The organism is Stenotrophomonas sp., from assembly GCF_050737575.1.
GTDB lineage: Bacteria > Pseudomonadota > Gammaproteobacteria > Xanthomonadales > Xanthomonadaceae > Stenotrophomonas.
In genome coordinates this window covers 346030-457916 of sequence record NZ_JBOHXW010000002.1, presented here as the reverse complement: position 1 = coordinate 457916, position 111887 = coordinate 346030, and the positions used below count along the sequence as shown (strand labels likewise).

At 62.9% G+C, this 111887-nt stretch carries 106 protein-coding genes, 11 tRNA genes and 1 pseudogene (1 of these 118 running past the window's edge); 24 read left to right on the top strand and 94 right to left on the bottom strand.

Features of this window, described 5'->3' with window-relative positions; translation table 11 throughout:
* Positions 1 to 265 precede the first annotated feature (265 nt).
* Both ACREP4_RS05315 and ACREP4_RS05310 read right to left on the bottom strand, forming a co-directional pair.
* Positions 266 to 1033, bottom strand: coding sequence for an MBL fold metallo-hydrolase (locus ACREP4_RS05315; RefSeq protein WP_431595125.1), 768 nt, complete (start codon positions 1031 to 1033; stop codon positions 266 to 268).
* Positions 1033 to 1782: a 3-deoxy-D-manno-octulosonic acid kinase gene (locus ACREP4_RS05310; RefSeq protein WP_431595124.1), complete on the bottom strand. Its 750-nt coding sequence runs from the start codon at positions 1780 to 1782 to the stop codon at positions 1033 to 1035. Before ACREP4_RS05310 ends, ACREP4_RS05315 begins: the two co-directional genes overlap by 1 nt.
* Before the next feature lie 21 nt (positions 1783 to 1803).
* On the opposite strand from ACREP4_RS05310, the gene ACREP4_RS05305 reads away from it, so the two are divergent.
* A complete protein-coding gene (locus ACREP4_RS05305; RefSeq protein ID WP_431595123.1) occupies positions 1804 to 2850 on the top strand; it encodes a glycosyltransferase family 9 protein in 1047 nt (348 codons plus the stop codon).
* A gap of 69 nt (positions 2851 to 2919) precedes the next feature.
* On the opposite strand, the gene ACREP4_RS05300 is transcribed toward ACREP4_RS05305, so the two are convergent.
* A complete protein-coding gene (locus tag ACREP4_RS05300) occupies positions 2920 to 3318 on the bottom strand; it encodes a DUF6165 family protein (RefSeq protein ID WP_431595122.1) in 399 nt (132 codons plus the stop codon).
* A 178-nt stretch (positions 3319 to 3496) separates the two neighbouring features.
* On the opposite strand from ACREP4_RS05300, the gene ACREP4_RS05295 reads away from it, so the two are divergent.
* Positions 3497 to 3874, top strand: coding sequence for a hypothetical protein (locus ACREP4_RS05295; protein WP_431595121.1), 378 nt, complete (start codon positions 3497 to 3499; stop codon positions 3872 to 3874).
* 250 nt (positions 3875 to 4124) lie between these two features.
* On the opposite strand, the gene ACREP4_RS05290 is transcribed toward ACREP4_RS05295, so the two are convergent.
* Positions 4125 to 4215 (bottom strand) — tRNA-Ser (locus ACREP4_RS05290).
* 200 nt (positions 4216 to 4415) lie between these two features.
* Here ACREP4_RS05290 and ACREP4_RS05285 point away from each other — a divergent pair.
* Positions 4416 to 5120 carry a PP2C family protein-serine/threonine phosphatase gene (locus ACREP4_RS05285; RefSeq protein WP_431595120.1) on the top strand — a complete coding sequence of 235 codons (705 nt, stop codon included), beginning with the start codon at positions 4416 to 4418 and terminating at the stop codon, positions 5118 to 5120.
* 173 nt (positions 5121 to 5293) lie between these two features.
* Here the strand turns inward: ACREP4_RS05285 and dnaQ are convergent, their stop codons facing one another.
* Genes dnaQ through ACREP4_RS05270 form a run of 3 tightly spaced genes read right to left on the bottom strand, consistent with a single transcriptional unit; the run spans position 5294 to position 7103 of the window.
* Entirely contained in the window at positions 5294 to 6022 is a 729-nt protein-coding gene (gene dnaQ, locus ACREP4_RS05280; protein ID WP_431595119.1) for a DNA polymerase III subunit epsilon, read from the bottom strand.
* An 8-nt stretch (positions 6023 to 6030) separates the two neighbouring features.
* Positions 6031 to 6483, bottom strand: a complete 453-nt coding sequence (gene rnhA, locus ACREP4_RS05275) for a ribonuclease HI (protein ID WP_431595118.1) — start codon at positions 6481 to 6483, stop codon at positions 6031 to 6033.
* A gap of 17 nt (positions 6484 to 6500) precedes the next feature.
* Complete coding sequence (locus ACREP4_RS05270; protein WP_431595117.1) at positions 6501 to 7103, bottom strand: class I SAM-dependent methyltransferase; 603 nt, start codon at positions 7101 to 7103, stop codon at positions 6501 to 6503.
* A 62-nt stretch (positions 7104 to 7165) separates the two neighbouring features.
* On the opposite strand from ACREP4_RS05270, the gene gloB reads away from it, so the two are divergent.
* Positions 7166 to 7930 (top strand): hydroxyacylglutathione hydrolase, encoded by a 765-nt coding sequence (gloB, locus tag ACREP4_RS05265; protein ID WP_431595323.1) that lies wholly within the window; start codon positions 7166 to 7168, stop codon positions 7928 to 7930.
* 29 nt (positions 7931 to 7959) lie between these two features.
* Positions 7960 to 9132: a transglycosylase SLT domain-containing protein gene (locus ACREP4_RS05260; RefSeq protein ID WP_431595116.1), complete on the top strand. Its 1173-nt coding sequence runs from the start codon at positions 7960 to 7962 to the stop codon at positions 9130 to 9132.
* A 458-nt stretch (positions 9133 to 9590) separates the two neighbouring features.
* Here ACREP4_RS05260 and ACREP4_RS05255 read toward each other — a convergent pair whose 3' ends face one another.
* From ACREP4_RS05255 to ACREP4_RS05180, 16 genes are all read right to left on the bottom strand, one after another.
* Entirely contained in the window at positions 9591 to 11564 is a 1974-nt protein-coding gene (locus ACREP4_RS05255) for a peptidyl-prolyl cis-trans isomerase (RefSeq protein WP_431595115.1), read from the bottom strand.
* A gap of 129 nt (positions 11565 to 11693) precedes the next feature.
* A tRNA-Asp gene (locus tag ACREP4_RS05250) sits at positions 11694 to 11770 on the bottom strand.
* 63 nt (positions 11771 to 11833) lie between these two features.
* Positions 11834 to 11910, bottom strand: a tRNA-Asp gene (locus ACREP4_RS05245).
* A gap of 79 nt (positions 11911 to 11989) precedes the next feature.
* A tRNA-Asp gene (locus ACREP4_RS05240) sits at positions 11990 to 12066 on the bottom strand.
* A 30-nt stretch (positions 12067 to 12096) separates the two neighbouring features.
* Positions 12097 to 12171, bottom strand: a tRNA-Val gene (locus ACREP4_RS05235).
* Positions 12172 to 12183: 12 nt separating this feature from the next.
* Positions 12184 to 12456 (bottom strand): HU family DNA-binding protein, encoded by a 273-nt coding sequence (locus tag ACREP4_RS05230; RefSeq protein ID WP_057633166.1) that lies wholly within the window; start codon positions 12454 to 12456, stop codon positions 12184 to 12186.
* A gap of 211 nt (positions 12457 to 12667) precedes the next feature.
* On the bottom strand, positions 12668 to 15124 hold the full coding sequence (lon, locus tag ACREP4_RS05225; RefSeq protein ID WP_431595114.1) for an endopeptidase La: 2457 nt from the start codon (positions 15122 to 15124) through the stop codon (positions 12668 to 12670).
* Positions 15125 to 15268: 144 nt separating this feature from the next.
* On the bottom strand, positions 15269 to 16558 hold the full coding sequence (gene clpX / locus ACREP4_RS05220; protein WP_431595113.1) for an ATP-dependent Clp protease ATP-binding subunit ClpX: 1290 nt from the start codon (positions 16556 to 16558) through the stop codon (positions 15269 to 15271).
* A gap of 126 nt (positions 16559 to 16684) precedes the next feature.
* Positions 16685 to 17311 (bottom strand): ATP-dependent Clp endopeptidase proteolytic subunit ClpP, encoded by a 627-nt coding sequence (gene clpP / locus ACREP4_RS05215; protein WP_431595112.1) that lies wholly within the window; start codon positions 17309 to 17311, stop codon positions 16685 to 16687.
* Positions 17312 to 17378: 67 nt separating this feature from the next.
* Complete coding sequence (gene tig / locus ACREP4_RS05210; protein WP_431595111.1) at positions 17379 to 18674, bottom strand: trigger factor; 1296 nt, start codon at positions 18672 to 18674, stop codon at positions 17379 to 17381.
* A 178-nt stretch (positions 18675 to 18852) separates the two neighbouring features.
* A tRNA-Leu gene (locus ACREP4_RS05205) sits at positions 18853 to 18937 on the bottom strand.
* 103 nt (positions 18938 to 19040) lie between these two features.
* Positions 19041 to 19116: transfer RNA gene (locus ACREP4_RS05200), tRNA-Lys, on the bottom strand.
* 112 nt (positions 19117 to 19228) lie between these two features.
* A tRNA-Lys gene (locus ACREP4_RS05195) sits at positions 19229 to 19304 on the bottom strand.
* A gap of 80 nt (positions 19305 to 19384) precedes the next feature.
* Positions 19385 to 19461 (bottom strand) — tRNA-His (locus tag ACREP4_RS05190).
* 37 nt (positions 19462 to 19498) lie between these two features.
* Positions 19499 to 19575: transfer RNA gene (locus ACREP4_RS05185), tRNA-Arg, on the bottom strand.
* Positions 19576 to 19619: 44 nt separating this feature from the next.
* A tRNA-Pro gene (locus ACREP4_RS05180) sits at positions 19620 to 19696 on the bottom strand.
* Between the two features lie 137 nt (positions 19697 to 19833).
* Here ACREP4_RS05180 and ACREP4_RS05175 point away from each other — a divergent pair.
* Positions 19834 to 20595, top strand: a complete 762-nt coding sequence (locus ACREP4_RS05175; RefSeq protein WP_431595110.1) for a Bax inhibitor-1/YccA family protein — start codon at positions 19834 to 19836, stop codon at positions 20593 to 20595.
* 200 nt (positions 20596 to 20795) lie between these two features.
* On the opposite strand, the gene ACREP4_RS05170 is transcribed toward ACREP4_RS05175, so the two are convergent.
* From ACREP4_RS05170 to grxC, 3 genes are all read right to left on the bottom strand, one after another.
* Complete coding sequence (locus ACREP4_RS05170) at positions 20796 to 21800, bottom strand: isocitrate dehydrogenase (RefSeq protein WP_431595109.1); 1005 nt, start codon at positions 21798 to 21800, stop codon at positions 20796 to 20798.
* Positions 21801 to 21937: 137 nt separating this feature from the next.
* Positions 21938 to 22273: a carboxymuconolactone decarboxylase family protein gene (locus ACREP4_RS05165; protein WP_431595322.1), complete on the bottom strand. Its 336-nt coding sequence runs from the start codon at positions 22271 to 22273 to the stop codon at positions 21938 to 21940.
* 53 nt (positions 22274 to 22326) lie between these two features.
* Entirely contained in the window at positions 22327 to 22620 is a 294-nt protein-coding gene (gene grxC, locus ACREP4_RS05160; protein WP_431595108.1) for a glutaredoxin 3, read from the bottom strand.
* Between the two features lie 89 nt (positions 22621 to 22709).
* Here grxC and ACREP4_RS05155 point away from each other — a divergent pair, with 89 nt between their 5' ends.
* From ACREP4_RS05155 to lpxH, 8 genes are all read left to right on the top strand, one after another.
* Positions 22710 to 24428: a M48 family metalloprotease gene (locus ACREP4_RS05155; RefSeq protein WP_431595107.1), complete on the top strand. Its 1719-nt coding sequence runs from the start codon at positions 22710 to 22712 to the stop codon at positions 24426 to 24428.
* A 113-nt stretch (positions 24429 to 24541) separates the two neighbouring features.
* Positions 24542 to 25231 (top strand): phosphate regulon transcriptional regulator PhoB, encoded by a 690-nt coding sequence (gene phoB / locus ACREP4_RS05150; RefSeq protein ID WP_431595106.1) that lies wholly within the window; start codon positions 24542 to 24544, stop codon positions 25229 to 25231.
* Between the two features lie 80 nt (positions 25232 to 25311).
* A complete protein-coding gene (gene phoR, locus ACREP4_RS05145) occupies positions 25312 to 26652 on the top strand; it encodes a phosphate regulon sensor histidine kinase PhoR (RefSeq protein WP_431595105.1) in 1341 nt (446 codons plus the stop codon).
* Positions 26649 to 28730, top strand: coding sequence for a polyphosphate kinase 1 (ppk1, locus tag ACREP4_RS05140; protein ID WP_431595104.1), 2082 nt, complete (start codon positions 26649 to 26651; stop codon positions 28728 to 28730). The genes phoR and ppk1 overlap by 4 nt, the downstream gene beginning before the upstream one ends.
* Positions 28731 to 28941: 211 nt before the next feature.
* Positions 28942 to 30468: an exopolyphosphatase gene (ppx, locus tag ACREP4_RS05135; RefSeq protein ID WP_431595103.1), complete on the top strand. Its 1527-nt coding sequence runs from the start codon at positions 28942 to 28944 to the stop codon at positions 30466 to 30468.
* A gap of 234 nt (positions 30469 to 30702) precedes the next feature.
* Complete coding sequence (locus tag ACREP4_RS05130; protein ID WP_431595102.1) at positions 30703 to 31839, top strand: glycosyltransferase family 4 protein; 1137 nt, start codon at positions 30703 to 30705, stop codon at positions 31837 to 31839.
* Positions 31820 to 32359 carry a phosphatase PAP2 family protein gene (locus tag ACREP4_RS05125; protein ID WP_431595101.1) on the top strand — a complete coding sequence of 180 codons (540 nt, stop codon included), beginning with the start codon at positions 31820 to 31822 and terminating at the stop codon, positions 32357 to 32359. The genes ACREP4_RS05130 and ACREP4_RS05125 overlap by 20 nt, the downstream gene beginning before the upstream one ends.
* Before the next feature lie 21 nt (positions 32360 to 32380).
* Positions 32381 to 33118: a UDP-2,3-diacylglucosamine diphosphatase gene (gene lpxH, locus ACREP4_RS05120; RefSeq protein ID WP_431595100.1), complete on the top strand. Its 738-nt coding sequence runs from the start codon at positions 32381 to 32383 to the stop codon at positions 33116 to 33118.
* 228 nt (positions 33119 to 33346) lie between these two features.
* Here lpxH and ACREP4_RS05115 read toward each other — a convergent pair whose 3' ends face one another.
* From ACREP4_RS05115 to ACREP4_RS05080, 8 genes are all read right to left on the bottom strand, one after another.
* On the bottom strand, positions 33347 to 33784 hold the full coding sequence (locus ACREP4_RS05115; RefSeq protein WP_431595099.1) for a COG3650 family protein: 438 nt from the start codon (positions 33782 to 33784) through the stop codon (positions 33347 to 33349).
* A 77-nt stretch (positions 33785 to 33861) separates the two neighbouring features.
* The gene (locus ACREP4_RS05110) at positions 33862 to 34173 is read right to left on the bottom strand and encodes a hypothetical protein (protein WP_431595098.1); all 312 of its coding nucleotides are present in this window, start codon (positions 34171 to 34173) and stop codon (positions 33862 to 33864) included.
* A 245-nt stretch (positions 34174 to 34418) separates the two neighbouring features.
* Positions 34419 to 35189: a ferritin-like domain-containing protein gene (locus ACREP4_RS05105; protein WP_431595321.1), complete on the bottom strand. Its 771-nt coding sequence runs from the start codon at positions 35187 to 35189 to the stop codon at positions 34419 to 34421.
* Between the two features lie 171 nt (positions 35190 to 35360).
* Entirely contained in the window at positions 35361 to 36827 is a 1467-nt protein-coding gene (purF, locus tag ACREP4_RS05100; RefSeq protein ID WP_431595097.1) for an amidophosphoribosyltransferase, read from the bottom strand.
* Positions 36828 to 36860: 33 nt separating this feature from the next.
* On the bottom strand, positions 36861 to 37607 hold the full coding sequence (locus ACREP4_RS05095) for a CvpA family protein (protein ID WP_431595096.1): 747 nt from the start codon (positions 37605 to 37607) through the stop codon (positions 36861 to 36863).
* 60 nt (positions 37608 to 37667) lie between these two features.
* The gene (locus tag ACREP4_RS05090) at positions 37668 to 38687 is read right to left on the bottom strand and encodes an SPOR domain-containing protein (protein ID WP_431595095.1); all 1020 of its coding nucleotides are present in this window, start codon (positions 38685 to 38687) and stop codon (positions 37668 to 37670) included.
* Between the two features lie 66 nt (positions 38688 to 38753).
* Entirely contained in the window at positions 38754 to 40028 is a 1275-nt protein-coding gene (gene folC, locus ACREP4_RS05085) for a bifunctional tetrahydrofolate synthase/dihydrofolate synthase (RefSeq protein WP_431595094.1), read from the bottom strand.
* 235 nt (positions 40029 to 40263) lie between these two features.
* A complete protein-coding gene (locus ACREP4_RS05080; protein ID WP_431595093.1) occupies positions 40264 to 40908 on the bottom strand; it encodes a histidine phosphatase family protein in 645 nt (214 codons plus the stop codon).
* Positions 40909 to 41350: 442 nt separating this feature from the next.
* Between ACREP4_RS05080 and ACREP4_RS05075 the strand changes: the two genes are divergently transcribed.
* On the top strand, positions 41351 to 42238 hold the full coding sequence (locus ACREP4_RS05075) for a hypothetical protein (protein WP_431595092.1): 888 nt from the start codon (positions 41351 to 41353) through the stop codon (positions 42236 to 42238).
* Positions 42239 to 42454: 216 nt separating this feature from the next.
* Here the strand turns inward: ACREP4_RS05075 and ACREP4_RS05070 are convergent, their stop codons facing one another.
* Positions 42455 to 44620: a S46 family peptidase gene (locus ACREP4_RS05070; protein ID WP_431595091.1), complete on the bottom strand. Its 2166-nt coding sequence runs from the start codon at positions 44618 to 44620 to the stop codon at positions 42455 to 42457.
* 136 nt (positions 44621 to 44756) lie between these two features.
* Between ACREP4_RS05070 and tdh the strand changes: the two genes are divergently transcribed.
* Positions 44757 to 45791, top strand: coding sequence for an L-threonine 3-dehydrogenase (tdh, locus tag ACREP4_RS05065; RefSeq protein ID WP_431595090.1), 1035 nt, complete (start codon positions 44757 to 44759; stop codon positions 45789 to 45791).
* Positions 45792 to 46045: 254 nt separating this feature from the next.
* Here the strand turns inward: tdh and ACREP4_RS05060 are convergent, their stop codons facing one another.
* The 6 genes and pseudogenes from ACREP4_RS05060 to ACREP4_RS05035 form a co-directional block, all read right to left on the bottom strand.
* Positions 46046 to 46798 (bottom strand): TorF family putative porin, encoded by a 753-nt coding sequence (locus tag ACREP4_RS05060; protein ID WP_431595089.1) that lies wholly within the window; start codon positions 46796 to 46798, stop codon positions 46046 to 46048.
* A 109-nt stretch (positions 46799 to 46907) separates the two neighbouring features.
* Positions 46908 to 47951, bottom strand: coding sequence for a sulfate/molybdate ABC transporter ATP-binding protein (locus tag ACREP4_RS05055; RefSeq protein WP_431595088.1), 1044 nt, complete (start codon positions 47949 to 47951; stop codon positions 46908 to 46910).
* A gap of 9 nt (positions 47952 to 47960) precedes the next feature.
* Positions 47961 to 48830 (bottom strand): annotated as a pseudogene (gene cysW / locus ACREP4_RS05050) (sulfate ABC transporter permease subunit CysW); the annotation flags it as partial.
* Between the two features lie 68 nt (positions 48831 to 48898).
* Complete coding sequence (gene cysT, locus ACREP4_RS05045) at positions 48899 to 49756, bottom strand: sulfate ABC transporter permease subunit CysT (RefSeq protein WP_431595087.1); 858 nt, start codon at positions 49754 to 49756, stop codon at positions 48899 to 48901.
* Positions 49757 to 49759: 3 nt separating this feature from the next.
* Complete coding sequence (locus tag ACREP4_RS05040; RefSeq protein WP_431595086.1) at positions 49760 to 50782, bottom strand: sulfate ABC transporter substrate-binding protein; 1023 nt, start codon at positions 50780 to 50782, stop codon at positions 49760 to 49762.
* A 12-nt stretch (positions 50783 to 50794) separates the two neighbouring features.
* Complete coding sequence (locus tag ACREP4_RS05035) at positions 50795 to 52222, bottom strand: OprO/OprP family phosphate-selective porin (protein WP_431595085.1); 1428 nt, start codon at positions 52220 to 52222, stop codon at positions 50795 to 50797.
* A 163-nt stretch (positions 52223 to 52385) separates the two neighbouring features.
* Between ACREP4_RS05035 and kbl the strand changes: the two genes are divergently transcribed.
* Entirely contained in the window at positions 52386 to 53600 is a 1215-nt protein-coding gene (kbl, locus tag ACREP4_RS05030; RefSeq protein WP_431595084.1) for a glycine C-acetyltransferase, read from the top strand.
* A gap of 265 nt (positions 53601 to 53865) precedes the next feature.
* On the opposite strand, the gene ACREP4_RS05025 is transcribed toward kbl, so the two are convergent.
* The 4 genes from ACREP4_RS05025 to ACREP4_RS05010 form a co-directional block, all read right to left on the bottom strand.
* Entirely contained in the window at positions 53866 to 54168 is a 303-nt protein-coding gene (locus tag ACREP4_RS05025; protein WP_431595083.1) for a hypothetical protein, read from the bottom strand.
* Positions 54169 to 54274: 106 nt separating this feature from the next.
* Positions 54275 to 55081, bottom strand: a complete 807-nt coding sequence (locus ACREP4_RS05020) for a pseudouridine synthase (protein WP_431595082.1) — start codon at positions 55079 to 55081, stop codon at positions 54275 to 54277.
* Positions 55082 to 55105: 24 nt separating this feature from the next.
* Complete coding sequence (locus tag ACREP4_RS05015) at positions 55106 to 55597, bottom strand: hypothetical protein (RefSeq protein WP_431595081.1); 492 nt, start codon at positions 55595 to 55597, stop codon at positions 55106 to 55108.
* A gap of 158 nt (positions 55598 to 55755) precedes the next feature.
* On the bottom strand, positions 55756 to 56859 hold the full coding sequence (locus ACREP4_RS05010) for an OmpA family protein (RefSeq protein WP_431595080.1): 1104 nt from the start codon (positions 56857 to 56859) through the stop codon (positions 55756 to 55758).
* A gap of 379 nt (positions 56860 to 57238) precedes the next feature.
* Here ACREP4_RS05010 and ACREP4_RS05005 point away from each other — a divergent pair, with 379 nt between their 5' ends.
* Positions 57239 to 58264, top strand: a complete 1026-nt coding sequence (locus ACREP4_RS05005; protein WP_431595079.1) for a zinc-binding alcohol dehydrogenase family protein — start codon at positions 57239 to 57241, stop codon at positions 58262 to 58264.
* A 110-nt stretch (positions 58265 to 58374) separates the two neighbouring features.
* The gene (locus ACREP4_RS05000; protein ID WP_431595078.1) at positions 58375 to 58989 is read left to right on the top strand and encodes a YczE/YyaS/YitT family protein; all 615 of its coding nucleotides are present in this window, start codon (positions 58375 to 58377) and stop codon (positions 58987 to 58989) included.
* 16 nt (positions 58990 to 59005) lie between these two features.
* Here the strand turns inward: ACREP4_RS05000 and ACREP4_RS04995 are convergent, their stop codons facing one another.
* The gene (locus tag ACREP4_RS04995; RefSeq protein WP_431595077.1) at positions 59006 to 61045 is read right to left on the bottom strand and encodes an LTA synthase family protein; all 2040 of its coding nucleotides are present in this window, start codon (positions 61043 to 61045) and stop codon (positions 59006 to 59008) included.
* A 160-nt stretch (positions 61046 to 61205) separates the two neighbouring features.
* Here ACREP4_RS04995 and ACREP4_RS04990 point away from each other — a divergent pair, with 160 nt between their 5' ends.
* From ACREP4_RS04990 to ACREP4_RS04980, 3 genes are all read left to right on the top strand, one after another.
* Complete coding sequence (locus ACREP4_RS04990; RefSeq protein WP_431595076.1) at positions 61206 to 63236, top strand: FAD-dependent oxidoreductase; 2031 nt, start codon at positions 61206 to 61208, stop codon at positions 63234 to 63236.
* Positions 63237 to 63798: 562 nt separating this feature from the next.
* The gene (locus tag ACREP4_RS04985) at positions 63799 to 64257 is read left to right on the top strand and encodes a cell wall hydrolase (protein WP_431595075.1); all 459 of its coding nucleotides are present in this window, start codon (positions 63799 to 63801) and stop codon (positions 64255 to 64257) included.
* A gap of 85 nt (positions 64258 to 64342) precedes the next feature.
* On the top strand, positions 64343 to 64960 hold the full coding sequence (locus ACREP4_RS04980) for a glutathione S-transferase family protein (protein WP_431595074.1): 618 nt from the start codon (positions 64343 to 64345) through the stop codon (positions 64958 to 64960).
* Positions 64961 to 65061: 101 nt separating this feature from the next.
* On the opposite strand, the gene msrA is transcribed toward ACREP4_RS04980, so the two are convergent.
* The 8 genes from msrA to ACREP4_RS04940 form a co-directional block, all read right to left on the bottom strand.
* Positions 65062 to 65796, bottom strand: a complete 735-nt coding sequence (gene msrA, locus ACREP4_RS04975; RefSeq protein WP_431595073.1) for a peptide-methionine (S)-S-oxide reductase MsrA — start codon at positions 65794 to 65796, stop codon at positions 65062 to 65064.
* 15 nt (positions 65797 to 65811) lie between these two features.
* Positions 65812 to 67572: a cytochrome c biogenesis protein DipZ gene (locus tag ACREP4_RS04970; protein ID WP_431595072.1), complete on the bottom strand. Its 1761-nt coding sequence runs from the start codon at positions 67570 to 67572 to the stop codon at positions 65812 to 65814.
* A 35-nt stretch (positions 67573 to 67607) separates the two neighbouring features.
* Positions 67608 to 68111, bottom strand: a complete 504-nt coding sequence (gene msrB / locus ACREP4_RS04965) for a peptide-methionine (R)-S-oxide reductase MsrB (RefSeq protein WP_431595071.1) — start codon at positions 68109 to 68111, stop codon at positions 67608 to 67610.
* A gap of 483 nt (positions 68112 to 68594) precedes the next feature.
* Entirely contained in the window at positions 68595 to 69074 is a 480-nt protein-coding gene (locus ACREP4_RS04960; RefSeq protein WP_431595070.1) for a hypothetical protein, read from the bottom strand.
* Between the two features lie 122 nt (positions 69075 to 69196).
* Positions 69197 to 71077, bottom strand: coding sequence for a propionate--CoA ligase (gene prpE, locus ACREP4_RS04955; protein ID WP_431595069.1), 1881 nt, complete (start codon positions 71075 to 71077; stop codon positions 69197 to 69199).
* A 325-nt stretch (positions 71078 to 71402) separates the two neighbouring features.
* On the bottom strand, positions 71403 to 72026 hold the full coding sequence (locus ACREP4_RS04950; protein WP_431595068.1) for an RluA family pseudouridine synthase: 624 nt from the start codon (positions 72024 to 72026) through the stop codon (positions 71403 to 71405).
* 141 nt (positions 72027 to 72167) lie between these two features.
* Positions 72168 to 73151 (bottom strand): malate dehydrogenase, encoded by a 984-nt coding sequence (locus tag ACREP4_RS04945; RefSeq protein WP_431595067.1) that lies wholly within the window; start codon positions 73149 to 73151, stop codon positions 72168 to 72170.
* A 116-nt stretch (positions 73152 to 73267) separates the two neighbouring features.
* Positions 73268 to 73762 (bottom strand): peptidylprolyl isomerase, encoded by a 495-nt coding sequence (locus ACREP4_RS04940; RefSeq protein ID WP_431595066.1) that lies wholly within the window; start codon positions 73760 to 73762, stop codon positions 73268 to 73270.
* Positions 73763 to 73972: 210 nt separating this feature from the next.
* On the opposite strand from ACREP4_RS04940, the gene typA reads away from it, so the two are divergent.
* Positions 73973 to 75802: a translational GTPase TypA gene (typA, locus tag ACREP4_RS04935; RefSeq protein ID WP_431595065.1), complete on the top strand. Its 1830-nt coding sequence runs from the start codon at positions 73973 to 73975 to the stop codon at positions 75800 to 75802.
* A gap of 5 nt (positions 75803 to 75807) precedes the next feature.
* On the top strand, positions 75808 to 76281 hold the full coding sequence (locus ACREP4_RS04930; protein ID WP_431595064.1) for a DUF2127 domain-containing protein: 474 nt from the start codon (positions 75808 to 75810) through the stop codon (positions 76279 to 76281).
* A gap of 116 nt (positions 76282 to 76397) precedes the next feature.
* On the opposite strand, the gene ACREP4_RS04925 is transcribed toward ACREP4_RS04930, so the two are convergent.
* The 40 genes from ACREP4_RS04925 to rplK form a co-directional block, all read right to left on the bottom strand.
* Positions 76398 to 77780 carry a class II 3-deoxy-7-phosphoheptulonate synthase gene (locus tag ACREP4_RS04925; RefSeq protein ID WP_431595063.1) on the bottom strand — a complete coding sequence of 461 codons (1383 nt, stop codon included), beginning with the start codon at positions 77778 to 77780 and terminating at the stop codon, positions 76398 to 76400.
* A gap of 34 nt (positions 77781 to 77814) precedes the next feature.
* Positions 77815 to 78330, bottom strand: a complete 516-nt coding sequence (locus tag ACREP4_RS04920; protein ID WP_431595062.1) for a disulfide bond formation protein B — start codon at positions 78328 to 78330, stop codon at positions 77815 to 77817.
* 145 nt (positions 78331 to 78475) lie between these two features.
* Positions 78476 to 78862: a 50S ribosomal protein L17 gene (gene rplQ / locus ACREP4_RS04915; protein ID WP_055767523.1), complete on the bottom strand. Its 387-nt coding sequence runs from the start codon at positions 78860 to 78862 to the stop codon at positions 78476 to 78478.
* 191 nt (positions 78863 to 79053) lie between these two features.
* Positions 79054 to 80052 (bottom strand): DNA-directed RNA polymerase subunit alpha, encoded by a 999-nt coding sequence (locus ACREP4_RS04910; protein WP_431595061.1) that lies wholly within the window; start codon positions 80050 to 80052, stop codon positions 79054 to 79056.
* A 54-nt stretch (positions 80053 to 80106) separates the two neighbouring features.
* Positions 80107 to 80736: a 30S ribosomal protein S4 gene (gene rpsD / locus ACREP4_RS04905; protein ID WP_431595060.1), complete on the bottom strand. Its 630-nt coding sequence runs from the start codon at positions 80734 to 80736 to the stop codon at positions 80107 to 80109.
* A gap of 14 nt (positions 80737 to 80750) precedes the next feature.
* The gene (gene rpsK / locus ACREP4_RS04900) at positions 80751 to 81143 is read right to left on the bottom strand and encodes a 30S ribosomal protein S11 (protein ID WP_057629606.1); all 393 of its coding nucleotides are present in this window, start codon (positions 81141 to 81143) and stop codon (positions 80751 to 80753) included.
* Between the two features lie 12 nt (positions 81144 to 81155).
* Complete coding sequence (gene rpsM, locus ACREP4_RS04895) at positions 81156 to 81512, bottom strand: 30S ribosomal protein S13 (RefSeq protein ID WP_057633111.1); 357 nt, start codon at positions 81510 to 81512, stop codon at positions 81156 to 81158.
* A gap of 350 nt (positions 81513 to 81862) precedes the next feature.
* Positions 81863 to 83218, bottom strand: coding sequence for a preprotein translocase subunit SecY (secY, locus tag ACREP4_RS04890; RefSeq protein ID WP_269790271.1), 1356 nt, complete (start codon positions 83216 to 83218; stop codon positions 81863 to 81865).
* Between the two features lie 7 nt (positions 83219 to 83225).
* Entirely contained in the window at positions 83226 to 83669 is a 444-nt protein-coding gene (gene rplO / locus ACREP4_RS04885; protein WP_431595059.1) for a 50S ribosomal protein L15, read from the bottom strand.
* Between the two features lie 6 nt (positions 83670 to 83675).
* On the bottom strand, positions 83676 to 83864 hold the full coding sequence (gene rpmD, locus ACREP4_RS04880; RefSeq protein WP_431595058.1) for a 50S ribosomal protein L30: 189 nt from the start codon (positions 83862 to 83864) through the stop codon (positions 83676 to 83678).
* Positions 83857 to 84399, bottom strand: a complete 543-nt coding sequence (gene rpsE, locus ACREP4_RS04875; protein WP_057633107.1) for a 30S ribosomal protein S5 — start codon at positions 84397 to 84399, stop codon at positions 83857 to 83859. The genes rpmD and rpsE overlap by 8 nt, the downstream gene beginning before the upstream one ends.
* Before the next feature lie 156 nt (positions 84400 to 84555).
* Positions 84556 to 84909 carry a 50S ribosomal protein L18 gene (gene rplR, locus ACREP4_RS04870; RefSeq protein ID WP_431595057.1) on the bottom strand — a complete coding sequence of 118 codons (354 nt, stop codon included), beginning with the start codon at positions 84907 to 84909 and terminating at the stop codon, positions 84556 to 84558.
* A gap of 33 nt (positions 84910 to 84942) precedes the next feature.
* Positions 84943 to 85470, bottom strand: a complete 528-nt coding sequence (gene rplF / locus ACREP4_RS04865; protein ID WP_431595056.1) for a 50S ribosomal protein L6 — start codon at positions 85468 to 85470, stop codon at positions 84943 to 84945.
* 15 nt (positions 85471 to 85485) lie between these two features.
* A complete protein-coding gene (rpsH, locus tag ACREP4_RS04860; protein WP_431595055.1) occupies positions 85486 to 85884 on the bottom strand; it encodes a 30S ribosomal protein S8 in 399 nt (132 codons plus the stop codon).
* A 215-nt stretch (positions 85885 to 86099) separates the two neighbouring features.
* Entirely contained in the window at positions 86100 to 86405 is a 306-nt protein-coding gene (rpsN, locus tag ACREP4_RS04855) for a 30S ribosomal protein S14 (protein WP_431595054.1), read from the bottom strand.
* Between the two features lie 18 nt (positions 86406 to 86423).
* Positions 86424 to 86966: a 50S ribosomal protein L5 gene (gene rplE, locus ACREP4_RS04850; protein WP_057633102.1), complete on the bottom strand. Its 543-nt coding sequence runs from the start codon at positions 86964 to 86966 to the stop codon at positions 86424 to 86426.
* A gap of 11 nt (positions 86967 to 86977) precedes the next feature.
* Positions 86978 to 87295, bottom strand: coding sequence for a 50S ribosomal protein L24 (gene rplX / locus ACREP4_RS04845; RefSeq protein ID WP_057633101.1), 318 nt, complete (start codon positions 87293 to 87295; stop codon positions 86978 to 86980).
* A gap of 16 nt (positions 87296 to 87311) precedes the next feature.
* Positions 87312 to 87680 (bottom strand): 50S ribosomal protein L14, encoded by a 369-nt coding sequence (rplN, locus tag ACREP4_RS04840; RefSeq protein ID WP_019186153.1) that lies wholly within the window; start codon positions 87678 to 87680, stop codon positions 87312 to 87314.
* Positions 87681 to 87693: 13 nt separating this feature from the next.
* On the bottom strand, positions 87694 to 87963 hold the full coding sequence (gene rpsQ / locus ACREP4_RS04835) for a 30S ribosomal protein S17 (RefSeq protein ID WP_057633100.1): 270 nt from the start codon (positions 87961 to 87963) through the stop codon (positions 87694 to 87696).
* A gap of 11 nt (positions 87964 to 87974) precedes the next feature.
* Positions 87975 to 88160, bottom strand: coding sequence for a 50S ribosomal protein L29 (gene rpmC / locus ACREP4_RS04830; RefSeq protein ID WP_057629594.1), 186 nt, complete (start codon positions 88158 to 88160; stop codon positions 87975 to 87977).
* Complete coding sequence (gene rplP / locus ACREP4_RS04825; RefSeq protein ID WP_057629593.1) at positions 88160 to 88573, bottom strand: 50S ribosomal protein L16; 414 nt, start codon at positions 88571 to 88573, stop codon at positions 88160 to 88162. Before rplP ends, rpmC begins: the two co-directional genes overlap by 1 nt.
* 5 nt (positions 88574 to 88578) lie before the next feature.
* Positions 88579 to 89313, bottom strand: coding sequence for a 30S ribosomal protein S3 (gene rpsC, locus ACREP4_RS04820; RefSeq protein ID WP_054657200.1), 735 nt, complete (start codon positions 89311 to 89313; stop codon positions 88579 to 88581).
* Positions 89314 to 89330: 17 nt separating this feature from the next.
* Entirely contained in the window at positions 89331 to 89666 is a 336-nt protein-coding gene (gene rplV, locus ACREP4_RS04815) for a 50S ribosomal protein L22 (RefSeq protein WP_269790261.1), read from the bottom strand.
* A gap of 12 nt (positions 89667 to 89678) precedes the next feature.
* A complete protein-coding gene (gene rpsS / locus ACREP4_RS04810) occupies positions 89679 to 89948 on the bottom strand; it encodes a 30S ribosomal protein S19 (protein WP_431595053.1) in 270 nt (89 codons plus the stop codon).
* Between the two features lie 6 nt (positions 89949 to 89954).
* Positions 89955 to 90782 (bottom strand): 50S ribosomal protein L2, encoded by an 828-nt coding sequence (gene rplB / locus ACREP4_RS04805; protein ID WP_057633096.1) that lies wholly within the window; start codon positions 90780 to 90782, stop codon positions 89955 to 89957.
* 10 nt (positions 90783 to 90792) lie between these two features.
* Positions 90793 to 91092 (bottom strand): 50S ribosomal protein L23, encoded by a 300-nt coding sequence (rplW, locus tag ACREP4_RS04800; protein ID WP_057633095.1) that lies wholly within the window; start codon positions 91090 to 91092, stop codon positions 90793 to 90795.
* Positions 91089 to 91694, bottom strand: coding sequence for a 50S ribosomal protein L4 (rplD, locus tag ACREP4_RS04795; protein ID WP_431595052.1), 606 nt, complete (start codon positions 91692 to 91694; stop codon positions 91089 to 91091). Before rplD ends, rplW begins: the two co-directional genes overlap by 4 nt.
* Before the next feature lie 12 nt (positions 91695 to 91706).
* Positions 91707 to 92357, bottom strand: a complete 651-nt coding sequence (gene rplC, locus ACREP4_RS04790) for a 50S ribosomal protein L3 (RefSeq protein WP_232150682.1) — start codon at positions 92355 to 92357, stop codon at positions 91707 to 91709.
* 11 nt (positions 92358 to 92368) lie between these two features.
* The gene (gene rpsJ / locus ACREP4_RS04785; protein WP_010341589.1) at positions 92369 to 92680 is read right to left on the bottom strand and encodes a 30S ribosomal protein S10; all 312 of its coding nucleotides are present in this window, start codon (positions 92678 to 92680) and stop codon (positions 92369 to 92371) included.
* Positions 92681 to 93076: 396 nt separating this feature from the next.
* The gene (locus ACREP4_RS04780) at positions 93077 to 95827 is read right to left on the bottom strand and encodes a M14 family metallopeptidase (RefSeq protein WP_431595051.1); all 2751 of its coding nucleotides are present in this window, start codon (positions 95825 to 95827) and stop codon (positions 93077 to 93079) included.
* 341 nt (positions 95828 to 96168) lie between these two features.
* Positions 96169 to 97359 (bottom strand): elongation factor Tu, encoded by a 1191-nt coding sequence (tuf, locus tag ACREP4_RS04775; protein ID WP_431595040.1) that lies wholly within the window; start codon positions 97357 to 97359, stop codon positions 96169 to 96171.
* A 51-nt stretch (positions 97360 to 97410) separates the two neighbouring features.
* A complete protein-coding gene (gene fusA / locus ACREP4_RS04770) occupies positions 97411 to 99552 on the bottom strand; it encodes an elongation factor G (RefSeq protein ID WP_431595050.1) in 2142 nt (713 codons plus the stop codon).
* A 138-nt stretch (positions 99553 to 99690) separates the two neighbouring features.
* Positions 99691 to 100158, bottom strand: coding sequence for a 30S ribosomal protein S7 (rpsG, locus tag ACREP4_RS04765; protein ID WP_431595049.1), 468 nt, complete (start codon positions 100156 to 100158; stop codon positions 99691 to 99693).
* Positions 100159 to 100168: 10 nt separating this feature from the next.
* Positions 100169 to 100543, bottom strand: a complete 375-nt coding sequence (rpsL, locus tag ACREP4_RS04760) for a 30S ribosomal protein S12 (RefSeq protein WP_004145320.1) — start codon at positions 100541 to 100543, stop codon at positions 100169 to 100171.
* Between the two features lie 228 nt (positions 100544 to 100771).
* Positions 100772 to 104995 (bottom strand): DNA-directed RNA polymerase subunit beta', encoded by a 4224-nt coding sequence (gene rpoC, locus ACREP4_RS04755; RefSeq protein ID WP_431595048.1) that lies wholly within the window; start codon positions 104993 to 104995, stop codon positions 100772 to 100774.
* A gap of 89 nt (positions 104996 to 105084) precedes the next feature.
* Entirely contained in the window at positions 105085 to 109275 is a 4191-nt protein-coding gene (gene rpoB, locus ACREP4_RS04750) for a DNA-directed RNA polymerase subunit beta (protein WP_431595047.1), read from the bottom strand.
* A 294-nt stretch (positions 109276 to 109569) separates the two neighbouring features.
* The gene (gene rplL, locus ACREP4_RS04745; protein WP_431595046.1) at positions 109570 to 109935 is read right to left on the bottom strand and encodes a 50S ribosomal protein L7/L12; all 366 of its coding nucleotides are present in this window, start codon (positions 109933 to 109935) and stop codon (positions 109570 to 109572) included.
* A gap of 63 nt (positions 109936 to 109998) precedes the next feature.
* Complete coding sequence (gene rplJ, locus ACREP4_RS04740) at positions 109999 to 110532, bottom strand: 50S ribosomal protein L10 (protein ID WP_431595045.1); 534 nt, start codon at positions 110530 to 110532, stop codon at positions 109999 to 110001.
* Positions 110533 to 110918: 386 nt separating this feature from the next.
* Positions 110919 to 111617: a 50S ribosomal protein L1 gene (gene rplA, locus ACREP4_RS04735; RefSeq protein WP_431595044.1), complete on the bottom strand. Its 699-nt coding sequence runs from the start codon at positions 111615 to 111617 to the stop codon at positions 110919 to 110921.
* A gap of 4 nt (positions 111618 to 111621) precedes the next feature.
* On the bottom strand, positions 111622 to 111887 hold the 3' portion of the coding sequence (rplK, locus tag ACREP4_RS04730; RefSeq protein WP_431595043.1) for a 50S ribosomal protein L11. Its footprint extends 163 nt past the window's final position; 266 of the gene's 429 nt are visible here — the last part of the coding sequence; its start codon lies beyond the right edge, outside the window; the stop codon is at positions 111622 to 111624.

Here is a 111887-nt window from a genome sequence, read left to right as displayed (position 1 = left end):
GTGATGCCGCTGTCGACGCGGTGATCTCACCCGCTTGCCTGCGATTTGAGCAGGCGCGGCATGCACGACGGAAAGTTTGCGCGAACCCGGCGAGCTTCGTGCTTCGGAATGATTCGAGGTATCCATCTGCGTCGGCCCCGACTCACCCTCACCCCAGCCCCTCTCCCGCTTGCGGGAGAGGGGCTTTGATTCGCTATTTTCAATGGGCGCCTCGTGCTGCGCAGGCGCCGGTGAATGCCACTCGCCGCACCCACCGGGTGCCGCTTTATGGCAGATCTTCCAGCGCCACCTGCGCAGCAGTGGGATTGGCCAATGCCACACATTCACCCGGCATCGCCACTCGGTGGCCGCGCGCGCGAAGTGCTTGGCCATCGGCGGCGCTGGCGTAGTGGTAGAGCATCATCCGCGTCTGGATTGCTGCGTCGTACTCGCGTTCGAGATCATCCACGCCGGTATGCGATGGATTGCCGTGCAGACCGCAGTCGTGGGCGATCAATTCGTTGTCGTTGGCATAGCGCGCCAGCATTTCCGGAATCGGCCGGGTATCGCCGCTCCACACCAGCGCACCCTGCAGACGCAGCCCGTAGGCGGTCTCGGGCCAGTGGTGACGCACCGGAAACACTTCCAGCCGCACGCCTTCATGCCAGAACGCCTCGCCAACGACGATCAGCTGGAACGCATCCCAGAAGTTGGCGCCGCCTTCGGCCAACACATTCGGGTAATCCGCCACGCGACGATGCAACAGCGGCACCACGGTCGCCGGCACATACAGCCGCACCTTGCCGCGCCGCTGCCGGTTGAAATACGCATCAACGAACAGCCGCTCGAAACCGGCGACATGATCCAGGTGGATATGCGTGACGAACACCGCATCAGGCAGCGCGCCATAGTGCGCGCGATACGCGGTCAGGCCTTCGCCGCCGCAATCGATGGTCAGCCACGGCCGGCCATCGCGTTCGATCACCGACATCGGCGAGCCCAGTTCGACCGCCGAGGCATTGCCGACGCCCAGAAAACGCAACGCCCAGTTCATCAGGTGCCTCGGTTCCAAGCCAGATCGTAAGCGCGACGCAGCCGTGCGAAATCTTTCTCGACATCCTCGCGACTGCGTTCGCCGCGCAGCTTCAGCAGCGAGCGCAGCAGCCGCTTGAGGTTGCGCTCGCGCCAACGGGTGGCGGGAATGCGCAGCACGCCGCGGTCGAAGTCGATCAACCAACCGTGGCCGGTGGCGTCGAACAGAATGTTGTGTGCGTTGAGATCAGCGTGATCCAGCCCCGCGCGATGGAAACGGGCGATCAGCCTGCCGGTCTCTTCCCACGGTGCGCCACGGCCGGTCACCAGCGCGCGGTCGGCCAGTGAACGGACGTTCTCCAGGCGCTCCATCAGGATCGCGGCGCGGTAGGTCATGCCATCGCGCATGTAGAACGCAGCCAATGGGCGCGGCACTGGCAACTTGAATTCAATGAGTTTGCGCATGAGGCGGAACTCGGCAAAGCTCCGCGCCCGATCAGGGCCACGCCACAGGTAGCGATCGCGACTGAGCTTGGCCGCAACGCCGCCGCGCAGGTAATGCCGCAGCACGCTTTGACCGAACGGCGCGTCGACAAACCAAGCACCGCCGCGGCCACCCTCGCCCACCGGACGCGCCTTGCCATCCCACTGCGCGGGCGAGAACAGCCCCGGGTCGGCTTGCCGCAAGCGCTGGCGGTCGAACAGAATGGCGCCGTATCCACGACCTTCGCGGCACGGCGTCAGAGCTTCATTGGCGTCGAATGCGACCATTCCCAGCGAGTCTAACAACACATGTCCGCATCGTCCTCCCCGCTGTGCCTCCTGCGCCTCTCCGCGCTGGGGGATGTGACCCACGTCGTGCCGCTGGTTCACACCCTGCAGCACGCGCGGCCGGGACTTGAGCTGCATTGGGTGATCGACAAGGCCGGCCACAAACTGCTCGACGGCCTGCCCGGCGTGACCTTCCATGTTTACGACAAGAAGACCGGTGTGGCCGGCATGCGCGCACTGCGCGGCGAACTGCCGTCGGCACCGTTCGACGCACTGTTGCAGATGCAGGTGGCCTTCCGCGCCAACCTGCTTTCGGCCTTCATCCCGGCCCGTCGCCGCATCGGCTACGACAAGACGCGCTCGAAGGATTTGCACGGGCTCTTCATCAACGAGCGCATCCCGGACCGTCCCGGCATCCATGTGCTGGATGCCATCGGCAGCTTCTGCGAGCCGCTGGGCATGAAGCAGACTGAGGTCCGCTGGAACCTGGCAACGCCGCCGGAAGCCCACGAATGGGCCGCGGCACAATGGCCCGACGACGGTCGCCCGGTGCTGATGATCTCGCCCTGCTCCAGCCACCAACGCCGCAACTGGTACGCCGACCGCTACGCCGCACTGGCCGATCACGCCGCCGCGCAGGGCTGGCGCGTGGTGTTGTGTGGCGGTCGCAGCGAACTGGAGCGCAGCACTAGCGACGCCATCATCGCGGCGATGCAGCACCCGGTGCTCGACCTGGTCGGCAAGGACACTCTCAAGCAATTGCCTGCACTGCTGGCCCGCGCCTCATTGCTGGTCACGCCCGATTCCGGCCCGATGCACATCGCCAACGCCGTCGGCACCAAGGTGCTGGGCCTGCATGCCGCCAGCAACCCGGAACGCAGCGGGCCGTACTCTGATCGCCGCTACTGTGTGGACCGCTACGACGACGCTGCGCGCCGTTACCTCAACAAGCCGGCCAGCCAATTGAAGTGGGGCACCAAGATCGAATTCGACGAGGTGATGTCGCTGATCACCGTGGACGACGGCATCGCCGCATTCGAGCGTTATCGCGCCGACCATCCGCGCTGAGCATCCCCTGCTCCAACGTAGAGGCCGCCCATTGGGCGGCCTTTCTGCATCACAGCCCGCGCAGCGGACTCAGCTTGCGCGGTAGTCCTGATACGACTTTTCTTCCACATAGCTGGAACCCAGCGCCAGATTGATGGCCTTCTTGATGCGCGCGCGCTCATCGTTCTGGATATAGACGCTGCGCGCCAGCTGCACGAACGCATCGTCGAACGCCTGCGCCTTCTCTTTCAGGCGAATGTCGTCTTCGATATCCCACAACCGCTCATTGACCGCTTTCAAGTCATCGCGCAGCGCGCTGATGTCCTGCGTTGCGGCCGGATGCGCCGCCCAGGTGCGATCCAGCGCCGACAGCTCATTGCGCACGTTGGTCAACTTGGCCGCATCGCTCATGCGCTCGGACTTGATCTGCAGGATCGAGATCTTGTCGAGCAGCTCGCCAAAGGAAACGGGAACAAGGATTTCGGACATGGAAAGCGCCTGGATAACGTGGCGCACAGTTTAGCCCGTCGCTGCGATCAGCTTCTGCCCTGACATCACCTCCGTCATACCCAACGTCGGCATCGCAGGCAGCCGGTGATCCAGTGCAATGGTGTATCAGGCACCCTTTAAACGATAATGATTCTTATTATTTACAAAGGAACCAGCAATGCGCGTCGACTCCTCACACTTCCCTCTCGTCCGGCTGGACTATGCCCCAGAGAATGCCGACAGCACCGAAACCGTGCTTGCCGACATGTCCGCGCTGCTGGCCCGTGAGCAGCCCTTCGTCTACATCGCCAGTGGCGGCTTCGATCAGGGTGAGCCCGACATCGACGAGCGGCGCAAGGTCGCTAACTGGATGAAGGCGAACAAGCCGGCCATCGTCAAACTCACCAAGGCCCACGTGCATGTCGCCGCCAATGACGATGAGCAACGCAAGGCGGAGGAGTTCAGCAGATTCTTCGAGAATTTCTGGGGCTACCCGATGCTGATCGTCGGCAATGCAGAAGAAGCTGAAGCCAAGGCCAGCGAACTTCTGCGCTGAAGCCAGCGGGAATTAGTGAAGCAAAGTGCAGCAGGTCGCCTGAAAGTGGCTTCCTGCATGTATCCCGTGGCACGGGATGGATTCAGCGCTGCGCTCTTCTCCCTTTGAGCAGCTTCACCGTCCCACCGGATATCGCCGACCGTCGGAGTTTCTATCCGCATCGAACCGCTCCGATCATTCAAACCGACATCCGATGCACACCGAACGTCGCCCAAGAAAAAAGCCGCCCGAAGGCGGCTTTTTCTAAATCTGGCGGAGAGGGGGGGATTCGAACCCCCGAGGCGCTATAAACGCCTGCCTGATTTCGAGTCAGGTACATTCAACCGCTCTGCCACCTCTCCAGATGGTCCCGGCGAACCGGGGTGCGAATGATAAGGGGCATTGGCTACGCCGACAAGGGCTTTTTGACCTCAGCGCCTCAAGACATCGCTGCACGCTGGCTTTCCGGCAGCCAACCAACCCGCAACGGTGCTTGCCGTGCACCTCCATGAACGCGATGATGCGTTGCCATCCCGCCGAACCCTGGCCCACCTGGGCATCCATGATCGAATTCGGACACCTCAGCCACGTCGGCCTGCGTCGCCAACTCAACGAAGACACCTACTACGGTGACGGTGAGTTGAGCCTGTGGCTGATTGCAGACGGCATGGGCGGCCACGCCTGTGGCGAAGTCGCCAGCGCCTTGGCGCGGGAAACCATCGTTCGCGAGATCCGCAACGGCACCGCGCTGGTCCAGGCCATCCGCATCGCCGATGAAGAAATCATCCGCACCTCGCGCCGTCGCAACGACAGCCTGCCGATGGGCACCACCGTGGTCGCCGCGCGTGTCCAGGGCAACCGTTTTGAAGTGGCGTGGGTGGGCGACAGCCGCGCCTACCTGTGGCGCGACGGCAAGCTGGCCCAGCTCAGCCAGGACCACAGCTACGTGCAGGAACTGATCGCACAAGGCAGCCTCACCGCCGAGCAGGCGCGCGCGCATCCGCACCGCAATGTCGTCACCCAGGCACTGGGCGTCACCGACCCGGCGCACCTCAACGTAGCCACGATGACCGGCGAGCTGCGCCCGGGCATGCAACTGCTGCTGTGCAGCGACGGCCTGACCGAAGAAGTGGACGACACCCATCTTTCCGAAGCGCTCGCCCACGCCGACTGCAGCGCGCAGGAATGCGTGGATGCGCTGGTGGCCGCCGCACTCGATGGCGGCGGCTCGGACAACGTCACCGCCATCCTCGTCCGCTGCCACTGAGGCAAATCAGCGGCTGTAGGAGCGCCTTGAGGCGCGAAGCCCTTAATGCTTACGGCGGCTCCAACTTCCGCAACTGCAACCGGATTACCGCAGTTGCTGATTGACTGCTGCATCCACCACATGCGCTTCGCGGCCGAGGCCGCTCCTACACCAGGCAATCCACCAAGCCCCTTTTACGCCGTCTCGGACGGCTCCGGCGCACGCTCGCCGTCCCACCAGGCATGGCCACCCTTCTTGCGCAGCCGGGCCAATCTTGCTTCGTGCGCTTCCTGCTCGGAGGCGGTCACCACCACGCGCGGGCGCGGCAGCAGCACGAACGCGTCGAACGTCTGTTCGGCACCGGCGGTATTGGTCGAGCTCGACTCGGGCTGACCGAAGCCGATCTCTTCCTGCCCGGACGTCAGCGCGATATAGACGTCGGCCAGGATCTGCGCATCGAGCAAACCGCCGTGCAACTGGCGATGCGAGTTGTCCACGCCCAAACGCCGGCACAGCGCGTCCAGCGAGTTGCGCTGCCCCGGAAAACGCTCACGCGCCATCGCCAGGGTATCGGTCACCGTTACCCGCTCGGCCAAGCGGCCCCGGCCCAACAGCGACATCTCGTTTTCAAGAAAGCCCATATCGAACGAGGCGTTGTGGATGATCAGCTCAGCGCCATCCACATAGGCCAGGAACTCGTCGACCACTTCTTCAAAGCGCGGCTTGTCGGCGAGGAAATCCAGGCTCAGCCCGGTGACTTCCGCGGCGCCGGATTCAAACTCACAGTCCGGCTTGAGGTAACGGTGAAAATTGTTACCACTGGGACGACGTTCGAGCAGCTCCACGCAGCCGATTTCGACCACACGGTTGCCCTTCTTCCACTCCAAACCGGTGGTTTCGGTATCAAGGACGATCTGGCGCATGGATTACCTCAGTTGCTTGCGGCGCCTTGGCGCGCACGGATTGCTGCATCACGGGCCAATTCGTCCACCCGTTCGTTGTCCGGATTGCCGGCGTGGCCTTTCACCCAGCGCCAATCGATCGTATGCCGCTGGGTCGCCGCATGCAGGCGCTCCCACAGGTCGCGATTTTTGACCGGATCACCACCGGAGGTCTTCCAGTTGCGTCGCACCCAACCCGGCATCCATTCGGTGATGCCCTGGCGCACGTACTGCGAGTCGGTGGACAGCACGATGTCACACGGCTCGCTGAGCGTTTCCAGCCCGGCAATGGCCGCCATCAACTCCATGCGGTTGTTGGTGGTGTGCTCTTCGCCGCCGGTGACCTCGCGCTCGTGTCCCTTGTAACGCAACAGCGCTGCCCAGCCGCCCGGGCCCGGATTGCCGAGGCAGGCGCCGTCGGTATGTATCTCAATTGACTTCATGTGGTTCCGTTGCTGATTCAGGTCGCCATCGGCCGGCGCCAGCCCACCTGGCTGGCTTTCATCGGTCCGATGAACGCCTCGGTTCTCTTTTCTGCTTCCAGCACGCACAACGCGCGCAATGCCGGCAAGCTCGTTCCCGCCGCCGCACCCGTCTGGCTCCACAGCGGCCCGTGGTAGCCGATGGACTGGCAACGCAATCCCTGCCGCTTCATCAGCACGCGGGTTCGCGCCACCGAGGCCGGCTGCGCCCCCTGCCATTGCCAATGCGCCCGATACGGGCTGTAACGGTTGAGCACGGTCATCCACAACCGTCCTCCCGGCATCAACACCCGCGCACATTCGGCCAGCAGTGCATCCAGATCGGCCGGAGCCGCATGTTGAATGACGATCGCATTGACCGCCTCGGCCGGCAGCGGCAAGGCCAGCCCGCAGCGCACTTCGCCCTGCCAACCACTTCCCTGCCCCATCTGATGCAGACGTATACCGCGCCCCGGAGGGGCCTGTTCGGGCAGCCAAGCGGCACTTGGCGCCAACCACAACCACGGTTGTGCAGGCACGCTGCGCAATCGGGCCAGCAGGTGCTGATGCTCCCAATCCCGGATCGCCCGCGCAGCAACCATCTCAAACCATGGCGAGACTGACGCTTGACGAGGGGACGGGGCGGCAGGCATTTTCCAATTCTATGCGACTGACCGCCCTGCCTGCATTTCAGGACAATTACATCTGGGCGCTGCAAACGCCCGATGAGCGCACCGTATTCGTCGATCCCGGCCAAGCCGGCCCGGTGTTTGAAGCGGCTGCACAAGGCATGCAGCCCGCCGCCGTACTGCTCACCCACCACCACGACGACCACATTGGCGGCGTGGCCGAACTGCGCCAACGCTGGCCACGGCTACGGGTGTTCGCGCCCCGGGATGAACGCATCGCTTTGGATTGTGAACGGGTGGCCGATGGCGACCGGGTACAATCCTCCGGCTTCGACTTCTCGGTGATGGCGGTTCCCGGCCACACCCGGAGCCACATCGCCTATCTGGGCCACGATCATGTGTTCTGTGGCGACATGCTGTTCAGCCTGGGCTGTGGACGCATGTTTGAAGGTACGCCCGCCCAGATGCTGGCCTCGCTCAAGCGACTGGCCGCCCTGCCCCCCCAGACACAGGTCTGCTGCGGGCACGAATACACGCTGGCCAATGCCGTCTTCGCGCGGCATGTCGATCCCACCAACGCGGCATTGCAACGCCGCCAGAAGGAAGTTCAGGACATGCGCAGCCATTCCCGACCCACTGTTCCGGCCGTATTGGCCAGTGAACTGCAATGCAATCCATTTCTGCGTACCGCGGATACCCACATCCGCGACGCAATCACCGCTCGACTGGGTCGCACGCCCGCCGACGAGGTGGAAGTCTTCGCCGAATTGCGGCGGTGGAAAGACGGTTTCCGCGCGTGAGGCGGGCCAATCTCTGCCTGGCGCTGGGCATGTTGCTCGGCGTCAGCAGCGCTTCCAGTGCGCAGTCGCTGCCCGCCAGTGCCGGCCTGACCCAGAACATCGCCGCGCTCGGCGCGCTGCCGATTGATCCGGCCGAACTGCCGCCAGCCACCACCCGCAACGGCCGCGAGATCTTCGCCAATTTCCGTGAAGGCCTGGCCGCGCCGCAATGCGATGCCGAAGCCACCAGCCCGCGCTGGCGCAAGCAGTTCGCACACGCCCCGGCCCGTCTGGGCAATGTTGAAGACGATGCCCTGCCGCTGTTTGGCTATGTGGTCGACGAGCTGCGCGCCGCCAACCTGCCCACCGAATTCGCACTGATTCCGTTTGTCGAAAGCGGCTATCGTCCGGGCGCCCGCAACCCCAGCGGCCCCGCCGGGCTGTGGCAGTTCATCGCCACCACCGCACGCAACCATCGCGTGCCGATGGAAAAGGGCTATGACGGCCGCTTGTCGGCGGTGGACTCCACCCGCGCCGCGGTGCGTTACCTCAAGACCCTGCACGGCATGTTCGCCGGTGACTGGCAGTTGGCGGTGATGGCCTACAACGCCGGTGAGTACCGCATCCTGCAGGCTCTGCGTCGTGGCGGCATGAACGCACAAAACGCCCGTGCGGCCGAACTGCCTGGCCTGTCGCCGATCACCTACTCGTACGTGGAAAAGCTGCACGCGCTGGCCTGCGTGTTGGAACAGGCCGAGAAAGAGCCGGACCTCATGGCCTCGCTCAATCGCCCGGTGCCGATTCTCAAGGGTCACACATTGCCGGCCAATACCTCATTGGCAAGCTGGTCGGCGCAGAACGCGCTGGATCCGTCCCGCATCGCACGGCTCAACCCGGCACTGACCGGTGCCCGCGCCGGCAGCCGCGTGCTGGCGCCGACCTTTATCGGTAGCGGCAATGAGCCTGCGCTCGAACCGCTGGTTACCCTGGCCGAAACAGCAAGCACTCCGGCGTCAAGCCCAGCCGCAGCAGCCCCGGCACGGGTGCGCAGCGTTGCATCAACCAGCAGCGCACGCCGCCACACCGTCCGCAACGGCGAATCGGCTTGGACGATTGCCCGTCGCTACGGTATTTCGGTCAAGACGCTGCTGTCGTTCAACGACCTCGAAGCCAGCGCGATACTTCGCCCGGGCATGGTGCTGAGGTTTGAAGACGTCCGCTGAGCGAGCAGCGTCTCGGAGGCACACTGGAAAGCCCGGCCTTGCGCCGGGCTTTCTGTTTCATGCTCTGCCAAGTCGCCGTGCATTCGCAGGAACGAACCCAACCGCAAGACATGCCGGGTTCGCCATGACTGACAGCCGCGACGTACACGCCGCTGCAGAACGCATCACCTTCGCAGCGGATGGCCGCTCCGACGCGCGAACCACGCAAACGCCACACGCTTTACACGTGAGCAATGAGAACGCGAAGCCACGAATGCGGCCATGTCGCGCGAGCAACCCATTCAAACCCTGCAACACGCTTAGACAAGATCAACCGCCTCGCGACTCACGTCGCCCACAGCGGCCTCGTGTCACAGGAATCCCATCCACAGCGATCCTGCAGCGCTCTACACAAAACAAACACCCAACAAAAAGCCCGGCCAATGGCCGGGCTTTTCGTTTCCATCAACTCCAACGAATCAGAGCTGGGATTCCTGCACCTGCACCTTGAAGTGCTTGCGCATGCCGTCGACATACGCCTTGGCGGCGGCAGCGCCATCAATCTGGCTTAGCTGCTGCTTGAGCATGGCTTGCTGCGGCTCCGGCACTTCCGCCATGTTGCCCGGCGTCACCTTGGTCACGGCGAACACGGCGTAACGACCGTCTTCCATGGCGACCTTGCCGTAGCTGGGCTTATCGGCAGCAGCCGGCGGTGCGGCGGCAAACACGGCTTGGTTGGCAGCGGCCGACGGCATCGGCGCACCACGCGGCAGGCCCGGGACCGGCAGCAGCTGCAGCTTTTCTGCCGGCGCCAGCGCCTGCAGGGTCTGACCTTCCTTCAACTTGGCCAGCAACGCGTCAGCCGCCTTCTGCTGGGCTTCCTTGGTGCGATTGGCGCGTACCGCTGCAATCACCTGCTCACGCGCCTGCGCCAGCGGCGTGGCCTGCTCCGGCGTATGCGCGGTAACACGGATCATCACACTGTGGTTCGGCGCGATCTCGATCGGATCACTCACCGTGCCGTCTTCCACCAGCGTCTCGGAGAAAGCAGCCTTCAGCACCGCCGGATTGGTGGCAATGCCATTGGCGGTCGCCTCGGTGAACGGGCCCAGCGTCTGCACCGGCAAGCCCACTTCCTTGGCCGCCGGCTCCAGCGCGGTCGGGTTCTTGTAGACCAGATCGACCAGACGGCCGCTCAAGTCATTGAACGCACGCTCGGTGTCGGCCTGCAGCTGCTCGGCAGCCAGCTGGTCACGTACTTCCTCGAACGAACGGCCTTCGCCGCCCTTGATCTCGCGCAGCTGCAACACGTGGTAACCGAATTCGCTCTTGACCGGGCCAACAATCTCACCGGCCTTCATCGCGAACAGTGCATCTTCGAACGGCTTGACCATCACGCCCTTCTGCACCCAACCCAGATCACCGCCACTGTTCTTGGAACCGCCGTCATCGGAGTTGGCCTTGGCCAGCGCGGCGAAATCCGCGCCCGGCAGCTTGGCATCCGCCGCCAGCTTGGCGGCCTTGGCTTCGGCGGCCTTCTGCGAAGCTTCATCGCTACCGGCAGAGATCAGGATGTGCGAAGCCAGACGCTCATCAGCGCTGACAAAGCGGGCCTTCTCTTCTTCATAACGGCTGCGCAGCGTGGCCTCGTTGGCCGCCGCAACAGCCGGCATGTTCGCCGCGTTGAGTTCGACGTATTCAATGGACACCGATTCGTGCTGCAGGAAATCCTTCGGGTGCGCGTCGTACCACTGCTTGATCTCCGCATCGCTGACCGGCGCGGTATCTACTTCGGCCACCGGCAGCAGCGCAAATTCGACATCACGCGTTTCACCCAGCAGCTTCAACAGACGCTCGGCTTCGCCCTTGGTAGCGAAACCCGACTGTGCCAGTGCGGTAGGAATGATCGACTGCTGCAGACTGGTACGCACCAGCTGCTCGAACATCGCCGGCGTACGCGGCGGCATGCTCTGCGCCAGCGCCATCTTGTACTGGTCCGGATCGAACTTGCCGTCGCGCTGGAATGCAGGAATACCGGCGATGTATTCGCGCACGGCCGCATCACCAATCACGATGTGCGCCTCTTCGGCAGCCAAGCGAACCACCTGCTCATCGATCAGCTGATCCAGCACGACACGCTTGTTCTCGGTGCTCTCGAACTCGCGCGGATCGAAGTTTTCGCCCTGCTGTTCACGGGCATCCATGCGCGCCTGCTCAAAGCGCGTGCGGAATTCATCAACGCTTACTTCGTGATGGCTCCACAGGAAAGATACCGGCCACCAGGACGGTGCCGAGCGCCACCACGACGGCGGTGCTGAAACCTTGGCCACGTTCTGCGAACCGACACCACCGAGGTAGCTGTTGTCGATCACGAACAGGAACGGAATCATCAGCAGGCTCACGATCACCGTAACGATCCAGCCTGAGGTCTTGTCGCGAAGTTTCTGCAGCATGGGAAAAATCAGGGCCTGTTGGCGAGCCGCGCAGTGTAACCCGCTTCCCGTCCGAGTCCCAACACGGCCACCGCCAGGTACAGCCCAAAGAAAAAGCCCCCGGCTTACGCCGAGGGCTTTTGAGACAACTGGCGGAGCGGACGGGACTCGAACCCGCGACCTCCGGCGTGACAGGCCAGCATTCTAACCAACTGAACTACCGCTCCGAGTTTTGACTCGTCCACCACCGGTAAACCGATGATGCGCATTCCGAGGAATGACTGGATAAATGGCGGAGCGGACGGGACTCGAACCCGCGACCTCCGGCGTGACAGGCCAGCATTCTAACCAACTGAACTACCGCTCCGCATTTAACCTGGTTTGTTTTCTCTCACCCGAGGGCTTGAGAAAACAACGCCCCCGATTACTCAGGGGCGTGTATGAAGTGGCGGAGCGGACGGGACTCGAACCCGCGACCTCCGGCGTGACAGGCCAGCATTCTAACCAACTGAACTACCGCTCCACTTCTAACGCTTTTACTGGTGATGCTTTTTGGTGGGTGCTGAGGGCTTCGAACCCCCGACCCTCTCCGTGTAAGGGAGACGCTCTACCACTGAGCTAAGCACCCCCGGTGAGCCGCTTAGTTTACAGCGTCCTTCAGGGCTTTACCAGCCTTGAACGCAGGATTTTTTGCAGCCGCGATCTTGATCTCTTCGCCGGTCTTCGGATTGCGACCGGTGCGCTCAGCGCGCTCGCGAACCTGGAACGTACCGAAGCCAACCAGAGTCACCGTCTCACCCTTCTTCAGGGCCTTGGTGATCTCGGCGATGACTGCGTCAACCGCACGGCCAGCTTCAGCCTTGGACAGGTCAGCAGCGCCGGCAACGCCGTCAATCAATTCGGTCTTGTTCATTCTGTAAAACTCCCTTTGCGGTACATCCGCGGAATAGTTTGGGTGGTCACCGCACGTCTTCGCAAAGACAACAGTGACCAGAAGAGCATGCAAACACGTCACCCGAGAATCGGTAGGTACGTGAGTCGCACTTTTATACCAGCGCCCCCCTACCCGCGCAAGCTGAAAAGCCAGCAATGACGCGGGTTTCAGGGGGTTTTGCGTTCACACTTCAGTGCTTGACGCGCGTTGTGGGAGCTGCCTTGGCCTTGCCTCGCACCGTGACACGCTGCGCACTCTTGCCGACTTTCTTCGGCGCCAACGGCGACTCCAGTGCGATGTCCAACACTTCATCGATCCATTTCACCGGCACGATCTTCAAGTCGCGGGTGACGTTGACCGGAATGTCGGCCAGATCCTTGCGGTTCTCATCCGGAATGATGACGGTGCGGATGCCGCCACGCAGCGCGGCCAGCAGCTTCTCCTTCAAGCCGCCAATGGCCGTGACACGGCCACGCAGGGTGATTTCGCCCGTCATCGCCACTTCTGCCTTCACCGGCACCTTGGTCAAGGTGGACACCAGCGAGGTGACCATTGCGATACCTGCGCTCGGGCCGTCCTTCGGCGTGGCGCCGTCGGGCACATGCAGATGCACGTCGTGCTTCTGCAGGAAGTCGACATCGATGCCCAGCGCTTCGGCGCGGGCGCGCACCACCGACAACGCAGCGGTAGCCGATTCCTTCATCACATTGCCGAGCTGGCCGGTCAACGTCACCGCGCCCTTGCCCGGAATCAAGGTCGATTCCACCTGCAGCAGCTCGCCGCCGACTTCCGTCCAGGCCAGGCCCGTGACCAAGCCGATCTCGTTTTCTTCCTCGGCACGGCCGAAGTCGAAGCGACGCACGCCAAGGTACTTGTCCAGATTCTTGGCATCCACCACCACCAAGGCCTTGGGTTTCTTGGCGCCCTTCTTGACGGCCTTCTTCACCGGCTGCGGGCCGGCCAGGGCAAGTTCCTTGACCACCTTGCGGCAGATTTTGGCGACTTCGCGCTCCAGGTTACGCACGCCGGATTCGCGCGTGTAATAGCGCACGATGTCGCGGATGGCGTCTTCCTCGATGACCAGCTCTTCAACCTTCAAGCCATTGGCCTTGAGCTGCTTGGGCGCGAGGTAGCGCGTGGCGATATTGAGCTTTTCATCCTCGGTGTAACCCGGGATGCGAATCACTTCCATGCGGTCCAGCAGCGGGCCCGGAATGTTCAGCGAGTTCGAGGTCGCAACGAACATCACTTCGCTCAGGTCCAGGTCCACTTCCAGGTAGTGATCGTTGAATGCGTTGTTCTGCTCGGGATCGAGCACCTCCAGCAGCGCCGAAGACGGATCGCCACGGAAGTCCATCGACATCTTGTCGATTTCATCGAGCACGAACAGCGGGTTCTTGCTGCCAACCTTGTTGAGGTTCTGCACGATGCGGCCCGGCATCGAGCCGACGTAAGTACGACGATGGCCACGGATTTCGGCCTCGTCACGCACGCCGCCCAGCGACATGCGCACGAACTTGCGGTTGGTCGCCTTGGCGATGGACTGCCCCAGCGAGGTCTTGCCCACACCCGGCGGCCCGACCAGGCACAGGATCGGCCCCTTCATCTGCTTCACGCGCGACTGCACCGCCAAGTATTCAAGAATGCGGTCTTTGACCTTGTCCAGACCGTAATGGTCGGCATCAAGCGTGTCCTGCGCAGCCTTCAGATCCTTGCGCACCTTGGTGCGCTTCTTCCACGGCACGCCCAGCAGCCAATCCAGATAGTTGCGCACCACGGCCGCTTCAGCGGACATCGGCGACATCTGCTTGAGCTTGTTGAGCTCGGCCTTGGCTTTGGTTTCCACCGCCTTGGGCATGCCAGCTTCGGCAATCTTGCGCGCCAGCTCATCCAACTCACCCGGCGCATCGTCCAGGTCACCCAGTTCTTTCTGGATGGCCTTCATCTGCTCGTTGAGGTAGTACTCGCGCTGGCTCTTTTCCATCTGCGATTTGACGCGACCGCGGATGCGCTTTTCCAGCTGCTGCACATCGATTTCGCCATCGACCAAGCCGACCAGCATTTCCAGACGGTCGCCGACCAACAGAGTTTCCAGCAGCTTCTGCTTGTCGGCCAGACGCACGCCGATATGCGCGGAAATGGTGTCGGCCAGACGCGCCGGCTCTTCGATGCCGGCCAGGGTCTGCAGCAGCTCCGGCGGCAGCTTGCGATTGGTTTTGACGTACTGCTCGAACAGCGACATCAACGAGCGGGCAATCGCCTCGATCTCGCGTGATTCACGCGACTCGTTCGCTTCGATTTCGATGCCATGGCCCTGCAGCGCGCCGTCCTGTTCATAGACCTTGTCCACGCTCACACGCGACAGGCCTTCGACCAGTACCTTGATCGTGCCATCAGGCAACTTCAGCAACTGCAATACCTGCGCCAGCGTGCCGACCGTGTACAGGTCATCCGCGCCCGGATCATCGGTTTCAGCGGACTTCTGGGCGACCAGCAGGATGCGCTTGTCCGCTTCCATGGCGCGTTCCAGCGCCTGCATGGACTTGTCACGTCCCACGAACAAGGGGATGACCATGTGCGGGAACACCACCACGTCGCGCAGTGGCAGGACCGGCAGGTCGAGAACTTCGAGTTGGGACTGGGCCATGGGGGCGGGCTCCGCAAGTATCAGGAAAGGCCAAATAAAAAAGCCGATGGCCCCGTTATGGGGCCATCGGCGAGGTGTTGCAAGAGGCGTTGGAAGCTGAACGTGAACAGGCAACAGCCTGATTCACGGCCGGCTGCTGCAGCTTCAGTCGCCGGAGGCGGCCTTGGCCGGTGCCGGCGGTGTTTCGTAGATGATGTACGGCTCGGATTTGTTCTCGATGACCGACTCGTCCACGACCACCTTGCTCACGTTTTCCTGTGACGGCAGCTCGTACATCGTGTCCAGCAGCACCGATTCAACGATGGTGCGCAGGCCACGGGCGCCGGTCTTGCGCTTGAGCGCCTTCTTGGCAATGGCCGACAACGCGTCCGGACGGAACTCCAGCTCCACGTTCTCCATCTCGAACAGCTTCTTGAACTGCTTGGTGATGGCGTTCTTGGGCTCGGTCAGAATCTGGATCAGCGCCGGCTCGTCCAGCTCTTCCAGCGTCGCCACCACCGGCAAGCGGCCGACGAACTCCGGAATCAGGCCGAACTTGATCAGATCTTCCGGCTCGACCTCGGCCAGCACCTTGCCCACTTCCTGCTTGCGCTCGGCGCTCTTCACCTTGGCACCAAAGCCAATGCTGCTGCTGTCCGATGAACGCTGCTGGATCACCTTGTCCAGGCCGGCAAACGCGCCGCCACAAATGAACAGGATGTTCTTGGTGTCGACCTGCAGGAACTCCTGCTGCGGGTGCTTGCGACCGCCCTGCGGCGGCACGCTGGCCACCGTGCCTTCGATCAGCTTCAACAGTGCCTGCTGCACGCCTTCGCCGGACACGTCACGGGTGATCGACGGGTTCTCGCTCTTGCGCGAGATCTTGTCGATTTCATCGATATAGACGATGCCCTGCTGTGCTTTCTCGACGTCGTAGTCGCACTTCTGCAGCAGCTTCTGGATGATGTTTTCCACGTCCTCACCGACGTAACCGGCTTCGGTCAGCGTGGTGGCATCGGCCATGGTGAACGGCACGTTGAGCAGCCGCGCCAGCGTTTCCGCCAGCAGCGTCTTGCCCGAACCGGTCGGACCAACCAGCAGGATGTTGGACTTGGACAGCTCGACGTCGTCGCTCTTCTGACGGCTCTCGATGCGCTTGTAATGGTTGTACACCGCGACGGCAAGCGTGCGCTTGGCGCGGGTCTGGCCAATCACATACTGGTCCAGGGCCTCGAGGATCTCACGCGGCTTGGGCAGCGAACTGCGCGCCGACTGCGCCTTTTCCTCAAGCTCCTCACGGATGATGTCGTTGCACAGCTCCACGCATTCATCACAGATGAACACGCTCGGGCCCGCGATCAGCTTGCGTACTTCATGCTGACTCTTGCCGCAGAACGAGCAGTACAGAATCTTGCCGCTGCTGTCCCCGGTACGACCTTGCCGGTCTTCGCTCATGCTTCGCTTACCCAGTTGCTCCCCCTCTGATCAGGGGGTTCGAATTCGAGAATAGCACAGGGCCGGAGGGACATCAGTCCCGTGCCGACCCTGCAAAAAATGCCGTATTTTCGGCTACTTGCACCGTCAGGACGGCTGAATCGTCTCTTCCGGACGGCGCTCGAGCACCTGGTCGACCAGGCCGTACGCCACTGCCTCGGCTGCGCTCTTGAAGTTGTCACGCTCGGTATCCCGGGCGATGGTCTCCAGCGGCTGGCCGGTGTGCTTGGCCATCACTTCGTTCAGGCGCGAACGCAGGGTGAGGATTTCACGGGCATGGATGTCGATATCCGTGGCCTGCCCCTGGTAGCCGCCCAGCGGCTGATGGATCATCACCCGCGAATTCGGCAGCGCATAACGCTTGCCCGGTGCACCCGCCGCCAGCAGCAGCGCGCCCATCGAGGCGGCTTGGCCGATGCAGGTGGTACTCACGTCCGGCCGGATGTACTGCATGGTGTCGTAGATCGCCATGCCGGCGGTGACCACGCCACCCGGCGAGTTGATGTAGATGTTGATTTCCTTTTCCGGGTTTTCCGATTCAAGGAACAACAGCTGCGCCACTACCAGGTTGGCCATGTGGTCGTCGATGGGACCGACCAGGAAAATCAGGCGCTCCTTGAGCAGGCGCGAATAGATGTCATAGGCGCGCTCGCCGCGGCTGGTCTGCTCGACCACCATCGGAACCATGTTCAATGCTTTGGTTCGGTTGTCCATTTCGTGAGGCACCTATTCTTGGGAGGACACACCCCGCGCCGAAGCGCGGGGACGTAACGCCCGCCGATTACTGGCGGATGGCTTCCTGGAACGACAGCGGCTGCTCGGTGTGCTGGGCACGCTCGGCGATCCAATCGATCACCTGCTCTTCCATCACACGGTTCTGCAGGCCAGCCATAAGCTGGGGATCATTGCGGTACATCTCAATGACCTGATCCGGCTCTTCGTAGGTGGAAGCAATCAGACGCATGGTTTCGTTCAGGCGCTTCGGATCCAGACGCAGCTCGTTCTTGCGGGCCACTTCACCGACCAGCAGGCCGACCAGCACGCGCTTGGAAGCTGCATCCTTGAAGCCCTCGTGGGCATCGGCCGGCACCTGGCCCGGGTTGCCGCCCTGGCGACGGATGGCGTCCACCTGCTGAGCCAGCATCGAACGGGCTTCGTTCTCCACCAGACGCGGCGGCAGTTCGACCGAAGCGTAGGCCGCGATCAGCTGCTCGCCAACTTCGCGACGCAGACGATTCATCAGCGCACCCTTGAGCTCGCGCTCCAGGTTGGAACGGATGTCGGCGCGGAACTGCTCCACGTCGCCATTCTTGACGCCGAAGCTCTTGATGAACGCGGTGTCGACTTCCGGCATTTCCTGCTCGGAAACCTCGGTGACCACCACCGTGACCTTGACCGACTTGCCGGCCAGGGCCGGCACGCGCCAGTCAGCCGGGAACTCGACGTCCAGGGTCTTTTCTTCGCCCTTGGCCATACCGACAAGGCCCTGTTCGATCTGCTCGAACATCATGCCCTGGCCGATGATGATGGTGCCCTTCTCGGTGCCTTCAGCCGGCAGACGCTCGTCGCCAGCCTGCGACCAGGTTTCCAGACCGACCAGGTCGCCTTCCTGGGCGCCACGAGTGACCGGCTTCCAGGTGCGGCGCTGCTGACGCAGGTTTTCGATCATCTGATCGATGTCGGCATCGCTGATTTCAGCGGTGTGGCGCACCACGGTCAGCTTGGTGACGTCGACGTCGCCAAAGTCCGGGATCAGCTCAACGGTGGCCACGAAGTCGAATTCGCCTTCGCCAGCCTTGTCGATACGCGGATTACCGGCGATGCGCAGCTCGTGCTCGCGCAGGGCGGCATCGAAGGTTTCGCGCAGCAGGCCGTCCATTGCTTCGGCGCGCACCTGCGGCCCGAAACGCTGTTCAATCACCTTGGCCGGCACTTTGCCCGGGCGGAAGCCCTTGATGCGTGCGGTACGCGAGATTTCGCCCAGACGGCCATTGATGTGGCTCTGCAGACGGTCTTCCGGCAGCGAGAAGCTCAGGCGGCGTTCCAGGTTGCCGGTGGATTCGATCGAAGCTTGCATGTGGACTCCTGCCACCGGAGGCATCTGCCCCGGCACGATGTGATGGTTGAAACGGTTGTGAGGAAGCGGGTCTGCGCCGCAGCCGTTTAGTTTGGCCGATATCGCCCGTCACCGCCAGCCGTGGCGGGCGTGCAATGACAATCGGAAGCGCCCCGAGTGGGCAGACAAGACCGGGCAATGGTGCGAAAGGGGGGACTCGAACCCCCACGCCTTGCGGCACTGGAACCTAAATCCAGGGCGTCTACCAATTCCGCCACTTTCGCTAAGCCGGTACAGGTCGCCATTGTTGCAGGCACATCCGCAAAGCGGAAGCCAACCCAATGGCGGATAAAGAAAAGCCACCGGATCGCTCCGATGGCTTCAAATTGGTGGGCTGTCAAGGATTCGAACCTTGGACCTATTGATTAAGAGTCAACTGCTCTACCAACTGAGCTAACAGCCCTGAAACTCTGGGTGCGGATTCTACACCGCGAGGTGATTTCCGCACCAGCCCAAAAACACCGGGCTTACATAAAAAGGAAAAGCCACCAGATTGCTCTGATGGCTTTTCGATTTGGTGGGCTGTCAAGGATTCGAACCTTGGACCTATTGATTAAGAGTCAACTGCTCTACCAACTGAGCTAACAGCCCTGAAAATCAGGGTGCAAATCTTATCGCACCCTTCTTTTTTTTGAAACCCCGGATGTGACTCCGTTGCTTCGTTTGTTCAGTGGGGTGGCTGAGGGGATTCGAACCCCCGACCGCCGGAATCACAATCCGGAACTCTAACCAGCTGAGCTACAGCCACCACTGAAAACCTAAATTTGCCTACCGCTTGCGCCAGTTGGCGCGCCCGACAGGAATCGAACCTGTAACCGCCGGCTTAGAAGGCCGGTGCTCTATCCAGTTGAGCTACGGGCGCTCAGAACCGGATTGTCGCAATCCAACGCCCATGAGTGCATCGGATGGTCGGGGTAGAGGGATTCGAACCCCCGACATCCTGCTCCCAAAGCAGGCGCGCTACCAGACTGCGCTATACCCCGGCGGTGAATCTCTCGGGTCACCCCGCGAAGTCGGCCATTATTGTGATTACGACCGAATCTGTCAACGATAATTTTCACTTCAATGGATGCGGGTATGCTTTTGCGCAGTCCCCCCACCAATAGCCATGGAGCACGGCATGCGCAGCGGCAATCCAGCCCTTTCCGAATCAACCTTCCTCGACCTTGGCAGCGGCAGCGTGGTCTCACGCGGCGCCGATGCGATGACCATCAACGGCACCGTCAGCAAGACCAGCATCCTGCTGTTGCTTGCCGTGTTGACGGCCGCCTTCGCCTGGAACAACACGCTCACCGACACCGGTGAACTGGCCGCCGCCGGCCGCCTGTATCTGTGGGGCGGCATGATCGTCGGCTTCATCCTGTCGCTGGTGACGATCTTCAAGAAGACCTGGGCACCGGTCAGCGCGCCGCTGTATGCGCTGGCTGAAGGCTTCTTCCTCGGCTCGATCTCGGCGATCTACGAAGCCCGTTTCGACGGCATCGTGTTCCAGGCGGTGATCCTGACCTTCGGCACGCTGTTCGCACTGCTGTTTGCCTACCGCAGCGGACTGATCAAGGCCACCGAGAACTTCAAGCTCGGCGTGGTTGCGGCGACCGGCGGCATCGCGCTGGTGTACCTGGCCACCATCGTGCTGGGCTTCTTCAACATCAACATCCCGTTCATCCACGACTCGGGCCTGATCGGCATTGGCTTCAGCCTGTTCGTGGTGGTGATCGCGGCGTTGAATCTGGTGCTGGATTTCGACTTCATCGAAAGCGGCGTGGAAGCCGGCGCACCGAAGTACATGGAGTGGTACGGCGCATTCGGCCTGATGGTCACACTGGTGTGGCTGTACATCGAGTTCCTGCGTCTGCTGTCGAAGTTGCAGTCGCGCAACTGAGGTTGCCGCAGGTTGTAAGCGAAGGGCGCCCGTTGGGGCGCCCTTTGTTTTTGCGGGTACTGGACGCAAAAGCCCTCCCCATCCCCTCCCCTGCTGCGCAAGGGAGGGGTGCTTTTCGCATTGCGCCAGCAACCAACCACAATAAAAAAACGGAGCGCTTTCGCGCTCCGTTTCTGCACTACCAACTACCGCCGCTGCGATCAGACGCGGCTGGCGATGGCCTGGGCGAAGCCCATCGTGGTGCCGGTGCCGCCGAGGTCGCCGGTCAGCGAATCCTTGGCTTCCATCGTGGCGACGATGGCCTTGCGCAGACGCTCGGCGTTCTGCGGCTGATCCACGTGATCCAGCATCTGTGCCGCTGCCAGCATCAGTGCGACCGGATTGGCCTTGCCCTGACCGGCGATGTCCGGCGCGGTGCCGTGCACGGCTTCAAAGATGGCCGCCTCGGCACCGATGTTGGCGCCCGGGGCCAGACCCAGACCGCCGACCAGACCGGCGCACAGGTCGGAAATGATGTCGCCGAACAGGTTGGTGGTGACCAGGATGTCGAACTGCTCCGGGCGCATCACCAGCTGCATGCAGGCGTTGTCGACGATCATTTCCTGGAATTCGATTTCCGGGTACTTGGCGGCGACTTCACGGGCAACGTTCAGGAACAGGCCCGAGGTCGACTTGATGATGTTGGCCTTGTGCACGGCGGTGACCTTCTTGCGGCCGGTGCTGCGGGCCAGCTCGAAGGCGTAACGCACGATGCGCTCGGAACCCTTGCGGGTGATGCGGGTGCCGGAGAACGCGGTCTCGCCGTCGGCCGACACTTCCTGGCCTTCAGCCAGGTAGGCGCCTTCGGTGTTCTCGCGCACCGTGATCATGTTGATGTTCTCGTAGCGCGACTTGGTGTTCGGGAACGAGATGGCCGGACGCACGTTGGCGTACAGGTCGAACTGGCGACGCAGGGCCACGTTGATCGAGCTGAAACCGCCACCGACCGGCGTGGTCAGCGGGCTCTTCAGGGCGACCTTGTTCTTGGTGATCGATTCCAGCGTGGTGGCCGGGATCAGCTCACCGTGCTTTTCCAGCGCGGCCAGGCCGGCATCAGCGAATTCGTACTGCAGCCCGGTGCCGAGCTTGTCGAGCACGAACAGGGTTGCGTCCATGATTTCCGGGCCGATGCCATCGCCACGGATGACGGTGATTGTCTGCGTCATTTTCTTGGTATTCCGAACAGGGAGGAGAGAAAGCGCCCGCCCGGCCAGCTGCCCGGAACCCGGCGCGATTGAAATGGTTTCAACTGGCAATTATGCCTGATCCAGCCCCCTCCTCCCAACTGGACCAAGGTATGGGTTCAGCCGTGATCGTGCCCGGCCGGGGCTTCGGCTGCGCCACTTTCCAGCTGATCGAGGAAGTCCACCGCCCGCCGCAGGTGCGGAATGACGATCGAGCCGCCGACCACCAGGCCGACCGAGAAGGTCTCGAAGAACTCCTCGCGGCTGACCTCGGCGTCCTTGCATTGGGCAACGTGGTAGCTGATGCAGTCGTCACAGCGCAGCACCATCGAGGCGACCAGGCCGAGCAGTTCCTTGGTCTTCACGTCCAGCGCGCCGGCCTGGTAGGTCTGGGTGTCCAGCGCGAAAAAGCGCCGGACCACCTGGTTGGGCTCGGCCAGAATGCGCTGGTTCATCCGCTGGCGGAAATCGGTGAACTCGGCCAGGCGGTCCTTTTCGCTATCGGCGCTCACGCGCCCTGCCCGGCAAACAGCGGCTCCAGCTTGCCTTCGCGGTGCAGCGCCATCATGTCGTCGTAGCCGCCCACGTGAACGTCGCCGACGAAGATCTGCGGCACGCTGGTGCGGCGGGTGCTGGCCATCATCTTCTCGCGCGCGACCGGATCCAGGTCGATGCGCACCTCGGTCCACGACTGGCCCTTGCTTTTCAGGAAGTTCTTGGCTGCCACACAGTACGGGCAAACCGCGGTGGAGTAGATGGTGATCTCCGGCGCGCCGTTGGCGCCATTGGTTTCGTTGCTCACAAGGAAACTCCTGACTGGAAACAATGTCTGTATATGGTAGCGGCCGACCGGATTTTCGACGCTATCAACAGAACACTGCGGATTAACCTGTGCTTCACATCGCCTACTGTGTTCCCCGTCATTCTCCGCCCAGCCTTTTCCGGAGCTACCGCTTGCGCACGCTTTTGCTCGCCACCGCCGTCACCCTGGCCCTGGCCGTCCCACCGTCCTTTGCCGATGACACCAAGCTGCCGGACATCGGCTCGTCGGCCGGTGAACTGCTGACCCCGGCGCGTCAGGCCGAGTACGGCGGCATGATGCTGCGTGAGTTGCGCAACTACGGTTACCTGCTCGACGACCCGCTGGTGAACGACTGGCTCAACACCATGGGCACGCGACTGGGCTCCAACAGTGCCCAGCCGCAGCAGAAGTACACCTTCTTCATGATGAAGGACCGGCAGATCAACGCCTTCGCCACGCTGGGCGGCTACATCGGCATGAACGCCGGGCTGGTGCTGACCGCCGAGCGCGAGGACGAAGTGGCGGCGGTGCTGTCGCACGAAATCGCCCACGTCACCCAGCAGCATGTGCTGCGTGGTGTGGAACGGGCCCAGCGCGACCAGATTCCGATCCTGCTGGGCATGCTGGCCGCGGTGATCGCCGCCCAGCAGGCCGGCGGCAATTCGTCCAGCGACGCCACCATGGCGGCCATCACCTCCGGCATGGGGCTGATGCAGCAGCGCCAGATCAACTACACCCGCTCCAACGAATCCGAGGCCGACCGTTTGGGCATCCGCACGCTGGCCCGCAGCGGTTACGACGTGGACGCGATGGCTGGTTTCTTCGAGCGCATGTCCGCCGCGATGCGCGGCAATCAAGGCGGTTACTCGACGCCGGATTTCCTGCGTACCCACCCGGTCAACATCACCCGCATCAGCGAGGCCAAGGCACGCGCCGAGCAGATGAAGAAAGACACGGTGCTGCTGACCACGCAGACCCCGACCGGCGTGCGTCAGGAGCGCGTCAATCCGTCCGAGCCCGACGCCAGCCGTGATCCGCTTGGCAGTCAAGGCAACCCGCTGTTGCCGGCCGGACTGCAACTGAACCTCCCCGACGCCGGTTTGCCGCGCGGGGAGACCGGGTTGTTCGACTGGGCCCGCGAACGACTGCGCGTGCTCAGCGCACCCACGCCGTCGGAGCTGGTGCGCGAGTACGAAAGCCTCAAGCGCAGCCAGAAGGACGGCCTGACGGACCCGCAACGCTACGGTGTGGCGATTGCGCGCCTGCGCGACGGCGGTGTGGCCACCGCACAGGCACTGCAGGACCTGCGGCAACTGCAGACCGAATACCCCGACAACCTCTGGGTCAACCTGGCGCTGGGCGAGGCCGAATCCCGCAGCGGTCGGCATGCCGAGGCCAATCGCCGCTTCGATGCCCTGCTCAAGCGCCTGCCCCAGAGCCGGCCGGTGGCGCTGACCTACGCAGGCGTCCTCAATGAACAAGGCGGCGAAGCGGCCGGTAAGCGCGCCCAGGCGATGCTGCGGCCGTTGCTGACCAGGAACAGCGACGATCCGGTGCTGCAGAGCAGCTTCGGCCGCGCCAGTGAGTTGGCCGGCGACGCCACCCGCGCCAGCGAAGCCTATGCCGAAGCCGCCTATCTGAACGGGCGTCCGGAGCAGGCCTTGATCCAATTCCAGGCGCTGCTCAAGCGTCCCGAGCTGGATTACGTGAGTCGCGCACGGGTGGATGCCCGGATCGAATCGATCATGCCGACCGTGCTGGAAATGCGCCGGCTGGGCGTGCGTGACCCGGACATGTCACGCAACTGACCCGATCCTGCATGGCCGGCAACGTTTGCTGCCGGCCAATGTCACAAACCCGTCATCAAACCGTAGTCTACTGAGCGCATCCCCCGCTTGATGGGCTTAACGGTAGCCACGACGTGCAGAAACGCATCCTGATTGTCGATGACGAACCCGCGATCCGTGACATGGTCGCTTTCGCCCTGCGCAAGGGCGAGTACGAGCCGGTGCATGCCGGCGACGCAATGGAGGCACAGACCGCCATTGCCGACCGTGTGCCGGACATGATCCTGCTGGACTGGATGTTGCCCGGCACCAGCGGGCTGGAGCTGGCCCGGCGCTGGCGCAAGGAGGCACTGACCCGCGATGTGCCGATCATCATGCTCACCGCCCGTGGCGAAGAGAACGACCGCGTCGGTGGTTTGGAAGCTGGCGTCGATGATTACGTGGTCAAGCCGTTCTCGGCACGCGAATTGCTGGCGCGCATCCGTGCCGTGATGCGACGTACCCGCGACGACGACGAAGACGGCAGCGTTGCAGTCGGCAGCATCCGCATCGATGGCGCCGCGCACCGCGTGTTTGCCGGTGATGCGCCGGTGCCGATCGGCCCGACCGAATATCGCCTGCTGCATTTCTTCATGACCCATCCCGAGCGCGTCTACACGCGTTCGCAGTTGCTCGACCACGTATGGGGCGGCAGCGTCTATGTGGAAGAACGCACCATCGACGTCCACATCCGTCGCCTGCGCAAAACACTGGAACCGTTTGCTGCCGAAGACATGGTGCAGACCGTGCGCGGTGCCGGCTATCGGTTCTCCGCGTCCACGTGAACCGGCCGGCTTCTTTTGCTGCTTGATGCTATAACCCGGGTTCCTCCTGCCAGTTCCACTTGCACCATTCCGAGCGCGCAATGCCCCGTAAATTTCGATCTGCCTGGTTGAAGACACTGGCCACTGTGGCCGTGCTGTTGCTGTTGGCCGGGCTATTGGGATTGCTGATCGGACATCCGGCGCTGGCCGTTGCAGCGGCGGCCTTGGCGGTACTGACGTGGCATTACTGGCGGTTGCGAAAAGTGTTGTTGCGGCTCACCGCTCGCCAACGTTGGGAGACCTCCGAAGGCACCGGCGTGTGGAACGAACTGGACCGATTGCTGTATCGCAACCAGCAGGAAATGCGCACACGCAAGCGGCGCCTGATCGAGATGCTGCGCAGTTATCGCGCCGCCGCCGCCGCACTGCCCGACGCGGTGGTGGTGGTGGATCGCAACACGCAGCGTGTGCAGTGGTTCAACGAAGCGGCCACCAGCTTGCTTGGCCTGCAGCATCCGACCGATATGGAAGCACCGCTGGTCGAACGTTTGCAGCCGCTGCCGCTTGCACATTGGCTGGCGGGCGGCCGCAATGCCGAACCCATTCTCGATGCGAATTCGCCGGTGGATCCGGGCATCCGCCTGCATCTGCGGTTGATTCCGTATTCGGATCACCACTGGCTGCTGGTGGCGCGTGATGTCACCAAGCTGCTGCACCTGGAACAGGTACGCCGCGATTTTGTTGCCAACGTCTCGCACGAACTGCGCACGCCGTTGACCGTGGTGCACGGCTACCTGGACATGATGGAGCCGGAGGATTTCCCCGATACCGGCCCGATGCTGACCGAGATGCGCAAGCAGTCGCAGCGCATGGCGCAGTTGGTCGAAGACCTGCTCACCCTGTCGCGACTGGAATCGCAGCAACACACCGAACTTGAAACCGTGCCGATGACCTCGATGCTGGCCTCGCTGCGACGCGAAGCCGAAGCGCACAGTCAGGGCCGCCACACCATCACCGTCGAAGACAAAGCAGGCGTGGACCTGGCCGGTTCCAACAAGGAACTACACAGTGCCTTCTCCAACCTGCTGACCAACGCGGTACGTTACACGCCGGCCGGCGGTCGCATTTCGCTTGTTTTCAGCCGTGAAGGCGAAGGTGCGGCATTGTCGGTCACCGACACCGGCTACGGCATCCCGGCCGGCCACCTGCCGCGCTTGACCGAACGCTTCTACCGCGTGTCCAGCAGCCGCTCGCGCGAAAGCGGCGGCACCGGTTTGGGGCTGTCCATCGTCAAACACATTCTTGGTTTGCATCAGGCGCGATTGGACATCCGCAGCGAAGTCGGCAAAGGCAGCACGTTTGCCTGCCACTTCGATGCCGAACACGTCCGTCCACGCAGCTCCACCTCCACGAACGCACCCACGGAAGACTTCCCGGCATGAACCCTCCCGCCCCTGCACCCGTTGTCATCGCTCCCGATCCGCTGCGTGACCCGGCGCTGTACATCAACCGGGAGCTGTCGCAGCTGGACTTCAACTTCCGCGTGCTGGCGCAGGCGATGGACGAACAAGTGCCACTGCTGGAACGTCTGCGTTTCCTGTGCATTTCCTGCACCAATCTGGATGAATTTTTCGAGATCCGCGCGGCGGCCGTTCGTCATGCACAGGAGTTCGGCCTGCCACCGGCGCCGGACGGCATGAGCCCGCAGGCCATCCTCAATGCCATCCACGACCGCGCTGCCGAACTGGTGGACAACCAGTACCGCTGCTGGAATGAAGTACTGCGTCCTGCGCTGGCCGAGGCCGGTGTCGGCATCCTCGCGCAGAAGTCCTGGACGCCGCGCCAGCACCGTTGGCTGCGCGCGTACTTCCGCAACGAGATCATGCCGGTGCTGTCGCCGCTCGGTCTGGACCCGTCGCATCCGTTTCCGAAGATCCTCAACAAGTCACTGAACATCGTCGTCGTACTCAAGGGCACCGATGCCTTTGGCCGTACCGGCCACCTGGCGCTGGTGCGCGCACCGCGTTCGCTGCCGCGCATCATCCAATTGCCCGAATCACTGGGTGGCCCACAGAACTTCGTGCTGCTGTCGGCGGTGCTGTCGACCTTTGTCCACGAGCTGTTCCCGGGCATGGAAGTCCAGGGCGCGTATCAGTTCCGCGTCACCCGCAACTCCGAGTTGGTGGTGGACGAAGAAGAAGTAGAGAACCTGGCATTGGCGTTGCGCGATGAACTGGTCGACCGCGGCTATCGCCCGGCGGTGCGCCTGGAAATCGCGCATGACTGCCCCAAGCCGATCATGCAGACGCTGCTGCAGAACTTTGGCTTGTCTGAAAACGCGGTGTATCGCATCAATGGCCCGGTCAATCTCAACCGCGTGATCCAGGTGTATGACCTGCTGCAGCGTGCAGACCTGAAGTACCCACCGATGGTGCCGCGCGTGCTCAAGACGCCCGAAGGCATCTTCGAGATGGCCGCGCGCAACGACATCCTGATGCACCATCCGTTCGATTCGTTCAGCACGGTGTTGGAGTTGATCCGCGAGGCGGCGGTCGATCCGAACGTACTGGCGATCAAGCAGACGCTGTACCGCACCGGCAAGGATTCCGGGATTGTGGAAGCCCTGATCCTCGCCGCGCGCAACGGCAAGGACGTGACCGTGGTGGTCGAGCTGCGCGCGCGTTTCGACGAAGAAGCCAACCTCGGCCTGGCTGACCGACTGCAGGATGCCGGCGTGCAGGTGGTGTACGGCGTGGTCGGCTTCAAGACCCACGCCAAGATGCTGCTGATCGTGCGCCGCGAAGGCCGCAAGCTGCGCCGTTACGTGCACCTGGGCACCGGCAATTACCATAGCGGCACTGCCCGCGCGTACACCGACCTGAGCCTGATCACCGCCGATGCGGACATCGGCAACGACGTGCATCTGTTGTTCCAGCAGCTGTCCGGGCTGGCGCCGAAGATGAAGCTCAAGTGCCTGCTGCAGTCGCCCTTCACCCTGCACCCGGGCCTGATCAAACGCATCGAGCGCGAGACGCAACTGGCGCTGGCCGGCAAGCCGGGCCGCATCATCGCCAAGATGAATGCCCTCAACGAGGCGCAGGTGATCCGTGCGTTGTATGCGGCCTCGCAGGCCGGCGTGCAGATCGACCTGATCGTGCGCGGTGCCTGCACCCTGCGTCCCGGCGTGGAAGGCGTGTCGGACAATATCCGCGTGCGCTCCATCGTCGGCCGCTTCCTGGAGCACAGCCGCGTTTACTGGTTCGGCAACAACGGCGCACCGGAGCTGTACTGCGCCAGCGCCGACTGGCTGGAACGCAACCTGCTGCGCCGCGTGGAAACCTGCTTCCCGATCCTGGACAACAACCTGGCCCGCCGCATCTACCGCGACGTGCTGCAGAACTACCTGGACGACAACCTCAACGCCTGGGAACTGCAGGCCGACGGCCGCTACCGCCAATGCGAGCCGGCAGCCGGCCAACCACCGCATTCGGCCCAGCAAACCCTGCTTGAAGGCTTGTAAGTACCGGGACTGAGCCGCGCCAGGCCCCTCTACCATCCAGTCGGATGGAGCGGGGTCGCCTGCTGCTCCTCCTCCGCATATCAGCGAGCAGCCTTGCAGTGACAAACGCGACAGCTGCAGCGCAAGGCCTGCCGCGCCCTAGGGGCTCGGCAACGATCCACACATGAAAACGGGGTGACGCCGCCCCCCGACCATCGGCTACCATTCCGCCATGCCCCAGTCCTCCCTGACTCCCCCGCCCTTGCAGGACGGCGACCTGCTGGCCGCCATCGACCTGGGTTCCAACAGTTTCCACATGGTCATCGCGCGCTACCTGCTCGGGCAGCTGCGGGTGGTCGACCGCCTGCGCGAAACCGTACGCATGGCCGACGGTCTGGATGGCAAAGGCGGCCTGTCGTCCGAAGCCCGCCAGCGCGCGCTCGAATGCCTGGCCCGTTTCGGCCAGCGTATCCGCACTATTCCGCCCTATCGCGTACGCGCCCTGGCCACCAATACCGTGCGCCAGTTGCGTTCACCGCTGTCGTTCCTGATGCCAGCCGAAACCGCGCTGGGCCACGCCATTGAAGTGGTCAGCGGCCGCGAAGAAGCGCGCCTGATCTATCTCGGCGTCGCCCACGCGCAGCCGCCCAAACCGGACCAACACCGGCTGGTGATCGACATTGGCGGCGGCTCCACCGAATTCATCATCGGCAAGGGCATGCAGACGCTGGAACGCGAAAGCCTGCAGGCCGGTTGCATCGCCAGCACGCGGCGCTTTTTCCCCGGCGGCAAGTTGAGCAAGAAGCGCTGGAAAGATGCATTGACCGAAATCGGCGCCGAGTTCCAGCCTTTCGCCAACAAGTACAAGGCGCTGGGCTGGCAGGAAGCGCTGGGCTCATCCGGCACGCATAAGGCGATCAGCGAAATCTGCGCGGCGATGAAGCTGAGCAAGGGCGCGATCACCGCCGAAGCGCTGCCGCAGCTGCGCGAAGAACTGCTGCGCGCCAAACAGATCGACGACATCAATCTGCCCACACTGTCGAGTGAGCGGCGGCCGATCATTGCCGGTGGCGTACTGGTGCTGGAAGCCGCCTTCCAGGCGCTGGGCCTGCAGAAATTGTTGGTCAGCAAGGCCGCGATGCGCGAGGGCATTCTCTACGACATCATGGGCCGCGCCAGCGACAACGATCCGCGCGACGAATCGGTCGTTGCACTGACCAAGCGTTACAGCATCGACGAAGCGCAGGCGCAACGTGTTGAAGCCACGGCGCAGCGCCTGTTCGAGCAGGTCGCGGACAGTTGGAAACTGGATTCGGACGACGCCCGCATGCTCGGCTGGGCTGCACGCCTGCACGAGCTGGGATTGATGATCGCGCACAGCGGTTATCACACGCACGGCAGTTACGTGATTGAGCATTCGGATATCTCCGGCTTCTCGCGGCAGGAACAGCAGATGCTGGCCGCGTTGATCCGCACGCATCGCCGTGGCATTCCCAAGAGTGCTTTCGAGGCGCTGCCGGACCGCTTGCTACTGCCGGCAAAACGCACCGCCGCGTTGCTGCGATTGGCTGTGCTGATGCACCGCGCGCATGAGTCGGATCCGATCCCGACGCTGGAACTGTCCGTCGATGGCAATACGCTGTCGCTGGTGCTGTCCAAGGACTTCATCGATGCCCGCCCGTTGCTGCGCGCCGATCTGGTTGGCGAAGCCGAAAACATGACGGGCCTGGGCCTGAGCTTCCGCCCGTTCGTGGCCTGAGCCAGCAGGCCGCGCGGGCTTTCAGCTTGCGCAAGTGACGGCACCAAACGCCACTCGTCCAAACACTCCTCTTCGCTGCGCGAAAGGGAGTGCGTGTTTGCGCCGCGCAGATGACCAGAAGACAAGGGGAAGGCTGAAGAAGCGCGCCTTTTCAAGCTGTCATGCAACCGGAATATCCCCGACATATTGCCGCCATCGGGCGCCCGCATGCTGCCGGAAAACCGGGAGGCTGCCATGCGCTACGCCATCGTCACCGAGACCTATCCGCCGGAGGTCAACGGCGTTGCGTTGACCGTCCAGAGCCTGGAACAAGGATTGCGTCGGCGCGGGCATGAGGTGGATCTGGTCCGGCCACGCCAAGCCGAGGACACCGCCGCCGCGCATGAAATGCTGGTCCGCGGCGCCGCCCTGCCTCGCTATCCGGGCCTGCGCTTCGGCTTGCCAGCCCCACAACGGCTCGCACGCCAATGGCAGCAACGTCGCCCCGATGCCATCTACATCGCCACCGAAGGCCCGCTGGGCTGGTCGGCGATGCGCACCGCGCGGCGGCTTGGCATTCCGGTGGCTTCGGGCCTGCATACCCGCTTTGACGAATACCTGCCGGACTATGGCGCCGCTTGGTTACAGGCCGCCGCGCTGGGCTGGATGCGCCGCTTCCACAACCAAGCCGATGCCACGCTGGTGCCGACCAACGAGCTGCGGCAGTTTCTGCAGGACAACGGTTTTGCCCGCGCGCGTCAGTTGGCGCGTGCGGTGGATGCGCGCCAGTTCGACCCGTGTCGTCGCGACGCGGCATTACGCGCGGAATGGGGCATCGAAGGCGCCGGCTTGGTGGTGATGCACGTTGGCCGAATCGCGGCGGAAAAAAATCTTGGCCTGGCAGTAAAAGCCTTTCGCCGCATCCAGCAGATACGACCGAAAGCCCGCTTCGTCTGGATTGGCGATGGCCCACAGCGCGAGAAGCTGGCGTACGAAAACCCGGACTTCATTTTCTGCGGCGTGCAGCGCGGCGACGCGCTTGCCCGCCACTTCGCCAGCGGTGATCTGTTCCTGTTCCCCAGCCGCAGCGAAACCTTCGGCAACGTCACGCTGGAATCCATGGCCAGTGGTTTGGCGACGGTGGCGTTCAACTACGGCGCAGCGCGCGAGCACCTGCGCAGTGGCCACAGCGGCGTTGCCGTGGAGAACGATGACAACTTCATCGCCGCGGCCATGCAGTTGGCCAGCGACGAAGAGATGCGCGCCACGCTCGGCGCCAACGCCAGCCGGGCCATGCAGCGGTTACACCCGGAACAGGTAGTCATCGAATTTGAGGCATTGCTGGACGAACTGGCCACCCGGAGACGCCCCCATGCCATTGCTGCCGCCTGAAGGTATCGCCGCCCGCGAGGCCCGCTGGTGCCGTCGCGCAAATCACTACGGCCGTCGTCGCGGCATCCGCCGGGTGTTCTCGATCCTGAGCCGACTCGGTGACGGCGTGTTCTGGTACATGTTGATGGGCGCGCTGGTACTCGCCGACGGCCTCGATGGCCTGCAGGCATCGGTGCACATGGCGGCCACCGGCGTGGTCGCACTGACGCTGTACAAGGTGCTCAAGCGCTGGACCCGCCGACCGCGCCCATTCGCCGCCGACCTGCGCATCCGCGCGTGGGTGGCACCGTTGGACGAGTACAGCTTCCCTTCCGGCCACACCTTGCATGCGGTGTCCTTCACCGTGGTGGCGCTGGCGTATTACCCGTGGCTGGCGCCGCTGCTGGTGCCGTTCACTGCCGGCGTGGCGCTGTCGCGGGTGGTGTTGGGCCTGCATTACCCCAGCGATGTGCTCGCCGCCACCGGCATCGGCGTGCTGCTCGGTGCCGCCTCGCTGCAGCTGTGGCCACTGCCGTTCTGATCTGGCCCTACAATGCGTGGCATGACCACGTTGTTCATCTCCGACCTGCATCTGGACCCCAGCCGTCCAGCCATCACCGAGCTGTTCCTCCGCTTCCTGCGCGATGAAGCGCACCAGGCCGAGGCGCTGTACATCCTGGGCGACTTGTTTGAAGCCTGGATCGGTGACGACACTCCCTCCAGCGCCGCCGATGCGGTCGCCACTGCCCTGCATGAAGTGCACGACGCCGGCGTGCCGGTGTACTTCATCCGCGGCAATCGCGACTTCCTGGTTGGCAACGATTACGCCGCGCGTGCCGGCATGCGCATCCTGCCCGATCCGGCGGTGATCGAGTTGTACGGCAAGCCGGTGCTGCTGCAGCACGGCGACCTGCTGTGCACCGACGATGTCGCCTACCAGGCATTCCGTGCGCAGACCCGCGACCCGGCCTTCATTGCTCAGTTCCTGTCACAGCCGCTGGAAGCGCGCATCGCCTTCGCACAGAAAGCACGCGCCGCCAGCCAGGCACATCAGTCGGAAATGAAACAGGACAATCGTGGCCAGTTCGAGACCGTCACCGATGTGGCGCCGGACGAAGTGGTTGCCACGTTCCAGCGTTATGGCGTGGACACCATGATTCACGGCCACACCCACCGCCCCGCCATCCACACCGTGCAGGCCGGCGAACACCGCTGCACCCGCATCGTGCTGGGCGACTGGTACGAGCAAGGCTCGGTGCTGCGCGTGGATGCTGATGGGTTCCGTCTGGAAGCGCTTTAAGCGTTTTGGGTTGAAGTGGCGTTGGCTGTGATGCGTTGAAGGCTTACCCCTCCCCAGCCCTCCCCTTTGCCTGCGGCAAAAGGGAGGAGGCTGAGATGCTGCTCCCATGAATGACGAAGGCAGGGATTTTCTCCCGGCCTTCGTCGTTGTTTCTGCACTCGATTGCTTCTGAACTCAATTCCGTCTGCACTTCTAAGCCCATCGAATTCCGATGAGCGGAGGCTTCAATCAGGGTGCTTCTACCGGCACTGCCGGATCACGCGCGCAGCCCTTGAAGGTGTCCTTGCCGAGTACGAATTCGGCGCTGAACGGATGCTGCAGATCGGACATGCCATCGGAGCATTCACCGCGCTTGATGGTCAGCTTGAACGCCGCATCACCCTCGCCGCCCTGCACGGTCAGCGCGCCGTCCTTTTCATCACGCGCGCCCTCGAAGGTGCGCGGCGTGTCCATGGTTTCCGGCGTGGTGTACGACAGCTTGCCGCCTTCCGCGCGCACGCCCCAGAACGGCTCGGTGCCCGAGGCCTGCAGCGTTGCCGGGAAATCTTCCGCCGGCACCACGGTCGTTGGTTCGTCGACGCCGGACGAGGTCGTCGTTTCTGTCGCCGGTGGTTTGCAGCCGGCCAATGCGATTACCAATGCCAGCCCGAGATACATCTGCTTCATGAAACGCTCCTTGTTGCTTCCCTGTGGATTGTGCCCACCGACGCACCTGCGCGCGGTGAACAAATGTCTGACATCGATCACAACCGTGGGTCGGCGATGTCCACGCTGATGTAACGCTCACGCGCGCCGCGTGCGATGCGGCAGGCCACGGTGATGTCCTCCCCGCCGGCACGGATGAAGCCATCGACATACAGCGTGTTGGCACGGTCGTGATACGACGCGCGCCATTGATAGGTGGGAATGTCCCTGGCCACATACCGCGCTTCGACTTCCTGCCGGCACAACGGCACCAGCTCGCTGGCCTGTTCGACCGTGCGTTCGTCATTCGGGTTATGGGCAACGGCAAGCAACGGCGACAGCGCAAACACAACGGCCAGGCAACGCAGCATGGCGGACACTCCCTGTGTGGTCGGGCCGATGGTGGGATGCCGTGCGGGGCGCGTCAATCGGATCCGGTCGCTGTCGGAGTGCCTGTTCAGCACTCAGCCTGCCTGTCTGGAAGGGTTTGTCGCCGCCTGCAATGTGGACTTGCCCGATTTCGCCTGCCCCGCAGCGCTTACCCCGGGTACAAGAGCATGAGGTCGCCGGAGGCCGGTAGGGATTGCATCTCAGGTGCGCAGTCGCGCGATGCCGCTCAGTCGGCCTGTTCGACCAGATCCGCCAGTTCGTCATCGTCGAAGCCGGCCAACAGCCGTGCTTCGACGTTGAATGGGCCGCGCAGGTAGCCGTGGGCGTACTCGTGCAGCAGTTCCTTGAAGCGCGCACGCGGCTCGACGCCTGCACGCGCGCAGTACCAGCGGTACCAGCGTGAGCCGGCGGCAACATGCGCCACTTCCTCGCGCAGGATCACTTCCAGCACGTCGGCCGTGGTTGCATCGCCGAGGGAGCGCAGCTTGGTGATCATCGCCGGGGTGACATCCAGGCCGCGCGCTTCCAGCACACGCGGCACCAGACCCATGCGGGCCAAGCCATCGTGTGCGGTCTTCTCGCACATTTCCCACAAGCCGTTGTGCGCGGGGAAATCGGCATAGTCGTGACCGTGCGCCAGCAGCCGTTCGCGCAGCAACATGAAGTGCCGCGATTCGTCATCGGCGCAACTCACCCAATCGGCGTAGAAGCTGCCCGGCAGTCCACGGAAGCGATACACCGCATCCCAGGCCAGGTCGATGGCATTGATTTCGATATGGGCGATGGCGTGGATGAAGGCCGCGCGCCCTTCCGGCGAACCAAAACCACGCCGCACCAGATCGCGCGGATGCACCAACACCAGCTGTGCGGGGCGGCCGGGCGTGCGGATGGGTTCGGGGTCCGGTGCCTGCTCCGGCAGCTTCAGAGTGCCTGCACGGTAACGCGCGGCGAAGTGCTGGGTCAGTGCGACTTTTTCAAGCGGATCGGACGCAGCCATGCAGAGGCTGGCGGCGTCGAGCAGGGAGAAGTCGTTTGCTTCGTGATGCCGGAACTGCTTATCGGCAGACGTGTGTGCTTGTTGGAATGTCATGGGCACTTGCGCATCACGGTTTCGTTCCTTCCCCTCTCCCCAACCCCTCTCCCGCAAGGGGAGAGGGGCGTCAGGGCCTCAAGCGCGGCGCAGCTTCTTGGCTTCATCCGAGCGCAGTTGCAGGATGCGCTCGAAGTAACCGTCTTCAATGCCGGTGACGTACTTGCCGTTGAAGCAGGACGAATCGAACTCTTTCAACTCCGGGTTGCCATCACGCACGGCGACTTCCAGGTCTTCCAGATCCTGGTAGACCAGCCAATCGCAGCCGAGGTGCTTTTCAATTTCCTCGACGCTGCGGTTGTGCGCGACCAGTTCTTCCGGCGCCGGCATGTCGATGCCGTAGATGTTGGGGTAACGCACCGGCGGTGCGGCGCTGGCCAGGTACACCTTGCGGGCGCCGGCGTCGCGCGCCATCTGCACGATCTGCTGGCTGGTGGTGCCGCGCACGATCGAGTCATCGACCAGCAGCACCACGCGGTTGCGGAACTCCAGATGGATCGGATTGAGCTTGCGGCGCACCGATTTCTGGCGCTCGCCCTGCCCCGGCATGATGAAGGTGCGGCCGACGTAGCGATTCTTGACGAAGCCTTCGCGGTACTTCACGCCGAGCACGTTGGACATCTCCAGCGCGGCATCGCGCGAGGTGTCCGGGATCGGGATGATGGTGTCGATGTCGTGGTCCGGACGCAGGCGCAGGATCTTCTCGCCCAGCTTCTGGCCCATGCGCATGCGCGCCTTGTGCACCGACACGTTGTCGATCATCGAATCCGGGCGCGCGAAGTACACGTACTCGAAGATGCACGGCGTCTGCTGCGTGTTGGACGCGCACACTTCGGTGAACAGCTCGCCACGTTCGGTGATGACCACCGCCTCGCCCGGGGCGACATCACGCACACGCTCGAAACCGAGCACGTCCAGCGCCACCGACTCCGACGCCACGATGTACTCGTCGCCTTCCACATGCGTGCGCTTGCCCAGCACCAACGGGCGGATGCCATGCGGATCACGGAAAGCCACCAGGCCCAGGCCCAGCACCACGCTGACCACCGCATAGCTGCCCTTGCAACGGCGGTGCACGCCGGCCACGGCGCGGATGGCCGCTTCCGGGGTGAGCATGCCCTGCGCGTCGAGTTCAAAAGCGAACACGTTCAACAGCACTTCGCTGTCTGAATCGGTATTGATGTTGCGGCGGTCTGCCTCGAACACCTGGCGACGCAGCGCCTCGGTGTTGATCAGGTTGCCGTTGTGCGCCATCGCGATGCCGTAGGGCGAGTTGACGTAGAACGGCTGCGCCTCATCGGTGCCTTCCGAGCCCGCAGTGGGGTAGCGCACATGGGCGATGCCGATGCGGCCCTGCAACAGCGCCATGCGGCGCTCATCAAACACATCCCGTACCAGGCCACTGGCCTTTTCCACGCGCAGGCGCGTGCCGTTGACGGTGGCGATGCCAGCTGCATCCTGGCCGCGATGTTGGAGGACGGTCAGGCCGTCATAAAGCTGCCCGGCGACGTTCTGGTTGCCGACGATTCCGACGATGCCACACATGTTGCGCGATCTCCGCTGGGCGCAGGCGCCCGGTTAACGTGAAGGTGGCCGTGCCTGGCCGCGTACCTCGACCCGGTGTGGATCGGGTTGACCCAGGCGCACCTGCGCCGGATCGATGTTGGAGGGCAACGCCCTCGTCGGGTCCGCTGATGGGCCTGCATCCGGTTGCGGCAGCGGATCATGGGGTGATCCAGCATCCACAACCGTCGGCGGCCATCTATTGCCCGCGTCTGCTTCGTTCGGTTCGGCATTATCGCCTGTGAGCACCGACTTACCCAAGTCCATCAGCGCCTTTCCCGGCAACTCGGACAACTCCGGTGCCTGCGGCAATTTGCCCCGCAGCCAGTCGGCCGACGGCTGCAGCCACGGCAGCACGGCCGATTCACGCCAGGATGGCTCCTCAGTCATCGAGGTGAAGCCCATCAGCAATACCGCCAGCACCGCCAGCAATACGCCGCGCAGCGTGCCCAGACAAAGCCCCAACAGGCGGTCAGGGCCTTTCAGCAGCACGGTCGAATTGACGACCCCTCGCAGCATCCAGCTGACAATTGCCATCGCCAGCAAGGCGCCGATGAACACCAGCAGGTAACCGCCGATGTATTCGCCGGGCGACGGTGGCATGCCGGCGGACAACATCAGCGCCGCCTGCTCGCCAAAACGAAACGCGCTCCAACCGGCGACCAGCCAGGAGGCGACGCCCAGCACGGTGGCCAGCAACCCACGGATCAGGCCGAACACCGCCGACAGGGCGATGATCGCCAGCAGTACCAGATCAACCACGGCGCACTCGCTGCGGACAGGCCGCCACGGTGCGGTTCAGCACGTTGGTTTCAGGCGGCATCAGGGATGCGGACGAACCATGCCGGCAATGCCGACCTTGGCCGCCACCTGGGCCTTGAGCTGTTCGGCTTCGGCACGGTTGGCCACCGGCCCAACGCGGACGCGGTTGAGCGTGCCGTTGTCGGTACGCACCTGCTCGACGAAGGCACTGAAGCCCGCGGCGCGGGCGCGGTCACGCAGCGCGTTGGCATCGGCCGCCTGGCCGAATGCACCCAGCTGCACGGCAAAGCCGACGTTGCTGGCGGCTGGCGCGGCCGGCGTGCGGACTTCCGGCTTGGCCGCAGGCGGCGCAGGCGGCGCAGGCGTTGCGGCGACCGGCTTGGCGGCTTCGGGTTTCGGGGCGGGCTTCGGCGCTTCGGGCTTGGGCGCGGCGGCGACCGGCTTGGCCGGTTCCGACGGCAAGGCTTCGGTACGCACCGGCGCGGTGGTCGGCGCGGCCGTGGCGGTGCTTGCGGCCGGGAGTGCGGCAACGGCGGCGGGCGCTTCGACGCTGGCGTCGAGCACCACCACCTGCGCGTTCACGTCGTTGCGCACCTTGCCGGCTTCCAGACGCACCAGTTCAGCCTGCGCACGATCCGCATACGGACCAATGCGCACGCGCCAGGCTGGACCGCCGTTGATGGTGTCGGCCTGGCGGAAGCCCGGCAGGTTGGATTTCTTCAGGTGCGCGATCACCGCGTCGGCATCCGCCTCGCTGGCATAGGCACCAAAGTTGACCGCGTAGTTGCCGGCGGCAGCCGTCGGCGGCAAGGCATTGCCTGATTGCGCCGGGGTCGTCGCTGGGGCATCCGGCTGTGCGCTCGGCATGCCCAGCGCACCTGCGGCAGACGCCGACGGCGCGACCAGCGGCAGTTCGCGGGTTTCAAACTGGCCATCGCCGGGGGCGGCGGGCGCGGTCAACGGTACGTCCTGCGTACCACTGTCCGGCGCCGGGCCTTTAACCAGCATCGGCAGGAAAATCACGGCAAGCGCCACCAGAACGATGGCACCAATCAGTCGCTGTTTCAGAGGAGTATCCACAGATGGCGTACGAGCGGCGTGGCGGAATGCCTTGGCGATTATAGGGGTGGTGTCCGGCCTGCGTTCTCAGTCAGCTGAACGAAGCATCGGCAGCGCTTCGGCCACGGTGTGGAACGAGCCGAATACCAGCACCCGGTCGCCGTCACCGGCCTGTGCCAGCGCGGCATCCAGGGCGGCGGCAACGCTGTCGGCCAGTTCGGCGGTGGCCGCGCTGCTGTCCTGCAGACGGTCACGCAGCTGCTGCGCGGTTTGGCCGCGTGCGCCTTCCAGCCCGGCCAGCATCCAGACATCCACCTGCGGCTGCAGTGCCTGCACCACGCCGGCGGCGTCCTTGTCGGCCAGTGCGGCGTACACCGCAAAGGTGCGGCCGGTGACCGGCTTGGCGCTCAATGCCGCTGCCAATGCGCCGGCCGCCTGCGGGTTATGGCCGACATCGATCAGCACTTCAACGCCATCGCGCAGGAACGACTGCAGGCGACCAGCGATCTGCGCATCGGCCACGCCCTGCGCCCACGCGGTGTCCGGCACCGGCTTGTCCAGCGCGCGCAAGGCGGCGATCGCGGCGGCGGCGTTGGTGCGCTGGATCGGCGCCCACAGCGCGGGCTGCGGCAGCTCGATGCGGAACGACACATCACGCCACGCCCACTGTTCTGCATCGATGGCTTCGGCGAAGAAATCGCTGCCGCCACGGATCGCGTTGGCGCCCAGCACATAGGCGCGACGCAGCACGCTCGACGGCGGATCGGTCTCGCCCAGAATCACCGGCTTCCAGCCACGGATGATGCCGGCCTTCTCCTCGCCGATGGCCTCGCGGTCACTGCCCAGCCAATCGGCGTGGTCGATGTCCACGGTGGTGATGACCGAGACATCGGCATCAATGATGTTCACCGCATCCAGGCGGCCGCCCAGCCCGACTTCCAGCACCGCGAGGTCGAGACCTGCCTGCTGGAACACCCACAACGCGCACAGCGTGCCGTATTCGAAATAGGTCAGCGGCGTGTCGCCACGCGCGTCCTCCACGGCGTTGAAACCGGCCACCAGGGTGGCGTCATCGGCATCGGCGCCATTGATGCGCACACGCTCGTTGTAGCGCAGCAGATGTGGCGAAGTGTAAGCACCGACCTTCCAGCCGGCAGCGCGCGCGATGGATTCGATGAAGGCGACCGTCGAGCCTTTGCCGTTGGTCCCGCCGACCACGATGCTGTGTTCGCCCGGCCGCCCCAGCTGCATGCGTGCGACGACGTCACGCACGCGGTCCAGCCCCATCGCGATGGCCTGCGGGTGCTGTTGTTCGATATGGGCGAGCCACTGCTCAAGCGTGGCGGGACGTGCGGAAGACATGCGAGTGCTCTCTGGATCAGGCGCCGGCCAAGACGGCCAACAGCGCGTTGCGCGCGGGAAAGGCGCACATGATACAGCGGCGGCTGCGCCCGGCCGCCAAGCTTCCCGGCATGTCAGGCCGGGAGCGTGGTGCCGAGCCATGCTCGGCAGGGCTTCATCGGTAGCGCCTCAGCCGAGCATGGCTCGGCACTACCCAAAGCGGATTACGGGATCCGGTTACAGCGCGCGGTGCTTGTTACAGCGCGCGATGCTTGGCTTCGCCGAAGAACGGGGTGTGATGGGCGCAGTCGTTCAGGCGCACCACTTCCAGGTGTTCCACGTCCGGGCCTTCAAGCAGGTTGAGCGTGGTCGGCGCCTGGCGGAAGGTCCACAGCTTGGCGATCGGCAGGCCGAGGATCCTGCACAGGATCACGCGGTTCACCGCGTCGTGGGCGACGACCAGCAAGGTGTCTTCTTCGCCCAAACCTTCAGCGGCCTTGATCAGACCACGCCAGCTGCGGTCCAGCACCTGGCGCAGCGATTCGCCGCCGGGCATCAGCACGGTGTCGGGTTCCTCGCGCCAAGCGTGCAGACGGGCCGGATCCTTGTCGTTGATCTCACTGGCGAGCAGGCCTTCCCATTCACCGTGGGCGATTTCCTGCAGGTCCGGCTCGGTCAGCAGCATCGCTTCACGGGCGCTGCCCAATGCGGCTTTGGCCGTGGCCTGTGCACGGCTCAGCGGCGAGGCGACGGCGCGGGTGATCTGCACGTCTGCCAGCCGCTCACCCAAGGCCTTGGCTTGGGCTTCGCCCACGGGCGAAAGAGGAATGTCGATCTGGCCCTGGTAGCGGCCTTCGGCGTTCCACGGCGTTTCGCCGTGACGGGCAAGCAGGATGCGCATGCAGCAAGTTCCATGGTTGTGTGGGGCCCGCCAGGTGACCGCGACGGGACGCGCATCATAGCCCGGCCGTGCCCCGCCGCCGCCCACGGTTACCTTCGATACGGATCTGGCAACTGCCTACGGGGAACCGGGATTGGGGAACTGGGAATGTGGGGGTGTGCGCGTTGAGGGAATAAATCAGGGTCCAGGGAACTTTCATTCCCTGCTTCCCGTCCCATCGAAGCTTCTGAAGCCGGGAATGGGGAACAGGGAATGAAAGGGCACGAACAGGAATGGAACACATCCGCAGCGAGTGGGCTTTCATTCCCCGCTCCCCATTCCCCTGCCCCCCACCGATGACACAGCTGCGTCCCCGGAACAGGCGTTACCATACCGGCTCCCTATCGGTGACACGGTGTGACGTCCGCATGTGGGCCTGCAACCTCCACGCCCTCGACGCGGTATGAGCAACCCTTCCACCTCTCCGACGCCCCTTACCCCCGAGCCCTGGAACGAACGCCGCGATCGCTGGTTCGCGACGCTGATCAGTGCGTTGGTGCATCTGTTGATGCTGCTGATCCTGATGTTTTCCAATCCGCCGGTGGTTTCTTCGCCCGAGGGTTCTTCCGGTGGTGGCCGGGTCAAGGTCGATTTCGTCGGCGAGGCCCCGCCATCGGCAGAAACGCGCGAAGTACCGCCGCAGGACAAACCCAACAAGACCGCCCGCGCACAGCCCAAGCCGGTCACGCAACGTCGTAGCCCAGACCGCAAGCCGGTGCCGGAAGCCCGCTATATCGAACCGCCCAGCGAACCGGAGCAGGAACATACGCCGACGCAGGAGCAGCAACAAGCCGAGGCGGCACCGCCAGCGGCTGCCAGTCCGTCGGAAACCGTGCCGCGCCGCCCGCAGACCTGGACCGGTCGCCCGCCCGGCTCGCTGGACCGAACCACCGCGCCGAAGGATTCCGGGCGCTCGGTCGGCCAAGGCAATGACAGCGGCCGCCGCATCGACAGAAGCGCAGGCGAACCGGCCATGGAAGTGGGCGGCTACCAGATCATCTACGACCTGCTCAGCGAGACAAAACTGCGCGACTGGATGGCGCAGAACAAGAAAGATCGAAACCAGCAGGACGAGGACAAGCAGGAACTCTCGATCCCATTGCCGGGCACCACTTACCTGATGGTCTGTCCGGCCGAAGTCGCCCTGCGCCGCGGTTCCAGCAAGTGCCGCATGCTGCAGGCCGGCTCACCGGAGCTGCAGAACATCGGCGATGCGCGGCAGTTCGTCATCGTGATGTACGTCTACCGCTACGGCGAACTGCTGTGGCGCGGCCCGGGGCCGTATCGCTGAGCCGGACAAAGATTGGTTTGCTAGTGCCGAGCCATGCTCGGCAGAGGCTTCACCGGTAGAGCTTCTGCCGAGCGTGGCTCGGCGCTATCGTTGCGAGCCGACCGCTGCATCAACCCGCGAAGAACTTACCCCTCCGCTGCGCGAAAGGGAGGGAGCAAAACAAAAAGCCCGGACAGTTTCCTGCCCGGGCTTTTGTTTGAACCACTCGGCTCGAACTTACTTCGAGGCGGCGTCCAGTTCCTTCAACAGCTGCGGCGCCGGCGCCACTTCCTGCATGATCCAGCGCATGTAACGCTCGTCCACCGAGATCATGCGGGTCATCACCGGGTCGAACACCCAGTTGCTGGCGACCGATTCCCAGATACCGTCAAACGCCAGGCCGACCAGACGACCGTGCGCGTCCAGCACCGGCGAGCCGGAGTTGCCGCCGGTGATGTCCAGGTCCGACAGGAAGTTCACCGGCACGCTGCCGATACGCGAATCTTCCAGGCCGCCGTAACGCTTGGCCTTGACCGCATCGATCAGCGCCTTCGGTGAATCGAACGGATCCACGCCGGTTTCCTTGGCGACGATGCCTTCCAGATCGGTGAAGGCCGGCTGTACCTTGCCGTCCAGGCCGGTGTAACCCTTCACGTTGCCGAAGGTGATGCGCAGCGACAGGTTGGCGTCCGGGTAAACGAACTCGCCTTGGGTCTTCTTGTAATCCGCAATGGCCTGCAGGAACAGCGGACGTGCCACCAGCTCCTCGCCCATGCGCAGCTTGCGCTGGTGTTCCAGTTCCAGCAGCGCCGGCATCACTGCCACCGCGTACTGGATGGCCGGATCGGTGCTGGCCTCGAACGCCGCCTTGTCGGCGTTGAGCCACTTCAGGCGTTCGTCCAGATTGCCCAGCTTGGAGCCGTCCAGGCGCGCAACGGTGGCTTCGACCGCCGCAGCGTCGGTACCGCCGATCCACTTGTCGAACGCAGACAGGTGCTGGCCGGCCGGCAACTGCACGTACTGCTGCAGCCAGTACTGCTGGAACTGACGATCCATGGCCGCCACGTAGCGGCGGTCCATCTGCTTCAGGCCGCCTTCGATGGCCGGCAGATCGCGTTCCTGGTAACCCTCTTCGCGCTGTGCGTCCGGCTTGGCCTTTTCGATGGCCAGGCGGTACAGGCGCACGGCGGTGCCCAGCGTGCCGGTGCGGTTGAGCATGCCCAGGTTCAGATCACGCGCCTGGTTGGCGCGGCCCTGCTGGCCCAGTGCCAACAGCTGCGCATGGGCGTCCAGCGCCGGCTTGCCGGCAGCACCTTGCGTGCGCAGCCATTCCAGCACGGCGGTTTCTTCGCGCTGCTTGTGCGCCAGCACGCCGTTGCGCTTGAAGCCGTCCAACTGGCCGTCGTAATTCTTGCTGGTGTTGTTCCAGCCAGCCATGCTGGCGGCGTACTTCACCGCGATGTCCTGACTGTCCTTGCTGGCCGCTTCAACCAGTGCGATCTGGTCCTTGTAGGCCTTGGCGATGGTCGGATACGTCCAGGTCGCGGTGTTCTCGAACTCGCTGACCAGCGCGTAGCGGTCGGTGCGGCCCGGGTAACCGGCCACCATCACGAAATCACCTTCGCCCAGCGGCTGGTTGGCCAGCTTCAGCCAATGCTTGGGCTGGTATGGCACGTTGTCGGCAGCGAATGCGGCCGGCTTGCCGTCCTTGCCGACGTAGGCGCGGTAGAACGAGAAATCACCGGTGTGACGCGGCCACATCCAGTTATCGACGTCGCCGCCGAACTTGCCGACGCTGCCCGGGGGCGCATAAGCCAGGCGCACGTCCTTGATTTCCATGTTCTTGAACAGGCGATAGGTGTTGCCGCCGGAGAAGCTGTACAGGGTGCAGCTGTAGGCGTCGTCGGTTTCGCACTGGGCGATGGCCTGCTTCTCGAAGGCTTCCAGCGCCTGGGTGCGCTTGAGCGGGTCGTTGCCGGCGCCAGCAATGGCGGCCTTGACCTGGGTGGTGACGTCGGTGATGTCGTCCAGCACGTAGATGCGGGCGTTCGGGCCGGCGCTCAGCTCGTCCTTGGTGGTCGGCGCGTTGAAGCCGTCCTTGATCAGGTTCTTCTCAGCGGTGGAGTTCAGCTGGATCGAGCCGTAGGCGCAATGGTGATTGGTCACCACCAGGCCCTGCGGCGAGACGAAGCTGGCGGTGCAGCCGCCCAGCGCAACCACCGCGCCCATCGGGTCGCCGGTGAGGTTGGCCAGCTGCTGCGGATCCAGCTTCAGCCCGGCCTGCTTCAACGGGCCAGCGATCTCCGGCAACTGCTGCGGCACCCACATGCCTTCGGCAGCCTGCGCGGTTTGGGCCAGGCCAAGGCCGGCAATGATGGAAAACGCAAGAAAATTCAGGCGCATATGGCAATACCGAAAGTTTGGAACGGCCGATTGTAACGATTGGAACCGCCTACTTCCCCTGCCATCGGTCAGTACGGGGCCGTTACGGATGCAAGCCTATAATCGGCGCTCTTTTTCACACCCCGGTTTTCCTGCAATGGCACAGACGATGAAGGCGCTGGTGAAGCGCGAAGCGACCAAGGGCATCTGGATGGAAGAGGTGCCGGTGCCGACGCCCGGCCCCAACCAAGTGCTGATCAAGCTGGAAAAGACCGCCATCTGCGGCACCGACCTGCACATCTACCTGTGGGACGAATGGAGCCAGCGCACCATCAAGCCGGGCCTGACCATCGGCCACGAGTTCGTCGGCCGCATCGCCGAGATCGGCCCGGGCGTGACCGGCTATGAAATCGGCCAGCGCGTGTCGGCCGAAGGCCACATCGTCTGCGGCCATTGCCGCAACTGCCGTGGCGGCCGTCCGCACCTGTGCCCCAACACGGTCGGCATCGGCGTCAACGTCAACGGCGCGTTTGCCGAATACATGGTGATGCCGGCCAGCAACCTGTGGCCGATCCCCGACCAGATTCCGTCCGAGCTGGCCGCGTTCTTCGATCCCTACGGCAACGCCGCGCATTGCGCGCTGGAGTTCGACGTGATCGGCGAGGACGTGCTGATCACCGGTGCCGGCCCGATCGGCATCATCGCCGCCGGCATCTGCAAGCACATTGGTGCGCGCAACGTGGTGGTCACCGACGTCAATGATTTCCGCCTGAAGCTGGCCGCCGACATGGGCGCCACGCGCGTGGTCAACGTGGCCAACACCTCGCTCAAGGACGTGATGGCCGAGCTGCACATGGAAGGCTTCGACGTGGGCCTGGAAATGAGCGGCAACCCGCGCGCGTTCAACGACATGCTCGACTGCATGTACCACGGCGGCAAGATCGCCATGCTCGGCATCATGCCCAAGGGCGCCGGTTGCGACTGGGACAAGATCATCTTCAAGGGCCTGACCGTGCAGGGCATCTACGGCCGCAAGATGTACGAGACCTGGTACAAGATGACCCAGCTGGTGCTGTCCGGCTTCCCGCTCGGCAAGGTGATGACCCACCAGCTGCCGATCGACGACTTCCAGAAGGGCTTTGACCTGATGGAAGAAGGCAAGGCCGGCAAGGTCGTGCTGAGCTGGAACTGATCGGCTCGCCGCAGGCTGGGATGAAATCCCAGCCTCGGCACGGATCGACAACAGGTAACGCACAGAAGGCGCCGCAAGGCGCCTTTCGTGCATCTGCAGCCGCGTAGGAGCGGCCTTGGCCGCGAAACACGCACCCACGAAATAACCTGCATGCCTGCGACCGCCAGCATCCTCAGCCTCGCGGCCAAGGCCGCTCCTACCAAACATGAAAAAGGCGCCTTTCGGCGCCTTTTTCATGTTGCATCAAACCCGAATCAGGGCACGTCCACCGACACGGTGAAGACCACGCCCGGCTTGTAGGTGTCCGACTCGCGGCGCAGCACATCAGCGTCCGAGCCGAAGGTGTCGTAGTAACCCAACGTGGCGGTCGCCGGGCCGAAGCCCTTGGACACCGTCACCGCGCCATCGTAGTAATCCGCACGACGCGGCCACTCGTTGGCCTTTTCCTTGATGGTGGTGTAACCGGCGGTTGCGCCGATCGAGAAACCGCTGTCGCCGATGTCGTAGCTGGCTTCCAGTGCGCTGTAGGTCTGCTTGGCGCCGGTGTTGCTGTAATCGTTGGCGTAGCCCAGCAGGCCGCTGACGGTGACCGGGCCACTCCAGGTGACCTTGGCCAGGTACTCGTTGTAATCGATGTCACCGTAGCCCGAGGAAGCGTTGGTGTAGGTGTAGCGGTTCACGCCCAGGTCGATGTTCCAGCTGTCGGTGAGGTCCTTGCTCCAGCCGATGTTGTAGTCGACCTCGAAGTTCGGGCCGCCCTCGCCGAAATCGACGTTGGAACCCCACACGGTGGCGTAGAAGCCCAGCGGTGCGTTGTAGGTGGCGCCAGCCTGGAACGCCGGGCCGTTGTCGGTCTGCGAGACACCGCGGAACACGTAGTCGGTGGTCACACCGAAGGTGGCACTGAACGGCGAGCTCGATTCCTCGCTCTCCTGGGCGCTGACGGCAAAGGGAACGGACAACAGGGCGGCGCAGGCAACGGCGACAAGACGCTTGTTGTGCATCATGCGGATCTCCAGAAAGTGGGGGGAAAGCGAACCGGAGCAGCGTCCGGTTCACGAATTTTTAACCGCAATGATATTGCGATGCAACATCCGCGTGCCCCGCTTCTCGTATTCAGCTTCCTGTCGCGGCAAATATTCCGAAGCGGCGCGCACCAAGCCGGATGGATTCACCGCTGACATAGGCCGGGCTACCGGCCGGCAGTTCCACCTCCACATCGGCCGTCAGGCCGTCCACCCGGGCCCGCAGCCGCTGCCGTGCCCCGCTGCGCTGCACCGTGGCGACCGTAGCCTGCCAATCGCCGTTCGCCTCCACCACCAGATCTTCCGGTCGCACGAATACCTCCAGCGCCTCGGCCTCCGGCAGCGCCCCGTTGCGCGGCCAATGCGCGCCGGCCACTTCCAGGGATTCATCGTGCAGCCGCGCCGGGAGCCGGTTGGCCTCACCGACAAAGCCATAGACGAACGGCGATGCCGGCTGGTCGTAGACCTCGCCCGGCGTGCCGATCTGTTCGATGCGGCCGCGATTGAGAATGGCGACGCGGTCGGCCAGCTCCAGCGCTTCTTCCTGATCGTGGGTGACGAACACGGTGGTCAGCCCGGTGCGGTCGTGCAGTTCTCGCAACCAGCGACGCAGATCGCGACGCACCTGCGCATCCAGCGCGCCGAACGGTTCGTCGAGCAGCAGCACGCGCGGCTCAATCGCCAATGCGCGCGCCAACGCCACCCGCTGACGTTGACCGCCGGAAAGTTGCGTCGGATAGCGCCCGCCCAACCCATCCAGTTGCACCAGCGACAGCAGCTCTTCGACCCGCGCCTCGATGCGTGCCTTCGGCCAACGCCCGGCACCGCGCCGCACTTCCAGACCGAAGGCGATATTGCTGCGCACGTCCAGGTGCTTGAACAAGGCGTAATGCTGGAACACGAAGCCCGCGCGCCGCGCCTGCACGCTCAGGCCGGTGGCGTCTTCGCCATCAAACAGAATGCGGCCCTGCTCGGGTTGTTCCAGCCCGGCGATGGCGCGCAGCAAGGTGGTTTTGCCCGACCCGGATGGCCCCAGCAAGGCCAGCAACTCGCCGCTGCGGATATCCAGGCTGACGCCATCGAGTGCGGCGAACGCGCCGAAACGCTTGCCCAGTTGTTGAATGCGGATGTTCATCGTTTCACCTCAATGGCGATGCGCGGCGGCCAGCGATTGGCCGTGGCGCCACTCCAGGAATGTCTTGACCACCAGCGTCAGCAACGCGGTGATGGCCAACAGTGATGCGCAGGCAAACGCCGCGCTGTAGGCGTATTCGTTGTAGAGAATTTCCACGTGCAGCGGCAGCGTGTTGGTGCGCCCACGGATGTGACCGGACACCACCGACACCGCACCGAACTCGCCCATCGCACGCGCGCTGCACAACAACACGCCGTACAGCAGGCCCCAGCGGATATTCGGCAAGGTCACCTTCCAGAACATCTGCCAGGCATTGGCGCCCAGCGTCAGCGCGGCCAGTTCTTCGTCACTGCCTTGCTGCTCCATCAGCGGCATCAACTCGCGCGCAATGAACGGGAACGTGACGAACACCGTGGCCAACACAATGCCGGGAATGGCGAACACGATGCGCGGCAACTGCAGCAGCGTTTCGCCCAACACTGGCAGGTGCAATCGCACGCCCTCTTCGATGAACGGCCAGAACCAACCTTCACGTCCGAACAACAGAATGAACACCAGGCCCGCAACCACCGGCGACACCGAGAACGGCAGGTCGATCAAGGTCACCAGCCAGCGCTTGCCGGGAAATTGATGCTTGCTCACCACCCATGCCGCCGCCACGCCGAAGATCAAATTCAACGGCACCACGATGGCGGTGACCAGCACGGTCAGCTTCACCGCCGACAAGGCATCCGGCTCGCTGATCGCCACCCAGAACGCCTGCACGCCACCGCGCAGTGCTTCGACAAACACCAGCAGCAACGGCAGCAGCAGGAACGACAACAGAAACCCCAGCGCACCAAGGATCAACAACACCTGCACCCAACGCGGCTCGCTGGTCACCCGCTGCCGCGCACGCACCGCACGTCCCTGCTCCATCTGCACCGGCAACTCCAACGCACGCTCGTTCATCGCGCCCCCCTGCGCTGCAGCCATGCCTGCAGGCTGTTGACCAGCAGCAGCACCGCGAAGGACAGCAGCAACATGGCGCCGGCAATGGCGGTGGCGCCGGCGTAATCAAATTCTTCCAGACGAATGGTGATCAGCAGCGGCGCGATCTCGGTGACGTTGGGCAAGTTGCCGGCAATGAAAATCACCGAACCGTACTCGCCCACACCACGCGCGAAGGCCAATGCAAAGCCGGTCAACATCGCCGGCCACAAGGTCGGCACGACCACGCGCACGATGGTCTGCAAGCGGCTGGCGCCGAGCGTTGCCGACGCCTCTTCCAGCTCGCGTTCGGCTTCGGCCAGCACTGGTTGCACGATGCGCACCACGAACGGCAAGCCCACAAACACCAGCGCGACGACGATACCCAGCGGCGTGTAGGCAATCTTCAAACCCAACGGTTCCAGCCACCACCCTATCCAGCCCTGTCCGCCGTACAAGGCGGTCAACGCAATGCCGGCCACGGCGGTCGGCAAGGCGAATGGCAGGTCGATCATCGCGTCGAACACACGCCGGCCCGGAAACCGGTAGCGCACGAACACCCACGCCACCCAGGTGCCCATCACCGTGTTGAAGGCGGCCGCCGCGAATGCGGTGCCGAAGCTCAGGCGCAAGGCGGCGAGCACGCGCGGCTCGGTCCATATCTGCCAGATACCGCCGATGCCCAGCCCGGCCGCCTTGAGGAACACCCCGGCCAGCGGGATCAACACGATCAGCCCCAGCCAGAACAAGGTGATGCCCATGCCAAGACCAAAGCCGGGCAGAACCCGGCGTTGGCGCCGCGCACGCGGCAAAACTACATTTGCGTTTGTACTCACCGCTTACTTGCTCGCCTGGATCTGGTCGAAGATGCCGCCGTCTGCGAAGTGCTCGGCCTGTGCTTTCTGCCAGGAACCAAACGCCTGGCGGATGGTGACCAATTGCAGCTGCGGGAAGCGCGCTACGTCAGCACGGTCGGCGTACTCGGGACTGCGCGGACGGTAGTAATGACGCGCGGCAATGCGTTGGCCTTCCGGCGAGTACAGGTATTGCAGATAGGCCTGCGCCACCTCGCGGGTGCCATGACGGTCGACATTGCGGTCCACCAGCGCCACCGACGGCTCAGCCACAATCGACTGACGCGGCACCACGATCTCGAACTTGTCCGGGCCCAGTTCTTCCTGCGCCAGAAACGCTTCGTTCTCCCAGGCCAACAGCACGTCACCGATGCCACGCTGCACGAAGGTGGTGGTTGCACCGCGTGCGCCGGTATCGAGCACCGGCACGTTGCGGAACAGCGCGCGCATGTAGTTCAGCACCTTGTCGCGATCGCCCTTGAAGATGTGATCGGCGTACGCCCATGCCGCCAGATAATTCCAACGCGCACCGCCGGACGTCTTCGGGTTCGGCGTCACCACCGACACGCCACTGCGCAGCAGGTCGGGCCAATCGCGAATCGCCTTGGGGTTGCCCTTGCGCACCAGGAACACGATGGTCGAGGTGTACGGCGCGCTGTTGTCCGGCAGGCGTTCCTCCCAGTTGTCCGGCAGCAGCTTGGCCTTCTCGGCGATGGCATCCACGTCGTAGGCGAGTGCAAGCGTCACCACGTCGGCCTCGATGCCGTCGATCACCGCACGCGCTTGTTTGCCGGAACCGCCGTGCGAGGTTTCGATGGTGACATTGTCACCCTTGGTCTCCTTCCAATGTTTGGCGAAGGCCGCGTTGAAATCGCGATACAACTCGCGGGTCGGATCGTAGGACACGTTGAGCAACTGGATGTCGCGCGCAAACGCGCTGCCTGCGGTCACGGTCAGCAGGAAAGCGAGCGCAGCAATACCGGCACGGGAAAGGAAGGAATGTTTCATGAAGGCTCTCCGTCAGAAGGAAACTTGCAGGCGCGAGAAAACGGCTTTTTCGTCCGGCAGCTTTGCGCCGCCGGCGGCAGCATCGAAGCTGCTTTGCAGATAGTTGGTGGCCAGCTTGAGGTTGGCGGTCAGGTACCAGTTCGCCCCCACCGTCCACGAGCGGACACGCGACGCCGAAGTAGCCGGATCGGCATAAAGCGGGAACGCAGCACGGTCGATATCCAACTCGCCGTAGCGTGCGGTCAGCTCAAATGCACCCAGCCCACCATTGATGCCGAACGGACGCGACGGTGTTACACCGCGATAGCTGGCGTCTTCGCCGGTCAGCACATAACTGGCCGTTGCCTGCCACGCGCGGTGTTCCAGTTGCTTGCGCTGCCCGTCGCGTGAGACTTCCTGCTGCGAGACGATGTACTCGGCCTGCAGGCCGAAGCCATTGCGGTAGAACCAGCCCTGCGGCGACCAGCGCAATGTGTCGCCATCGGCGCTCACCGCGCTGCGGTAACTGAAGAACGTGGTCTGCGCGGGTGTGCGATAACGCGGCAGGAAATTGTTTCCCGTGCCGTGCTTTTCGCCGGCACTGGCGCCGAGGCCAAAGCCCAATCCGGCCCACACGCTTTCCGTGCCTTTGAACGGCTCGAAGAACACGCGGCCGGCGTACTCGAAGTCGTCATCGGGATTGCTGGTCACCGCATCGCGGCCATCCACGGTGCCGTTGAATACGCCCAACGCGTAACTGAATTTTCCCTTGGCCACGTCGCCCTGCAGCTGCACGCCGAGATCGCGATTGGGTGCCAATTCACTGGCCAGCGCGCGCTCCACATCCACCAACGCAGCGGACGACTGCAAGCGCTCCAATCCCACCGGCGATGTGAACTTGCCCACGCGCAGCGTGTACGCAGGATCGAAGCGCAGGTCGGCATACGCGTCGACAATGCTGGCGCTGTCACCGGCAAACTCCGGGGTGAAGCGGTACGCCACCAGCTTGCCGAGCGAGCCTTCCAACGTTGGCCGCGCGGTGCGCAGCAGGAAGGTATTGTTCTGGCTGCTATCGCCGATGAACACCCGCGCATCGCCCTGCAGCAAGCCGCGCAGCTTCAACTCGTAATTGCCGTCGCCGGATTTGAACGACGCGCCTTTCTGGTCGATGGCGATCTTCGGCGCGGCCTTGGCGCTGGCCACGCGTTCTTCTTCCTGCAGCTCCAGGCGGCGTTCGAGGATGCGCAGGCGCTGATCCAGATCAGCCAGGCCGGCACCTTCAATCGGCGCACCGTCAGAGACACCGGCCAGCCGTTCCAAACGCTCCAGGCGCTGCTGCAGCTGTTCGACGCTGAGTTGCTGGGCCTGCGCCGGTGACCACGCCCCACACACCAGCCCGGCCAGGCTGAGGGACAACAGCTTCCTGGTCGGCAAGGTGAACGGGGGACGTTTGGCGGTCATCGGTGGCTCCTGTGAAGGTGAGGTGGAGCGTCGATGCTGCAGGCGCACACCCAGCCGGAGAAATGACTTCGGGCGCGCCGCTTATAGCCATCGCGCATGACGCCAGCGGCAAACGCGGCGGACGGCTAAAATCTGGATTCCTTTCTGTCCGCAAGACCCTGCCATGACCGCAAACGCGAACACCTCCCCGCTCACCCGGCACTACGCCGATGAACTGGACGCCATCCGCGCGCAGGGCCTGTTCAAGTCCGAACGCATCATCACCAGCCCGCAGTCGGCCGAAATCACCCTGGACGACGGCCGCACGGTGCTGAACTTCTGCGCCAACAATTACCTGGGCCTGGCCGACCACCCGGATCTGATCCAGGCCGCCAAGGACGCGCTGGACAGCCACGGCTTCGGCATGGCCTCGGTGCGCTTCATCTGCGGCACCCAGGACCTGCACAAGCAGCTGGAGCAGCAGATCGCCGATTTCTTCGGCAAGGGCGACACCATCCTGTACGCGGCCTGCTTCGACGCCAACGGCGGCCTGTTCGAGCCGCTGCTGGGCGAGAACGACGCGATCATTTCCGACGCGCTCAACCACGCCTCGATCATCGATGGCGTGCGCCTGTGCAAGGCCAAGCGCTTCCGCTACGCCAACTGCGACATGGCCGATCTGGAAGCCCAGCTGCAGGCCGCCGACGCTGCCGGCTGCAAGACCAAGCTGATCACCACCGACGGCGTGTTCTCGATGGACGGCTTCATCGCCCCGCTGGATGAAATCACCGCGCTGGCCAGGAAATACAACGCGCTGGTGCATATCGACGAATGCCACGCCACCGGCTTCCTCGGCGCCACCGGCCGCGGCTCGGCCGAAGTGAAGGGCGTGCTGGAGAAGATCGACATCATCACCGGCACCCTGGGCAAGGCCATGGGCGGCGCGCTGGGCGGCTTCACCTGCGCCAGCGCCGAGGTCATCGAACTGTTGCGTCAGCGTTCGCGCCCGTACCTGTTCTCCAACTCGCTGCCGCCGCACGTGGTCGCTGCCGGCATCAAGGCATTCGAGATGCTGGCCGCCGCCGACGACCTGCGCAGCACGCTGGCCGACAACACCGCCTACTTCCGCGAAAAAATGACCGCCGCCGGTTTCGACGTGAAGCCCGGCGTGCACCCGATCAGCCCGGTGATGCTGTACGACGCACCGCTGGCGCAGAAGTTTGCCGAGCGTCTGCTGGAAGAAGGCATCTACGCCATCGGCTTCTTCTTCCCAGTGGTGCCGAAGGGCCAGGCCCGCATCCGCACCCAGATCAGCGCCGCCCACAGCCGCGCCCATCTGGATCGCGCCATCGATGCCTTCACCCGCATCGGCCTGGAACTGGGCGTCATCAAGAGCTGATCCATCGCATCGGCAGAAAGCAAAACAGGCGCCCTAAAGGCGCCTGTTTTTTTCGTAGCGCCGAGCCATGCTCGGCTGAGGCTTCACCGGTAAAGCCACTGCCGAGCATCGCTCGGCACCACCGGAAATCTGCTGCGAGGCTGCCGGAAACCTGCTGCGCAGGCTGGGATGGAGCGAAGCGCAATCCCAGCAATCCGCGATTACGATGCGGCCGGGATTACCCCCATCTACGGCGTTACCAAGCGCAGCTCGGCTCTACCAACAATCAGTTCTTCGCTGCTTTTGCCGTCGGTGCTGCAGCCGGTACCGGCGCGCCCTTGGCCACACGAATGCCGTTGGCCTTCATCCATGCGTCGAACTGGTCGGCGCTCATCTTGCTTTCGCCCTGCTGCATCAGGAAGCGGTAATTACCCAGCGCGTCCTTCTCCGCAACCGGCGTTTCCACGGTCACGGTGATCGGCTTGTCACTCGCCTTGCTTGCGTGCTTGCCCGACGTTGCGCAGCCGGCCAAGGCCACCACCGACAGCATCACCAGCGAGATGCCTGACGCACGAATAAGAGCTTGCATGGCTGCGTTCCCGTTTAAGACAGAGGGCTAGTCTAAACAATCACTCGAACAAGTCCAGCTATTGCACTGAATTTATTGAATTAATTACCGCATTCAGCCAAGCAACTTATCGCCTCGCCAAGGCATCCAACTCTGCCGCACTGAGCTCGCGCCACTGCCCCTTGCCCAGCTCACCCAGCTGCACCGGCCCGATGGCGACCCGCATCAAACGCAACACGTCGAATCCAAGCACATTCAACAGTCGGCGGATGTGACGATTGCGGCCCTCGTCGAGCACCACTTCCAACCAGGCCGTCCGCTCACCGTGGCGTAGGACTTCCACCGAATGCGCGGCAAGGTGTTCGCCCGCATCATCGACCCCCTCCTGCATGCGTGCAAGCTGTGCCGCATCGGGCACCGCGTCGACCTGCACGCGGTAAGTCTTCAGTGGCCCGGTGGCCGGGTCGGTCAAGCGCGCCGCCCATTCCGGGTCGTTGCTGAAAAACAGCAATCCTTCGCTGGCCTTGTCCAAGCGCCCGACCGGCGCCATCCACGGCAGCCCGGCACCGTCGAAACACTGGTACACCGTTTCGCGCCCGTGCTCGTCCTGCACCGTGGTCACCAGCCCGCGCGGCTTGTTCAAGGCGATATACAGCCGCCCCGCCGCAGCCAACGGCTGGCCATCCAGCAGCACCTTGTGCCGCCCGGTCAGGATCGGGAACTCCGGGTCACGAATCACCCGCCCATCGACGCTGACGCGGCCATCCAGCACCCGCCGCGCCGCTTCACTGCGCGAGCAGACACCGGCCTTGGACAACACCCGCGCCAGCCCGTGGCGCACCTGCACCTCGCCTGTGCTGGCACGGGAAAGCAAACGCCCGCCAGGTTTGGCCGGGCGGGCGCTTGAACGATACGGGGGCTTGCGCTGCGTCATTCGTACGGAAGCGACTGTGCCGCCTTACTTGACCTCGGCTGCAGGCTGCGCCGCCGGTGCTGCCGCTTCGGCCGGAACCGGACGCGCCTTGACCACGCGCACACCGCGCGCCTTCATCCAGGCGTCAAATTCTTCAGCGGTCATGCGCTTGCCGTTCTGGCTCATGTCAAAGCGCCACGGCGTGTTATCGAACTCGGTCTGCGGCTTGTACGCAGCCGGGTCGTTGGCATTGATCGCGCCACGCGCAGGAATCGCGTTGGCCACGTTGTTGCAGCTCTCAACGCGCAGACGCATCAGCACGCGGTCCAGCGATTGTTCCTCGCTGATCCCCGAGCTCAACACACCCGACGGCAGGCCCAGCTGACCCGGGCGCACATACAGCTCCGAGGCAACCGGTGCGATCACCGTGGCCGGCAACGGCGCAGCCGGAACGGCACTGGCCGAACAATCCACTGCTGCATGGGCGGCGGGCATGGCAGCCAGCACGACAAGACCAGCCAGAACAGTACGCAGCATTGAATTTCCATTAAGACAGGAGAACGCGGCGAGTGTAGGCAGCGCTCGCACTGCTTTCAACCGTTACGTGCGGCCCAACGGCGATCCATGCGCGCGGGCACAAAAAAACAAGGCCCGGCAGATGCCGGGCCTTGCTGTATCGCAACCGAAACGTCCGATTAGTTCTGGACGTTCAGCTCGGTGCGACGGTTCTTTGCACGACCTTCCGGGTTGTCCGAACCATCAGCATTGGTGTTCGGAGCAATCGGACGGCTCTCGCCGTAGCCGATCGGGCCCTGCAGACGAGCAGCCGACACACCGTTGGTGGTCAGGTAGTCGTACACAGCCTTGGCGCGACGCTCGGACAGCTTCTGGTTGTAAGCGTCGGTACCCTTCGAGTCGGTGTGACCGGCAACTTCAACGCGCAGATCCGGGTAACGCTTCAGGATCTCGGTGGCTTCGCTCAGGATCGACACGGCGTCCGAACGCAGGGTGGCCTTGTCGAAGTCGAAGTTGACGCCCTTCAGATCGATCGAGACCGGCACCGGGCAACCGTCCGGACCAATGGTCTGGCCAGGCTGCGAGTTCGGGCACTTGTCGTCGCAGTTGTTGACGCCGTCACCGTCGTCATCCAGGTCTGCGCAGCTCGGAGCAACCGGAGCCGGGATCACGGCAGCAGCGGTCGGAGCCGGGCCGAGCGGGATCACGACACCGACCGAAGCCAGCACGTCGCCGAACCAATCCTGCTTCTTGGAGCCGTCGAGAGTCGGGTTGACGCTCTGGTCGTCGAAATCAGCGCGGTAGGCCAGTTCGGCACGAACGGCAACGCGCTTTTCGAACGTGGTCTGCAGACCAACGCCGACCTTGGCAGCCAGGTTGCCGTCCTTACGGTCTTCCAGGTTACCGGCGGTGGTCAGAAACTCTTCTTCCGACTTCTGGTAACCCAGGCCTGCCAGCAGGTAGGGGTTCCAGCCGCGGCCTTCCTGGATGAAGTGGCGACGCAGGTCCAGCGAAACGCCGTACTGCGACCAGTTCTGATCCTGGTTGGCGTCGAAGTTCGGGTTCTGATAGTTCAGCTCACCGTCCAGCGACCAGTTCGGGCTGATGAACTTGCCCAGACCCAGCGTGGCGAACGGAGCATCGTTGGTGCCACGATCGCCGTCCTGGAAGTTGAAGCCGGCCGAACCGGTCAGGTACCAGCGGTCGTCGAATTCCTGAGCCGAAGCGGCCTGGGCAAATGCCAGACCACCCAGCAGTGCGGCGGTAAGGATCTTCTTGTTCATGAAATACAGCTCCTTGTTTCGGGGGTATGAAACCGGTAGAGGCATGGTCCAGCACAGCGATTTCGTCGCGTTCAGAGACGGCCGTTTCCGCACGCCATCGGGGTGCACAGTATGCGCTGGCCCGTGAAGACGATGTTAACGACCATATAACAAATGGCGCAACCACCAGACCTCTACATGTCCGGCTGGGCGAACCGTATACAGCTTCATCAAAGGGTGCAAGAGCCTGCTGTGGCAAGCCTTCCGGCGTATTTGCTGCATTGCGGTCGGTTTTGTCCGAAAACCCCGGGGAAACTCAGCCAAGCCGCCGCTGTTACCGCCAGCTGAACCGTTTGCTGAGTATGATGATTCTGCTCCCCCGCAAACGGAACTTTTCCGCATGAAAGCGATCGGCCTGACCCATTACCTCCCCATCAGCGACCCCGATTCCCTGCTGGATGTCGAGTTATCGGCTCCCGCTGCCCCCCAAGGCCAGGATCTGCTTATCCAGGTACAGGCGATTTCGGTCAATCCGGTGGATACCAAACTGCGCGGCCCCAAACCCGGCCAGGAAAATCCCCCGCGCGTGCTGGGTTTCGATGCGGCCGGCACGGTGCTGGCAATCGGCCCGGAAGTGACTGCCTTTGAAGTCGGTGATGAGGTGTATTACGCCGGCGACGTCACCCGCCCTGGCTGCAATGCCCAACAACAGTTGGTGGATGAACGTCTGGTCGGGCGCAAGCCCACCACGCTGGACTTCGCCGAGGCCGCCGCACTGCCGCTGACCACGCTCACCGCGTGGGAGCTGCTGTTCCAACGCATGCCGTATCAATTGGACGGCAAGCGCAACCTGGGCAAAGTGCTGCTGGTGATCGGCGGCGCGGGCGGTGTGGGTTCCATCGCCATCCAGTTGGGCCGCTATTCCGGCTTCACCGTAGTTGCTACGGCGTCGCGCGATGAAAGCGTGACGTGGTGCAAGCAACTGGGCGCGGACCATGTCATCGACCATCGCCAACCGCTGGCGCCGCAGCTGCAGGCGGTGGGTATCGAGCAGGTGGACGCCGCGCTCAATCTGGCCAACACCGACCTGTACTGGCAACAGTTGGGTGAACTGCTCGCGCCGCAGGGCCACGTCGGTTTGATCGTAGAGCCGGCCGGCGAGCTGCGCATTGGTGACCCCTACAAATCCAAGTGCATTGGCATCCACTGGGAATTCATGTTCACCCGGGCGCGCTTCCGCACGGCGGACATGATCGAGCAGCACCGCATCCTGACCCGTGCCGCCAGCCTGATTGACGCCTGTGAGCTGCGGACCACGCTGACCCAGCGGCTGGGACCGATCACCGCTGCCAATCTGCGTCTGGCCCATCAGCAGCTGGAGTCCGGCCGCAGCATCGGCAAACTGGCGCTGGAAGGCTGGAGCTGAGGCTTCGCCCCGGTTGATTGCAACAAACGCAGCGCGCGCGAGTTGATCGCGTGCGCTGCGCTCATTTCCTTGATGCGCGCTCGCCGCGCCGCCCTGCCCTTGTGCCCGCCATGCTCACACCTGCGTTTGTCGTCCGCCTGCTGCAATTGCTGCTGGGCTTGTTCCTGTTTGGCATCGCCTCGTCGCTGATGATCCGTGCCGGCATCGGCATTGCGCCGTGGGACGTATTGAGCCAAGGCATTTCGCTGCGCAGCGGCTGGGCGTTCGGGCTGGTTACCAACGTGGTGGGCGTGGCAGTGCTGCTGATGTGGCTGCCGCTGCGACAGAGGCCCGGGCTCGGCACGGTGCTGAATGTGCTGCTGATCGGCCCCAGCGCACAGTTGGGGCTGGCCGTGCTGCCGCCGGTAAGTGGCCTGCTGTGGCAGGTTCTGGTGTTCATCGCCGGCCTGTTGCTGCTGGCCGTCGCCACTGGCCTCTACATTGGGGCGAACTTCGGACCGGGGCCGCGCGATGGCCTGATGACCGGCCTGCACGCGCGTAGCGGCTGGGCCATATGGAAGGTCCGCACGTTGATTGAAGCCAGCGCACTGGCCATCGGCTGGTGGCTGGGCGGCAATGTCGGCCTTGGCACCTTGGCCTTTGCGCTGTTGATCGGACCGCTATGCGGCATCACCCTGCCGCTGTTCGACCGGCGCACCGGTGCTGCAGCGGCGCCGGCAACCTGAGCAACGCTGCGCACTGCTAGCGCCGCAGCCGTAGCACCTGTTCGCGGATGTACCAGTCGCGCAACGCCACACCGGCCGCCACGCGCTGTACCTGTGCCGCGGATGCAGCGTCCGGCGCCTGCCCTTCCACCGCAATGTGGCGCGGATCCCGCCAGACATGCAGCTTCGGCGCGACCAACGGGGACAGCATTCCTTCTGCGGTGTACAGGCGCTCGAACTGCGCCAGTGCCTGGCTGCCGTCGCTCGACCGCTCCCACAGATTCCTGCCGGTCGCGAAATAGCGTTCGCCCGGCAAGGCCAGCGACACCAGCGTCGGCATCAGGTCGCCGTGGCCGGCAAAGGCGCGGACATCGGGGCCATCGCCAGGCGGCGCATAGGCCTTGGGTACGCGCAGATAGGCAAATACCCGATCAACGTCCACCTGCTCGGCAGGCAGGTCGTAGTGATAGTGCGAGCGCAGGTTGTGGTCGCCGGCCGCCGCCACCAGCGTCCGTTCGCCGAGCGGGCCTTGCCGCAACTGCTGCAGGAAGCCGCCGAACTCATCGGCCTGATATTGATAGGTGGCCAGCATCTTGCGCAGCTCGGTTTTGTCGGCCAATGCGCGCGGCCCCAGTGCATTTGGATCGAGCGGCAAGTCCGGGCGCGGCGTATCCAGCTCAAACGGCGGGTGGTTGGTGGTGGTCAGCAGCACCAGGAACAACCGTTCACCGCGTGCGTCAGCCTGAGTCAGCAACTCCTGTGCGAAGTGGAACAGATAGGCGTCATACAAGCCCCAATCGGTGCCATGCGCAGCAGGGAAGCGCTTGCGGATATCGCGCGCGTCATACACCTGGTCAAAGCCCTGCTGCGGCAGCGCGGTCCCCAACTCGCGCCAGTCACTGCCGCCGCCATACAGAAATGCAGTGCGATAGCCGGCGCGCTTGAACGGCAGCGCAGCCGAGGTATCGAATGCCAAACGCGCATTGCGGCCATTGGCCAGCGGCGTGATCGGCGTGCCGAGCAGCAGGTATTCCAGCGTGGGATGGGTGCCGTTCTGGCCGGAAATGAAGTTCTCGAACTGATAGCCGTGCGCCAATTCACCACGCAACCGGCCCAGCACGTCGTTGCCCGGGCCATCGGTATACAGCAGGTCCTGACCAAACGATTCCATCAGACCAACCACCACGTGCGGCGACTCGGCCAGCGGGCGGGCGTGGCCCGGCGCAACCGGGAACAGCGCGCGGTGGATCTGCTCAGGCTCGCCGGAGGGCAACCCGGCGGCCGTCGCCGCCTGCTGCAACGTTGCGAAGCCCAAGCGATGCACGCCAACCAGCGGATCGGCGTTGATGTCGGTTTCCTTGGCACGGATGCGCGCGGCGCGATACAGCGTCAATGGCGCGTTGAGCACCAGCGCATTGACGAACGGATCGGCCGACACCGTCACATCGCGACGCACCAACGGGAACGTCCCCACCGTGCCGCGCGCCAACAGCAACAACAGCAGGCACTGCACGACCAGCAGCAACACCCGTGCCCAGCGCGCCGAACCGGTCGGCCAGCGCGCGCCCAGCCAGCGCCCCATGCGCGGCACCGCCCAACCCAATGCCGCACCGCCGAGCGCCAGTGCCAACACGCCGGGAATGACCGGGTAGTCGTCCCAGACCGTTTCCAGAATCGCGCTGGTGTCGTCCTCGAACATGCCGAACACGATGGGATCGAAGCGCGTCTTATAGAACGCGTAGTAGAAGTGTTCGCAGACTGACAACAGCGCGAACAACAACAGCAGGGCCACCAACAACCATTGCGCCCCGCGCACAGCCTGCTCGCGACGGCCCGCCAGCCACACCGGTGTTGTCAGCAACCCGACCAACAGCGCGCAGATCGCGCCAGCCACCAGGTCGTAACGGGCGCCTTGCAACAGCGCAGGCCACAGCAGCTCATTGCCGCGCGAAACGCCGGCATAGCTCAGCCACATGCCCAGGCGCGCAACCGCCCCCAAGGCAACAACGCCCGCAACCAGCATCCACAGGCGGGGGAACAAACGCTGGCCATGCGCCGGCGAAAAAGCAGGATTCATTGATATCGGCCCCGGACAACAACAGGCCACCGGTCGGCGGCGGCGCGAATTGTAATCGGCCTGTCACACACAGTCTTTATTGCGCCAGCCGCATTGAGGATTGAGAAATCCCCGCGTTGCCCCTCAGAATGGGCCCATTCCGTACGCAAGCGTATCCAACATGACGCCAGCCACCGCCAGCCACTTTCCAAACCTGTTCGCCCCCCTGGACCTTGGCTTCACCCAGCTGCGCAATCGCATCCTGATGGGATCGATGCACACCGGGCTGGAAGACCATGTCCGCGATTTCCCGAAACTGGCCGCCTACTTTGGCGAACGCGCCGAAGGCGGTGCCGCCTTGCTGGTCACCGGAGGCTTCTCACCGAACGTCGTCGGCTGGCTGGCGCCGTTTGGCAGCAAGCTGTCCTGGCCGTGGGAAGTGGGCCGGCACCGGCAGGTGACTGCGGCGGTGCACAGCCACGGCGCCAAGATCTGCATGCAGTTGCTGCACGCCGGCCGTTACGCCTACCACCCCTTGCAGGTGGCACCGTCGAAGTTGAAGGCGCCGATCAATCCGTTCACCCCGCGTGCGCTCTCGGCACGCGGCGTGGAGCGGCATATCAGTGACTACGCCCGCGCCGCCAAACTGGCGCGCGATGCCGGCTATGACGGCGTCGAGGTGATGGGCTCGGAAGGCTATCTGATCAACGAGTTCATCGCCCCGCGCACCAACAAGCGCACTGACGCCTGGGGCGGCGATGCAGCCAAGCGCATGCGCTTTGCGGTGGAAATCGTGCGCCGCATCCGCGAAGCCTGCGGACCGGATTTCATCATCATCTACCGGCTGTCGCTGCTGGACCTGGTGGACGACGGCAGCAACTGGGAAGAAGTGCTGCTGCAGGCCAAGGCCATCGAAGCGGCCGGCGCCACGCTGATCAACTCCGGCATCGGCTGGCATGAAGCACGCGTGCCGACCATCGCAACGTCGGTGCCGCGTGCGGCATTCACCGGCGTCACCGCCAAACTGCGGCCGCACGTGAATGTGCCGGTGATCGCGGTGAACCGCATCAACATGCCCAACGTGGCCGAGCGCGTGCTGGCCGATGGCCACGCCGACATGGTGTCACTGGCACGTCCGCTGCTGGCCGATCCGCAATGGCCGGCCAAGGCCCGCGCCGGCAAGCCGGAAACCATCAACACCTGCATTGCCTGCAACCAGGCCTGCCTGGACCACATTTTCGTCAACAAGCGCGCGACCTGCCTGGTCAACCCGCGTGCCGCGCATGAAACCGAACTGGTCTATCGCCCGACCACCGCGCCCAAGCGCGTGGCCGTGGTCGGCGCTGGCCCGGCCGGTTTGGCCTGCGCCACGGTCGCGGCCGAGCGCGGCCACCACGTCACCTTGTTTGATGCGGCCAGTGAGATCGGCGGCCAGTTCAATGTGGCCAAGCGCATTCCCGGCAAGGAAGAGTTCCACGAGACGCTGCGCTACTTCCGTCACCGGCTGGCCGACACCGGCGTGGACGTGCGCCTGGACACCCGCGCCGATAGCGCCACACTCGCCGGCTATGACGACGTGGTGATCGCCACCGGCATCCTGCCGCGCAAAGTGGACTTCCCCGGTGCTGACCACCCGATGGTGGTGAACTATCTGGACGTGCTGCTCGGCCGGGTGAAGGCCGCTGACAAGGTGGCGGTGATCGGCGCTGGCGGCATTGGTTTTGATGTCGGCGAATTCCTCGTTCACGAAGGCCCCTCGCCCGCATTGGACCCGGCACGCTGGATGGCCGAATGGGGCGTGGACCCGAGCTTCGAGAAACGTGGCGCGCTGGTAAAACCGCAACCTGAAGCGCCCGCGCGCAAGGTCTGGTTGCTGCAGCGCAGCCCCGGCAAACCGGGCGCTCGCCTGGGCAAGACCACCGGCTGGATTCATCGCGCCACGCTCAAGGCCAAGGCGGTGACGATGCTCGGCGGCGTGGAATACCTGGGCGTGGACGACAGCGGCCTGCGCATTCGCGTTGATGGCCAGGAGCAGTTGCTCGACGTCGGCAACGTGGTGGTCTGCGCCGGCCAGGAACCGCAGCGCGAATTGGCCGATTCGTTGCTGGCTGCTGGCCGCACCGTTCATATCATTGGTGGCGCCGATGTGGCCGCTGAGTTGGATGCCAAGCGCGCGATTGACCAAGGCAGCCGCTTGGCAGCGGTGCTTTGAGGTTGTGTTGATTTGAAGGGGAAGCGAAAGCACCCGCCCTCCCCTTCGTGTTGCGAAAGGGAGGGCGGGGAAAGCAGCTGATCTGTATCCCCTTCGCTGCCGCGCTGGAAGCGGTACAGCACCGCACCAGCCACCCACGAAAACGGCATGCGTCACCTCCTCCCTTGCGCGAAACGCAGGGCAGGATTGAGCAGCGGTGCCGTTGTAATCGCAGCGGTTTGCGCCATTTCAGCGACGCTGCGCAACGCCATTTCCGCTGACTTTCCCCTCACCTGTTCCTCACTTCCTGGCGCGCACTCTTCGCCCCGCGCCGGGTACAACAAACCTGAATGTCAACAAGCCCCATTCAGGATGGGTTTGGTGTTCGCCCCCTACCTTGCGCCCTCTTCCGCTCACCCCCCAGTTCTGGTGAGCAAGGTCCGGCCCTCCCCCAATCTCATTGAGGGCCGACCACGGGGCGGCCCCGATGCCACGGCCGCCTCCCCATAACGCCAAGTCGCAGTCGACCGGTTCCACGCTTCAGGAACAGGCGAGCTGCGGCCCACACGGAGCAAGGAGATTTATGAAACTGGCCTGGATTCTCTGGCTGTCGCAGATGTTGCCGCAGCCGGCCGCCGATTCACTGTGCTTGAGCACCACCGTTTACCTGGAAGCCCGCGACCAGACCCTGCGCGGTCAGCAGGCAGTTGCCGAAGTTGCCCTGCGACGCTTGGACAGCGGCCTTTGGGGTGACTCGATGTGCCAGGTGGTGACTGCCCGCAAGCAGTTCGCGCCGACCCTGGTCTCGCCGGGCACTCAGCTGCGCAACAACGATGCCTGGGCAGAAGCCGTCGACGTGGCGTTCGCCGCCGAGCGCAACTGGGCCCTGCCGGTCGAGCAGCGCAAGGAGATCGTGCCGGGTGCCAGCCACTTCGCCGCGCTGTCCATCGCAAGCCCGAGCTGGCGCAATGCCTACCAGGTGGCGACCATCGGTGGTCACACCTTCTTCAAAGTGCAGTCGCTGAAGCCGCGCGCTTCCTGAGCCACGCACCCGGGATACGTGTCGCCACACCCTGCAACGGGCAAGTGGTGATAATGCGGGGGTCATTCCACTCCCGAGGTATCTGATGAAGCTCTACACCAAGCCCGGCGCCTGTTCGCTGGCAGACCACATCGCATTGATCTGGTCCGGCCTGCCCTTCGAAGTGCAGGTGGTGGACTACGCGACCATGAAGTCGCCCGAATACATGGCCATGAACCCGGCCGGCGCGGTGCCGGTGCTTGAGGACGATGGCTGGGTGCTGACCCAGAACGCCGCCATCCTGCATTACATCTGCGACAAGGCACCCGGCGCAGGCCTGGACGGCGGCAGCGACGCGCGCACCCGCGCTGAAGTGAACCGCTGGCTGTCCTTCGTCAATGCCGACGTGCATCCGACCTTCCACCCGATCTTCGGTTCCACCAAGTATCTGGAAGACGATGCGGTCATCGCCCGCACCCAGCAGAACGCGCGCGAAAAGTTGAAGGCGCTGTATCAGCGTATCAATGATCGTCTGGCACAGACCGATTGGCTCGGCGGCACACCGCGCCCATCCATCGCCGATGCCTACACCTACGTGACCCTGCGTTGGGCACGCGGCCTGAAGATCGACCTGACTGGCATGGACGCGCTGGATGCGTTTGAACAGCGCATGGAGGCCGACGCGGCCGTGCAGGCTGCGCTGAAGGCGGAAGGTCTGGCGTAAGCCATCCAACAAATGGATGCGTCACCAACGGGTCGCCAGCGCACATGCTGGCGGCCCGTTTGGTTTCAGCGACATGCATGGGCGCAGATCACGCCGATGGATCAACGCACCGACAGCGTGCTGAGCAAACGCGGCGCGGCGCGATACAACGCCGGATACTGCTGCTTCAACGCGTCGACTTTGGGCAGGTCGTTGACGCGGATGTACAACGATTCAGGATGCAGCGCGAGGTAGTTCTGGTGATAGCGCTCTGCCGGGTAGAACGTTTCTCCGCCATCCACCTGGGTAACCAACGGTGCCTTGAACACCCCACTGCGTTGCAGCTGCGCGATGTAGGCACGCGCAGCATCGCGTTGATCGGCCGCGTTGGCGTACAGCGCCGACCGATACTGCGTTCCGCGATCCGGCCCTTGTCGATTCAGTTGCGTGGGGTCGTGCACCACCGAGAAGAACACCTGCATCAACTGTCCGTAGCTGACCTGCGCGGGATCGTAGGTAACCTGCACCGCTTCTGCATGACCGGTACTGCCGCTACCCACTCGCGCGTAGTTGGCATTGGCTGCACTGCCGCCGATGTAACCGGCCACTGCGCTGTCCACGCCCTTGATGTGTTGATACACGCCTTGCACACCCCAGAAACAGCCGCCGGCGAACACCACCTGCGCGCGCTTGGTCCCGGGCTGTTGCAGATCGGCAATGCCACTGGGCGCAGGAATGACGAGCGGCGCTGACGCCGCATGCACGGGGCGATCCAGACTGAGCACGCCGATCACCAGCAATGCCGCGACCAGCACGGCGATGCTGCCGGCAACCACTTTGTCCATGGCGAGTGTCATCGTCTGCCTCCGGGTTCAACCAAACGTAAAGGCGTAGGCACGCACGCCGGGATCGAGGAATTCGATCTCGAAGCTGCGCTCATTCACTGCGCCGTCCTGACGGATCAATTGGTACAAACGGTTGCCATCCACCTGGCCGCTGCCATCGGCCGACACATCACCGCCCGCCGATGCGCCGGGCGCTTGTCCATCAATCCGCACTTTGAAGCGCACCGGTTTATCCGCATCCTGTGGCGCAAGCACCAGATGCAGATCACGCGCGTGAAAACGAAACGCGATGCGGCCACCGGCCTGCTGCAGCTGCGCGTCTTCTTCGCCTACCATCCAACGCCCTTGCAACGCCCAATGATTGAGCTTCAACGTGGTCGGCAGGCGATAGTCCGCCGCACGCCCTGCATACAATCCATCCGGTGACGCGAAGTTCTCCGCGCGTGCACGGCCGAGGTAGGTTTCCGGCGACTTGAGGTTGTCCATGTCCGCCTCTCGCTCAACACCGCTGCGCGCAGTCTCCATGGCCATCGCCGGGGCAACATCGCCGGGCAACGTATTGCCGGCTTCGCGCAGCAGCTGGCGGATGATCTGCTCGGACTGCGCATAGTTGCCTTCACCAAAATGGTGGGCGCGGATTTTCCCTTGCGCATCGATGAAGTAATGCGCCGGCCAGTAGCGGTTATTGAAGCCGCGCCAGATCGCGAAGTCGTTGTCGATGGCAACCGGATACGTGACCTTCAGATCAGTAACCGCGCGCTGCACGTTGCGCACATCACGCTCGAATGCGAATTCCGGCGCGTGCACACCGATCACCACCAAGCCGTGGTCGCGATAGCGCTCGGCCCACTCGCGCACATGCGGCAGCGCGCGCAGACAGTTGATGCAGGAGTACGTCCAGAAATCGACCAGCACCACCTTTCCACGCAGCGCCTGCGCGTCCAGCGGCGGGCTGTTGAGCCAGCCAGTGGCACCGCCCAACGAAGGCAACGTACCTTCGACCGGCAACGTCGACGGGGCCGCATCATTGGCCGCCATCATCATCGCGCCATCTGCTGCTGGCGCCTGACCGGGCAGCGTATCCAGCAAGCCCTGCTCAAGCCGCGCGGTGCTCACCGTCGATAACCGGGTCAGCACCCCGGTATCCCAGCCCATCGCAATCGCCACCACGGCCAACAATGCCGCAATGCCGAGGCCGCGACGGATCCATTCGCCCGCCCCCAGGTGGCGCTTCAACGCGGTGAACACACGGCCACCGATCCAGATCGCCAACGCCAGCGAGGTCGCCGCGCCCAAGGCATACGCCAGCAGCAGACCGCTGGTGCCGGCATTGGCACCCTGCAACGCGGCGCCGGTGAGTATCAAGCCCAGAATCGGCCCGGCACACGGCGCCCACAGCAAGCCGGTGGCGATACCGATCAACAGCGAGGCGCCAACACCACCTGTCCGGCTTTCATCGGCAGCGGCACTCAGGCGGCCGCCCAGGCGCTGCAACGGCGACAACAGGCGGCTGGCGAGCGCCGGCCACAGCAGTGCCAGCGCAAACAGGGTCATCACCAGCAAGGCAATCCAGCGGCCGATCTGATTGGCCTGCGCCACCCATTGGCTGCCTACCGCGGCCAGGCTGGCCACCACGGCAAACATCAATGCCATGCCGATCAGCAACGGCAAACCGCTGCGCAGGAATGGCCGGTCCGAGCGTGCGAATACGAACGGCAGCACCGGCAGGATGCACGGACTGAGAATGGTGAGCACGCCGCCCAGGTAGGCCAGCACGAGCAGGAACATGGTGAGTCCTTGTTGGAAGTCGGTTACAGCGGCGCTCAGGCCGCAATGAAATTCATGGCGACGCCATTCATGCAGTAGCGCAGTCCAGTAGGACGCGGGCCGTCGTTGAAGACATGACCCAGATGCCCGCCACAGCGTCGGCAATGTGCTTCCACCCGCTGCATGCCGAAGGTGGTGTCGCGGTCTTCGCCCACCGCATCGTGCAGCGGCGCCCAGAAGCTCGGCCAACCGGTACCGCTGTCGAATTTGGTCGCCGAGGAGAACAGCGGCAACGCGCAGCCGGCGCACACAAAGGTGCCGCGCCGATGCTCGCTGTTGAGCGGGCTGCTGAACGCGCGCTCGGTGGAATGGCCGCGCAGCACCGCATATTGCGCGGGGCTGAGTTGTTCACGCCATTGCGCATCGCTGCGCATGACTTCAAACACGCGCGTGCGGACCGGCGTGGCGGGCGCTGCCCCGCTGCAGGCAGTGAGGCCGAGCAGACCGGCGGCGACCGTCACGCAGCCGATGCTGAGCACAGTGCGACGGGTGAGGGACATCGCCACTCTCCAGCCTTGGGAGGATGTGGCCATGCTGCGCCCTGCCAGATCAACGCCTCCTGACGCAGAGCGAAATTTTTCGTTACACCTTGCGCGGATAGCGCCAACAACATGCAGATCAGCATGCGGGACGACGGCCCAAGCACTGCACCCAAGCGACGCGCGAACCTGTTCATCACCTCGCCCGCATTGGACAGCCAACGTGCGGACAGCGGCGGGCTCGGCTTGCTGATCCGTGCACCCCATTCTGCAGTTGCATCACCGGCACATCCAACGGCTCGACAGCCGCGAAGGTGCGCTGCTCGTGTTTACGCTGGCCGCTGCGAGCCGCCAAGGCGGCCATCCGTGCGGCGTGTGAATCTGCTGGCGGAATGCTGGCTGCAGGCACACAAAGCGCGGTCGCCCTCGAAGCAAGGCGACCGCGCTCAACCGCGACGTCAGGCCGCCCACCGGGCGAATCCAACTCCCGGCGGCATCACCTGATCAGGCCAGCACCAACGCGCGTGTTTCATCCAACCAGCGGCTGGCGAACGCCGGGCTTTTGGCCTTGCCTAGCGCGGTAGCCACTTCCGGCCACAGCTGCTCCAGGCTGATCGCCGAGCGGCTGCGCTCGATCTTCAGCTGGATCAGATAGCCCTTCAGCCCCAGATGTTTGCGCACCGATTCGGCCATCCAGTCACGCAGCTGCTGGTAGCGCAGCGGGTCGTCGCCCAGCTGCACGGTGACCGGCACGTCCGGCTTGCGCTCGACGCTGCCACCGACCGCTTCAATCAGTGCCATCGACAGCAGCTGTGCCAGCACGTCATCCGGCGCGCGCAGCCCCTGCGCCATCTGCCGCAGTTCCTGCTCATCGCGACGTCCGTCCACCAGCAACAATGCCGAACGCAGCGCCGGTATCAGGCGCAGCGCGCGGTCTTCCATTTCACGACGGCCAGCGGCCGTCTTGGCATAGATCAATGCCATTTTCCCTCCCACATGTGTGCATCGCAAAACACGGCGTGCGCCACGGATCCGGAACCCCCGCCCCGGATCTGCTTACCTCCACACGTACCGCCCCCTTGCGATCGCTGCGCTTGTGGCCTGCGCTATTTCCCCAGCGCGCGGCGGATTTCATCCAGTGCGCTCGGGTCGTCCAATGTCGACAGATCCCCCGGGTCGCGCTGCTCCGCCAATGCCTGCAACGAACGCCGAAGCAGCTTACCCGAACGCGTCTTGGGAAGCGCGTTGACGATATGGACATGCGCCGGCCGCGCCACCGCGCCCAGCGAACCGGTGACGCGCTGCATCATTTCTGCGGCCAGCACCGCCACCTCATCGTCGACTGGCGCCTGCTTGAGGGTGACGAACACCAGCGGCACCTGCCCCTTCAGCTCGTCATGCACGCCGATCACCGCCGCCTCGGCCACACGCGGGTGGCTGGAGATGGCTTCCTCGATCTCGCGCGTGCCGAGCCGATGCCCGGCCACATTGATCACATCGTCGGTGCGGCCAAGGATGAAGGTGTAGCCATCCTCATCGCGGATGGCCCAGTCCAGCGAGCTGTACAGCAGTTCGTTGAAATGGCTGAAGTAGCTCTTGAGAAAACGCTCGTCGTCGTTCCACACCGTGCTCATACAGCCAGGCGGCAGCGGCGGCTGAATCACCAACACGCCCTTCTGCCCCGGCGCCACTTCTTCGCCACTCTGCTCGTCGATCACCTTCATCTTGTAGCCAAGATTGGGGAAGCCGGGCGAGCCGAACTTCACCGGTTTCATGTCCAGACCCGGCAACAGCGTCAGCGCCGGCCAACCGGTTTCGGTCTGCCAGTAGTTGTCGATCACCGGCTTGCGCAGCGCGCCGCTGATCCACTGCGCAGTGGGTTGATCCAACGGCTCACCCGCGAGGAACAGATATTTCAACTCGGACAGATCATGGCGGTCGATGAAATCGACATCGTGCTTCTTCAGCACGCGGATCGCGGTGGGCGAAGAGAACATCGTGCGCACGCCGTACTGCTCGCACAGCGCCCACCAGATGCCGGCATCCGGATTGATCGGCAAACCTTCGTACAACAGCGAAGTACAACCGCCAATCAGCGGCCCATATACGTTGTACGAATGGCCCACCGCCCAACCAACATCGGAGGTGGAGAACATCACCTGGCCCGGCGCGCAATCAAACACGGTACGCATCGACTGCGCCATCGCCACCGCATACCCCCCCACGTCACGCTGCACGCCCTTGGGCTTGCCGGTGGTGCCGGAGGTGTACAACAAATAGCTGGGCTCGTTGGACTCCAGCCATTCCACCGGCACCTCGACATCACCCACCTGCGCCCGCAGCGCCGCGTAGTCTTCATCGCGTCCGGCCAGCTTCGGTTCGGCCGCATCCAGCCCGCGCGAAACGATCAACACTTTCGGCGGCGGACTCTGCGCCTCGGCGCACGCGGCATCCACCATTGCCTTGTACGGAATGACTTTTCCTGCACGCATGCCGGCATCGGCCGCGATCAACAACTTGGGTTGCGCGTCATCGATACGCAGCGCGAGGTTGTGCGCCGCAAAGCCACCAAACACCACCGAGTGCACCGCACCGATGCGTGCGCAGGCCAACATCGCGAACACCGCTTCGGCCATGTTCGGCATGTAGATCACCACACGATCACCACGGCCGACATCGAGCCGCTTGAGCACGGCGGCGAACGCGTTTACCTCGCGATGCAGCTGGCGATAGGTGATCTCACGCGTGGTGTTGGTTTCGGTGGAAATCGCAACGAGTGCGAGCTGGTCCGCACGTTCGGCAAGGTGCCGGTCAACCGCGTTGTAGCAGAGGTTGGTTTCGCCTCCGACGAACCATCGCCGAAACGGCGGATTGGAGTAGTCCAGGATCTGTTCCGGCGCACGGTGCCAGTAAATGGCCTTGGCTTCCTCTGCCCAGAATGCCTCGGGTTCTTCGATGGAACGGCGGTAGATCTGCTCGTACTGCATGACATCCTCCGGAACCTGCCCTGTACAACCGAGCATAGTCCGCAGCCATCAGGGTTCTCCTTGCTGCTTTGGTCTTAAGACCAAAGCAGCAAGCCCCCTCTCCCCTGCCCCCCACTCCGCGCCCCAGCCCTTGCGTTGACGCAAGGGCGCTCAACGGGCCGCGAACCAGTGGTTCGCAAGCAGGCCCGCATCGCCCCGCCAGGGGAGAGGGGCTTTAAAGCTACAGCGGCGAGGATGGCCTCAGCTCGCAGTGCACTAAGCCCCTCTCCCCTTGCGGGAGAGGGGTTGGGGAGAGGGGTTGGGGAGAGGGAGAGCAGCTCCTGTCTCAGAAAGGACTTTCCGAAACGAAGCCCACAGCCTCTCCCGTCACCGGATGCGTAAACGCCAACCGGCACGCATGCAAGTGCACCCGCTGCGCAGGCGCCGCGTCATACAGCGCATCCCCCACAATCGGATGCCCCAGGCTGGCCATATGCACCCGCAACTGATGCGTGCGCCCTGTCACCGGCTCCAGTTCCACCCGCGTGCGTTGCGCGGGAAAATCCCGTGCCAGCACCCGCCAGCGCGTCAGTGCCGGCTTGCCCAGTTCCACATCCACTTTCTGCTTGGGTCGGTTCGGCCAATCACCGATCAACGGCAACGTCACCTCACCCGACTCACCTTCCAGCAGCCCTTCCAACACAGCCTCATAGCGCTTGCTGACCAAGCGCTTCTCGAACTGACCAGACAACGCAATCTGCATCTGCTTGCCACGCGCATACAGCATCAATCCCGACGTCACCTGATCCAAGCGATGCACCGTCAACGCATCCGGATACACCGCCTGCAATCGCGAAATCAGGCAATCCTGCAGCTCAGGCAAACGCCCAGGCACAGACAGCAAGCCGGTTGGCTTTTCGACCACCAGCAACGCCTCGTCGATGTAATGCAAAGCAATCTTGTCAGTCATAAAAAAACAAAATGTAGTGCCGAGCAATGCTCGGCATGGGGCATAACCAGTAGAGCCTCTGCCGAGCATTGCTCGGCACTACAACAAAAAACGGGGAAGCCGAAGCCTCCCCGTTCATTGCATCACGTCACACCGCTGCCGTTACAGCAGATCAGCAACGCCAGCGCGCTCTTCTTCCAGCTCACCCAAGGTGATGTCGATGTACTTCTTGGAGAAGTCGTCGATCGGCAGATCCTTGATGATCGTGTACTGGCCGTTCTCGGTGGTCACCGGGAAGCCGAACACCACGCCTTCCGGGATGCCGTAGGAGCCGTCAGACGGCACGCCCATCGTCACCCACTTGCCGTTGCTGCCCAGCACCCAGTCATGGATGTGGTCGATGGCGGCGTTGGCAGCCGAGGCAGCCGAGGACAGGCCACGGGCGGCGATGATCGCTGCGCCGCGCTTGCCGACGGTCGGAATGAAGGTGTTGGCATTCCATTCCTGATCGTTGATCAGCTCGCCCACCGATGCGCCGCCGGTGGTGGCGAAACGGTAGTCCGGGTACATGGTCGGGCTGTGATTGCCCCACACGGTGAACTTCTCGAAGCTGTCCACCGACTTGCCGGTCTTGGCAGCCAGCTGGCTCAGCGCACGGTTGTGGTCCAGGCGCAGCATGGCGGTGAAGTTCTTCGGGTTCAGATCCGGCGCGGACTTCATCGCGATGTAGGCATTGGTGTTGGCCGGGTTACCGACCACCAGCACCTTCACGTCACGCTTGGCGACGGCGTTCAGCGCCTTGCCCTGCACGGTGAAGATCTTGGCGTTTTCCAGCAGCAGGTCCTTGCGCTCCATGCCCGGGCCGCGCGGACGCGCGCCAACCAGCAGGGCCACGTCGACGTCCTTGAAGGCCACCAGCGGGTCAGCGGTGGTCACCACGCCGGCCAGCAGCGGGAATGCACAATCTTCCAGCTCCATGACCACGCCCTGCAGCGCGGCCTGAGCCTTTTCATTGTCGATTTCGAGCAACTGCAGGATGACCGGCTGATCCTTGCCCAGCATTTCGCCAGAAGCGATGCGGAACAGCAGTGCATAACCGATATTGCCGGCAGCGCCGGTTACGGCAACACGAACGGGTGCTTTCATGGGGGGTTTCCTCTGCTAAGAAGCGTGTCGGGGGGATAAAGCCCTGCCACCGCGCGGGAGCGGCACCGGGGCCGGAATCAGAAACGGCCACCTGGTCAGGTGGCCGTCGAGAACACTCAGGCGGCGAGAATCTTGTTCCACTCTGCGACGCGGTCGGCCTTGGCGGCCAGCACGGCATCGGTGTCGCCTTCCAGGGTGATCTTGTTCAGCGCATCGCCCTGCTTGATCTGGTCAACCACATCCAGGCCTTCCAGCACCTTGCCAAACACGGTGTGCTTGCCATCCAGCCAATCGGTCTTGATGTGGGTGATGAAGAACTGGCTGCCGTTGGTGTTCGGGCCGGCATTGGCCATGGACAGCACGCCGCGCTCGTGGCGCACGCCGTTCTTGGTCTCGTCTTCAAAACGGTAGCCCGGGCCACCGCGGCCGGAGCCTTCCGGGCAGCCGCCCTGGATCATGAAATCGGCAATCACGCGATGGAAAGCCAGTCCGTCGTAGAAACCATGCTTGGTCAAATTGACGAAATTGGCCACGGTCAGCGGCGCCTTGTCGGCGAACAGCTCAACCTTGATCAGGCCGCGGGTGGTGTCGAAAGTGGCAATCAGGGACATGGGAATCCTTGTGGGAGAAGACATCTAGCGATAGCCGCATAGGATACACCTGCCCCCGTGCGCGGCGCTGCCCCATGGCCCTCACCTCTGCCGACCGCGGCTGAATGCCCGCTCAGCCAGCCGCTCAGGGGGCTTTTCGCGTTCTGGCCGGATACCGGTATAATCGTGAACTCTTTTCCCCATTCACGGCGCCGGCTGGCCGTCTTCCGCATGTCTATCGAAAATCTTCGCAACATCGCCATTGTCGCCCACGTCGATCACGGCAAGACCACCCTGGTTGACTGCCTGCTCAAGAACTCCGACACGCTGTCCGAGCGCACCGTTCTGGCTGAGCGCGTGATGGACAGTAACGATCAGGAAAAAGAACGCGGCATCACCATTCTGGCCAAGAACACGGCCATCAAGTGGAATGGCAACCGCATCAACATCGTCGACACCCCCGGACACGCCGACTTCGGCGGTGAAGTGGAGCGCGTGCTGTCGATGGTCGACTCGGTGTTGATCCTGGTCGACGCGATGGACGGCCCGATGCCGCAGACCCGCTTCGTCACCCAGAAGGCCTTCGCGATGGGCTTCAAGCCGATCGTCGTGGTCAACAAGGTCGACCGTCCGAGCGCGCGTCCGGAATGGGTGATCGACCAGGTGTTCGACCTGTTCGACAAGCTCGGCGCCACCAATGAGCAGCTGGACTTCCCCATCGTCTACGCCTCCGGCCTGAACGGTTATGCCGGCCTGGAAGACACCGTGCGCTCGGGCGACATGACCCCGCTGTTCGAAGCGATCATGAAGTACGTGCCGGTGCCGGACGTGGACCCGGAAGGCCCGTTCCAGATGCGCATCAGCCAGCTGGACTACAACAACTTCGTCGGCGTGATCGGCATCGGCCGCATTCAGCGCGGCAAGCTGCGCAAGAACATGCAGGTCACCGTCATCGACCGCGAAGGCAAGAAGCGCAACGGCAAGGTGCTGCAGGTGCTGGGCTTCATGGGCCTGGAGCGCGTGGAAGTTGACGAAGCCGAAGCCGGTGACATCGTCGCCATCTCCGGTATCCAGGAGCTGACCATCTCCGACACCATCTGCCACCCGGATGCGCCTGAAGCGCTGCCGGCGCTGACCGTCGACGAGCCGACCATCTCCATGACCTTCCAGGTCAACAACTCGCCGTTCGCAGGCAACAAGGACCTGTCCGGCGGCAAGTTCCTGACCAGCCGCCAGCTGAAGGAGCGCCTGGAGCGCGAGACCGTGCACAACGTGGCACTGAAGGTCGAGCAGCTTGAAGACGCCGACAAGTTCCTGGTCTCCGGCCGTGGCGAGCTGCACCTGTCGGTGCTGATCGAAACCATGCGTCGTGAAGGCTACGAGCTGGCCGTGTCGCGCCCGGAAGTGATCATCAAGGAAATCGACGGCCAGATGATGGAGCCGATCGAGCAGCTGGTCGTCGACATCGAAGAGCAGCACCAGGGCGGCGTCATGGAAAAGCTGGGCATCCGCAAGGGCCTGCTCAAGAACATGGAATCGGACGGCAAGGGCCGCGTGCGCCTTGACTACACGATTCCGGCGCGCGGCCTGATCGGCTTCCAGAACGAGTTCAAGACCCTGACCCAGGGTTCTGGCCTGCTGTTCCACGTGTTCGACCATTACGGCCCGAAGGAACAGGGCGCCATCGCCAAGCGCCAGAACGGCGTGATGATTGCCAACGCCCCGGGCGCCACCCCGGCGTATGCCCTGGGCCCGTTGGAAGAGCGCGGCAAGCTGTTCGCCGCCGAAGGCGACAACGTGTACGAAGGCCAGCTGGTCGGTATCCACTCCAAGGACAACGATCTGACCGTCAACGCCATCAAGACCAAGCCGCTGACCAACATGCGCGCTTCGGGCAAGGATGACGCGATCAAGCTGACCCCGGCCATCAAGTACTCGCTGGAGCAGGCGCTGGACTTCATCGAGGACGACGAGCTGGTTGAAGTCACCCCGAAGGAAATCCGCCTGCGCAAGAAGGCGCTGACCGAAAGCGACCGCAAGAAGGCATCGCGCGGCGGCTGATTGCGTTGACCGGCAATACGCCCTACAACCCGGATCCGCACGCGCATCCGGGTCTGGCAGCCATCGCGCTGCTGGAAGCGGGAAAGGCCATCTTGGCCTTTCTCGCCGCGGCCGGCCTGGAGATCTCCGGGCCCGGCCCGCTTCGCAACATCATCAACACCTTGATCCTGCGCATTGGCGGCGACCCCGAGCACGGCTCGTTCTCCTCGCTGCTTGGCCTGATCACCCCCGACACCGTCCACATTGGCGCCACCGTACTGGTCGCCTATGGCCTGCTGCGCACGCTTGAAGCCTGGGGCCTGTGGCGCGCCAAGGCGTGGGCCTCCTGGCTGGGCTGCATCTCCGCAGCGCTCTACCTGCCACTGGACATCTACGCCATCGTCAAACACCCCGGCTGGGCCGCATGGCTGCTACTGGCGGTGAACGTATTGGTCGTATGGGTACTGGCCCGGGACATCGGCAAGCGCCGCCGGCACTAAGTCCGGCTCAAGCGCGCATAGCGTTTCACCTGCCGTGTCGTGCCGAGCCACGCTCGGCATGAGGTTTTCTCAGTAATAGCGAGCGGAACATGGCTCCGCTCTACAGCTGTACGCGCTTAACCCGCTGCGTTACCGCCCTGTTTGCGCACGATCGCCATCGCAATTTCCAGCGACTGCTCGTAGTTCAATCGCGGGTCCACGCTGGAGCGATAGGCACGCTCCAGATCGCGCTCGGTCAACTCACGCGCGCCACCCGTACATTCGGTAACGTCTTCGCCAGTCAGTTCCAGATGCACGCCCCCCAGCCGCGTCCCAGCCGCCGCATGCAGGTCGAACGACAGCTCCACTTCATTGCGGATGTTGTCGAAGCGACGGGTCTTGTAGCCGTTGCTGGTGCTTTCGGTATTGCCGTGCATCGCATCGCATACCCACAGCACGCGGCGGCCATCGCGCTTCACTGCGTCCAGCAGTGGCGGCAACTTCTCGGCAATCTGATTCGCACCCATGCGATGGATGAAGCTCAGGCGCCCGGGCTCGTCATCCGGGTTCAGCACGTCCATCAAACGCAGCAGTTGATCTGGCTGCACCGACGGCCCCACCTTGATCGCAATCGGATTGCGTACGCCGCGCAGGTATTCCACATGCGCGCCATCCAGCGCCGCCGTGCGCATCCCGATCCACGGGTAATGCGTACTCAGGTTGAACCAGCCATGCTGGCGCGGCACCTGCCGGGTCAACGCCTGCTCGTAATGCAGCAGCAACGCCTCATGCGAGGTGTAGAAATCCACCCGATTGAGGTTGTGCACCTGTGTGCCGGACAGCGTTTCCATGAAACGCACCGCGTCACCGATCGAGGCCACCATTTCCTGGTACTCCTCGGCCAGCGGCGAATAGCGCATCCAGCTCAGGTTCCAGTATTCGGGATGATGAAGATCGGCGAAGCCGCCGTCGATCAGCGCACGCACGAAATTCATGGTCAGCGCCGAACGCGAGTGCGCGGCAATCATCCGCTGCGGGTCCGGCAGACGCGCTGCTTCAGTGAACTCCGGCGCGTTGATCACGTCGCCGCGATAACTCGGCAGCGTCACATCACCACGGGTTTCGGTATCGGCCGAGCGCGGCTTTGCATATTGGCCGGCGAAGCGACCCACACGCACCACCGGCATGCGCAAGCCGTGTACCAGCACCAGACTCATCTGCAGCAGCACTTTGAGCCGGTTGGAGATCATGCCGGATTCGCAATCGGCGAAATTCTCCGCACAGTCACCGCCCTGCAGCAGGAAGCGCTTGCCCTCCTGCGCCTCGGCCAGCTGCTGCTTCAGCGCGAAGATCTCCCACGACGTCACCAGCGGCGGCAGCTGCCGCAACTCAGCCAGCGCCGTCTCCAGCGCCTGCGCATCCGGGTAGGTCGGCATCTGCAGCGCCTGCTTGCCACGCCAACTCCCGGGCGCCCAGCTGGAATCAGTGGCGGCCGCAGACAAGGGGGAAGACAGGCTCATACAGATACCGTTATTTACAGAGGGAAAAGAGAACTCAGAACCGACGCAACTTGCGCGCGCGCAGCCCGGCATACAAACCGCCCAGGCCCAGCACCACGAACCACACCAGGCTCCACATCGGCATGCTCAAGCCGAGGAAGGTCCAATCAATGTTGCCGCAGTCGCCGGTGCCGGTAAGCACGGTGCGGAACACTTCAAACGGGCCCATCGTTTCGCTGAGGAAACTCAGCGGCGGGCCACAGCTACTACCCAGGTCCTTCGGCAACAACTGCACATAGACATGACGCCCGGCGACGCCGGCACCAATACCGGCCAGCAGCAACGTCAACACGCCATAGGCAGCGCGCCCGCCGCGACTGGACGGCCCATGCAACGCCCCCAGCAGGAAGCCGACACCCAACGCCGCAAAGGCAATGCGCTGATAGATACACAACGGACACGGCACCAGGCCCATCTGGATCTGCGTGTAGATCGCAAAGGCCAGCAGCCCCGCACAGACCAGAAAACCGGCCAAAAACTGGGCGCGAAAACTCCAACGCAAAGGATTCATCACATCAATCCGATTCAATAGTGCGGCAAGAGTACCAGCCCGCCTCGCGACTGACAGCAGCGGTTGCAATGGCGACTTTGCATAAGCAAAAAGCCCGGCCAAGGCCGGGCTTCTGCTTCATCCATTGAAGGATGGAAGGACGCGATTACTCAGCGACTTCTTCTGCAACGGCGGCCGGACGGTCAACCAGCTCAACGTAGGCCATCGGTGCGTTATCGCCAGCGCGGAAGCCGCACTTCAGCAGACGCAGGTAGCCGCCCGGACGGGTGGCGTAGCGCGGGCCCAGGATGGTGAACAGGTTGCCAACGGCTTCCTTGTCACGCAGACGGGCGAACGCCAGACGACGGTTGGCGACCGAATCAACCTTGGCCAGGGTGATCAGCGGCTCGGCAACGCGGCGCAGTTCCTTGGCTTTCGGCAGGGTGGTCTTGATCAGCTCGTGCTTGAACAGCGACGCAGCCATGTTCTTGAACATTGCTTCGCGGTGGGCGCTGGTACGGTTGAACTTGCGGCCCGATTTCTGATGACGCATGGGACTAATTCCTTGAAGTAAATGGTAGGACGTTGGATTTCTCTGTCGCCATCCTGGCGTTGTTGCACGGACTGCGGATGGTCCTGGCCGCCCCTCCTGGACGGCCTGCGCTGCGGCCTGTCAGCCGTCAACGCGGGTACTGCTTACAACATTCCCCCGCATGGCTTCCCATGCGGGGGAACAGGTGTTGCTTAACCAAGCATGCCGTGAGCGGCGACACCGGCCGGCGGCCAGTTCTCCAGCTTCATGCCAAGCGACAGGCCACGCTGGGCCAGCACTTCCTTGATCTCGGTCAACGACTTCTTGCCGAGGTTCGGGGTCTTGAGCAGTTCCACTTCGGTCTTCTGGATCAGATCACCGATGTAGTAAATGCTCTCGGCCTTCAGGCAGTTGGCCGAACGCACGGTCAGCTCCAAGTCGTCGATCGGGCGCAGCAGCACCGGATCCACGCCATTGTTGGCCGGCTTGGCCGCACCGCGATCGCGGTGGGTGAAATCGCCGAACACCGACAGCTGATCGCTGAGGATGTCGGCCGCAGTGCGGACAGCTTCCTCGGCATCGATCGTGCCGTTGGTTTCGATATCGATGACCAGCTTGTCCAGATCGGTACGCTGTTCAACGCGAGCCGCTTCCACCGAATAGGCGACGCGGCGGACGGGCGAGAACGAAGCATCCAGAACCAGACGACCGATCGCACGGGTTTCTTCGTCCGGACGACGACGCGCGGCCGCCGGCTGGTAGCCGAAGCCACGCTCGATCTTCAGACGCATGTTGATCGATGCGTCCTTGGTCAGATGGCAGATCACGTGGTCGCCGTTGATCACTTCGACGTTGTGGTCCAGCTTGATGTCGGCAGCAGTCACGATGCCCGGGCCCTGCTTGGTCAGGGAGAGCGTGGCGCTGTCGCCGGTATGCATGCGAATAGCCACGTCTTTCAGGTTGAGCAGGACATCCAGCACGTCCTCCTGCAAGCCTTCAAGCGTGGTGTACTCGTGAAGCACGCCGTCGATCTCGACTTCGGTAATGGCGAAGCCCGGGATGGACGACAGCAGCACGCGACGCAGGGCGTTGCCCAACGTATGCCCGTAACCACGCTCCAGCGGTTCGATCACGACCTTGGCGCGGGTCTCGGTAAGGCGTTCGATCTGCGGACCGCGAGGACGCAGAACCTGGTTTGCGGTAACCGTCATGTTGCGGGGTCTCCTGCGAACCTCCGGTGCAACCCGGAGGTTCTCCATTGTGAATTACTTCGAATACAACTCGACGATCAGCGCTTCGTTGATATCCGCAGGCAGGTCCGAACGATCCGGCACAGCCTTGAAGACGCCACTGAACTTCTTCGAATCGACTTCGACCCACGACGGGCTGAGGTCGTGCTGCTCGGCAACGACCAGGGCTTCCTGGACGCGCAGCTGCTTGGCAGCCTTTTCCGACAGAGCGATCGCATCGCCAGCCTTGACCTGGAACGAAGCCAGGTTCACCGACTTGCCATTGACCGTGACACCGCGGTGCGAAACCAGCTGACGAGCAGCCGGACGCGTCACTGCGAAGCCCATACGGTAGACGACGTTGTCCAGACGGGTTTCCAACAACTGCAGCAGGTTCTCGCCGGTGTTGCCCTTCTTGGTCGAGGCCTTCTTGTAGTAATTGCGGAACTGACGCTCCAGCAGACCGTAGATACGCTTGACCTTCTGCTTTTCACGCAGCTGGGTAGCGTAGTCGGACAGCTTGCCCTTACGGGCGGTAGCTCCGTGCTGGCCGGGCTTCTGCTCCAGCTTGCACTTTGAGTCCAGCGCACGGGCCGGGCTCTTGAGGGAGAGGTCGGCGCCTTCGCGACGGGCGAGCTTACAGGTAGGACCGATATAACGAGCCATTTCTTATCGCTCCTTTAGACGCGACGCTTCTTCGGCGGACGGCACCCGTTGTGCGGGATTGGCGTCACGTCGATGATGTTGGTGATCTTGTAGCCGACGTTGTTCAACGAACGTACGGCCGACTCACGGCCCGGACCCGGACCCTTGATGCGGACTTCCAGCGACTTCAGTCCGTAATCCAGCGCAGCCTTGCCAGCCTTTTCGGCGGCAACCTGAGCGGCGAACGGAGTCGACTTACGCGAGCCACGGAAACCTGCGCCACCGGAGGTCGCCCAGGACAATGCATTGCCCTGACGGTCGGTGATGGTCACGATGGTGTTGTTGAACGAAGCGTGGACGTGGGCAACGCCATCAGTGATGACGCGCTTGATCTTCTTCTTGGTTTTTGCTGCTGCGGGCTTAGCCATTTCTTAGGTCCCTTACTTCCTGATCGCCTTGCGCGGACCCTTACGGGTGCGGGCGTTGGTACGGGTACGCTGGCCACGCAGCGGCAAGCCACGACGGTGACGCAGGCCGCGGTAGCAACCCAGGTCCATCAGACGCTTGATTGCGATGCCGATTTCACGACGCAGATCGCCTTCGACGATGTACTTGCCGACTTCCAAACGCAGGCGTTCGATTTCCGGCTCCGACAAATCGCGGATCTTGGTGGTCGAAGCAACGCCTGCGACTTCGCAGACCTTCTTCGAACGGGTACGGCCGATGCCGTAAATGCTTTGCAACCCGACCCAGACGTGCTTCTGGGCTGGCAGGTTGACGCCTGCAATACGCGCCATGACGCGGTTCTCCAGCTGAGTGATGGCCGAATACGCACCTTATAGGCGCGCCAATCCGGCAGGATGGATCAAAAATGTGAACTAGCGAACTAACAAGGTCTCGGTTTGCTTTGAAGTCCGGGGAACACAAGGTTCCTTGGACCCGGCGTGGGGAGTGTGCCCATGCTCCGGCGCCGGATGTGCCTGGCAGGAAGGTTGCCCTTCAAGCCGCCCGCGCTACTCCCGCGCGGAACAACCACATCACACCCCCACCCGAAACCGCTGCAGGGGCCGCCCTTCTGATTTGAAGACCGGTCCCGGGTGCCGGGACGGTCATTCGCGCAATTAAGCGCCCAAGTATAGCGGGTGAATCAGCCGCGTGCAAAACCGCCGCGGTTGCCGCCCTTCAGGTTGGCCTTCTTGAGCAGGCTCTCGTACTGGTGCGACATCAGGTGCGCCTGGATCTGCGCAATGAAGTCCATCACCACCACCACCACGATCAACAGCGAGGTACCACCGAAGTAGAACGAGGCATTGAGCTGGGTGCGCATGATTTCCGGCAGCAGACAGACAATGACCAGGTACAGCGAACCGGCGGCAGTCAGGCGGGTCAACACAGCATCGACGTACTCGGCGGTGGCCTTGCCCGGACGGATGCCCGGAATCAGCGCGCCCGACTTCTTCAGGTTGTCAGCGGTTTCCTGCGAGTTGAACACCAGCGCGGTGTAGAAGAACGCGAAACCGGAGATCAACGCAGCGAACACGATCATGTGCAGCGGCTCGCCCGGACCCAGCGCGTTGGCAACCTTCTGCAACCAGGTCGCCGAGCTGGCCTGGCCGGACCACATCGCCAGAGTGGCCGGGAAAGCCAGGATGCTGGAGGCGAAGATGGCCGGGATCACGCCCGCCATGTTCAGCTTCAGCGGCAGGAACGAGGTCTGGTTCATGTAGGCATTACGACCACCCTGACGGCGGGCGTAATTGACCGTGATACGACGCTGACCGCGCTCGACAAACACCACGAAGTAGGTGAAAGCCAACACCACCAGCACGATGATCAGCAACGAAATGAAGCTCATGTTGCCGTCACGGTACGCCTCAACGGTGTGAATCACCGCCGACGGCAGGCCAGCAACAATGCCGGCGAAAATGATCAGCGAAACACCGTTGCCGATGCCACGCTCGGTGACCTGCTCACCCACCCACATCAGGAAGATGGTGCCAGCGGTCAAAGCGACCACGGCGGTGAACACGAACGCCATGCCGGGGTTATAGACCACGGCTGCGCCGCCCGGCGACACCTGGTTCTGCAGTGCGAGCGCGATACTGCCGCCCTGCACTACTGCCAGGAGCACCGCGCCAATGCGCGAATATTGAGTGATCTTGCGACGACCCGACTCACCTTCCTTCTGCATCGCTTTAAGCGTGGGGAAGATGTGGACTGCCAGCTGCATCACGATGGACGCCGAAATGTACGGCATCACGTTCAACGCGAAGATGCTGAAACGGTGCAGGGCGCCGCCCGAGAACATGTTGAACATGTCCACGATTCCGCCGCCCTGCGCCTGCATCAGCGCAAGCATGGCATCGGGATTGACGCCCGGCACCGGCACATAACAGCCGATGCGATAGACGAGCAATGCCCCGAGTACGAACAGAAGACGCTGGCGAAGTTCTGTGAACTTGCCCATCCCGCCCGCGAGGTTACCGATGCCAGCTTGCGCCATGTTCCGCTTACTCCTGTACGCTGCCGCCGGCAGCTTCGATCGCAGCCTTGGCGCCGGCAGTTGCCGCAATACCCTTCAGGGTAAACGCCTTGCTCAGCTCGCCCTTCAGGACGACCTTGGCCTTCTTGGCAGTGCTCGGGACCAGCTTGGCAGCAAGCAGTGCTGCAAAGTCGATCTCACCAGCTTCCAGGCGATCAAGGTGGTAGGACAGCACTTCTGCAGTGTCCTTGGCCTTGTGCGAGAAGAAGCCGATCTTCGGCAGACGACGCTGCATCGGGGTCTGGCCGCCTTCGAAGCCAGCCTTGATCTTGCCGCCACCCTTACGAGCGAACGAACCCTTGTGGCCGCGGCCGCAGGTCTTGCCCAGGCCGGAGCCAATGCCACGACCGACGCGGGTGCGCTCGGTACGTGCGCCCGGTGCCGGGCTCAGTTCATTAAGACGCATGGTCATGATCGATTACTCCTCAACCTTGACGAGGTAGTGAACCTTGTTGATCAGGCCGCGAACCTGCGGGCTGTCCTTCAGTTCACGCACATCGTTGATTTTGCTCAGGCCCAGGGCACGCACCGACAGGCGGTGACGCGACTGGGTGCCACGCAGGCCGCGCACCAGGCGCACCTTAACGGTATTGATCTGCTCAGCCATGGTTGAGATCCTCGACCTTCTTGCCGCGCTTGGCAGCAATGCGAGCCGGCGACTGCACGCCAGCCAGACCCTTCAGGGTTGCACGGACCAGGTTGATCGGGTTACGCGAACCCACAGCCTTGGCCAGCACGTTCTTCACGCCAACAGCTTCCAGCACGGCGCGCATGGCACCACCGGCGATGACGCCAGTACCTTCCGAAGCCGGCTGCATGAACACGCGAGCAGCGCCGTGACCGTCCTTGACGGTGTGCCACAACGTGCCGTTGTTCAGGTCAACGCTGATCTGGTTCTTGCGAGCCTGCTCCATCGACTTCTGGATGGCGACCGGCACTTCGCGCGCCTTGCCATAACCAAAACCGACCTTGCCTTCGCCATCGCCGACCACGGTCAGTGCGGTGAAGGTGAACTGGCGACCGCCCTTGACGGTCTTGCTGACGCGGTTGACCGCGACCAGCTTCTCGATCATGCCGTCGTCGACTTTCTCTTCGCGGTTACGGTCGCGATCGCGACCTCGCGACTGACGTTCTTCTGCCATGTTGATTCCTTGATTGATTGGGTATGTACGGCTCGGGGCCGCTTATGGTTGTGAAGTGACGCGTTGAATCAGCGACGGCTGCATAAGAACCGTGGCCGCCCGGCACACCCGTGCCGGCAGGCAGGAAGGGGCGCAAGGCCCCTTCCCTTTAATTACTTAGAACTGCAGACCACCCTCACGGGCGGCATCAGCCAGCGCCTTGATGCGACCGTGGTAGCGGTAGCCCGAGCGGTCGAAAGCGACCTTCTCGATGCCCGCAGCCTTGGCGCGCTCGGCGATCAGCTTGCCAACCTTGGCGGCGGCGTCGCAGTTCTTGCCGTTCTTCAGGCCTTCCATGACTTCGGCCTGCCCGGTGTTGGCAGCAGCCAGCACCTTGGAACCGTCGGCGGTGAAGACCTGTGCATACAGGTGCTGTCCGGTACGCAGGACCGACAAACGTGCGACACCCAGGGTACGGATGTGCGAACGGGTCGACTTGGCGCGACGCAGACGGGCAATATTCTTGTTCATGTTCTTTATCCTCGAAAGCTGAAAACCTAAGAATTAGGCCTTCTTGGCTTCCTTGCGAATGATGACTTCACCGGCGTACTTCACACCCTTGCCCTTATAGGGCTCCGGCGGACGGAAACCGCGGATTTTGGCAGCGACTTCACCCACGACCTGCTTGTCCGAACCCTGCACGACGATTTCCGTCTGCGTCGGGGTCGACAGCGTGATGCCTTCCGGCGCCACGAACACAACAGGATGCGAGAAGCCCAGCGACAGGTTCAGGTCCTTGCCCTGCATGGCAGCGCGGTAACCCACGCCCACCAGCTCCAGCTTCTTCTCGAAGCCTTCGGACACGCCCTGCACCATGTTGGCCAGGATCGAACGCACGGTGCCAGTCAGCGCATCGAAGGAAATATCCTTCGGGTTCAGCGTGGCAACGCCGTTGTCGAGAGTGATTTCAACGCCAGCGGCCTTGTTCAGCGACAGGGAGCCCTTCGGGCCCTTCACGCTCACGGATTCCGGCTGGATGGTCAGTTCAACGCCCTTGGGCAAGTTGATCGGCTTCTTGGCTACACGGGACATAGTGGACTCCTTCCCTTAAGCCACAAAGCACAGGACTTCGCCGCCGACGCCCAACTGGCGCGCCTGCGCATCGGTCATGATGCCCTTGGAGGTGGAAATGATGGCGATGCCCAGGCCGTTGAGGACCTTCGGCAGTTCAGACTTGCCACGGTACTGACGCAGGCCCGAACGCGAGAAGCGCTTCAGGGTCGCGATGACCGGCTTGCCTTCGAAATACTTCAGGACGATTTCGAGTTCGGCCTTGTTGTTTTCGAGTTCGGTAACGCGCAGATCAGCAATGTAGCCTTCCGCCTTCAGAACCTCGGCGATTGCCACCTTGATCTTGGACGACGGGGCTTTCACCGTCTGCTTACCAACCGCGGCCGCATTCTTGATGCGTACCAGCAGGTCGGCGATGGGATCAGTCATGCTCATGAAAATACCTTTGAGTGCACCGATATCCGCTTTCGCGAAAATCTTGTGTTGTCCTGGGATGGGCCAGGCCCCCTACTCCACCGCCCAGTTTCAGGCAGGCAAGGAGCGGAATTATACGACAAAGAGTCCGACTTGCGTCGGACTCTTTGAAATTCACCTTCAGGTTGCCCTTCAGGTGTCCCGGCCGGGCCTTTCGACCCGGCTGGGAGCTGGGATTACCAGCTGGCCTTGCGCAGGCCCGGAACGTCACCACGCATAGTGGCTTCGCGCAGCTTGTTACGGCCGAGGCCGAACTTGCTGTAAACGCCACGCGGACGGCCCGACAGTTCGCAACGGTTGCGGTGGCGGCACGGCGACGAATCGCGCGGCAGCTTGGACAACTTGATTACGGCGTCGGCCTTCTCTTCGTAGCTCGCGTCCACGGAGGACACGATCTTCTTCAGAGCCGCACGCTTGTCAGCGTACTTTTCAGCCAGCTTCTTCCGCTTGATGTCGCGGTTGACCATTGAGGTCTTTGCCATTTCGGTTTCCTCGACGTATCAGTTGCGGAACGGGAACTTGAACGCTGCGAGCAGCGCCTTCGCTTCCGCGTCGGTCTTGGCGGTGGTGGTGATGGCGATATCCATACCGCGAATCGCATCGACGGCGTCGAAATCGATTTCCGGGAAGATGATCTGTTCCTTCACACCCATGTTGAAGTTGCCACGACCGTCGAACGAACGACCCGACACGCCGCGGAAGTCACGCACGCGCGGCAGCGAGATGTTGATCAGGCGATCCAGGAACTCAAACATGGTGTCACGACGCAGCGTGACCTTGCAGCCGATCGGCCAACCATCACGGATCTTGAACGAAGCCACCGAGACGCGCGACTTGGTGACCACCGGCTTCTGGCCGGTGATCTTGGTCATGTCGGCGACGGCGTTTTCAAGCACCTTCTTGTTGGTCGCAGCTTCACCAACGCCCATGTTCAAGGTGACCTTGACCAGACGCGGCACTTGCATCGGATTGGTGTAGCCGAACTGCTTGGTCAGCGCCGGCACCACTTCGTCCTTGTAGAACTTTTCGAGACGGGAATTCATCAATTCATTCCTCAGGCGTCAAGCGCCTCACCGCTGGAGCGGAACACACGCAGTTTGCGTCCATCCTCCAGCACCTTGAAGCCAACGCGCTCACCCTTGCCCGTTGCCGGGTTCAGGACTGCCACGTTGGAGATATGGATCGAAGCTTCGCGCTCGACCACGCCGCCGGCAACACCTGCCTGCGGGTTCGGCTTGGTGTGGCGCTTGACGATGTTCACGTTGGCGACGACCACACGGTCGCCGTCGACGCGGACGATTTCGCCCTGCTTGCCCTTGTCCTTGCCGGCGTTGACGACTACTTGGTCGCCCTTCTTGATACGGTTAGCCATGATTATCTCCTGGCGCTCACAGAACTTCGGGAGCGAGCGAGACGATCTTCATGAACTTCTCAGAACGAAGTTCACGGGTCACCGGCCCAAAGATGCGGGTGCCGATCGGCTCTTGCTTGTTGTTGAGCAGGACCGCGGCGTTGCCGTCGAAACGGATCAGCGAGCCATCGGCGCGACGCACACCCTTACGGGTACGCACCACGACGGCGTCATACACTTCACCCTTCTTGACCTTGCCGCGCGGAATTGCATCCTTGACGGTGACCTTGATGATGTCGCCGATGTGGGCATAACGGCGCTTGGAACCACCCAGCACCTTGATGCACATCAGTTCCTTCGCACCGGAATTATCGGCTGCATCGAGGTAGCTCTGCATCTGGATCATGAGTCAGATCTCCTTATTCAGCCGCACGCGTGATGACTTCCACCACGCGCCAGTTCTTGGTCTTGGACATCGGAGCAATCTCAGTCACACGCACGACATCACCTTCCTTGCAGGTGTTGTCGGCGTCGTGTGCGTGCAGCTTGGACGAGCGCTTGATGTACTTACCGTACAACGGGTGCTTGACCTGGCGCTCCACCAACACGGTGACCGTCTTGTCCATCTTGTTGCTGACGACACGGCCTTCGACCGTGCGCAGCGCTTTCACTTCAGTATTTTCGCTCATAGCAGCCATCCTTACTTCGTGCTGCCGATCAGGTGCTTGACGCGAGCAATCTCGCGGCGCACCCGGCGGGTTTCGTGGGTCTTCGGCAGCTGGCCGGTGACCTGCTGCATACGGAGCGAGAACTGCTCCTTACGCAGGTCGGTCAAGTGGGCCTTGAGATCGTCAGCCGACTTCTCGCGGAGTTGTTTGATGTCCATCAGCGCACCGTCCGGGTTACGAAAGTGGTGGTCACCGAGAGCTTGGCAGCGGCCAGGCGGAACGCCTCGCGTGCCACTTCCTCGGTAACGCCCTCGACTTCATAAATCATGCGGCCCGGCTGGATCTGTGCGACCCAGTACTCCACGCCGCCCTTACCAGCACCCATTCGAACTTCGATGGGCTTCTTGGTGATGGGCTTGTCGGGGAACACGCGGATCCACATCTTGCCGCCGCGCTTGACGTAGCGGCTGATCGAGCGGCGAGCCGCTTCGATCTGACGCGCGGTCAGCTGGCCGTGAGCGGTTGCCTTCAGGCCGTACTCACCAAAGCTGACAGCGTTTGCGCTCCAGCTCAGGCCGTCGTTACGACCCTTGAACATCTTGCGGTATTTGGTTCGCTTGGGTTGCAACATTGCCGTTACCTCGCTTCACGAGCCGGACGCGACGGACGGTCGCCACGGTCGCCGCGATCGTTACGATCGTTGCGCGGGCTGTCGTCCTGCTTTTCCTGGCCAACCTGGGAGAAATCAAAGACTTCGCCCTTGTAGATCCAAACCTTGATGCCGATGATGCCGTAGGTGGTGCTGGCTTCAGCGAAACCGTAGTCGATGTCGGCGCGCAGGGTGTGCAACGGCACACGGCCTTCGCGGTACCACTCCGAACGGGCAATTTCTGCACCATTCAAGCGGCCACCCACGTTGACCTTGATGCCCAGGGCACCCAGACGCATCGCGTTGCCGACCGAGCGCTTCATTGCACGGCGGAACATGATGCGACGCTCCAGCTGCTGCGCGATGGACTCGGCAACCAGCTGTGCGTCCAGCTCCGGCTTGCGCACTTCAGTGACGTTGATGTGCGCCGGGACGCCCATCATTTCGCTCACTTCCTTACGCAGCTTCTCGATGTCCTCACCACGCTTGCCGATCACCACGCCCGGACGGGCGGTGTGGATCGTCACGCGTGCGGTCTTAGCCGGACGCTCGATCAGGATCTTGCTGATGCCGGCCTGTGCAAGCTTCTTGCGCAGCATTTCGCGAACTTTCAGGTCGGCTGCCAGATAACCAGCAAACTCGGCCTTGTTGGCGTACCACTTGGAGTTCCAATCCTTGGAAATACCGAGGCGGATACCAATCGGATGAACTTTATGACCCATGGTGTTTTCCTTTCCGCTTACTTGCCGGCGGCCACAACCACAGTGATGTGGCTGGTGCGCTTGAGAATGCGGGTACCGCGGCCTTTCGCCCGCGCCATGAAACGCTTCAGGGTCGGACCTTCATCAACCATGATGGTCTTGACCTTCAGCTCGTCGACGTCAGCGCCCTGATTGTTTTCGGCGTTTGCGATTGCCGACTCCACGACCTTCTTGATCAGGAGTGCAGCTTTCTTGTCCGAAAACTTCAACAGGTTGACCGCACGCTCGGCCGGCAGGCCGCGCACCTGGTCAGCGACCAGGCGAGCTTTCTGCGCAGAGATGCGCGCGGAGCGCAGGATTGCTTTCGCTTCCATTGTCATCTCTCCTTACTTGCCCGACTTCTTGTCGCCACCGTGACCCTTGAAGGTCCGGGTGACGGCAAATTCGCCGAGCTTGTGACCGACCATGTTCTCGTTGACGAGAACCGGAATGTGGTTCTTGCCGTTGTGCACGGCAATGGTGACGCCAACCATTTCTGGCAGGATCATCGAACGACGCGACCAGGTCTTAACCGGCCTTTTACTACCCGCAGCGGCCTCCACCTTCTTGACGAGGTGGTGATCGACGAACGGGCCCTTCTTGAGTGAACGTGCCATGGTCGATTAGCCCCTACGATCGCGGACGATGAACTGCTGAGTGCGCTTGTTATGGCGCGTCTTGTAACCCTTGGTCGGAACACCCCACGGGGTGACCGGATGCGGATTACCCTGGCCGGCCTTGGCCTCACCACCGCCGTGCGGATGGTCAACCGGGTTCATTGCCGCACCGCGGACGGTCGGCTTGACGCCGCGCCAGCGCTTGGCACCGGCCTTGCCGAGCTTCTCGAGGTTGTGCTCGTCGTTGCCGACTTCACCAATGGTGGCGCGGCATTCGACCGGCACCTTACGCATTTCACCCGAGCGCAGACGCAGGGTGGCGTAGATACCTTCACGAGCAACCAGCTGCACGGCTGCACCAGCAGCACGAGCAATCTGAGCGCCCTTGCCCGGCTTCAGCTCGATCCCGTGGACGGTGGTACCGACCGGGATGTTGCGCAGCGGGAGGGTGTTGCCGGTCTTGATCGGTGCGTGCGCACCGGAGATGACCTGGTCACCCGCCTTCAGGCCCTTCGGGGCGATGATGTAGCGGCGCTCGCCGTCGACGTAGCACAGCAGGGCGATATGAGCGGTGCGGTTCGGATCGTATTCAATACGTTCCACGCGCGCCGGAATACCTTCCTTGTTGCGCTTGAAGTCGATCAAGCGGTAGTGCTGCTTGTGACCACCACCCACGTGACGGGTGGTAATGCGACCGTGGTGGTTACGACCACCGGACTTGCTCTGCGGCTCCAGCAACGCAGCATGCGGCGCGCCTTTGTGCAGATCAGGGGTGACCACGCGCACGGCCGAACGACGGCCGGGGGAAGTGGGTTTGAATTTCATCAATGGCATGGGATGTACCTCAGGCCTTGGCCGTTACATCGATGGACTGGCCATCGGCGAGACGCACATACGCCTTGCGCCAATCGCCGCGACGGCCGGTGCGGTTACGGAAGGACTTGTTCTTGCCCTTGACGTTCAGCACGTTGACCGACTCGACCTTGACGTCGAACAGCTGCTCAACCGCGGCCTTTACATCGGCTTTGGTGGCTTCGTTCGAAACTTCGAAGACGTATTGGTTGGAGATTTCCTGCAGGCGCGCGGTCTTTTCAGAGACTCGCGGAGCGCGCAGCACGCTGAAGATTTTTTCGTTGCTGCTCATGCCAGCCACTCCTCGACCTTCTTGACCGCATCAGCGGTGATGACGACCGTGTCGGCACCGACCAGCGATACCGGATCCAGGCCCTGCACGTCACGCACCTGCACATAAGGCAGATTGCGGGCCGACAGGTACAGGTGCTCGGAAGCTTCTTCGGTGACGATCAGCGGACGCTTGCCCACTTCCAGGCCAGCCAGCTTGCCGATCAGCGCCTTGGTGCTGGTCGCTTCGACATCAAACGACTCAACGATGGTCAGGCGACCCTGGCGGTTCAGTTCGGACAGGATGGCGCACATGGCGGCGCGATACTGCTTGCGGTTGACCTTCTGATCGAAGCTACGCGGCTTGGCCGCGAAGGTGACACCACCGCCGACGAAGATCGGAGCGGTCAGGGCACCGTGACGAGCGCCACCACCCTTCTGCTTCTTCGACTTCTTGGTGGTACCAGCCACTTCAGAACGTGTCTTCTGTGCCTTGGTGCCGGCGCGAGCGGCGTTGCGATAGGCAACGACGACCTGGTGAACCAGATCTTCGCTGAAATCGCGGCCGAACACGGCTTCGGAGACCGAGACCTTGTTGTTGCTACCCGTGATAACGAGTTCCATCGTCATCTCTCCTTATGCCTTGCTAGCCGGACGCACGATCACGTCACCACCAGCTGCGCCAGGCACGGCACCGCGAATGGCAATCAGACCACGCTCGACGTCGACTTTGACCACTTCCAGGTTCTGCGTGCTTTGCTGCACAGCACCCATGTGGCCGGACATCTTCTTACCCGGGAAAACGCGACCCGGGGTCTGGCGCTGGCCCAGTGAACCCGGCGCGCGATGCGACAGCGAGTTACCGTGGGTTGCATCGCCCATACGGAAGTTGTGGCGCTTGATGGTGCCCTGGAAGCCCTTACCCTTGGTGACGCCCTGGACGTCTACCGTCTGGCCGACTTCAAAGATGTCTGCCTTGATTTCGCCGCCAACGGCGAAATCGCCGATCTGGGCGTCTTCAACGCGGAATTCCCACAAGCCACGGCCCGCTTCCACCTTCGCCTTGGCGAAGTGGCCGGCTTCCGGCTTGTTGACCAGCGCAGCGCGACGGGCGCCGACGGTCACCTGCACTGCGCTGTAGCCGTCAACTTCAACGGTCTTGATCTGCGCGATGCGGTTCGGGGTTGCTTCAATCAGGGTCACCGGGATGGAGCGGCCATCTTCAGTGAAAACGCGGCTCATGCCAGCCTTGCGGCCCACGAAGCCCAACGAATATTTCTTCGTCATGGTCGTAGTCCTTAAGTCAGCTTGATCTGAACGTCGACGCCGGCAGCCAGTTCGAGCTTCATCAGCGCGTCCACGGTCTTGTCGTTGGGGTCGACGATATCGAGCACGCGCTTATGCGTGCGGGTCTCGTACTGGTCACGCGCGTCCTTGTCGACGTGCGGGGAAACGAGAATGGTGTAACGCTCGATCTTGGTTGGCAACGGGATCGGGCCACGCACTTGCGCGCCGGTCCGCTTAGCCGTTTCAACGATCTCGCTGGCCGAACGGTCGATCAAACGATGATCGAACGCCTTCAACCGAATCCGGATCTTTTGGTCCGCCATGACGGTGTTCCTATAGGTCTAAAGAGCGACAGGCTTGGCCCCTGTGTGTGCCAAGCCCCATGAAAACGACGGTCGGCGCGCAAGCACCTCCCGTCAACGAGAATCCCTTCAAAACAGCAAGGCGGCCCGGTTTCCCGGCCCGCCCCAGACATCTTCAAACGCACGAAAAACACCCCGATCCAACCGGAGTGCCCCATGCGACCTGTCCTTGTCTGGCGAATACGAGGCGCGTCCTGCTCCTCCTTTCGCTGGCTGCGAAGCACACGATAAACGTGACCTTCGCGAGTGGTCGTGCATTCTGTCAGCATTTTCTGGCGCATGCAAGTCGGCCCCTGAGCGGGTCACCAACGCTTCAGCTGGCGGCAAGCCTGAAAGGCTTGCCGCGCCTGCCTCGGCCTACTCCTGCGCGGCCGCTTCGACCTTTTCCGCCTGCAGCAGGCTGTTGAACAGCAGCTTGAACGAAGCATGGGTCTGCGCGCGGAAGCTGATGTCCGTACCGAAGAACGTCAGCCGTCCGGCACCAATGTCCGCCTCGGCCGCCAGCACCCCGCCCTGCAGGTGCTCCTGGCCCCAGGCCCAGCCACTGCGCAGCGGCGTGGCCGACGCGAAGTGCAGCAGCGGGCGGATATCCGCCCGGCCAGCAGGCAGATCGAATACCGGTGCATTATCCCAGCGGCCGTCGGAGAAGTAGACATCCAGCTGTGAAGGAAGCCCCCAATTCAGGCTGCGCCCCTTGTCCACCTCCACCTGCAGCACGCTGCCCGGAATGTAGTACTCGCGCTGGCTCAGCGGCTCGGAACGCCCTTCCGCACCCGCTTTGCGCAGATGACTGGACACCGGCAACCCCAGTGCGACCGCCAGACCACTGGACGAGCCGGTCGCTACGACGTGCCCGCCCTGCTGCAGGAAGTCACACAGCACCTGCGTAGCCGCCTCGCCCTCAAGCTCACCAAGCAGGCCGTGGAACTCCTTCGGGATGCTGGCGACCGCTGGCGATGCCGGCGTGCGCCCCGCCTTGCCCTCGATAGCCAGGGTTTCCGGCAGCGGCAATGCGCCACTGGGAAGCAGCAGCACGTCGAAACGCTCACGCAGATTGCCGGCGAGGATCTGCTGCGGATACACCACTTCGTAATCGAAGCCGAAATTCTCCAGCACCAGACGCGTCCAACCGGACACCATCGAGCCGCTGTAGCGGTCCCACAACGCAATGCGCGGCGCACGCACCGGCACAGCATCCGCCGCCACACCCTTCCCTGCTGCAACGGCTGCGACACCGGTTTCATGCAAGGCGGTCATCAACGCCACGCGATTTCCCGCCGGCACGAAATAGGCACCATCCTGCGCCGGCAATCGCTGCACAGAGACGCCCGCCTTCAATAGTCGATTGACCGCAATGACGGCATTATTGACCCGCGCATCCAGCACCCAACCCGCATTGGATTCGGGCACCGAAACGGCTTCCAGCGTCGTCAGCACCCCCACCGGCAACGGCTCGAACGGCCCCTCAAAACCCTGCAGCACGCGATCGAATGCAACGCCCATCTGCAAGGCCAGCGTCCAACCTGCCGAGTCGTACGGCGCAATCGGCGGACCACCCGGATACTCGAAATCCTGCGGATGATCCTGCGGCTCGAACATGTCGCGCACGTGTGGCCGGAACGCCTGATCCGCACGTACCACGAACGAACCTGCCGGATAGGTTTTACCGGCTATTTCGAAATCCGCGCGAGCACGCTGCACTTCAACGCCTGCAAACTGCAGCGCGTTGATGAAGGCCACCGCGGTCGGCAGATCCGCTTGATTTGCGGGGATGACATAACCGCGCGCATCACGCTGATCTGGGCGCTGCAGCAGGGTCGCCACCTGCGCGTGCGTCAGCTCGCTGGACTTGCCCTTTGATGCAGCTTTTACCTGCTCTGCAGCACTATTCAACGCCGCCGGACTCGCCGTCCAACTGTCGCGGCTACCGCGCTCGATGGAGTTGCGGCCCATGCGATAGATGTTCCAGAGCAACTGCTCACGGTTGCGTGAGGCGTAGTCCAGCAACGCCCAGTTGGCGGTGAGGCTGTAGTCGATGGACTGACGGAAATGCCAGGCCTGCGCCGCCACCGGCAAAGGAAGATTACTGTCGGGCAGCTGCCGTTCTGGCAGGAACGGAATCTGCATCGGCGTCGGGTTGCCGGTGATCTCGGTCAGCACACCCAGCATGTTGTGGAAGTACGGCATGGTGCGCAGGCCGCCATTCCACCACGTCGAATACACGCTGCCGCCCTTGGACACCGCGCCCGGCTTGTTCTCCTGCAGGTAGCGCAGGTTCATCGCCGCACCCAGCGCCTCCAGCCCCACCGGAATCATCGCGTCGATGTTGTAGTTGTACGGATCGCGGTACGGCGGAATCACGATCACCGTGCCCTTCGGCGACGTCTGGTGATGGTTGTAGACAATCTGCGGATACCAGCGCGTGTACATCGCCAGATTCAGATTGCGCGTTTCCTGCAGCGCCGCCATGTAGAAATCGCGATTGTTATCGTGCCCGGCGTACTTCTGGTAAAGACGCGGCGGCTTGTCGAGCACGCGCTTGGCCGGCACCGGCTCGCGCATGTACCAATCCGAATACAGCTCCTGGCCATCGGGATTGGCGTGCACCAACAGCACGATGGTGTCGTCGAGAATGCGCCGGGTTTCAGCATCATCGCGGCTGGCCAGCTGCCACACCGTCTCGATCAGCTGATGCGCGCCAACCGTTTCATTGGCATGCAGGCCGCCATCAATCCACACCACTGCCCTGCCCTGCGCAGCCAATGCACGCGCCGCCGCATCACCATCGCGCGCACGCGCCAAGCGCTCGGAGACGCTGCGATATTCCTCCAACCGCGCAAGGTTTGCCGGCGAGGATGCGATCAGCATCAGCTGTGCGCGTCCTTCGGATGTCTTGCCCAGCTCAACCAGCTGGAAGCGGTCCGACGTGGCCGCAATCTTGCGGAAATACGCTTCGGTCTGCGTGTAATTGGCGAGCATGTAGTCATCGCCGATATCAAAACCAAAATGCGACCTAGGCGACGGCACCGCCGCCTGCAGCGAGCCCATTCCCGCCGCGATCAACAACATTGCGCACGCGCAACGCTGCAACGCCTTCAATTGAATCATTCCCCGCTCCCTTGCTTGCCTGGCGCCCTCACGCCAGGACCAAATGTAATCACGCATCGTCAGTTCAGCGCACGACACCCCATTGATCAAGATGAGACCACGGCGTCCGTTCCGCCACCGAAAACGGTGAATAGCCAGATCCGGCAAGATGGAGCGGTGCCGATGACGACTCCGCACAGCCACCCGATAAATGCGCCGATTTCCGACCGCCAAAGCGGTCATTCCGGCGTGGGCACGAACGCTGGCTCTCGCCATACCGACTGGATTCAACAGACAAAAAAAGGGCGACCCGAGGGTCGCCCTTTTCTCAACACCTTGCTCCCAGAGGAAGCGCAGCGTAATTACGCGATGATCTTGGCAACCACACCGGCGCCGACGGTACGACCGCCTTCACGGATGGCGAAGCGCAGACCTTCGTCCATTGCCACCGGGTTGATCAGGGTGACGGCCATCTTCACGTTGTCACCCGGCATCACCATTTCCACACCTTCCGGCAGTTCGCAAGCGCCGGTGATGTCGGTGGTACGGAAGTAGAACTGCGGACGGTAGCCCTTGAAGAACGGCGTGTGACGGCCGCCTTCGTCCTTCGACAGCACGTACACCTCAGCTTCAAACTGGGTGTGCGGCTTGATCGAACCCGGCTTGGCCAGAACCTGGCCACGCTCGACGTCGTCACGCTTGGTGCCGCGCAGCAGCAGACCGGCGTTGTCGCCTGCCTGACCCTGGTCGAGCAGCTTGCGGAACATTTCCACACCGGTGACGGTGGTCTTCTGGACCGGACGGATACCGACGATTTCGATTTCTTCGCCGACCTTGATCACGCCGCGCTCGATACGACCGGTCACCACGGTGCCGCGGCCCGAGATCGAGAACACGTCTTCCACCGGCATCAGGAAGGGCTTGTCCACGTCGCGCTCCGGCGTCGGGATCCAGGTATCCAGTGCATCGACCAGCTTCAGGATGGCCGGCACGCCGATGTCGCTCTGGTCGCCTTCCAGCGCCATACGAGCCGAACCCGAGATGATCGGGGTGTCATCGCCCGGGAAGTCGTACTTGCTCAGCAGCTCGCGGACTTCCATTTCGACCAGTTCCAGCAGCTCAGCGTCGTCCACCATGTCGGCCTTGTTCAGGAACACGACGATGTACGGCACGCCGACCTGACGCGACAGCAGGATGTGCTCGCGGGTCTGCGGCATCGGGCCGTCAGCAGCCGAACAGACCAGGATCGCGCCGTCCATCTGGGCAGCACCGGTGATCATGTTCTTGACGTAGTCAGCATGGCCCGGGCAATCGACGTGGGCGTAGTGACGCGACTCGGATTCGTACTCAACGTGCGCGGTCGAGATCGTGATACCACGAGCCTTCTCTTCCGGGGCGGCGTCGATGGACGAGTAATCCTTGAATTCGCCACCGAAACGCTCGGCGCCGATCTTGGTCAGTGCTGCGGTCAGCGTGGTCTTGCCGTGATCGACGTGGCCGATGGTGCCGACGTTGACGTGCGGCTTGGTACGCTCGAACTTACCCTTGGACATTTTAGTTCCTTGATTAGCTGAAATTTGATTGGAGAACCTGAGTCAGATGACTCAGGCCTTCTTGATGACGGTTTCGGCGATGTTGTTCGGCGCCGGCTCGTAGTGGTCGAACTCCATCGTGAAGGTTGCGCGACCCTGGGTCTGCGAACGCAGCGCGGTGGCGTAACCAAACATTTCGCCCAGCGGGATCATCGCATTGATGATGCTGGCCGAACCGTCACCCGTGGTGCCCGAACCCTGCAGGACGCCACGACGGCGGCTTACGTCGCCCATCACGTCACCCTGGTATTCCTCCGGAGTCACGATCTCGACCTTCATGATCGGCTCCAGCAGCACCGGCTTGGCCTTGGCGAAGCCCTGCTTGAAGGCCATCGACGAGGCGAGCTTGAACGCCATTTCCGACGAGTCAACGTCGTGGTACGAGCCGAACACCAGCTTGACCTTGACGTCAACCACCGGGAAGCCAGCCAGCGGACCGCTGGTGATGGTTTCGCGCAGGCCCTTTTCCACGGAAGGAATGAATTCCTTCGGGATCACGCCGCCGGTGATGTCGTTGATGAACAGGAAGTCATCCTTGATTGCAGCGGACAGCTTCGGATCGGCGCGGTCTTCAGCGGTGATCGGCGACAGCTCGATCACGACGTGACCGTACTGACCCTTACCACCGGACTGCTTGGCGTGCTTGTAATCCGACTTGACGTCAGCCATCTGGATGGTTTCGCGGTAAGCCACCTGCGGCTTGCCGACGTTGGCGTCAACGTTGAACTCGCGCTTCATGCGGTCAACGATGATGTCCAGGTGCAGCTCGCCCATGCCCGAGATGATCGTCTGGCCGGATTCTTCGTCGGTCTTGACGCGGAACGACGGATCTTCCTGCGCCAGACGGCCCAGTGCCAGACCCATCTTTTCCTGGTCCGACTTGGTCTTCGGCTCGACAGCCATCGAGATCACCGGCTCCGGGAACACCATGCGCTCAAGCACGATCGGCGCTTCAAGCGAGCACAGCGTGTCACCGGTGGTCGTGTCCTTCAGGCCCACGGCAGCCGCGATATCACCAGCCAACACTTCCTTGATTTCTTCACGGTTGTTGGAGTGCATCTGCAGGATGCGGCCGATGCGCTCCTTCTTGTTCTTCACCGAGTTCAGCACGGTGTCGCCACCGTTCAGCGTGCCGGAATAGACACGGAAGAACGTCAGCGCGCCAACGAACGGATCGGTGATGATCTTGAACGCCAGCGCCGAGAACGGAGCCTTGTCGTCCGACTTGCGGGTCATTTCGATGGCGTCATCGTCGACGTCCGTACCCTTCACGTCAGGCACGTCGATCGGCGACGGCAGCAGCTGGATCACGCCGTCGAGCATGGCCTGCACGCCCTTGTTCTTGAACGCCGAGCCACAGAACATCGGCACGATTTCCACGGCCAGCGTACGGGTACGCAGCGCCTGGATGATCTCAGCCTCGTTCAGCTCTTCGCCGCCCAGGTACTTTTCCATCAGCTCTTCGTTGGCTTCAGCCGCAGCTTCGATCATGAAGGTACGGGCTTCTTCAGCCTGTGCCTGCAGATCAGCCGGGATTTCGCCGTACTCGAACTTCATGCCCTGCGAAGCGTCATCCCAATGGACGGCCTTCATCTTGAGCAGATCGACCACGCCCTTGAAGCCTTCCTCAGCACCGATCGGCAGCTGCATCGGCACGGCGACGGCGCCGAGCTTGGCCTTCAGCTGGTCACGGACCTTGATGAAGTTCGCGCCGGTGCGGTCCATCTTGTTGACGAACGCAATACGCGGAACCTGGTAACGGTTGGCCTGGCGCCACACGGTTTCCGACTGCGGCTGCACGCCACCAACGGCGCACAGCACGAACACGGCACCGTCGAGCACGCGCAGCGAACGCTCGACTTCGATGGTGAAGTCAACGTGTCCGGGGGTGTCGATGATGTTGAAACGGTGCTCCGGCAGGGACTTGTCCATGCCCTTCCAGAACGCGGTGGTCGCAGCGGACTGGATCGTGATGCCACGTTCCTGCTCCTGCTCCATCCAGTCCATGGTGGCGGCGCCGTCATGCACTTCACCGAGCTTGTGGCTCTTACCGGTGTAGAACAGGATGCGCTCGGACGTGGTGGTCTTGCCGGCATCGATGTGAGCCATGATGCCGAAGTTACGGTAACGCTCGATGGGAGTGGTACGGGCCACGGGGAGCCTCTCAATTTCTTGGAATTCGGATGGCCGAACGCCGCCTTGCGGCGGCCTTCGGATTGACGCGGCGCTTCTAGCGCCACTGTGGCACCAACAATGGGTGCCAGGGGCCCTGTTTCCAAGGCCCCGTCGGGATCACCAGCGGTAGTGAGCGAAGGCCTTGTTCGCTTCCGCCATACGGTGAGTCTCTTCACGCTTCTTGATGGCGCCGCCACGGTTTTCCGAGGCATCCAGCAATTCAGCAGCCAGCTTGCGCGGCATGGTGTTTTCACCACGCTTACGAGCCGAGTCGATCAGCCAACGCATTGCCAGCGCCATCTTGCGCGAAGCGCGCACTTCGACCGGCACCTGGTACGTGGCACCGCCGACGCGGCGCGACTTCACTTCGACGCCCGGAGCGACGTTGTCCAGTGCCTTCTGCACCAGCTCAACTGCGCTCGGGTTCTTTTCGCTGATTACGTCCATGGCGCCATAGACGATCTTTTCAGCAACGGACTTCTTGCCGCTCAGCATCACCATGTTGATGAAACGAGCGATGGTTTCGCTTCCGTGCTTGGGATCAGGCAGGACCGAACGCTGGGGAGTATTACCTTTACGTGACATGTCTTATTCCTCAGGCCTTCGGACGCTTGGCGCCGTACTTGGAACGCGCCTGGCGACGCTTGGCAACGCCGGCGGCATCAAGCGAGCCACGGACGGTGTGGTAACGGACACCCGGCAGATCCTTGACGCGACCGCCACGGATCAGGACCACGGAGTGCTCCTGCAGGTTGTGGCCTTCACCACCGATGTAGCTGATGACCTCTTCCTGGTTCGTCAGGCGCACTTTGGCAACCTTACGCAGGGCCGAGTTCGGCTTCTTCGGGGTGGTGGTGTAAACACGGGTGCAGACGCCACGGCGCTGCGGGCATTTGTCGAGCGCCGGCGAGGCACTCTTGTAGGTGGTCGCTTGCCGCGGCTTGCGTACCAGCTGGTTGATCGTCGCCATCAGTAGGTTCTTCTGATTGGGGCCGTTTACAACGGCCAAGGATGCGGAAAATGTAAAGCAGGCCAAATTTTTGGCCTGCTGAGACAGACGATTGTAGCAACCCGCGAAAAGTGCAGTCAAACGCACTTCCTTCAGGCCAGCCCTGATCCAGAGCCGTTACAGGGGAGCCTCCGTGCACCCCGTTCAGGTCAAACTGCCGGCCCTTTGCGGGGCCGGCCGCCATCACTATTACTCTTCGCCACCGGAAGCCTGTTCAGCTTCAGGGGCTGCAACGTCGGTAGCCACTGCTGCGGTACCCGAGAGGGTCTGCAGCTCCGAGTCGGTCAGACCCGAAGCGTTGCGACGGCGCTGCGCATGGTACGCCAAACCGGTACCGGCTGGAATCAGACGGCCGACGATGACGTTTTCCTTCAGGCCACGCAGGTTGTCCGAGGTGCCGCGGACGGCAGCTTCGGTCAGCACGCGGGTGGTTTCCTGGAAGGAAGCCGCCGAAATGAACGATTCGGTCGCCAGCGATGCCTTGGTGATGCCCAGCAGCACGGGATCGAAATGCGCCGGCAGTTCATTGCGTGCAACCAGCTTGGCGTTCTCTTCGATGACGCGCTGGCGTTCAGCCTGTTCACCGTTGAGGAACTTGCTGCTGCCCTGGTCGGTGATTTCCACCTTGCGGAGCATCTGACGCGAGATCACTTCAATGTGCTTGTCGTTGATCTTCACGCCCTGCAGGCGGTACACGTCCTGGATTTCCTTGACCAGGTAGCGCGCCAGCTCTTCGATGCCCTTCAGGCGCAGGATGTCCTGCGGGCTCGGCTCGCCGTCCACCACGGTTTCACCGCGGGTCACATGCTCACCTTCGAACACGATGATCTGGCGGTACTTCGGAATCAGCTCTTCGTGTTCCGAACCGTCCGTGTCCTTGATGATCAGGCGCTGCTTGCCCTTGGTGTCCTTGCCGAAGCTGACGATACCCGAACGCTCGGCCAGGATCGCCGGATCCTTCGGCTTGCGGGCTTCGAACAAGTCAGCAACGCGCGGCAGACCACCGGTGATGTCGCGGGTCTTGGAGGCTTCCTGCGGGATCTTGGCAACCACGTCGCCCACGCCTACCGGCGCACCATCCTGCAGGTTGACGATCGAGCGCGGCGGCAGCAGGTACTGTGCCGGCAGATCGGTGCCCGGAATGGTCAGGTCATTGCCCTTGCCATCGACGATGCGGACCAGCGGACGCAGATCCTTGGCCTGCGAACCGCGACGCTTCGGATCGGTGATTTCACGCGATGCCAGGCCGGTCAGTTCGTCGGTCTTCTCGATGACGGTGATGCCGTCAATGAAGTCGATGAAGCGCACGAAACCAGCCACTTCCGACACGATCGGGTGGTTATGCGGATCCCAGTTGGCCACGGTCTGGCCAGCCTTGACTTCGGCTGCGTCCTTGACGTTGATGGTGGCGCCGTAGGGCAGCTTGTAGCGCTCACGCTCGCGGCCATGCGGATCCAGGACCGAGACTTCACCCGAACGCGACACTGCCACCAGCGAACCGTTGGCGTGCTCGACGTGCTTCAGGTTGGAGAACTTCACCGAACCGGTGGTCTTGATGGTGATGTTGTCCACCGCAGCCGCACGCGATGCCGCACCACCGATGTGGAACGTACGCATGGTGAGCTGGGTACCCGGCTCACCGATCGACTGTGCAGCGATGACGCCCACTGCTTCACCGATGTTGACGATGTGGCCACGGGCCAGATCGCGGCCGTAGCAGCGACCGCAGACGCCGAAGGACGAGGCACAGGTGATGGTCGAGCGGACCTTGATGGTCTGCACGCCAGCTTCTTCCAGCTTGTTCACCCACTGCTCGTCGAGCAGCGTGTTGCGGGTCACGATCGGATCTTCGTCGTTGCCCGGCAGGAACACGTCCTCGGCCACGACGCGACCCAGCACGCGGTCCTTCAACGGCTCCACAACGTCGCCGCCTTCCACGATCGGAATCATGGTCAGGCCTTCGCTGGTGCCGCAATCCACCTCGGTGATCACCACATCCTGCGCCACGTCGACCAGACGACGGGTCAGGTAACCCGAGTTCGCCGTCTTCAACGCGGTATCGGCCAGACCCTTACGGGCACCGTGGGTGGAGTTGAAGTACTCCTGCACGTTCAGGCCTTCACGGAAGTTCGCCTTAATCGGCGTCTCGATGATCGAGCCATCCGGACGCGCCATCAGGCCTCGCATACCAGCCAGCTGACGGATCTGCGCCTGGCTACCACGCGCACCGGAGTCGGCCATGATGTACAGCGAGTTCATCGACTTCTGGTCAACCAGCTTACCGTCGGTGCCTTCGACCTTCTCGGTACCAATGGTTTCCATCATCGCCTTGGCGATGCGTTCATTGGTACGCGACCAGATGTCGACCACCTTGTTGTAGCGCTCGCCGGCGGTGACCAGACCACTCTGGTACTGCTCCTGGATTTCCAGCACTTCGGCTTCGGCCTCGCCCAGGATGCCCTTCTTCTCATCCGGGATCAGCATGTCGTCGATACCGATCGACACGCCCGCACGGGTTGCGTAGGCATAGCCGGTGTACATCAGCTTGTCGGCGAACACCACGGTGTCCTTCAAGCCAAGCAGACGGTAGCTCTGGTTGATCAGGCGCGAGATGTTCTTCTTGGTCATCTCGGTGTTGCACAGCTCGAACGGCAGGCCTTCAGGCATGATCTCGCTCAGCAGTGCACGGCCGATGGTCGTGTCCTGGATCGAGGTCGTGCTGACCTTGTTGCCTTCTTCGTCGCGCTCAACGTGGGTGATACGCACCTTGACCTGTGCGTGCAGCTCGACCAGACGATTGTCGTAGGCGCGCTTCACTTCGTTGGTGTTGGCGAAGACCATGCCCTCGCCCTTCTTGTTCACCAGCGAGCGGCTCATGTAGTACAGGCCCAACACCACGTCCTGCGACGGCACGATGATCGGCTCGCCGTTGGCCGGCGACAGGATGTTGTTGGTGGACATCATCAGCGCACGCGCTTCCAGCTGGGCTTCCAGCGAGAGCGGCACGTGGACGGCCATCTGGTCACCGTCGAAGTCGGCGTTGAATGCGGTACAGACCAGCGGGTGCAGCTGGATGGCCTTGCCTTCAATCAACAGCGGCTCGAACGCCTGGATGCCCAGACGGTGCAGGGTCGGCGCACGGTTCAGCAGCACCGGATGTTCGCGGATGACTTCTTCCAGGACGTCCCAGACTTCGCCTTCTTCGCGCTCAACCAGCTTCTTGGCAGCCTTGATGGTGGTGGCCAGGCCACGACGCTGCAGCTTGGCGAACACGAACGGCTTGAACAGCTCAAGCGCCATCTTCTTCGGCAGGCCGCACTGGTGCAGCTTCAGGTACGGACCGACGGTGATCACCGAACGACCCGAGTAATCGACGCGCTTGCCCAGCAGGTTCTGACGGAAGCGACCCTGCTTACCCTTGATCATGTCGGCCAGCGACTTGAGCGGGCGCTTGTTGGTGCCGGTGATGGCACGGCCGCGACGGCCGTTGTCCAACAGGGCGTCAACCGACTCCTGCAGCATGCGCTTTTCGTTGCGCACGATGATGTCCGGAGCGTTGAGCTCCAGCAGGCGACGCAGACGGTTGTTGCGGTTGATGACGCGGCGGTACAGGTCGTTCAGATCGGAGGTCGCGAAGCGGCCACCGTCCAACGGCACCAGCGGGCGCAGATCCGGCGGCAGCACCGGCAGCACGGTCATCACCATCCACTCCGGGCGGTTGCCCGATTCCAGGAAGGCTTCGACCAGCTTGATGCGCTTGGTCAGACGCTTGAGCTTGGTTTCCGAACCGGTCGAGGCAATTTCCTCGCGCAGCTTCACCATTTCGGCCTGAAGGTCGATGGTGCGCAGCAGTTCGTACACGGCCTCGGCGCCCATGGCGGCGTCGAAGTCATCGCCGTGTTCCTGGCGAGCGACCAGGTACTGTTCTTCGTTCAGCAGCTGGCGGCGCTCCAGGGCGGTCAGGCCCGGCTCGGTCACCACATAGGCTTCGAAGTACAGCACGCGTTCGATGTCACGCAGGGTCATGTCCAGCATCAGGCCAATGCGCGACGGCAGCGACTTGAGGAACCAGATATGGGCAACCGGCGAAGCCAGGTCGATGTGCGCCATGCGCTCACGACGCACCTTGGCCAAGGTGACTTCGGTGCCGCACTTTTCGCAGACAACGCCGCGGTGCTTCATGCGCTTGTACTTGCCGCACAGGCACTCGTAGTCCTTGACCGGCCCGAAGATGGCGGCACAGAACAGGCCGTCACGCTCCGGCTTGAAGGTACGGTAGTTGATGGTTTCCGGCTTCTTCACTTCGCCGAAGGACCACGAACGAATCAGGTCCGGCGAGGCCAGCGCGATCTTGATCGCGTCGAAGTCCAGCGTCTGACGCGGCTGGTTGAAGAGGTTAAGCAGGTCTTTCATGGTGTTCTCCGAAAGGAGGAATACTTTGTCGATGGGCTGTCGGTTACTGCTGGCGGCGCTGGTGCATCACTGCACCAGCGCCTGCACGATCAGTTGTCTTCCAGTTCCATGTTGATGGCCAGCGAGCGGATTTCCTTCACCAACACGTTGAAGGATTCCGGCATGCCCGCAACCATCTCGTGCTCACCGTCGACGATGTTCTTGTACATCTGGTTACGGCCCTGCACGTCATCGGATTTCACCGTCAACATTTCCTGCAGGGTGTACGCCGCGCCGTAAGCTTCCAGCGCCCAGACTTCCATTTCACCGAAGCGCTGACCACCGAACTGCGCCTTACCACCCAGCGGCTGCTGGGTAACGAGCGAGTACGGGCCGGTCGAACGGGCGTGCATCTTGTCGTCGACCAAGTGGTTCAGCTTCAGGTAGTGCATGTAGCCCACGGTGGTCTGGCGATCAAACGCCTCGCCGGTGCGGCCGTCATACAGCTGCATCTGGGTCTTGCTGGCATTGAAGCCCAGCACCTCGGTTTCCGGGGCGCCGTCCGGGTAGGCGAGATTCAGCATGACGCGGATCTCGTCTTCCAGGGCACCGTCGAACACCGGGGTTGCCATCGGCACGCCGTCGGTCAGGTTCTTTGCCAGGTTGAGCAGTTCTTCGTCACTGAACCTGGACAGGTCCACACGATCGCCGGACAGCGAGGTGTCGTGGTTGTAGATCTGACCCAGGAACTCACGCAGTTCGCTGACAGCGCGCTGCTGTTCCAGCATGCGCTGGATGCGCTTGCCCAGACCCTTTGCGGCCCAGCCCAAATGCACTTCCAGAATCTGGCCGATGTTCATACGCGACGGCACGCCCAGCGGATTCAAGCAGATGTCCACCGTGGTGCCATCGGCCATGTACGGCATGTCTTCGACCGGCACCACGTTGGAGACCACACCCTTGTTACCGTGGCGGCCTGCCATCTTGTCACCCGGCTGAATGCGACGCTTCACGGCCAGGAACACCTTGACCATCTTCAGCACGCCCGGTGCCAGATCGTCGCCCTGGGTGATCTTGCCGCGCTTGTCGGCGAAGCGACGCTCGAATTCCTTCTCGTGTGCCTGGATCTGCATCTGGGCACGTTCGATGGCTTCGGCTGCGTCGTCATCCTTCATACGCAGGGTGAACCAGTCGCTACGCTTCAGGCCGTCCAGCACTGCGTCGGAAACGGTGTCGCCCTTCTTCAGGTTCGGACCACCATTGACCACCTTGCCCACGATCTGCGAACGCAGACGTGCATAGATGGCCGCTTCCAGGATGCGGAACTGGTCGTCGAAATCCTTCTTGACGCGCTTGATTTCGGACTCTTCGATCTGACGTGCGCGCTTGTCCTTCTCGATGCCATCGCGGGTGAAGACCTGCACGTCGATGACGGTGCCGTCCATACCCGGCGGAACACGCAGCGAGCTGTCCTTAACGTCGGAGGCCTTCTCGCCGAAGATGGCGCGAAGCAGCTTCTCTTCCGGGGTCAGCTGGCTTTCGCCCTTCGGCGTCACCTTGCCGACCATGATGTCGCCGGAGCGGACTTCCGCACCGATGTACACCACGCCGGATTCGTCCAGACGGTTCAATGCCTGCTCGGACACGTTCGGGATGTCGGCGGAAATTTCCTCCGGCCCCAGCTTGGTGTCACGCGCAACGCAGGTCAGCTCTTCGATGTGGATCGTGGTGTAACGATCCTCTTCCACCACACGCTCGGAGAGCAGGATGGAGTCCTCGAAGTTGTAGCCGTTCCACGGCATGAACGCGATCAGCATGTTCTGACCCAGCGCCAGCTCACCGATGTCGGTGGACGGGCCATCGGCCAGCACGTCGCCGCGCGCGATCACATCACCCACGTTCACCAGCGGACGCTGATTGATACAGGTGTTCTGATTGGAACGGGTGTACTTGATCAGGTTGTAGATATCCACGCCGGCATCTGCGGCGTCGGTGATCTCGCTCTCGTTGACCTTGACCACGATGCGGCCAGCGTCAATCTGCACGATGTCACCGCCACGACGGGCGTTCACGGTCACACCCGAGTCGCGCGCAACGGCGCGCTCGATACCGGTACCCACCAGCGGCTTCTGCGCACGCAGGGTCGGCACGGCCTGACGCTGCATGTTGGCGCCCATCAGTGCACGGTTGGCGTCATCGTGTTCCAGGAACGGAACCAGCGCCGCAGCAACCGACACGGTCTGCATCGGCGAGACGTCCATGAAGTGGACTTCCGCCGGCGGCTTCAGCAGCGACTCACCCTGGAAACGACACGGCACGAACTGCTCGGTGAGCATGTTCTTGGCATCGGTCAGGGCGTTGGCCTGGGCAATGACGTACTCGTTTTCTTCGATGGCCGACAGGAACTCGACCTCGTCGGAGACCTTGCCGTCGTGCACCTTGCGGTACGGGGTTTCCAGGAAACCGTACTTGTTGGTGCGTGCGAACACGGCCAGCGAGTTGATCAGGCCGATGTTCGGGCCTTCCGGCGTTTCGATGGTGCAGACGCGGCCGTAATGGGTCGGATGCACGTCGCGCACTTCGAAGCCTGCACGCTCGCGGGTCAGACCGCCCGGGCCAAGGGCCGAGACGCGGCGCTTGTGCGTCACTTCCGACAGCGGGTTGTTCTGATCCATGAACTGCGACAGCTGCGAGGAACCGAAGAATTCCTTGATGGCAGCGGCGACCGGCTTGGCGTTGATCAGCTCCTGCGGGGTCAAGCCTTCCGACTCGGCCATCGACAGGCGCTCCTTAACCGCGCGCTCGACGCGGACCAGGCCCACGCGGAACACGTTCTCGGCCATTTCGCCGACCGAACGCACGCGACGGTTGCCCAGGTGGTCGATATCGTCCACCACGCCACGGCCGTTGCGGATCTCGGTCAGCACCTTGATCACGTCCAGGATGTCCGAACCTTCGCCGTGTGCGGCGACCAGGCGCTTGGACTCTTCGTCGTTACGCTCGCCGAAGTACTTGTTGTCGTACAGCACGGCTTCGCCGGTGACTTCCTTGCGGCCGACACGACGGTTGAACTTCATGCGGCCGACCGTGGACAGGTCGTAGCGCTCGAAGGTGAAGAACAGGTTGTGGAACAGGTTCTGTGCAGCATCCTTGGTCGGCGGCTCGCCCGGACGCATCATGCGGTAGATTTCGACCAGCGCTTCCAGCTGCGTCTTGGTCGGATCGATGCGCAGGGTGTTGGACAGGTACGCACCACGGTCCAGATCGTTCACCCACAACGTGCCAACCGCATCAACACCCGCCTTGCGGAAGTTCTGCAGCTGCTCGTCAGTGATTTCGTCGTTGGCCTGGGCCAGCAGCTCACCGGTGTTTGCATCGACCACGTCGTGCGAAAGGATGCGGCTGACCAGGTAGTCATCCGGCACCGCCAGGGCAGCAATGCCCGAGGCCTGCAGTTGCTTGATGTGACGCGCGGTGATGCGCTTGCCAGCTTCCACGATGACCTTGTCACCGTCAGCCAGATCAAAGCCCAGCGTTTCGCCACGCAGACGCTCCGGCACCAGCTCCAGCTGGACGCCTTCATCCGGGTTGATGTGGAAGGTGTTGACCTCGAAGAACTCGGCCAGCATCTCTTCGTTGTTGTAACCCAGTGCGCGCAGCAGGATCGACACCGGCAACTTGCGGCGACGGTCGATACGGGTAAACAGCGCATCCTTCGGATCGAACTCGAAGTCCAACCAGGAACCGCGGTACGGGATGATGCGGGCGCTGTACAGCAGCTTGCCCGAGCTGTGGGTCTTGCCACGGTCGTGGTCGAAGAACACACCCGGCGAACGGTGCAGCTGCGACACGATGACGCGCTCGGTACCGTTGACGATGAAGGTGCCGTTTTCGGTCATCAACGGGATTTCGCCCAGATAGACCTCCTGCTCCTTCACATACTTGATCGCCTTGGTGGACGACTCGCGGTCGTAGATGACCAGGCGCACGGTCACGCGCAGCGGCGCGCCGTAGCTCATGCCACGCTGACGGCACTCGCGCTCGTCAAACACCGGGTCGCCCAGCTTGTAACCGACATATTCCAGAGCAGCATTGCCGCTGTAGCTGGAAATCGGGAACACCGACTTCAGCGCAGCATGCAGGCCATGGTCCGAGCGCTTGGCCGGGTCGACGTTTTCCTGCAGGAACTCACGGTAGGAGTCGACCTGGATGGCGAGCAGGAAAGGCACCTCGAGGATCGAGCGCTGCTTGCCGAAATCTTTGCGGATGCGCTTTTTTTCGGTGTACGAATAGGACGTCATGAGGTCTTCCACCTTGTTGTTCAGGTTGTGCGCCCACAGCCTGGAAGGGAACTTGAAATTGTCAGTTGGAAGTCGCTGGTATTGCCGGCACCAGCACGCCTTCTCTTGCTACTTCCAACTGCCAACTCGTTAGGACACGGAGTTGGGCTTTGCCGGCCAGCGCCATCAACGACGGCTGCCACCCGGGCTGAACCACCCGCAATCCAATTGCGGATTAAAACGACCAAAGGCCGGGGGTTTACACCCCCAGCCTTGGCTGCATCGCCGTGAATCGATGGCGACGCAAGGAACTGATTACTTCAGCTCGACGGTGGCGCCGGCGGCTTCCAGTTCCTTCTTGAACTTCTCAGCGTCTTCCTTCGAAGCGCCTTCCTTCACGATGCCACCGGCTTCAGCCAGATCCTTCGCTTCCTTCAGGCCCAGGCCGGTGATGGCACGAACGGCCTTAATCACTTCGACCTTCTTGGCGCCGGCTTCCTTCAGGATGACGTTGAATTCGGTCTGCTCTTCGACAACAGCAGCCGGGCCAGCAGCAGCAACTGCAACCGGGGCAGCAGCCGAAACGCCGAACTTCTCTTCGATGGCCTTAACCAGCTCCATCACTTCCATCAGGGACTTTTCGGCGATCGCTTCGACGATCTGGTCATTGGTAAGGGACATTTTGATTACCTTTTGAAATTATTCTGGGGTGAGGTTCTTTGCAGAACCACTAAGACGTCGAACTCAGGCGGTTTCAGCGGCCGGCTCGGCAGCTTCAGCAGCTGCACCACCTTCCTGCTTTTCACCGATAGCCTTGACGGCGCGGGCGAACATGGTCACCGGCTCGGTCAGGACGCGGGCCAACATGGCCAGGGCCTGATCACGGGTCGGCAGCGATGCCAGCACGTCGACGTGGCTGGCCGGGAAAATTTCCCCGCCGATTGCCACGACTTTCGCCTTCAGCTTGTCGTTGCCCTTGGCTGCATCCTTGATCAGGCGACCGGCTGCACCGGGCTCCTCAAGCGAAAACGCATACAGCAGCGGACCAACCATCTGGTCCTGTGCTACGGCGAAATCGGTGCCTTCAACGGCGCGCGCGGCCAGCGTGTTCTTGACAACCTTCAAGAAAACACCGGTTTCGCGGGCCTGCTTACGCATCGCGGTCATTTGAGCGACCGTGGTGCCAGCGTATTCGGCTGCGATCAAGGAGTGGGCCTTGGCTGCGATGTCCGCCAGCTCGGCGACTACTTCTTGCTTCTGGGACAGATTGAGAGCCATTGCACTCCTCCAATTGAAATCCGCTTACGGCTCCTGCCGTGTGCGGTCCTAGGCGGCATCCATCCTGGATACCGGGAGCATCGGGGTGACGCTCCGGTGGTGGCCGTTCTAGACCTGGAGTGGGCCAACCTGGGTTACCCCAGACGTGCGTTAAACCAGAAAACTCCAGAAGGGCATCACCATCTACGCAGGTTGATTCGGTGAAGAATCGATTAAGCGATCCCGCTATGCCGGCGGCGACTCCTTGCCAGATCGAGCTTCCCTGCCCGTCGCCGGTATGCGCTGACCGCGCCTGCGGTCTTTGACGGCTATCGTGCAGGCGAACCCACACGATGCCTTCAAAATGACGGCCTCGACACCAAGGGTATCGAGGCCGCTTGAAACAATTACTTCAGGGTCAGCGACGACTGGTCGACGGTGACGCCCGGGCCCATCGTCGAGCTGACCGATACCTTCTGCAGGTACAGGCCCTTCGACGTGGCCGGCTTGGCCTTGATCAGGTCAACCAGCAGCGCCTGCAGGTTCGACTGCAGCGCGCCGTTTTCGAAGCTGGCCTTGCCGATGGTGCAATGGATGATGCCGGCCTTGTCAGTGCGGTAACGCACCTGACCCGACTTGGCATTCTTGACGGCTTCGCCCGGGTTGGCCGAAACGGTGCCGACCTTCGGGTTCGGCATCAAGCCGCGCGGGCCCAACAGGGTGCCCAGCTTACCGACAACGCGCATGGCGTCCGGGGTCGCAATGACGACGTCATAGTTCAGATCGCCGGCCTGCATCTTCTCGGCCAGATCGTCCATACCGACGGCTTCAGCGCCAGCGGCCAGGGCTTCGTCAGCCTTGGCACCGGCCGGGGCAAACACTGCCACGCGGACCGACTTGCCGGTACCGGCCGGCAGCACGGTGGAACCGCGCACCTGCTGGTCGGACTTCTTGGCATCCACGCCCAGACGCACGGCCACGTCGATCGATTCGACGAACTTGGCCTTGCTGACGGTCTTCAGGATATTGATAGCCTCATCGAAGGCATATGCCTTACCCGGGACAACGGCGGCCTTTGCGGCCTTCTCACGCTTGGTCTGTGCCATCAGATTAACCCTCTACCACCAGGCCCATGGAACGGGCAGAGCCCGCGATCGTACGCACGGCGGCGTCCAGGTCAGCAGCCGTCAGATCCGGCTCCTTCGCCTTGCAGATTTCTTCCAGCTGCGCGCGCGTCACCTTGCCCACCTTGTCGGTGTTCGGCTTCTTCGAGCCCGAAGAAATGCCAGCGGCCTTCTTCAGCAGCACGGTGGCCGGGGTGCTCTTGGTGATGAAGGTGAACGTACGGTCCGAATAGGCCGTGATGATCACCGGCA

What these genes read in the sequence shown, in the direction of transcription:
- ACREP4_RS05315 (WP_431595125.1), bottom strand. Translation starts at nt 1,033, where the DNA reads ATGAACTGGGCGTTGCGTTTTCTGGGCGTCGGCAATGCCTCGGCGGTC.
- ACREP4_RS05310 (WP_431595124.1), bottom strand. Translation starts at nt 1,782, where the DNA reads ATGGTCGCATTCGACGCCAATGAAGCTCTGACGCCGTGCCGCGAAGGT.
- ACREP4_RS05305 (WP_431595123.1), top strand. Translation starts at nt 1,804, where the DNA reads ATGTCCGCATCGTCCTCCCCGCTGTGCCTCCTGCGCCTCTCCGCGCTG.
- ACREP4_RS05300 (WP_431595122.1), bottom strand. Translation starts at nt 3,318, where the DNA reads ATGTCCGAAATCCTTGTTCCCGTTTCCTTTGGCGAGCTGCTCGACAAG.
- ACREP4_RS05295 (WP_431595121.1), top strand. Translation starts at nt 3,497, where the DNA reads ATGCGCGTCGACTCCTCACACTTCCCTCTCGTCCGGCTGGACTATGCC.
- ACREP4_RS05285 (WP_431595120.1), top strand. Translation starts at nt 4,416, where the DNA reads ATGATCGAATTCGGACACCTCAGCCACGTCGGCCTGCGTCGCCAACTC.
- dnaQ (WP_431595119.1), bottom strand. Translation starts at nt 6,022, where the DNA reads ATGCGCCAGATCGTCCTTGATACCGAAACCACCGGTTTGGAGTGGAAG.
- rnhA (WP_431595118.1), bottom strand. Translation starts at nt 6,483, where the DNA reads ATGAAGTCAATTGAGATACATACCGACGGCGCCTGCCTCGGCAATCCG.
- ACREP4_RS05270 (WP_431595117.1), bottom strand. Translation starts at nt 7,103, where the DNA reads ATGGTTGCTGCGCGGGCGATCCGGGATTGGGAGCATCAGCACCTGCTG.
- gloB (WP_431595323.1), top strand. Translation starts at nt 7,166, where the DNA reads ATGCGACTGACCGCCCTGCCTGCATTTCAGGACAATTACATCTGGGCG.
- ACREP4_RS05260 (WP_431595116.1), top strand. Translation starts at nt 7,960, where the DNA reads ATGTTGCTCGGCGTCAGCAGCGCTTCCAGTGCGCAGTCGCTGCCCGCC.
- ACREP4_RS05255 (WP_431595115.1), bottom strand. Translation starts at nt 11,564, where the DNA reads ATGCTGCAGAAACTTCGCGACAAGACCTCAGGCTGGATCGTTACGGTG.
- ACREP4_RS05230 (WP_057633166.1), bottom strand. Translation starts at nt 12,456, where the DNA reads ATGAACAAGACCGAATTGATTGACGGCGTTGCCGGCGCTGCTGACCTG.
- lon (WP_431595114.1), bottom strand. Translation starts at nt 15,124, where the DNA reads ATGGCCCAGTCCCAACTCGAAGTTCTCGACCTGCCGGTCCTGCCACTG.
- clpX (WP_431595113.1), bottom strand. Translation starts at nt 16,558, where the DNA reads ATGAGCGAAGACCGGCAAGGTCGTACCGGGGACAGCAGCGGCAAGATT.
- clpP (WP_431595112.1), bottom strand. Translation starts at nt 17,311, where the DNA reads ATGGACAACCGAACCAAAGCATTGAACATGGTTCCGATGGTGGTCGAG.
- tig (WP_431595111.1), bottom strand. Translation starts at nt 18,674, where the DNA reads ATGCAAGCTTCGATCGAATCCACCGGCAACCTGGAACGCCGCCTGAGC.
- ACREP4_RS05175 (WP_431595110.1), top strand. Translation starts at nt 19,834, where the DNA reads ATGCGCAGCGGCAATCCAGCCCTTTCCGAATCAACCTTCCTCGACCTT.
- ACREP4_RS05170 (WP_431595109.1), bottom strand. Translation starts at nt 21,800, where the DNA reads ATGACGCAGACAATCACCGTCATCCGTGGCGATGGCATCGGCCCGGAA.
- ACREP4_RS05165 (WP_431595322.1), bottom strand. Translation starts at nt 22,273, where the DNA reads ATGAACCAGCGCATTCTGGCCGAGCCCAACCAGGTGGTCCGGCGCTTT.
- phoR (WP_431595105.1), top strand. Translation starts at nt 25,312, where the DNA reads ATGCCCCGTAAATTTCGATCTGCCTGGTTGAAGACACTGGCCACTGTG.
- ppk1 (WP_431595104.1), top strand. Translation starts at nt 26,649, where the DNA reads ATGAACCCTCCCGCCCCTGCACCCGTTGTCATCGCTCCCGATCCGCTG.
- ppx (WP_431595103.1), top strand. Translation starts at nt 28,942, where the DNA reads ATGCCCCAGTCCTCCCTGACTCCCCCGCCCTTGCAGGACGGCGACCTG.
- ACREP4_RS05130 (WP_431595102.1), top strand. Translation starts at nt 30,703, where the DNA reads ATGCGCTACGCCATCGTCACCGAGACCTATCCGCCGGAGGTCAACGGC.
- ACREP4_RS05125 (WP_431595101.1), top strand. Translation starts at nt 31,820, where the DNA reads ATGCCATTGCTGCCGCCTGAAGGTATCGCCGCCCGCGAGGCCCGCTGG.
- lpxH (WP_431595100.1), top strand. Translation starts at nt 32,381, where the DNA reads ATGACCACGTTGTTCATCTCCGACCTGCATCTGGACCCCAGCCGTCCA.
- ACREP4_RS05115 (WP_431595099.1), bottom strand. Translation starts at nt 33,784, where the DNA reads ATGAAGCAGATGTATCTCGGGCTGGCATTGGTAATCGCATTGGCCGGC.
- ACREP4_RS05110 (WP_431595098.1), bottom strand. Translation starts at nt 34,173, where the DNA reads ATGCTGCGTTGCCTGGCCGTTGTGTTTGCGCTGTCGCCGTTGCTTGCC.
- ACREP4_RS05105 (WP_431595321.1), bottom strand. Translation starts at nt 35,189, where the DNA reads ATGGCTGCGTCCGATCCGCTTGAAAAAGTCGCACTGACCCAGCACTTC.
- purF (WP_431595097.1), bottom strand. Translation starts at nt 36,827, where the DNA reads ATGTGTGGCATCGTCGGAATCGTCGGCAACCAGAACGTCGCCGGGCAG.
- folC (WP_431595094.1), bottom strand. Translation starts at nt 40,028, where the DNA reads ATGTCTTCCGCACGTCCCGCCACGCTTGAGCAGTGGCTCGCCCATATC.
- ACREP4_RS05080 (WP_431595093.1), bottom strand. Translation starts at nt 40,908, where the DNA reads ATGCGCATCCTGCTTGCCCGTCACGGCGAAACGCCGTGGAACGCCGAA.
- ACREP4_RS05075 (WP_431595092.1), top strand. Translation starts at nt 41,351, where the DNA reads ATGAGCAACCCTTCCACCTCTCCGACGCCCCTTACCCCCGAGCCCTGG.
- ACREP4_RS05070 (WP_431595091.1), bottom strand. Translation starts at nt 44,620, where the DNA reads ATGCGCCTGAATTTTCTTGCGTTTTCCATCATTGCCGGCCTTGGCCTG.
- tdh (WP_431595090.1), top strand. Translation starts at nt 44,757, where the DNA reads ATGGCACAGACGATGAAGGCGCTGGTGAAGCGCGAAGCGACCAAGGGC.
- ACREP4_RS05060 (WP_431595089.1), bottom strand. Translation starts at nt 46,798, where the DNA reads ATGATGCACAACAAGCGTCTTGTCGCCGTTGCCTGCGCCGCCCTGTTG.
- ACREP4_RS05055 (WP_431595088.1), bottom strand. Translation starts at nt 47,951, where the DNA reads ATGAACATCCGCATTCAACAACTGGGCAAGCGTTTCGGCGCGTTCGCC.
- ACREP4_RS05040 (WP_431595086.1), bottom strand. Translation starts at nt 50,782, where the DNA reads ATGAAACATTCCTTCCTTTCCCGTGCCGGTATTGCTGCGCTCGCTTTC.
- ACREP4_RS05035 (WP_431595085.1), bottom strand. Translation starts at nt 52,222, where the DNA reads ATGACCGCCAAACGTCCCCCGTTCACCTTGCCGACCAGGAAGCTGTTG.
- kbl (WP_431595084.1), top strand. Translation starts at nt 52,386, where the DNA reads ATGACCGCAAACGCGAACACCTCCCCGCTCACCCGGCACTACGCCGAT.
- ACREP4_RS05025 (WP_431595083.1), bottom strand. Translation starts at nt 54,168, where the DNA reads ATGCAAGCTCTTATTCGTGCGTCAGGCATCTCGCTGGTGATGCTGTCG.
- ACREP4_RS05020 (WP_431595082.1), bottom strand. Translation starts at nt 55,081, where the DNA reads ATGACGCAGCGCAAGCCCCCGTATCGTTCAAGCGCCCGCCCGGCCAAA.
- ACREP4_RS05015 (WP_431595081.1), bottom strand. Translation starts at nt 55,597, where the DNA reads ATGCTGCGTACTGTTCTGGCTGGTCTTGTCGTGCTGGCTGCCATGCCC.
- ACREP4_RS05010 (WP_431595080.1), bottom strand. Translation starts at nt 56,859, where the DNA reads ATGAACAAGAAGATCCTTACCGCCGCACTGCTGGGTGGTCTGGCATTT.
- ACREP4_RS05005 (WP_431595079.1), top strand. Translation starts at nt 57,239, where the DNA reads ATGAAAGCGATCGGCCTGACCCATTACCTCCCCATCAGCGACCCCGAT.
- ACREP4_RS05000 (WP_431595078.1), top strand. Translation starts at nt 58,375, where the DNA reads ATGCTCACACCTGCGTTTGTCGTCCGCCTGCTGCAATTGCTGCTGGGC.
- ACREP4_RS04995 (WP_431595077.1), bottom strand. Translation starts at nt 61,045, where the DNA reads ATGAATCCTGCTTTTTCGCCGGCGCATGGCCAGCGTTTGTTCCCCCGC.
- ACREP4_RS04990 (WP_431595076.1), top strand. Translation starts at nt 61,206, where the DNA reads ATGACGCCAGCCACCGCCAGCCACTTTCCAAACCTGTTCGCCCCCCTG.
- ACREP4_RS04985 (WP_431595075.1), top strand. Translation starts at nt 63,799, where the DNA reads ATGAAACTGGCCTGGATTCTCTGGCTGTCGCAGATGTTGCCGCAGCCG.
- ACREP4_RS04980 (WP_431595074.1), top strand. Translation starts at nt 64,343, where the DNA reads ATGAAGCTCTACACCAAGCCCGGCGCCTGTTCGCTGGCAGACCACATC.
- msrA (WP_431595073.1), bottom strand. Translation starts at nt 65,796, where the DNA reads ATGACACTCGCCATGGACAAAGTGGTTGCCGGCAGCATCGCCGTGCTG.
- ACREP4_RS04970 (WP_431595072.1), bottom strand. Translation starts at nt 67,572, where the DNA reads ATGTTCCTGCTCGTGCTGGCCTACCTGGGCGGCGTGCTCACCATTCTC.
- msrB (WP_431595071.1), bottom strand. Translation starts at nt 68,111, where the DNA reads ATGTCCCTCACCCGTCGCACTGTGCTCAGCATCGGCTGCGTGACGGTC.
- ACREP4_RS04960 (WP_431595070.1), bottom strand. Translation starts at nt 69,074, where the DNA reads ATGGCATTGATCTATGCCAAGACGGCCGCTGGCCGTCGTGAAATGGAA.
- prpE (WP_431595069.1), bottom strand. Translation starts at nt 71,077, where the DNA reads ATGCAGTACGAGCAGATCTACCGCCGTTCCATCGAAGAACCCGAGGCA.
- ACREP4_RS04950 (WP_431595068.1), bottom strand. Translation starts at nt 72,026, where the DNA reads ATGACTGACAAGATTGCTTTGCATTACATCGACGAGGCGTTGCTGGTG.
- ACREP4_RS04945 (WP_431595067.1), bottom strand. Translation starts at nt 73,151, where the DNA reads ATGAAAGCACCCGTTCGTGTTGCCGTAACCGGCGCTGCCGGCAATATC.
- ACREP4_RS04940 (WP_431595066.1), bottom strand. Translation starts at nt 73,762, where the DNA reads ATGTCCCTGATTGCCACTTTCGACACCACCCGCGGCCTGATCAAGGTT.
- typA (WP_431595065.1), top strand. Translation starts at nt 73,973, where the DNA reads ATGTCTATCGAAAATCTTCGCAACATCGCCATTGTCGCCCACGTCGAT.
- ACREP4_RS04925 (WP_431595063.1), bottom strand. Translation starts at nt 77,780, where the DNA reads ATGAGCCTGTCTTCCCCCTTGTCTGCGGCCGCCACTGATTCCAGCTGG.
- ACREP4_RS04920 (WP_431595062.1), bottom strand. Translation starts at nt 78,330, where the DNA reads ATGAATCCTTTGCGTTGGAGTTTTCGCGCCCAGTTTTTGGCCGGTTTT.
- rplQ (WP_055767523.1), bottom strand. Translation starts at nt 78,862, where the DNA reads ATGCGTCATCAGAAATCGGGCCGCAAGTTCAACCGTACCAGCGCCCAC.
- ACREP4_RS04910 (WP_431595061.1), bottom strand. Translation starts at nt 80,052, where the DNA reads ATGACGGTTACCGCAAACCAGGTTCTGCGTCCTCGCGGTCCGCAGATC.
- rpsD (WP_431595060.1), bottom strand. Translation starts at nt 80,736, where the DNA reads ATGGCTCGTTATATCGGTCCTACCTGTAAGCTCGCCCGTCGCGAAGGC.
- rpsK (WP_057629606.1), bottom strand. Translation starts at nt 81,143, where the DNA reads ATGGCTAAGCCCGCAGCAGCAAAAACCAAGAAGAAGATCAAGCGCGTC.
- rpsM (WP_057633111.1), bottom strand. Translation starts at nt 81,512, where the DNA reads ATGGCGCGTATTGCAGGCGTCAACCTGCCAGCCCAGAAGCACGTCTGG.
- secY (WP_269790271.1), bottom strand. Translation starts at nt 83,218, where the DNA reads ATGGCGCAAGCTGGCATCGGTAACCTCGCGGGCGGGATGGGCAAGTTC.
- rplO (WP_431595059.1), bottom strand. Translation starts at nt 83,669, where the DNA reads ATGACCATGCGTCTTAATGAACTGAGCCCGGCACCGGGCGCACGTACC.
- rpmD (WP_431595058.1), bottom strand. Translation starts at nt 83,864, where the DNA reads ATGGCTGAGCAGATCAATACCGTTAAGGTGCGCCTGGTGCGCGGCCTG.
- rpsE (WP_057633107.1), bottom strand. Translation starts at nt 84,399, where the DNA reads ATGGCAGAAGAACGTCAGTCGCGAGGTCGCGATCGCGACCGTAACCGC.
- rplR (WP_431595057.1), bottom strand. Translation starts at nt 84,909, where the DNA reads ATGAACAAGAATATTGCCCGTCTGCGTCGCGCCAAGTCGACCCGTTCG.
- rplF (WP_431595056.1), bottom strand. Translation starts at nt 85,470, where the DNA reads ATGTCCCGTGTAGCCAAGAAGCCGATCAACTTGCCCAAGGGCGTTGAA.
- rpsH (WP_431595055.1), bottom strand. Translation starts at nt 85,884, where the DNA reads ATGAGCATGACTGATCCCATCGCCGACCTGCTGGTACGCATCAAGAAT.
- rpsN (WP_431595054.1), bottom strand. Translation starts at nt 86,405, where the DNA reads ATGGCAAAGACCTCAATGGTCAACCGCGACATCAAGCGGAAGAAGCTG.
- rplE (WP_057633102.1), bottom strand. Translation starts at nt 86,966, where the DNA reads ATGAATTCCCGTCTCGAAAAGTTCTACAAGGACGAAGTGGTGCCGGCG.
- rplX (WP_057633101.1), bottom strand. Translation starts at nt 87,295, where the DNA reads ATGGCTAACCGTATCAAGAAGGGCGACCAAGTAGTCGTCAACGCCGGC.
- rplN (WP_019186153.1), bottom strand. Translation starts at nt 87,680, where the DNA reads ATGATCCAGATGCAGAGCTACCTCGATGCAGCCGATAATTCCGGTGCG.
- rpsQ (WP_057633100.1), bottom strand. Translation starts at nt 87,963, where the DNA reads ATGAGCGAAAATACTGAAGTGAAAGCGCTGCGCACGGTCGAAGGCCGT.
- rpmC (WP_057629594.1), bottom strand. Translation starts at nt 88,160, where the DNA reads ATGGACATCAAACAACTCCGCGAGAAGTCGGCTGACGATCTCAAGGCC.
- rplP (WP_057629593.1), bottom strand. Translation starts at nt 88,573, where the DNA reads ATGTTGCAACCCAAGCGAACCAAATACCGCAAGATGTTCAAGGGTCGT.
- rpsC (WP_054657200.1), bottom strand. Translation starts at nt 89,313, where the DNA reads ATGGGTCATAAAGTTCATCCGATTGGTATCCGCCTCGGTATTTCCAAG.
- rplV (WP_269790261.1), bottom strand. Translation starts at nt 89,666, where the DNA reads ATGGAAGCGAAAGCAATCCTGCGCTCCGCGCGCATCTCTGCGCAGAAA.
- rpsS (WP_431595053.1), bottom strand. Translation starts at nt 89,948, where the DNA reads ATGGCACGTTCACTCAAGAAGGGCCCGTTCGTCGATCACCACCTCGTC.
- rplB (WP_057633096.1), bottom strand. Translation starts at nt 90,782, where the DNA reads ATGCCATTGATGAAATTCAAACCCACTTCCCCCGGCCGTCGTTCGGCC.
- rplW (WP_057633095.1), bottom strand. Translation starts at nt 91,092, where the DNA reads ATGAGCAGCAACGAAAAAATCTTCAGCGTGCTGCGCGCTCCGCGAGTC.
- rplD (WP_431595052.1), bottom strand. Translation starts at nt 91,694, where the DNA reads ATGGAACTCGTTATCACGGGTAGCAACAACAAGGTCTCGGTCTCCGAA.
- rplC (WP_232150682.1), bottom strand. Translation starts at nt 92,357, where the DNA reads ATGACGAAGAAATATTCGTTGGGCTTCGTGGGCCGCAAGGCTGGCATG.
- rpsJ (WP_010341589.1), bottom strand. Translation starts at nt 92,680, where the DNA reads ATGGCGGACCAAAAGATCCGGATTCGGTTGAAGGCGTTCGATCATCGT.
- ACREP4_RS04780 (WP_431595051.1), bottom strand. Translation starts at nt 95,827, where the DNA reads ATGATTCAATTGAAGGCGTTGCAGCGTTGCGCGTGCGCAATGTTGTTG.
- tuf (WP_431595040.1), bottom strand. Translation starts at nt 97,359, where the DNA reads ATGTCCAAGGGTAAGTTCGAGCGTACCAAGCCGCACGTCAACGTCGGC.
- rpsG (WP_431595049.1), bottom strand. Translation starts at nt 100,158, where the DNA reads ATGTCACGTAAAGGTAATACTCCCCAGCGTTCGGTCCTGCCTGATCCC.
- rpsL (WP_004145320.1), bottom strand. Translation starts at nt 100,543, where the DNA reads ATGGCGACGATCAACCAGCTGGTACGCAAGCCGCGGCAAGCGACCACC.
- rpoC (WP_431595048.1), bottom strand. Translation starts at nt 104,995, where the DNA reads ATGAAAGACCTGCTTAACCTCTTCAACCAGCCGCGTCAGACGCTGGAC.
- rpoB (WP_431595047.1), bottom strand. Translation starts at nt 109,275, where the DNA reads ATGACGTCCTATTCGTACACCGAAAAAAAGCGCATCCGCAAAGATTTC.
- rplL (WP_431595046.1), bottom strand. Translation starts at nt 109,935, where the DNA reads ATGTCCCTTACCAATGACCAGATCGTCGAAGCGATCGCCGAAAAGTCC.
- rplJ (WP_431595045.1), bottom strand. Translation starts at nt 110,532, where the DNA reads ATGGCTCTCAATCTGTCCCAGAAGCAAGAAGTAGTCGCCGAGCTGGCG.
- rplA (WP_431595044.1), bottom strand. Translation starts at nt 111,617, where the DNA reads ATGGCACAGACCAAGCGTGAGAAGGCCGCAAAGGCCGCCGTTGTCCCG.